Below are 115343 nucleotides of genomic sequence, written 5' to 3'. Positions count from 1 at the left end.
ACCAGAATCAAGGTGATCCCGTGTTGTTTACATAATCTATTGAGTATTTTAGCGCAGGTTTTCACTTGTGTGACACCACCCGCAGAGCCATCAACGGTATTCGATTCAAAAGCTTGGATAGAATCTGCAATAAGAAATTTAACGTTATTCTCAATACATTGATCGACAATATCTTCAATGCTATCGGTATCAGAAAGCAGAAAGTTATCTTCATTAAAGTGTAGTTGTAAACGTTCAATACCACGTTTTGCCCATTGGCTAAGACTCTCTTCGGCGGTGACGTACAAGGTCGACATTGACTGTGACATCACAGATGCCACTTTAGTCAATAGGGTCGTTTTACCAGAGCCTGGGTCTCCGCTGATTAGCACCACTGAACCTAAGGTAATGCCTTCACCCAATACTCGGTCTAATTCACTTAAACCTGTAGAAACACGCTGTGCATGTTCAACCTGTACCGAGGAGATACGTTTTACACCATTGGTTGTTACACCTGCATATCCACCTGCTTGGCTACGACTGATTGCGGCATTAACTGATTTAGTGGCCGCAGAAGCTTCACGGAATTCAGTAATGGTATTCCAGGCTTTACACTCGCCACATTGTCCTTGCCATTTAGTATAATCAGCACCGCAGTCACTGCATACGTAAGAGATTTTAGTTTTTGCTTTTGCCATGCTTGGTTCCGTTGTCTTTAAATGAGTTTATTACTTTTATTTTGTAAAGTGTGTTTATCCGTGGTGATTATTGTTGATCTTTGTATTCATTAAATAACTTGATGGCTTCATTGGCTTTTGCATAGGCATAACCATGTGATGTTAATAATCGGATTGCTTTCATCTTTTGTTTTTGATCGTCTATGGAGACCCTAAATTTTTTAGACAATAATTCACAGGCATGGTCTAGGTCGTTAAAAGTAGGAGTGGGGTATTGCTGATTATGCTCTTCAATGGCTGAGTTAATAATATCGAAGCTAAACCCTTTAGTTTGTAGAAAGCCCATCGCTTTTTGTTTTAAATGTTGTGTCACAATAGCTTCATGATACTTATTGTTTAAAAGCCTCTGTGCTGATTCGATATAGTCGAATTCACTTTCCAGTATAGCTTGTTTAATCAATGCTTCATTGATCCCTTTGAGGGTGAGATCTTGTTTTATGCGAGTGATCCCATGGCCTTTATTTTGCGCACTACGTAAAAATGAGTGAGTAAAACGTTGATCATCTAAATACTTAAAATCTAAACACTCATTAATCACCGCATCAATCCATTGTTGATTATCAGTTTTACGCTGTAGTTTTTTTAATAGCTCAGCTTGACTATGATCTCGGCGTGATAGATGCCAAAAAGCACTATGGCGAACCGCTTCAATATCTTTTGCTATTTTAATGGGCTTATTAGCGAACATCGAGACTCTCTACTATGTGTGTTTATATACAGTATATATTTAAAGCGAGTTAATTTACAGTAGACGTCAAATCAGATTAGAAATAAGTTGTCCAAAAGGTTGAATTGTCTATTTATCACTCTATAATATGCGCCCCCATTACGGGATAAATAATTAAGCGGGTTCCCTCACCCCGTTACTACATATAAAAAGGTTACAATATGTTATCACTTACACACTCGCAAATTCGCCGTGCATTGACGCTATTGGTTGGATTTCACATTCTTATTATTTGTGCTAGTAATTACTTAGTACAACTTCCATTTACACTTTTTGGCTGGCATACCACCTGGGGGCTTTTAGCTTTCCTTTTGTTTACCTAGCAACTGATTTAACAGTACGTATTTTTGGTCAAGAGAGTGCACGCCGCATCATCTTTAAAGCGATGCTTCCAGCGTTGGTTATCTCTTATGTGGTTGGTGTGTTATTCCATCAAGGCGCATTACAGGGACTAGATACTTTGGCTGAATATAATAGTTTTGTATTTCGTATTGCACTTGCAAGTTTTGCTGCTTACCTGTTTGGTCAGTTATTGGATATTAAAGTGTTTGCTAAACTTCGTGCTACTAAACAATGGTGGGTTGCACCAACTGCATCAACGCTATTAGGTAATCTATTAGATACCTTAGTATTCTTCTCTTTTGCTTTCTATGCTTCTACGGATACCTTCATGGCAGAAAACTGGCTGGAAATTGCGATGGTGGATTACGGATTTAAACTATTAGTGAGTATCTGTTTATTTTTACCTGCGTATGGTGTGTTATTAAAAACATTAGAAAAACGCATTATTAGTGTGCCAAATAATCAATCATCTGTTGCTTAATTAGATGAGTGATTAGTTAATAAACAGCTCAAAGGGAGGGCTGTTTATTAACGTCAACGTTTACTTTTCTTGCTCTTCATCTTTGATGAATCTAATCTCAGAAAACCCCATACGATCAAACTCATTAGCACGATAATTTTTCATGATGCCTTGACCACGAGAGGTCATCTCTAATTGTTTTTCCATTGCCCAAAACGACGTTAAATCAACACCTTCAGCTGCCGCTACTGCTTCATAAATATCAAAGTGTTGGCTAAATGAAAATGCGATTGTTTTTTTGGTGCCTTGGTAATAATAGCTGACTTGACGTGCCATAACATTGTCTCAATAATTAAAAACATAATATTAACACAGCTTAATCAATGCCTATAACAGGGATTTTCACTAACACAGTAAAAATCCACGGATAATAGGGTATGAAAGTGTTATAAGACTCTGATTCTTAGTAAACCCTTTTGTTTTTAGTCGCATTACATGAGTTGAATAAGTTATAATTAACCCATTGATCGACCCATTAAAACCAACTATTGAGACTTAATGGATTCACTCGTTACTTAATTGATAGGTTATTTATGACGTTGACACTTCCTTACAATAATTTCATGTCTTTTGCGGATCACTCCTTTAAAGAATATGCCGATAATGACTTCGTTGGGTATGTTGATGGTGAGATGATCTCTTACCGAGAAGCACAACAAAAAGTAATTGAACTGCAGGCTTTGTTTAAAGATCTAGGTATAACGCAGGGAGATAAAATCGCAATCTGCAGTGAAAATATGCCGCATTGGGGTATAGTCTATTTAGCGATCACTGCTATGGGGGTGATTGCTGTGCCTATTCTGCCAGACTTTCACACTAACGAAATTCATCACATCATTAAACATTCTGAAGCAAAAGCGCTGTTTATATCTCAAAAGATTGCACAGAAGTTAAATGAAGACGATTTTAGTTCAAGCTTATCTTATGTTTTCTCATTAGAAACCTTTGATATTATTGAAGATAAAACCCCAAAACATTCAGAGTTATTGACTAAAAGTGCGCAAGCAATTGCGATTATGAAGAGCAAAGCGCTTAAGTTTGCTAAACAGAAAAAACTGTTAAAAATGAGTGAAATTGATAACACCTTGAATATCAATACCGACGATATTGCGGTGATTATCTATACATCAGGTACTACTGGGCAATCAAAAGGGGTGATGTTAAGTCATCACAACTTGTTGTCGCAAATACATCAGGCCAATAGTTTGATTGACATTACCGCATCGGATCGTTTCCTGTCTATTTTACCACTGGCGCATACCTTTGAATGTTCGATTGGTTTTTTGGTTCCTTTTTCAAATGGTTCTACTGTCTCTTATATAAATCGTATCCCATCGCCTAAAATCATTTTAGCAGCGATGCAAAAGGTGAAACCAACTTGCTTTTTAAGCGTGCCTTTGGTGATTGAAAAAATATACAAAAACAAAGTTCTGGCAGAATTTAATAAAAACAAAATTATTCATTATCTGTACAATAATGTTGGTTTTATTCGCCGTAAATTGAACAAAATTGCGGGTAAAAAGTTAATTGAAAGCTTTGGTGGTGAGTTAAAATTCTTTGGCATTGGCGGCGCAAAATTATCACGCTTTGTAGAGCAGTTTTTGATTGAAGCAGAGTTCCCTTATGCGATTGGTTATGGTTTAACTGAAACCGCTCCTATCGTAGCAGCAGCAGTCCCTGGCGGAACAGCCTTGGGCACCACTGGAACTTTTGTTGAAGGGGTAGAGTATCGTCTAATCAAGCAAAATGAAGATGATAGTGAAGGTGAGCTACACGTACGCGGGCCTAATATTATGTTAGGTTATTACAAAGAAGAAGAGCGTACTAAAGAGGTTTTAGATGATGAAGGTTGGTTTAACACTGGAGACCTAGGATACATTGATGATGCGGGGGTGTTAACTATCAGTGGTCGTAGCAAAAACGTTATTATTAGTGCTAGCGGTGAAAACATTTACCCTGAAGCGATAGAAAGTGTTATCGAGCAGCACCCATTAGTGGTTGACTCTATGGTTTATGAACTAGATAAAAAACTAGTGGCTAAAATCTATATTGATTACGACCTGTTTGATGAGCAACATAACCTGAAAAAACAAAGCGATTTTGATTTACACAAAGATATCATTAATTTACTAGAAGAGATCAAAGTCAGCTCAAACCAACAGCTTTCTTCTTTTTCAAAATTAAATTCAGTGATTGAACAAACAGAACCATTTATCAAAACACCGACTAAAAAAATTAAACGTTATTTACACATGTAATAGCACTTAGTTTTAGTTCGCCAGTATTGAAATGAACACAAAGCCGATCAGAGTGGTTTACTATACATTCTTATCGGCTTTTATATGGTCACAGCTTAAGATAAAATTTTAGCAATGACAGTTCTAACCAAACTATAAAATAATCAGTATAAATAGAGAAAAGTACCATGCCTAAAACTGCATCTGCACTGCATATCCTAGTTAAACATCAAGATAAAGCTGAGGATATATTAGCGCAATTAAAAAAGGGCGCTAAGTTTCAAACATTAGCGAAAAAATATTCAACTTGTCCTTCTGGTAAAAAAGGTGGCGACTTAGGTGAATTTAAAAAGGGACAAATGGTGCCTGCTTTTGATAAGTTTTGTTTTACCGGGCCAATACTGACACCCACCATTGTTAAAACAAAGCATGGGTTTCATATTGTAAAAATCCTGTATCGGACTTAATTACTCTCATTTAAAGTTAACTGGCTTATCTTATATGAAGAAACCTGCTTATTAGCTGTCAGTACAAAGTGTTAAATGGATATTATTTACTTCACATTAGGTTTTAGAACAGACTCTTTTTCATTAATAAAAGATAATCTATTAAAGATAATCGGCTAGTATCTGTGTAGATGTTGATTGTCTTTAAATAGGTTTATTTGTTATTAATTTATCTATCTCTAAATATATATAAGTGTTAACAATGCCAGTAGAAATGTAATTTTAGTAGCATATTTACTTGTTTTTTATCTATTTTTTTGATTTTGACGAGACACAATGTCACAATTCAATCATTGAAGATGGATCCTTAAATGTAAACTTTAGCATTCGCTGATTAAAGTTTTATTCTATATACCTACACAGTGGATAAGTGCCTTATACGATGAATAACCATGATATTTTAGGGACAAATGACTCTTGGTCTAAAAAAGCAATTCGTAAACAATTTAAATTGCTATCAATTAAAATTCATCCTGATAAATCTGGCTCGAGTGAATTATTCAAAATAGTACATATCGCTTACAAAAAAGTGATGGCGGGTAAGGGCAACGACGGATTTGTTTACCTACCAACCGAAGAGATAGATCTAGATTCACCTCCTCAAGAAAAAGAAGCCCTTATTTTACAGGTGCATCAACTTTTAAAAGAAGTAAAAATCAAAACAGAATGTTTAGATGAAGCAAATGCTCAAATTCGTAAACTTTCTGTTAACTCCGATGTTGCAAAAGTCACCAGTCAACTTAAATTAGCGCTCAGTGCTTTATTTATTATGATGGTTGGTGGTGCATTGGTCTTGTTATCTAATTTTGGCGAAGAAGAGCAGACGCATACTGTAGATCCTCGTTTCTTTTTAAGCTCTGTTCCTAAGGTTGTTCAAGATAAACCCAAAATTGAATTAAAAGCGATTAAAAGGGATTGGAGTGAACTGCCTGGTTATTCACAAAAAGGTGACTTTGGAGACTTTATTCTTATTACGGAGCTGGGTATCCCCACTCTAATGTTGCAAGTGGATCAGTCTGTTTATACGAGCGAACAAAAAGCTAAACTACGCAATGAGAAACACGGCTCTTGTGAAGCAGCTTTAATTGTTGATGATTATCAACGTGTTGGGTTAATCAATCCATTTGCACGTGCGACTATAGATCAGAATTTCATCTTCTCTATTTGGTTATTTGATAGTGTTAAATTATCCATGTTCAATGACTTTGAGCGTATTACTTTAATTTGTGATGATCTTATTTTCACTGGCCATCTAGAAAGAGCCGTCAATTAATTCGCATTTATTCCTGTTAGATAAAATCTTGCCTATGAATGGTGTATTTCTTTAATTTAGAACTTAAGGTGGTTGGTTTTAAGCCAAGTAGCTCAGCTGCACCACCTTCACCATATATTTTACCTCGGCAATCTTTCAATGCTTGAATCAAATTATTTCTTTCTAATTGCTTATGTTGTTGTGCATTGAGAACATTGCTGTGTTTTGTATGAAGCTGTTCCTTTAGGTGGATGACACTCGCTTTATTCATAAATTCAAAATTGAGTTTATTACTTTTTGACAGTATCACTTGTCGTTCAATAATATTCTCTAATTCGCGGATATTGCCTGGCCATTTGTAATTGATAAGGTGCTGCATTTGAGCCATTGAGACTTGTGGAGCAGGTTGATTTAACCTAACACACACTTTATCAATAAAGTGTTTCACTAATAAAGGGAGATCATCGATTCGCTCACGCAGTGGTGGAGAGTTGATAGGAAAAACGTTCAATCTAAAATACAGATCTTCTCTGAATTTATTGGTTGCGACGAGTTTATTTAAGTCTTGATTGGTAGCGGCAATGACTCTGACATTAACATTACGTGTGAGCGATTCACCAACGCGTTCAAATTGTTGCTCTTGCAATACCCTTAATAACTTGCCTTGTAACTGTAATGGTATCTCTCCAACTTCATCTAAAAAAATGGTTGCACCATCAGCTAACTCAAATCGCCCTACACGGTCCGATGATGCACCTGAGAAAGCACCTTTTACATGACCAAAGAATTCACTCTCAAAAAGCTCTGCTGGAATAGCTGCACAATTGACACGTATTAATGGCCTGACGTTACGTTGGCTTGCCTCATGAATTGCCCGCGCGATTAACTCTTTACCTGTGCCTGATTCTCCGGTGATTAATACATTAGCGTCAGTAGGGGCGACTAATGCAATTTGACTCATCATATGTTTAATTTTATGACTGTTACCAATCAAATATTGATGATTAAAATCAGCATTAATCTCTTCTTGTAAGTAGGCGTTTTCCATCTCTAAACGGTGTTTAAGCGCATCAACTTCTTTTAACGCTTTTAGTAACTTATCTTGCGTGCGTTTACGCTTTGTAATATCACGGAAAATAACAACTGCACCAATTAATGTTCCGTTTTCAGTGAGTGGTGTACTGGTATATTCAACGGGGATAGCTTTACCCTGTTGAGACCAAAATACTTCATTATCAACACTATGAATGGCACCATCGTTAAAGGCGGCATAAATTGGGCATTTGTGTACGTGGTAGTGACTGCCATTAACATGCGTATGATGAATAATATCGTGTATCTTTTTTCCCATTAACTGCTCTTTTTTCCAGCCAATAATTGCTTCAGCTGCTGCATTAACAAAGGTTGTTTTACCTTCGCAGTCCACGCCGTAAATACCATCTCCTACTGCTGTTAACAGTAATTGATTTTGTCGCTCTATTTGTTCGAATACGGTTTCATCAGTGTTCCATTGTGACAAACCCAGTCGGTAATTAGACTCTATTCGGGATTTAAAATGTCGTTCAAAGGTAATACTGCCATCTTCACAACTTAATAAAATATTATTAGCAAATTGAGAGGCATTAATACCGATACTCACAACTTTATTAGCAGCTTGTATGGTTAATTCACTAGACCAAGCTGAGCCTTCACTGATGACTTGTTGTGTGAAATCATGCAGTTTATCAAGGCAGTCTGGAAAAAACTGAGTCACGGTATATTGAGTTAAGGCTGTTCTATCTAAGCTAAATAATATTTCTGCTTGTTTATTCGCTATCAAAATACGATTGGTAATAGGGTTAATCAATAACATTGCAGTAGGGGCATTTAAGAATAGTTGCTCCAGCATAGTTTACTCCGTCAATACAATTGATGTGTGTAATCAAGTTTGCCTGCAAATTTGAAGCCATTCCCACGAAATTAAGTTGTAACTACCACGACAATTCGTTTAAAACGAAATATCGTGGTTATTTTTTACAAGGGATATGTCTAAAAGTTATTTTAAAACAATAGCTTACTATTTTTTGTGTTGGCTGGCATAGTAAATGCAATGAGAGTAAAGGTTGAACAAAATGCACAAAGCAGCATTATCAATTTTTTTATAGTTGCACCGTTTAAGTGCAAGATGCGTTCTGTTTATGGCCATTATTATTCAGTTAAGGAAATCAGATGTTAAAAAAATACAAGTAACAGAAGCAATTTTCGCGATCAAAAAAGATAAGCAATTAACTTGGGAAACCATTGCTGAAGCCATTGGTATGTCAACGGTTTGGACTACATCTGCTTGCTTAGGGATGAACAGTTTTACTGATGCAACAGCAGATAAATTGATAGCCTATTTAGGTCTACCCACAGAAACAAAATTCAGTTTATTAGAAAACCCAACAAAAGAGTGGGATAAGTCAGTACCACAAGATCCACTCATCTACCGCTTTTATGAAGTCGTGGGTGTCTATGGCGATACCTTAAAAGAGGTTATTCAAGAGAAGTTTGGAGACGGCATTATGAGTGCCATTGATTTTACTATGTCAGTGGATAAGGAAGAAAACCCTAAAGGCGATCGTGTTGTAGTAACCATGAATGGTAAGTTTTTACCCTATAACGCCTGGTAGTACCCTTATAAAAGACAAAATTGTGTATTCCATATCGATACTAAAAAAACGGCTGATATTGAGAATTACTAGAACAACGTAATGACTCAACATAAAGGATGTTTGCCAACAGGAAGTTACATTAACCCGTAAGTTATTTAACACATAAAATAGTAAATGCTTACCAGAATAAAAGTGAGAAAATTATGTCTTATCTAGAACCCGCAGAGTTTGTTACCAAGATGGTAGATACTGGGGAATCAAAAGTTTATATGTCCACTAAAGATACGCTGATACGCGCCTTTATGGCAGGGGCCATTTTAGGGTTAGCCGCTGTGTTTGCGATCACTGTTTCGACTAAAACAGGCAGCCCAATTTTGGGGGCTTGTCTATTTCCCGTGGGTTTCATTATGCTTTATTTAATGAAATTCGACCTGTTAACAGGAGTATTTACCCTAGTACCATTAGCTTTATTGGATAAGCGTCCAGGTGTTACCTTTTCAAGTGTTATGCGTAACTGGGGATTAGTTTTTATTGGTAACTTTGCTGGTGCAATCACTACAGCCTTTATGGTTTCCTTCATATTAACTTATGGTTATGCAACTGATGGCGGTGCACTAGCAGCTAAAGTAAGTGCAATTGGTGAATCTCGTACTTTAGGTTACCAAGAGCATGGTGTAGGTGGATGGTTTACCATTTTCATTCGTGGGATGTTATGTAATTGGATGGTCTCAATGGGAGTTGTGGGCGCACTTATTTCGACATCAGCTGGCAGTAAAATGGCAGCAATGTGGATGCCAGTTATGCTGTTCTTCTTTATGGGCTTTGAACATTCAATTGTGAATATGTTCCTATTTCCATTTTCAATGATTATGGGGGCGATTTTACCGTCTATGATTACCTATTGTGGAATGAAATCCCAACCGTATTAGGTAACTTAGCAGGTGGCTTGTTGTTAGTTGGATTACCTTTGTACTTTACTCATGTTAAAACCTCTAAAGCACGCGTTTTAAGTTAATTTAATCATTTGATGTTACGTTTAAACACCATGAAATAAGAGTTGTGTTTAAGCGTAACCACTTTTTATTTATTTTAACTTTAAAATGAAATAGTTAAATTGATGTAAATTCTACCATTCAACTCGCAATTCAATAAATATTAAGTATCGGTTGATTGTATAGGGTGTGATACCTGTGTATATTAAGCTTACTTTTACATTTAAGTGAATTCATTATATTGAGCGCTAAGCAGCATAAAAACGCAACGACAACCCCCGAGATAAGAGCTTTTATTCATGACTCAGAGCTGCCGACCGCGGTACTTGCTCGTCTGTTAAAAATTTCTGAATCCACCGTACGTAAATGGCGTAAGCGGGAAACGATTGAAGATGCGTCACATGTGCCTAAACATTTCAAAACTACTCTCACGTTACAGCAACAATATGTTGTTGTGCAATTACGTACCCGGTTAATGCTTTCCTTAGATGATCTACTGCAAGTGTGTCGTCAATTTATTAATGAAAATACCTCTAGAGCTGGACTGCAGCGTTGTTTGAAACGTCATGGCGTTTCTAAATTAGCGGATATCGATCCAGCGGGTGAACTGGTCAAATTAGAACAGCAAGTCAGCGTTGCTATTAAAGATAATAGCTCAGATCAAATTCTTAATTCCGTGGTGAGTCCAGAAGCCATGAGTGAAGTATTAAACCAATTACGCAGTGAAGCAGCTGAAAAGACCAATAGTAGTCAATTAGCAGACCATGCCCGTAGTGCAAAAACCCGCTCACTCACTTGTTCAGATGTCGTACAAGTAAGTGTGACAACTCTGCCTCATTTAGATAAAAAACAAATTAATCAACATCGTTTATTGATTGCCCATGACCCTGATAGTCAATGGGTATACGTAGATCTATATCAAGACGATGAAGCCGATGCTGCACGACGTTACATGCGTTACGTGTTAAAGCATGCACCATTTCATATTCGTCGCTTATTAGCGGCAAATTATAACGAATTTTTGAGCCGATTCCGTTTGTTAAGTGAAGTATAAACACTAGCAAACGGACAGTAATGCCATTGGAGAACATAATGTCAAAAAAACAAAACACCAACACAGCGGCAGATAAGCGTATTAATTCACGCTTACAAGAAACGCCAATAGCGATTGTTGGTATGGCTTCGGTTTTTGCTGAAAGCAAAAACCTAGGACAGTTTTGGGATACCATAGTTAACTCGGTGAATGGCATTCAAGATGTACCTGAAGATCGCTGGGCAATAGATGATTATTATTCTGCCGATAAAAAAGAAGCAGATAAGAGTTATTGTAAGCGCGGTGGTTTTTTGCCTGAAATTGACTTTGATCCAATGGAGTTTGGTCTTCCGCCTAACTTATTAGAGCTCACCGATATTACTCAGTTAATGGCATTAGTCACTGCACGTGATGTTATTGCTGATGCTGGCTTAAGTACCGAAGGTAGTGTTGACCGCGATAAAATGGGGATCATTTTAGGCGTTGGTGGTGGCCAAAAGCAGGGCGGCCAATTAATGTCTCGCTTGCAAGGACCTGTGTTAGAGAAAGTACTAAAAGCATCGGGCGTCAGTGCAGACGACACCAATGTGATCGTCGATAAATTTAAAAAAGCCTATATTCCGTGGGAAGAGAATTCATTCCCAGGTATGTTAGGTAACGTGATTGCGGGACGTATTGCCAATCGCTTTAACCTCGGTGGTACCAACTGCGTAGTGGATGCTGCTTGTGCAGGGTCATTAGCGGCTATCAAAATGGCCATATCGGATCTATTAGAACACCGTTCAGATATGATGTTATCGGGTGGTATTTGCTGCGATAACTCTCCTTTTATGTATATGTCATTCTCAAAAACACCTGCCTTCACTGATGGTGACCGTATTCGTCCATTTGATGATAAATCTAACGGTATGATGATTGGTGAAGGTGTAGGTATGATTGCACTGAAACGTCTTGAAGATGCCGAGCGTGATGGAGACCGAATTTACTCAGTGATCAAAGGTATCGGTAGCTCATCTGACGGTAAATTTAAATCGATTTATGCACCACGTCCCGAGGGGCAATTAAAAGCCTTAAAACGTGCTTATCAGGACGCGGGTTTTGATCCAAAAACATGTGGTTTAATAGAAGCACATGGTACGGGTACTAAAGCGGGTGACGCAGCCGAGTTTAGGGGATTAGAGTTATTATTTAGTGAAAATAATGAACAAAAGCAACACGTAGCGTTAGGTTCAGTTAAATCACAAGTAGGTCATACTAAAGCGGCAGCGGGCACCGCTGGTTTGATCAAAGCGGCCTTAGCGTTACACCATAAAGTATTACCCCCGACGATTAATGTTGATCTGCCTAATAAAAACTTAGATATCGACAATACACCGCTATATATCAATACAGAAACGCGTCCTTGGATGCAGCGTGAAGATGGTGTTAAGCGTCAAGCCAGGATCAGCTCATTTGGATTTGGTGGCACTAACTTCCATTTAGTATTGGAAGAGTACACACAACAACACCAACAAGCTTACCGATTAAATGAGGTGGCTCAGTCATTTTTAATTACCGCAGATGATAAAGATCAACTGATTGAGCAATTAACTGCTGAGTATGATGCTTTGCAGGTTGATCAAGATAGTCAGCCTTATGCTTATAATCAATTCATAGTGAATTTCCCTGTACGTAACATTGAAGCTAATCAAGCTCGTTGCGGGTTTGTGGCGAAGGATATTAATCATGCGCAACAATTACTAACACAAGCAATCGATAAACTAAAAGCCGAACAGTCTAATCAATGGTCTCTGCCAACGGGAATCTATTACCAAGAGCAGGCTATCGATACCAAAGGGAAAGTCGTTGCTCTTTTCTCTGGCCAAGGTTCGCAGTATGTCAACATGGGACGTGAACTGGTTTGTCATTTTCCAACTATGATGGCCAGCCAAGTTGCCATGGACAAACAGTTTGCGTTAAACGCAAAAGGTAAAGTTAGTGATGTGCTTTATCCTATTCCTGTATTTAATGCCGCTAAAAAAGCGCAACAAGAGCAGACCTTACGTTTAACTGAATATGCACAGCCTGCAATAGGCGGCTTGTCCGTTGGATTATTTAATACCTTTAAGCAAGCCGGATTTAAAGCAGACTTTACCGCAGGTCACAGCTTTGGTGAGTTAACCGCATTATGGGCTGCAGGTGTTTACTCAGAACAAGATTACATGCAATTAGCTATCGCACGTGGACAAGCGATGTCTGCACCGGAACAAGCTGATTTTGATGCAGGTACAATGGCCGCTGTGATTGGTGAAGTCGCTTTAGTTGAAAGCGAAATTGCTAATATCGAGGGAGTTACTGTTGCTAATTACAATGCACATAACCAAGCTGTAATCGCCGGCAATAAAGCAGCGATTGCAGATGCCAGTGCAAAACTCAGCGAGCTTGGTTTAAAAGTCATTGAATTACCTGTATCTGCTGCTTTCCACACACCGTTAGTGGAACATGCTCAGCAACCGTTTGCTAAAGCCATAGATGAAATTGATTTTGTAAAACCAACTGTGAGTGTGTTTGCCAATGGCACGGGTGAAGCACATAGTCAGGAGCCTAACAAGATAAAATCTGCACTGAAAGGGCATATTCTTGAATCGGTACAATTTAATAAAGAGATAGAAAACCTCTACCAAGCAGGCGGACGTATTTTTGTTGAGTTCGGTCCTAAAAATGTATTAACAGGTTTAGTGGATAATATCCTGCAAGATAAACCAGATGTTGTGACTATTGCAACCAATGCAAATAGCAAACAAAATGCTGATCTGCAATTGCGTTTAGCAGCCGTTCAATTGGCTGTTTTAGGCTTAGAACTGGATAATATTGACCCTTATTCCGCAATCCAGCGCCCAACTATCGCACCTAAAAAGTCACCATTAGCAATGAAACTCTCGGGAGCGGCTTATGTTAGCCCTAAAACGCAGCAAGCTTTTAAAGATGCATTGAGTGATGATTGGAAGGTAACTAATAGCAAAAGTGCAACAACTGAAGTGAAAGAGGTGATTAAAGAAGTCATCGTAGAGAAGGTGGTAGAAAAAGTTGTAGAGAAAGTGGTCTATGTTGATAGTGAAGGCGTTCCTTTAGCAGATCAATCTGCAGTCAAAGTATCGTCATCTCCTATGGTCGAAACACAAGGTATGTCAGCTAATATTGAACAGAGTGTTGCGCAATTAGTAGAACATCAATCACAGCTATTATCCGTACATCAAGCCTATTTAGAAGGTCCGAAGCAGTATGCTGACACCTTTAAAAGCGTCTTGAAAGCACAAGCTGGGCAACAAAAATTACCTGAAGGTTTAGATAAAACCTTAAGTATGTATCATGATTTTCAAACCGAAACCCTAAGGGTACATGAAACGTACCTAAATAATCAGACTGAAAATATGCAGCAGATGTTAAGTGGTACTTCAGAGGGTAAAGGCACATCCTCTCAAACGCGTACATCCGTTGTTGAACCTCAAAACGCGGTACAATCACAAACTAACCATAAGCCTTTAACAACTAACCTAAACTTACAGGAGCAGTTACAGGCAACACATAATACCCTTCAAGCTGCCGAGATTAATCCGATCAATGTCAAGCCTATTAGTCATGTACAAGTGCAATCGGTTTCGGAAGATGAAGTGATACCACTTAGTGATAAAAGTGCAGTTCAGATCAGTGCTGATACACAATTCATTGAGCAAACCATGTTAGCTGTGGTGGCAGATAAAACCGGTTATCCGACAGAGATGTTGGAATTAAGCATGGATATGGAAGCGGACTTAGGTATCGATTCTATTAAGCGTGTTGAAATTCTAGGCGCAGTACAAGATCAAATCACTGACTTACCTGAGTTAGATGCTGAGCAATTAGCGCAAATGCGCACCCTTGAAGAGATCGTGACTTATATGAACTCTGTAATGGGAGACGTTGCATCTGCTCAACAAACAATAGCCACTGCAAAATCATCGAGTACAGTAACTAATCACGTTAGCTCACAAGCGATTGAGCAAACTATGTTAGCTGTGGTGGCAGATAAAACCGGTTATCCAACAGAGATGTTGGAATTAAGCATGGATATGGAAGCGGACTTAGGTATCGATTCTATTAAGCGTGTTGAAATTCTAGGCGCAGTCCAAGATCAAATCACTGACTTACCTGAATTAGACGCTGAGCAATTAGCGCAAATGCGTACTCTTGAAGAGATCGTGACTTACATGAACTCAGTAATGGGAGACGTTGAACCTGCTCAACAAACAATGGCCACTGCAAAATCAGCGGGTCCAGTAACTAATCACGTTAGCTCACAAGCGATTGAGCAAACCATGTTAGCAGTAGTTGCAGATAAAACCGGTTATCCAACCGAGATGTTGGAATTAAGCATGGATATGGAAGCGGACTTAGGTATCGATTCTATTAAGCGTGTTGAAATTCTAGGCGCAGTACAAGATCAAATCACTGACTTACCTGAGTTAGATGCAGAGCAATTAGCACAAATGCGCACCCTTGAAGAGATCGTGACTTATATGAACTCTGTAATGGGGGACGTTGCACCTGCTCAAGAAACAATAGTCACGCCAAACCCTGCAATCACAACAACTGATCGCGTTAGCTCAAAAGATATTGAACAAACAATGTTAGCCGTGGTGGCTGATAAAACCGGTTATCCAACAGAGATGCTTGAATTAAGCATGGATATGGAAGCTGACTTAGGTATAGATTCTATCAAACGTGTTGAGATTCTGGGCGCAGTACAAGATCAAATCACTGACTTACCTGAATTAGACGCTGAGCAATTAGCGCAAATGCGCACCCTGGAAGAGATCGTTACTTATATGAACTCGGTAATGGGAGACGCTGCACCTGCTCAACAAACAATAGTCACGTCAAATCCAGTAATCACAACAACTAATCACGTTAGTTCACAAGCGATTGAGCAAACCATGTTAGCTGTGGTGGCTGATAAAACCGGTTACCCAACTGAGATGTTGGAGTTGAGCATGGATATGGAAGCGGACTTAGGTATTGATTCTATTAAACGTGTTGAAATTCTTGGGGCAGTACAAGATCAAATCACTGACTTACCGGAGTTAGATGCTGAGCAATTAGCGCAAATGCGTACTCTTGAAGAGATTGTGACTTATATGAACTCAGTAATGGGAGACGTTGCACCTGCTCAACAAACAATAGTCACGTCAAATCCAGTAATCACAACAACAAATCGTGTTAGCTCAAAAGATATTGAGCAAACTATGTTAGCCGTGGTGGCTGATAAAACCGGTTATCCAACAGAGATGTTGGAGTTGACTATGGATATGGAAGCAGACTTAGGTATTGATTCTATCAAACGTGTTGAAATTCTGGGGGCCGTACAAGATCAAATCACTGACTTACCCGAGTTAGATGCAGAGCAATTGTCACAAATGCGCACCTTAGAAGAGATTGTGAGCTATATGCATTACGTGATGGGAACGAGTGCTGCTGCAGAAAATATTGAGCAACAAACAACGCTAGCTATTGATTTAGACAGTATCGAACGAACTATGTTAGCAGTGGTTGCTGATAAAACCGGTTACCCTACGGAAATGTTAGAGCTAAGCATGAATATGGAAGCTGATCTTGGTATAGATTCTATTAAACGTGTTGAGATCTTAGGTGGAGTGCAAGACCAAATCTCAGCCTTACCAGAGTTAGATGCTGAACAGTTAGCACAAATGTCTACCTTAGCTGAAATTGTTAATTATATGCATTCAGTGCAAGCTGAAACCTCACAAGAGGCTAATGTTAAACCTTTGACAAATGAGTCCTACGCGCCATTAACAGCAAGCTTTGAGCCTGCTCCTAGTGCAACGGTGGCGATAAAAAGCTTGCTGCACTTGAATGTATTGATTCAAGTGTTCACAACCTAACGACTGGCAGTAAACAATTATTATTAGTGAATGATGGTTTAGACAGTTGTGTGTTAACCGCTAATGAATTAACCCAACTTGGTTGGCAAGTAACGGTACTCACTCCGCATTGGATAAAAGTTAAATTAACCAAACAGTTTGCTCAACAAGTACAACTTGTAGATTTACCTGCGCTTGATGAAACCTTGCTGGTGGAAATTTTAACGGCACAAGAGTGGCAATCTGTTATCTATTTACATCCTAAAACTAATGCTCCTGGTATTAAGTTTGAGCAGTCAGCTAAACAAGGGTTACAACTGGCGTTCTTATTAGCGAAGTTATGTAAATTAAATCAATTAAATAATGAAGTCCGTTCATCATTTTTGGTGATAACACGCCAAGGTGGTGATTTTGCGACAAATAACCTTGAAGCTAAAGCTGACTTAGTACAAGGTGGACTGTCTGGCTTAGTAAAAACATTAGCGCAAGAGTGGCATCAGGTTTTTTGTCGAATTGTAGATTTACCAAGTAAATACACTACAGCTAAAGTGGCGAAGATTGTTGTGGCAGAGCTTAATGATAAAGCAACTTCACCGACAGAAATTGGTTACAACAATGATGGCCGTTTAACGTTAGTGGCAGAAAAAACCGATAGCTATCAATTAACGCTTGGTCAGTCCATTAATCAAGACTCTGTTTTCTTAGTCAGTGGCGGTGCAAAAGGGGTGACAGCACATTGTGTTATTGAACTAGCAAAGCAGTACCAATCAAAATTTATCCTGTTAGGTCGTTCACAATACCAAGCTGATGAAGCATCTTGGTCTTTAGCTATTGACTCCGATGTTGAACTTAAAAAAGCTGCCATGCAGCATTTGATAAACAGTGGCCAAAAGCCTAATCCCAAATCAGTGAAGCAGTTAATTAACGCGGTATTGGCAAATCGAGAGATTAAGCAAACCTTACAAGCTATTACACAGGCTGGTGGAATCGCTGAGTACGTTGCTGCCGATGTATGTGATCAACAAGCGTTACAAGCTGCCGTTTCTCCAATCACTGCGTTATGGGGAGGTATTACCGGCGTTATACATGGCGCAGGTGTACTAGCAGATAGATTTATTGAAGATAAAACATTAAGTGAGTTTGAACAGGTTTATAGAACTAAAATCGATGGATTAGCGGCATTACTTTCATGTTGTGAAATGGAAAAATTAGCGCACCTAGCTATGTTTTCATCGGCGGCGGGTTTCTATGGTAATCCTGCACAATCAGATTACGCGATTGCCAATGAGATCCTAAACAAAACAGCGTACCGTTTTAAGGCGCTTTATCCTAATACTCAGGTATTAAGCTTTAACTGGGGCCCTTGGGATGGAGGTATGGTTACCGCTGAGTTAAAACGTATGTTTGACCAACGTGGTGTGTACATTATTCCCATTGAGTCTGGTGCTAAGTTATTAGCGAGTGAATTAGCGGCTGCAGACAATCGTTGTGTACAGATTGTGATTGGTACTGATATGGCGGGTACAGAGGCAGAAAATGAATCTCTGCAGCTTGAAGGCCAAGTTATTAAAGTATTTAATCATCAAGAAAACCTTTTAATCTCTGACCATCAAATAGATGGACAAGGTGTTTTACCAACGGTTTGTGCCATGGCTTGGTTAAAATCAGCCTGTGAACAGCAATACCCTGATTATCAATACCAAGGGGTGAAAAATTTTAAATTATTTAAAGGTGTGGTGTTTAATGGCGCACATGCTGAACAATTTATATTAGATACTAAATTGGTTGAGCAGTCAGCTAACGAGTTAAACGTAGAAGTATTAGTAAGCAGTACTAATGCTCAAGGAAAACCTGTTTATCATTATCAAGGTGTAGTGACCTTGACTAAACCATTAGAGAATGGCTTACCATTAGCTGAATGCCAATTGGTATTACCAGCATTGATGAATAAACAATCAAAACAAGCGGCTGAGTTATATGCTGATGGTAGCTTGTTCCATGGTCAAAGTTTACAGGGTATTCAACATATTCATCAACTCGATGAAACTGGGTTGTTATTAGAGTGTGCCATCGAAAATTCAGCTAATCGTGACCATGCTGAATTTGACTTAACTGAAACCAATGTCGCTGCTAATGATCTGGTTTATCAGGCTTTATTAGTCTGGACGAATAAACAGTTAGGTACAGGCAGTTTGCCAACCAGTACAGAGAGTTGGGATGTGTACCGAGAAGTACAACTCGATGAGCACTTCTTTATTCAACTAACAGTCACCAAGCAACAAGGCCAAAGTGTATTTGGTGATTTACTCTTGATTGATAAAGATAACAAAGTGATCAGTAAAATAACTTCAGCAGAAGTGACCTGTAGCCCAAGCTTAACTGAACTGTTTAAGGCTAGCGCTTAAGCATGTTAGCAGTATTAGGGTTAGAGGTAAGTATTACAGACAATAACAATCAGCAGATTGATATTGATGCTTATGACTACCATCTATACCAAGGTCAAAAGCTAACAACTGCTGTTGTCCAGAATGCAAACACTGCGATTCATGAGTTAGAGAGGTTATGTGATAAGTTATTGACACATAACCATTTAACTCGGGCGCAAGTTCATTTAATACAGTGTTGCGATGTTCAAATACTGGATCTAGGGCACTTAACTGAAAAATTCGCTGAGAATACTCAATGTGAATCACTAAGTGATGCCTTAGATGTCTGTTCTCAGCAATCATCTAACGCAAGTTTAATTATCAGCATTGACGCTAGTGATTTAAATAGCTACGCCGCTATCTTAGTTGCGTCGGACAAACTTAGGCAAGATCCTGCATCGCAATTAAGTCTTTGTCATTGTTATGCGTATATTAATGCACAAAGTAGTGTGCAAAACGCATCTCCAGTGCCTGAACAAACTGACTTAATACAAAAACACCTTGCTCATTTTCGCGATGACAATGCGATCAGTAATGAGATGTTTGAGTCGATCATCTTGAATCAGTTAGATTCCAGCCTATCAGTTGATCAACATGCACTGCCTTATATAGATTTTAATGAGGCGACAGATAAACCAGAACTTAGCCAATTAGAAAAGCCTACCTTGTTAACCAGTCTTGATTGTTATCACACTGAAGATGCCCAGTTTATGTCGCTATTAAGTTTGATTTCGGCTGTGCTTTGTATGGACCAACAATATCGTTTAGGTTATTCCGGTCAGTCCTTAGTTAATAAGCTACAAGAGCAAGAGTGGAATAATTCACCTTATTATCTATTAGCTGACTCAACCAGTTATTTACCACAGCAATCAAAGCAAACTAGACATCTATTGCTTAGTCTCGTAGATAAAAAGGTACATCAACTATTCGTTGTTTCCAATGTTAATACACAGGCAAAAAAGCACCAGCCTGTCGCAGCAAGCTACGGTAATGGCTTTTTAGCACAACAACCGCTTAAACCTTTTATCATTAAAAGTGCTTCTGTGGACCAATTGATAAAGCACTTAGCACATTTAAAGCACGATTGTGAATCATCAAGGCTGAGCTTTAAATCGCTGCTTGAAAAACATCTAAGTGCAAGTTATTTAACAGAAAGCAACGCTCAAAATGGATGCTATTGTGTGGTGTTATTAGCCAGTTCACTTCAGCAATTAACTGAGCAAATTAACCTAGCTTGTCTTGGCTTAGAAAAAGCGATCAACAATCAACAAGCATGGAAAACTCCACTTGGCAGTTATTGCTGTGCGCAGTTAGTTAATACAAGAACCGATAAACAACCGCTGAGTTTTGTTTATCCAGGAGTTGGGGCTTTATATGTAAACATGGGCAAGGATCTACTCCGTCTTTTTCCTCACTCACATCAAGCGATGAGTGAGATGAGCCCTGATTTATCCCATAGTTTGCAGGATAAATTGATCACTCCAAGACATATTACTACTAGTCGTGAAGTCGAACTTCAAGCTCAACACAACTTAAGAGCAAGCCTAGCAAATATTGCTGAAGCTGGCGTCAGTTATGCTTATTTATTAACGCATCTATTTCAATGTAGTTTGGCATTAAATGCCACTAGTGCCGCTGGGTATAGCATGGGAGAAGTGAGTATGTTTGCGGCACTAGGGGCTGGAAAAATCCACATTTATTGAGTGAGCGATTACGTAATAGCCCGGTATTTACAGAGCAATTAGCTGGTCCGTTAAAACGTTTAGACAAAGTATGGGGCGAGGCAGAAGCGGGCAAGCAACACCGTTGGGAGTCCTACCATATTAAAGCGGGGTTGATGCAGGTTAGATCGGTTATTACACATTTTCCGCGTGTTTTTATCACTATTCAAAATACCGCTGATAGTTTAGTGATTGCTGGCGACCCTCGCCAATGCCTTGCCCTAGCTAAAGCGCTAGGTGTTAGAGCTATTGCTTTGAATGTCCCTAACATCATCCATTGTGAGTTATCTCGTAGTGAATATCAGCGAATGCAATTGATGTATTCCTTGCCGGTACAACAAAAGTTAGCGTGTCAGTTATTTTCTAGCTCTTGTTACTTACCTGTGCCAATCACTGAAAAAGCGATTGCTGTGAGTATCAGTAAATGCCTCACAGAGTTTGTTGATTTTCCTCGTTTAATTAAGAATATGTATGCCACAGGGGAACGTGTTTTTATTGAAATGGGTGCAGGAAAATCATTAAGCACTTGGATTGAACGTATTTTAAAGAATAATCAGCGTAGCGTAACCTGTTTGTCAGTTAATCAGAAAAATTCGGAAGATTATACTGCGATCCTCAAAAGCGTAGCGACATTAGTCAGCCTAGGTTATCCCGTGAATTTACAGCCATTTTTAAAGGAACCTTAGTGCGTCCTGTTAATAAAATCGCTGAAACCGTATTAGTATCATAGAGAGTATTTATGGAAAACATTGCCATTGTTGGTATCGCAAATCTATTTCCAGGCTCAAGTGCGCCAGAAGAGTTTTGGCAACAATTATTACAAAAACAAGATAATCGCACTGCCATTACTGAGCATGAGTTAGGCGTTAATCCTGACCAATACCTAGGTAAAAAAGGTGAGAATGACAAATATTACTGCTTATACGGTGGGTATATTCGTGACTTTGAGTTTAATGCACAGGAATACTTGAACGCAGAGCAAAGCGATTTTACCGCTAATGATTTATTGCAGTTAGATGATTTGCATCAATGGTCTTTATACGTCACTAAACGTGCCTTACAAGATGCAGGCTATTGGCAAGCTGAGCAATTAAAGCAATGTGGTTTGATTTTAGGGAACCTATCGTTTCCAACTAAACAATCAAACCATCTGTTTATGGAGTCTTATCGTCAGGTTGTTGAACTTGCTTTACAGCATACGATTCATCCTAATTTTGCGTTGAGTGCCTTTGCTGAGCAACAAAAAGTTAACCCTCACAATGCCTTAGTCGCAGGATATCCTGCTGCGTTATTAGCGCAAGTGAATGGCTTAGGTGGTCAATACTTCGCATTGGATGCAGCCTGTGCATCATCTTGTTATAGCGTTAAACTTGCTTGTGACCATTTGCATTCAGGTAAAGCAGATATGATGTTAGCAGGTGCTGTTTCTGCAGCGGATTCATTATTTGTGAATATGGGCTTTTCTATTTTCCAAGCCTTCCCAGAAAACAACCGACACGCTCCATTTGATAAAGACTCTCAGGGGTTATTTGCTGCACAAGGTGCTGGTATGATGGTGCTTAAGCGACATAGTGATGCTATACGTGACGGCGACAAGATCCATGCTGTAATTAAAGGTGGTGCACTGACTAACGATGGTAAAGGTGAGTTTGTATTAAGTCCCAATAGCAAAGGTCAAGTGCTTGCCTATCAAGAGGCTTATCATAATGCACAGGTTGATCCTAAACAGGTTGATTATATTGAATGTCATGCAACGGGCACACCTAAAGGTGACAAGGTTGAATTAAGCTCCATGGAGCAGTTTTTCAGCGAATATCAACATAAGCCATTATTAGGATCGGCTAAATCTAACTTAGGTCATCTGCTAACAGCTGCTGGCATGCCAGGTATGACAAAAGCGATTTATGCGTTAAATAATGGTCAAATACCTGCGACCATTAATGTTGATAACGCGATCAGCACCCAACAAGGTTATTTCTCAGCGGCACAAATTCCAACGGAAACGATTAATTGGCCAGAGTCGGAGCAACAAAGAACAGCGGGTGTGAGTGTGTTTGGCTTTGGTGGAAGTAATGCCCATCTAGTATTACAACCTGGAAACAGTGAATATGTTGAAAACACCCAGACAATTAATCAAGTAAGAAAACTGGCCATTGTTGGCATGGATTGTCATTTTGGGAAACTTGATAGCATGTTAGCTTATCAACAGGCCATTAATAATAAACAACACTGTTTCAGTGCCTTACCAACACAACGCTGGCAAGGTATTGAGCAACAAACTTCGGTGCTTAATAACCTTGGTTTGAACTGTGCGCCTAAAGGTAACTATATCAGCGAATTTGATATCGATTTTTTACGATTCAAAATCCCACCTAATGAACAAGATAGTTTAATTGCGCAACAGCTGTTAATGATGAAAGTGGCTGATAATGCAGCAAGGGACGCAGGCTTAAAAGCGGGCGGTAAAGTCGCGGTACTGGTTGCCATGGGCTTAGAGTTGGATCTTCATCAATATCGTGGCCGTGTGAATTTAGCTACGCAAATTGAAAACAGCCTAGTGGAAATGGGTATTGAGTTAAGTGAACAACAACAGGCTCAATTAATTGATATCAGTAAACAAAGTATTAATGACCCAGCACAGCTAAACCAATATACCAGTTTTATCGGTAATATTATGGCGTCACGTATCTCCGCTTTATGGGACTTTAGTGGGCCTGCTTTTACGGTTTCAAGTGAAGAAAACTCAGTTTATAAATGTGTTGATATAGCAGATAATTTATTAAAAACCTCAGACCTTGAAGCTGTGATCATCGCCAGTGTTGATTTAGCCGGTAGCTTTGAAAATATTAGCCTACGCCAACAGTTTTTACCTGTCTCAGAGCAGGCGCAAGTTGCAGCAACACCAGACCAACAAACACAGTGGTTAGTGGGTGAAGGCGCAGGTGCATTTGTGGTTAAGGCAGATAATAAAGTTAAATCTGAGCAGGTTTATGGCAAAATAGAAGCTTGCTTGTTTGCTAACCAAACTGAACTTGTTCACCAAATAAAACTGATCTCATCAACATTACAATCTGCCAACCTGAATGCGCAGGATATTAGTCAGGTTGAGAGCTTTGCGGTGGGCAGTAAACAACAATTAAGCGTTGAGCAAGCGAGTTTGCAACAGGTTTACCCAAACGCTAAATTGGTCTCTTCTAAACAGTATGTTGGTCATTGTTATAACGCGTCTGGTATGGCGAGCTTATTATCTAGTGTTATTGCTCTGCACAATAAACAGATTCAACCGGCAAGTAAGCAAGCGAATCAATATGTTGCTGTCCATGGTTTAGGTCAGGATATGAGTGTGGCACACCTCATTTTATCCAATGTGCATTCACAGAAAGCGATCGCTGGATTACCACAGGCAGCCACTAAACTTAGCTTAATCAAAACCGTGACTTTGGGTGGAAAATCCATCTTTAACGCAATCCTCGAATTAAAAGAGGATGCGAAGTTAGAGACTGTTCAACAAAGCTTCAATAAGCATTTTACAGATACAAAAACACCTGTGAGTGAACCATTAAATAGATCAGAGATTGCGCAACATAGCGCAGTAAATCACAGCCCTGTAACAGATAATAGACAAGAAGCGGCAATGAAAAAAACACACATGACGCAGCAAGCTGAGCAAGTAATTCACACTCAAGTAAGTGAGCAAATTACCCAGCAACATCAAACGCATCAAGCCTTTTTACGCCAACGTTTTATGGCTGAAAAACAGATAGCGAGCTTGATCAAGTTACAATCTGAGTTAGCCTTAGGCAATACTCAGGAAGTGAGCTTGGATAAATCCGTGGCAAATAAAGATCTGCAATTAAATACCTTAAATACAAATGGTAATAAACAGTCACAAATGCAGCCAACACCACAACAGCCGGGTTAATTGAGATTAAAGGGCAAAGTGGTTATCACTATCCACCTTTACAATTAACTGAACAATACAATCAACCGGAACAGTTGATCTTCGATACTGCACAATTGGTAGAGTTTGCAGAAGGGGAGATTGGTAATGTATTTGGTGAGCAATACCGCGTCATTGATAGCTACTCAAGACGTGTGCGTTTACCTACGACCGATTACTTACTAGTGAGCCGTGTGACTGATTTGCAGGCAAGCACTCATCAATATAAAAAGTCATCAATGACTACAGAGTATGACATTCCAATGGATGCGCCTTTTTTGATTGATGGGCAAATACCTTGGTCTGTGTCTGTAGAGTCAGGGCAATGTGATTTAATGCTTATATCTTATATTGGTATCGACTTTCAAAACAAAGGCGAACGAGTTTATCGTTTGTTGGATTGTGAGTTAACCTTCCTAGAAGAGATGGCCTTTGGCGGCGAAACATTACGTTATGAGATCCATATCGATTCCTATGCTAAAAATGGCGAGCAGTTGTTATTTTTCTTCCATTACGATTGTTATGTTGGCGATAAAAAAGTACTCATTATGCGTAATGGCTGTGCTGGTTTCTTTACCGATGAAGAGTTAGCAGATGGTAAAGGGGTGATTAGTACTGCCAATGATCAAGCGCAATTAGATAAAGCACAAAAGAGCCGTTTTACACCCTTTATTAATAACCAACAAACACAATATAATTACCAAGATATGTTAAAACTGGTTGATGGTGATATTGCGGGTTGTTTTGGTCAAAATTATGATCAACAAGGTAGAAACCCTTCATTGAAGTTTTCCTCTGAAAAATTCTTGATGATTGAACGGGTGACTAAAATAGATCCCCAAGGTGGACATTGGGGACTGGGTTTATTAGAAGGTCAAAAAACCTTAGCACCAGATCATTGGTACTTCCCATGTCATTTTAAAGATGATCAAGTGATGGCCGGATCTTTAATGTCTGAAGGTTGTGGGCAAATGGCGATGTTCTTTATGCTGTGGTTAGGCATGAATAGCGAAGTCAATAATGCGCGTTTCCAACCTATGCCTGGTGAAGCACAAACCGTGCGTTGTCGTGGTCAAGTTCGCCCACAACATAATACCTTAACTTATCGTATGGAAGTGACCGCAATAGGCATGTCACCACGTCCATTTATCAAAGCTAATATTGATATTATCTTAGATGGCAAAGTAGTGGTTGATTTCAAAAACCTATGTGTAGAGATTAAAGAGCAAGATCAAAATAGCCCATTCCCTGTGACCTTACCTGAGTCTGTACAACAACTTAAAGCAAACGCAGGTAATAGCGTGGTATCACACAGTGATGTTGAGTTGTTAGATGAACGAGGGATTAATCCTTTTGCTCATATTAACCGTCCATTAATGCGTGTTGAGTCTGATTTGAGTGCACCGACAAATAAGGGGGTTGTGCCAATCAAACACTTTCCTGCCCCATTTGTTGAACAACAGAATCGTATACCCGATACCGCACCTTTTACCCCTTGGCACCTATTTGAATTTGCGACGGGTGATATTAGTCAATGTTTTGGACCTGATTTTTCTGTCTACCAAGGCCGTACTCCACCGCGTACACCTTGTGGAGACCTGCAGGTAGTGACGCAGGTGACGGAAGTGCAAGGGCAACGTATGGATTTTAAAACACCATCAAGTTGTGTCGCAGAATACGTCGTACCGGAAGATGCTTGGTACTTCACTAAAAACAGTGCTAAAAACTGGATGCCATACTCATTATTAATGGAAATTGCATTACAACCTAATGGCTTTATCTCTGCTTACATGGGGACAACCTTAAAATATCCAGAAAAAGATCTGTATTTCCGTAATTTAGATGGCCATGGTGAGATAGTTAACAGCATCGATTTACGTGGTAAAACCATTGTTAATAAATCGGTATTATTGTCAACCAGTATGGCTGGTGGTGCGATTATTCAAAGTTTTAGTTTTGAATTAAGCGTAGAAGGGCAATGTATCTATCGTGGTGGAGCGGTATTTGGTTACTTCAGTGCCGATTCATTAACTAATCAATTGGGTATTGATAACGGGCAAATCACAGCGCCTTGGTTTGTTACACATAACACACCGGCGACGCAGTTAACTCAGTTAGATTTAACCAATAAAGCGTTGAATTTATTTGCTGTGGATCCCGCTAAACCAGCTTATCGTTTAGCAGGTGGTCAACTTAACTTTGTTGCTCAAGTGACCATAGTAGAAGGTGGAGGTGATCATCAACTGGCTTATGTTTATGGACAACGTACCATAGACGCCAGTGATTGGTTCTTCCGTTACCATTTCCACCAAGATCCGGTGATGCCTGGCTCATTAGGTGTAGAAGCGATTATTGAATTATTACAATGTTATGCATTAAAAAATGATTTAGGGCAGCAGTTTACTAACCCTCGTTTTATTGCGCCAGAAACAAAAGTCGCTTGGAAATACCGTGGGCAAATAACCCCGCTAAATAAACAAATGAGTTTAGATGTTCATATTAAAGAGATTATTAAGAATGAGTCGGAAGTGCGCATTATAGGTGATGCTAACTTATCCAAAGATGGATTACGTATTTATCAAGTTGAAGATATCGTGTTGAGTATTATAGAGGCGTAAAGAGACAGTTATGACACAAGCAACTAAAACCCCATTATTAGAAGCTAATGCCAACACCATTGATTGGAACTGGGCAGTGGCAGAAAATAGCTTACAAAAGAAAGAAGAAACTATTAAAGCCGCATTATTAGCAGTGGATAAACCACTGTACCTTGCACAAACAGAGCAAGGAGTGGGGGTTTGCCATCAACTAAGTAATGCTAATCAACAAACAAACGCTAAGACGGTGATCGGCTTTGCACAAGCTTTAACGCCTCAACAATTAGGCAGCGAACAATTTAAGCAAGCACACGGTGTTAAGTATGCTTACCATGGTGGAGCAATGGCCAATGGTATTGCTTCTGTCGAGTTAGTTATTGCATTGGGTAAAGAGGGTATGTTGTGCTCATTCGGTGCAGCAGGTTTAGTCCCTGATGTTATTGAAGAGTCTATTAAACGTATTCAAAAAGCATTACCTAATGGTCCTTTTGCCGTAAATTTGATCCATGCACCCAGTGAAGAAGCATTAGAATCTGGTGCGGTAGAGCGCTTTTTAAAGTTAGGAGTCAAAACAGTAGAGGCGTCGGCTTTCTTAGCGTTAACTCAGCATATTGTTCATTATCGTGTTGCAGGTTTATCACAAAACCCCGATGGAACGGTGAACATTAGCAATAAAGTGATTGCAAAGGTTTCGCGTACGGAAGTGGCTGAGCGTTTTATGTCACCACCGCCACAGAAGTTTTTAGATAAGTTACTAGCAGCCGGTAAGATCACGCCTATGCAAGCTGAATTGGCTTTAACAGTACCGATGGCCGATGATATAACCGCTGAAGCAGATTCTGGTGGGCATACAGATAACCGCCCATTTTTAACACTATTACCAACCATCATTAAACAACGCGACCAATTACAAGCTAAGTTTAATTATAAGGTTCCATTACGTGTAGGAGCTGGTGGTGGGATCGGTACGCCTGAATCAGCCATTGCTGCATTTAATATGGGCGCTGCTTATATTGTCTTAGGGTCTGTAAATCAAGCCTGTGTTGAGGCTGGTGCTTCTGAACATACACGTAAACTATTATCTAATATTGAAATGGCTGATGTGACTATGGCGCCCGCTGCAGATATGTTTGAAATGGGTGTTAAGCTACAAGTGGTAAAACGTGGATCTATGTTTGCGATGCGAGCCAACAAGTTATATGAGCTGTATAGTCAGTACCCAAGTATTGAAGCGATCCCAAGTGTTGAGCGTGAAAAAATAGAAAAGCAGATCTTCCGTCAGAACTTGGATCAAGTTTGGCAAACCACCATTGCGTTTTTTCATGAACGCGATCCAGCAATGTTAGCCAGAGCGAAAAATGATCCCAAACGTAAAATGGCATTAATTTTCCGTTGGTATCTTGGGCTTTCATCACGTTGGTCTAACATAGGCGAAGTGGGGCGAGAGATGGATTATCAGATTTGGGCTGGGCCAAGCTTAGGCGCATTTAATAGCTGGGTTAAGCAGACCTATTTAGCCGATTATCAAGAGCGTAAAGCAGTTGATGTTGCCTTACACTTACTCACTGGTGCAGTGTACCTTGCTCGTATTAATCAACTGAAATTGCAAGGCATTAACATCCATAGTAGTTTACTAAATTATCAACCTAATACTTCATTGCTAACATAAGGCATAAAATGAGCGCAAAAAAACAGAACAATCCACTCTTTGGTTTAAAGCTAGAAGTGTTACTTACTGAGTTGTCCGAGCACTATACATGGCTGGATTAAGCGAAGCCTTATGTATTGATCGATTTAATTTCCATACGGGGATGAAATCGACTTGCAAGTTTTTACGTAACAATCAATGGGCGAGAGAGAAAGTAGAGATGTTTTATCTTTATGAATTTAAAGCTTACCCATATCCTGAGCCTAAAATCTTAGCTAAACAACCTCGTGATCATAATTTACCGGAGGATGCCGTCAGTGGTGAGCCTGCCGTGGTTACCGATGCCTTGATTGACCGCGTTGATATTGCCTGTAAGCACCGTGTTTATGAGAAAAAAGCGCTGGTGAGCAGCGAGCCTGCTTACGACCCAAGTGACCCTTGGGGAATCAATAAGAAATAATAGTAAAAAATAGTTAGGAAAAATAATGCAAGACTGGCAGTTTCAATTGTTTTCAGAATTAAGCGCACACCGTTTATACCAAATTTTAAAGTTAAGACAGGATGTATTTGTATTGGAGCAAACCTGTTTATACCCGGATTTAGATGAACTAGACCAGCAATCAGCACATGTATCATTAATTGATGAAGAGGATGATAGTTTGTTAGCCTATTGTCGCGTACTACCCGCTGGGGTTGTTTATGATGATGTTGCAATAGGGCGTGTGGTTGTCAATAAGCAGGCGAGAAACAAAGGTTTTGCAAAGCAGTTAATGATAAAAGCAATCAACTTTGTTGAGCATGAGATGCAAGCGCCGGCCATCACTATTTCAGCGCAAAGTCATCTAAAAGCTTTTTATCAGTCACTGGGGTTTGAAGTTATATCAGCTCCTTATGATGAAGATGGCATAGAGCATATTACGATGCGATTAATTTTTACTTAATTACACCTTAACCAATAACAATTTAACTAATATAATTGCCTGTAATACCAATTGTATTAAATAACTGATCTAAATTTTGCGCCGGAAAAAAATGGCTTAGTTTGAGGCGTAAGTTGATGTAAATGGTTGTTCCCTATACGAAACTTACAACGAAAAAATAAGTTGTTTTAACAAGTAAAATAGATCAGTTACTTACTATGATTGGTATAATGGGCTTCAAAAGATGAAGCCTGCTATACTTAATTTAATTACGAAATATCCTTAGGAATACAGATGTCTGCAGAGTTGCAACGTAACAATCCACTACATGGTTTAAAAACAGAAACCATGTTAACTGAACTCGTTGAGTTTTATGGCTGGAAAATTTTATTTGCCGCAACACGTTTCAAGTGTTTTGATGTTAATCCAACCATCAAAGGCAGCTTAAAGTTTTTACAAAAACAAGAATGGGCAAGACTGAAGTTAGAAAGCTTCTATTTGTATCGTTTTAAACGTATGCCAAAGCCAAATGACGTTGAGTTTAACCTGAATCCACGTGAGCGTGGTTTTGAGCATGGCATAGTGCCATTGTCGCCGATGAAGTTAACAATTGAGTCAATTGAGTTGTCTCAAGCTAAGGCGGCTTCTGCTTTCCAAGAAAGACAGAATGAAAAGCGTCATAGTAATAATATGCGTCATCGAAAAGAGCAGGGTAGTAGACACCCAATGCGTGATGCAAAAGTTAAGTCTCAATCTACAACGTCAAGCAAGAATGAGCCGAAATACGATCCAAGCAACCCTTGGAATGTATAATCAATATTTAACAAAGTCGGTTGGTAATCGACTTTGTTTTTCTATTTTTCATCCAATTGTCTTTTCAGTAATAATATCTGTTTAATCAATTTAGACTTTTCTAGTTTCGCTAACTCAGTAACCTGTAATTGAGTATTCATTAAAGCTTGCATGTCGGCCTGATCATTGGCTGATGTTGCTTGCAATGAAGCAGAATTAAGCTGGGCTTTTAATTGTAGGTTTTCTTGCTGTGCTTGTTTAAGTTGTTGCTGCAAAGAGTGAATAGAGCGGTGACTTTCGCTTTCTGCAAAAATAAGTAGTTCTAAGGTCGCATTTAAAGGAGATTTCTTGGCTATTTTTTTGAGTTGGTCTCCGGCTTTTACAGACATGTTAAAGGTATAAAGCTTCTTACCGTTGTCACTGTCCCTAGATTTCTTACTACGCCAGGCTTTAAACATTTTATTACGCAGTTCTCGGCCTTCAGCTGAAGTTTCTAATAGGTGACAGAAATTAATAAAGTCTCCTTCATCCATACTATCTACATCTAGTTGGTCACCATTTAATAGTGGAGTTAACAAAGCAGATTTAGGCATTAAATAGTGTTTCACCCAATTACGATTGAGATCATTCCATTCAAATCCGTTAGGTGTTTCTACTGTGACCATCTGCAGCTCCTTATGACATTTATATATCTTAATCTAAGCACACCACTATAAGCATAAAGCGAATGAAAATAAAGTAGCGTAATGAGGTAGTTATCGGATTAAAGAGATTTATATCTAACGCTTTTATTGTGCTTGTTAAAATAGCGTATTCAAGGTGCTTAGTATTACGAGGAAACGCATTAGCGATAACAGAAGAGGGTGTTGTAACTAAGTGGTGTTAGTATGTGGCTTTTAGGGTTCGTAACTAAATCAGAAAAGTGCCTATCGATATATCAACCCAACCATCTGATTTAGTTATCTAGTTTTAAGTTTAAGTTATTTGATGTCGTTATTAATTAACCAAATTTTAAACTGTTTCTTTTGCTCTGCAGTGGCTGCTTTATATTGTTCAATTAAGCTATTAGTCGTGATTTTAGTCACTGTACCTTCGGTTACTTGTAAATTATTTTTTTGGTTATATTTTCCAACCAGCCCTTCAATATCGGCATAAGGCGCAAAACCATCACCATGTAATTGATCCGATGTTTCTACCTGATATTCACCCGCATCGTTTTCAACAAACCAATCTAATTCAGTTGATATTTTTTGTTCCGCTTGTGCAAAGCTGAGTAACTTATTGGTAGAGATTTCTGTGTCACCATCAACAGTAATATTAAACACATAAGGTCTACTTTGAAGTAAACGTTCATCTCTGAAAGAGTTTGAATATCTGACAACAACCTGATGCGTGCCGTCTGTTACTTCCATTGAGTTATCTGTAAAAAAAGAGCTTTTTACCTTTGCGCCATCAACGGCCATTAACTCTAGGTCGCTATGGGTAACGATTTCACCCGAAAATGCAAAAGGGCTGATGGCAAGTGACAAAATTAATCCTGTGAATCTCATATGTTTTCCTAACTTAATATAGTTGATTACCCGAATATGACAGATCAGTAACGATTTTGGTATCGTGATAAATGATTTATGTCCATAAAACGACAATAAAATGAATTGAATGTATAAATTTCAAACTAATTAAAGTAAACCATTCACTACACTCATTATTAAAACGAATTTGTGATGAAATATAAAGGAGTTATGTTTCAATTAGACGATCCTTTACTTAAAAATGTTGTAATAGTTGGTATCACCTACTTTGTATAGGAAAAGAGAGTAGGAATATATTGGTTTAGCACTAATTCGTTTCCAATTAACTTATGAAAGATATGCTTATAAAGTGGTAATTATCTAATAAAACTAAAATCCTAGTATAGGTAGAGAAAAGGTAAGATTTATTATTATCTAAAAAGTAATACAAATTTTTTTGGGGAGAATCTGCTGAATGAGTGCATCAAAAAAGTAAAGCGTGTCAAAATTAAAAAGAGGCCGTTAATAGCCTCTTTTGCAGGGGGAAATAAAGCGAACTTTACTCTGGATTGTCAGCAATAAATTGTTCAGCTCTTTTAACCATCTCAGCACTACCGCACATGAAAGGTACACGTTGATGTAACTCTGTAGGGTTAATTTCCATAATACGTTGGGTGCCTGTGCTGGCGATACCACCTGATTGTTCAGCTAAGAAAGCAATCGGGTTGCATTCATATAATAAACGTAACTTACCTTCAGGAGCTTGGGCCGTAGAAGGGTACATAAATATGCCACCTTTTAATAAGTTACGGTGGAAATCTGCAACTAATGAACCGATGTAACGAGAAGTGTATGGGCGGTTATCTTCAGGGACAATTTCTTGGCAGTGTTTAATGTATTTCTTAATGCCTAACGGGAATTTTAGGTAGTTACCTTCATTGATCGAGTAACATTTCCCAGTTGTTGGCTGCTGCATATTCTCGTGTGATAAATAGAATACACCCAGTGACGGGTCACAGGTAAAGCCATGAACTCCATTACCGGTGGTATATACAAGCATGGTTGAAGAGCCGTAAATAACATAGCCTGCAGCAACTTGTTTAATACCTGGTTGCAAGAAATCTTCTAAAGTGACTGGCGTACCGACAGGGCTAATACGTTTATAAATTGAAAAAATAGTACCAACAGACACATTTACATCAATATTAGTAGAGCCATCTAATGGGTCCATTAATACAACATATTTACTATTTACTGCACGTTCGCTATCAAAACTTACATAATCATCTTCTTCTTCAGAAGCAATACCACATACTTCACCACGAGCTTCTAAAGCCTGTTTAAATTTATCATTTGCGTATAAATCGAGTTTTTGTTGTGTTTCACCTTGAATATTTTCTACGCCAGTCGCACCAATAATATTGGCAATCCCGGCCTTGTTGATCTCACGGTTAACTATTTTAGATGCTAAACGTATTGCACCTAATAACCCCGTTAATTCCCCACTAGCTTCTGGGAAATCATGTTGCTTTTCAATTATGTATTCGCCTAATGTGATCATATGCTCTCCAATAAGTTTGCCTTATAATTATAAGCTAACTAACAATTTTTGTTTGTCTAAAGGTGTGAGCTACCTCTGAATAATAACACTCAAGGTAGTATTGTATTACAAATAAAGGTTTGATGTTAATTTAATGGCTAGCGGTTTGTTTGTAAAGGTATATTTACTTTCTATCATTGTGATTCAATGATCCGTTGAGTTGCTTTAGCGTTTTTTAAAAAGCTATTTATTACGCTAATATTAAACCTAATACCGTTCTTTAAACTTAATATCGCGTGCAGTTATTGGTGAATATGCAGTCATACTAATCACTCTAAGTAACTGATTTATTTTACTTGTGAAAATAACTGATACCTTAGTTGTCATTTTAGCTAATAGAACAACTATTAAAGCATTAACATTTTTTGGTTAATTCTCCGAGAAACTATTAACGAAGTTAATCGTCGAAGGGCTTAAATTACGCCTTGAACTAAGTCATGTTTCCTGCGCAAAATTTAGAACACTTATTTTATGTGATTGGTATAATTTTACTGGGAAGGTACTTGGGTTAAGTTTTCGGTGATAGGGGCGTTAAAGTAGCCAGCATGAAGGGAATTTATGGTGTTATTATTGCGTACAAACTTAGCAATTAATGTCATCAATATGACGCATTAAAAAGCAAAGCTTTACAGCCTTTGCTTTTTAATAGATGAGGTTAATTATCTTGCTTTTCGTGTTTTATTCTTTGCTTTTCTGATAGCTGAAGGTTTATTTTCGGCTTTACGTTTTGCCATTAACTGATTACGTTCTTGTGTTGCTTTGTAACGGCTTTTTTGAGTTTTTTCCCATCTTCTTGTACATCAATTGCACTATTAAACTCATAGCCTGGATACATAATCCGCTCGAATTTACGCCCAATTAAGGTTTCTATATTATCCAGAAATTGTTCGTCTTTAGGGCTAACTAAAGAAACGGCATGGCCACTTTTACCCGCACGGCCAGTTCTGCCAATACGATGTACGTAATCTTCTGCTAAAAATGGTAGGTGGAAGTTAACGACATGCGGTAAATCAGGAATATCTAAACCACGTGCTGCTACATCGGTTGCAACTAAAACACGAACACTACCTTCAGCAAACTGTTGAATCGCTTTATTACGTGCTCCTTGCGTTTTATCTCCATGGCATAAAGCGGTTTTGATACCATCAAGCTTTAGTTCTTTAGTAAGCATATTCGCGCTCTCTTTGGTGCCTGCAAATACAAGTACTTGTTTCCAGTTTTTAACACCAATCAGTTCTGATAATAGTTCACGTTTACGTGCTTCACTTACCCAATAGACCTGTTGTTTTACTTTACCCGATGTAGAGTTTTGTTTTGCTGTCTCAATATTTTTAGGCGTATGTAATATTTGATTAGCCAGTGTCTTTACTTTATTTGAGAAAGTAGCAGAGAACATCAAGGTTTGGTGTTTTTGTTTAATAATATCAATGATTTGTTGTATGTCGGTTAAAAAGCCCATATCTAACATACGATCAGCTTCATCAAGTACTAAATGTTTGATGTGTGCTAAATCAACTTGTCTGGCATTAACATGTTCAATTAAACGCCCTAGTGTGGCCACTAATACATCAACACCTGTTTTTAACATTTGAGTTTGTGGAGACATATTTGCTCCACCCGTTACCACGCCTGATGTTAATGGTAAAAACTGACTGTATTGTTTGACATTTTCAGCAACCTGTAAGGCAAGTTCACGAGTAGGGGTAAGAATCAATACCTTAATGGTACGTGATGAGCCTATATTCTCAGGTTGGTTTTTTGCTATTATATCCAATAAAGGCAATGTGAAAGCGGCTGTTTTGCCTGTGCCTGTTTGGGCACTTGCTAAGACGTCATGACCAGATTTGATCAGTGGGATAGCCTGTTGTTGAATCGGCGTTAGTTTTGAATAACCACATGCTTTAACTGCCTTTAATAGATTTGCAGATAAACCTGCTGCATCAACACTCATATTTATATCCTAAATTAATACACTACAAAATAATCGCGCAGTATAACAAACTCTGTTTTGTAATGTTATGAAAAACACTGAACAATAGTATCTTAATAAAATCTGTAATAATGAGTTAACACCTTATCTGAAGAGCCATCTTAAGCTGCTGATAACATAGGTTTTTATATTGCTGTATCTACTGTACTATAGAAGCTAATAAAAAATAGCTAACAAGGAACTACCATGCCTCAACTTATTGAATCGATTAAACCTGTTACTTTTTATGAAAAGGTCGAACAACAACATAGTTTTGTGCTGAATATACTTGCAGGATGGTGCCCTGATTGTATTGAGCAACAAGAAAACATCAGTGACTTTGTTGATGCATTAAGTAATAAGTTGCCTGTTTTACAATTATTAGCGCAACAGGATAAAGGTGTCTATGTAGACCAGGAGGCTGAAGCATTAGTAGAAGAACTCGGCGGACATGGGTATCCGCGGACTGTGTTAGTGGTTGCTGGTAAAGTATTAAGTACAGATAATGTGGAAGTGATAGACTCACAAGATCTCATTAATCTTGCTATCAAATTTAATGCGTTATTAGTGGCGTAAAAAGGGGCCTTATGTGTTCAGCTACCTCATTCCCTGATGAAAAGAAAATGTCGGTCATCTTCCGTATGGAACCAGGCTCTCTGGGTCCTGATGGTGGCCAATACATTAAAGAATTTTGTGATTTTGCACAAACGCAACTTCAAGCCTGCGCGGCTTATTACATTAATTTTTTTATTGAACCAAGGTTTGATAAAACCTTAGCAGAGATGAGCTTTATTTTAGCCAATAAAAGCTTAAATCAACAACAGGTTGAAAAGTATTTAGACTTATTTGGTGAAGAGTATAGTCATTTTGAAGATCAGTTAGAAAGCAATTTAGAGGCGATCATCGACCAGTTCTTTGGTCGTTAAACTTTACATGGCTTCTTTAATTTAATGACGCTATGGCGTTTATTGAACATTGTATGTTGATAAGCGCCGTAGCAGTCGTCTATATCGCGTAGCCCATCTATATCGCGTAGCATAGTCGGGTAGTTATGTCGTTTATTGACTGTCTGATGGGAAAATAACAGCGGTTTGTTTACGCACTTCCTGAATCACCTGTGCCGTTTGTAAAGTACGTACTTCATAAACAGGGTTTATTTTCTTTTGGTTAATCTGCTCTGCAAAGGCTAAGGCTTCATAACACATACTATTATCAGACTGAGGTTGCGATAATGTCTGTTGATTTTGTCCTTTATTATCTTGGTACATAATATTAAAGCATTGTCCCACATGTTCTATCAATAAAGACCCTGACTCTCCTTGAATCTCACTCGCTTGGCTTGAACCAGATATTTTTGAGTGGTCGATAGTGACTGCAAAGTCTTGGTAACCTAGTATCACGCTACCACAGCCATCGACACCGGTTTCAAGTAAGGTTGCTTGTGCTTTAATAGTGTCAGGTTTACCAAACAAAGCACAGGTTAATGCAACACAATAAAAACCTATATCCATGATCGAACCGTTACAAAACTCTGGGTAGAAGGTGTTTGGTTTATCACCTGCTAAATAGGCTGGGTATCTTGAAGAGTACTGGCAATACTGGATATGTGCTTTACGCACTTTACCTAAACGCGTTAAGTTGTTTTCAATCACTTTAAAGTTTGGTAAATGCGCTGTCATATACGCTTCAAAGAAGATCACATTGTTGTCTTTAGCGGTTTGATATAACTCTTGCGCCTGTTCTAAGCTAGAGCATGATGGCTTTTCACAGATCACATGTTTACCATGCGCTAACATCAATTTACTTTGCTCAAAATGCAGGGAGTTTGGGCTGGCAATGTAGACTGCATCGATCTCGGTTGATGTGGCTAAGCTTGCTAAATCATCAAAGGTAAAAGGGGCTTGATGTTGTTTAGTAAAACGTTCAGCTTTTTCTATATCACGCGAATATACACCCTGTAATTTCATCGCTTGGGCATGGTTTTCAGGCGGGTTATTTGTACCATCAATAAACTTTTCTGTTATCCAGTTTGTACCAATCACTGCAAATTTAATCATTATTCAGTCCCATATAAAATTACTGTTAGTCGTGGTTATCGCCAATAAATTAAGGTTAACAATAAAATCGCATCGAACAAAGTAACAAAGTGTGATAAAAACACTGGCTAATTATCTGAACAATAAAAGAATAATCTAATGCCTTTATCTGCCAATCAACTTATCGACGACCTTGCATCAGCATGCAAAATCAAACCATCTCAAGTAAAAAGTGCTATTGAGCTATTGGATGATGGTAATACTGTGCCATTTATTGCACGTTATAGAAAACATCTAACTGAATCATTAGATGACACTCAGTTGCGCCTGCTAGAAAGTAAGTTAATCTATTTCAGAGAGTTAGCTTCACGTAAAGAGAGTATTGTTAAAGCTATTGCACAGCAAGGTAAGTTAACTAGTGCATTAAAGCGTGAAATCGAATCGATCAAAGATAAAGTAACCTTAGAGCATTGTTATGCACCTTTTAAAACCTCTCGTGTCACTAAAGCAAAATTAGCGGAAGAGGCTGGATTAGCTGCTTTAGCAGAACAACTTTGGCAATCTCCAAAGCAAGATACAAGTTGGTTAGCTGGGCGTTTTATCAATGTACCTAAAGGCTTTGAAAGCAAAGATAAGGTCATAGAAGGTGCATTAGCGATTGCCATTGATAAAATCACACAAGATGTGAAGTTACAGGGACTGTTAAAGACACACTTAGTTGAGCAGGCGGAGCTGACTGCCACAGTGGTTAAATCTAAAATTGATGAAGCGATTAAGTTTAAAGATTATTTTGATTTCAAGGCACGCTTAAATCGTTTGCCTGCTCACCGTGTTTTAGCCATGTTGCGAGGTAAAGCGGAAGGGTTTTTACGTTTAAAAATCAATGCAGACCCGTTTCAAAAAGATAAAAAAGCTTACAGCTACTGCCAAACTATCATAGCCAAACAGCTAGGTATCTATCTTGATAAACAAGACCATGATTCGTGGCACAGGTATGTGATTGATAATGCTTGGCGTACCAAGTTATTGCCTAGTTTAGAAAAACAGTGTTTGGTACAACTCAAAGAGCAAGCGGATGGCGAGGCTATTGAACAGTTTGCAAATAACCTCAAAGCGTTATTGATGGCATCACCTGCAGGCGCAAAAGTGACTTTAGGCTTAGATCCTGGTTTTAGAAGTGGTTGTAAATTAGCAGTCGTTGATCAAACGGGTAAATTATTAGCCACAGAAACAATTTATCCTCACCAACCACAAGCCCAATCTGATAAAGCAACGCAGGTGGTAAGTCGTTTAATTAAACACTATAAAGTGGAGTTAATTGCTATTGGTAATGGTACCGCCTCACGAGAAAGTGAGCAGTTTATTGCCAATATCATTAAAGATCTGCCCGTGGCTATTCAGGCTATTTCAGTGAGTGAAGCCGGCGCATCAGTTTATTCTGCTTCAGCGTTAGCTGCACAAGAGTTTCCACAGTTAGATGTGACCCTGCGTGGTGCGGTGTCCATTGCACGTAGGTTGCAAGATCCATTATCAGAGTTAGTTAAAATAGAAGCAAAAGCGATAGGTGTTGGGTTATACCAGCATGACGTTAATCAGACTGCGCTTGCTAATCGACTACAAGCAGTTGTTGAAGATTGCGTTAATAACGTTGGTGTTGATTTGAACACAGCGTCTAGTTGTGTGTTAGCTCATGTGGCTGGTTTAAATGTCACTTTAGCGACTAATATTGTGGCTTATCGAGAAGAAAACGGACGTTTCAACTCAAGGCAAGCACTTAATAAAGTGCCTCGTTTAGGTGCTAAGGCTTTTCAGCAAGCGGCTGGGTTTTTAAGAGTTGTTGCTGGCGATAATTGTCTTGATCAAACAATTTTACATCCTGAGCAATACCCGCAAGCGAAACAGTTAGCCACTTATAATAAACAAACATTAACCAAAATAGTTGTTGAAAAGCAAACCACTAACTTGAGCTTACCGCCTGCTAACGATGCACAAACGGTTGAACAATATAAAGCGATATTAGCCACCTTAACCTTAGCCCGACTCGACCCAAGGGAAGAGTTTAAAACAGCAGATTTTGCCCAATCAATTAATAAAATTGGTGATTTAGAGGAAGAGATGGAGTTACAGGGGGTAGTGACTAACGTTGCTAACTTCGGGGCTTTTGTTGATATCGGCGTACATCAAGATGGTTTGGTACATATTTCAATGTTGGCGGATCGTTTTGTTGATGACCCACATAAAGTGGTAAAAGTAGGGCAGATCGTTAATGTAAAAGTGGTTAGTGTTGAGGTACAACGCAAGCGTATCGCTTTAACCATGAAACAAGTTACTCAGCCTAATAGTTAAGTTGAGCGATATATGAAATTAAATAAAAGACTATTAACGCTTTCTGAGATGGTAAACGAGCATTACGATCTGGTTTGGGATTGTTGCTGTGATCATGGTTTATTAGGCTTTAAAATATTAGCTGACGGAGTCATAAAGGAACTGAACTTTGTAGATTTAGTCCCTGATATTACTAATAAACTAAAGCGAAAACTACAACAGCACGGGCATCACTTACCTAAAGATGCACAGTGGCAAGTGTTATGTCAGGATGTCAGTGAAATCGCACTGGCTAAGTCAGCTTCTCAACTAACTAACGATGCGCGACAATTAGTTATCATTAGTGGGATTGGTGGTGACTTAATCATTGAAATACTGAACAAACTTACCCCAAACTGCAGCGGCTTACACGTTGATTTTCTATTATGCCCCGTACAACATACCTATAAATTAAGAAAGAGATTAAGGGAATTACAGTTTAAATCAAAAGATGAACGTCTAGTGTTAGAAAATAATCGGGGTTATGAATTGATGTTAATAAGTCACTCCGCAGGACAAGCTATGAGCTTAACAGGTAGCGATATGATGTGGAAAATAATCCTTTGGCCTCAGGTTATCTTAACAAACTGATCGATCATTATCAGCGTAGCTTACGAGCCAATGAGCGTGACCTGTTATACCAGTCAGCGTTAGACGATTATTGTCGTCTAAAAGAGCAATGCTGTTAACTTTATTAAGCAAAAAAGCCACATAATATATTATGTGGCTTTTTACTTTAGTTAAGCTAGATTTTTAGATGCTAGATGCTAGATGCTAGATGCTAGATGCTAGATGCTAGATGCTAGATGCTAGATGCTAGATGCTAGATGACTAGATGACTAGATGACTAGATGCTAGATACCTAGTGCTTGACCGCCACCAATTTGGATTGTCTCAGCAGTGATAAAGGCTGCGTCTTTACTGACTAAGAAAGAGATAACCCCAGAAACATCTTCAGGCTGACCTAAACGACCTAACATGATGCTATCTTTCCAAGAAGCGAATACTTCTGGTTTAGTTTCTTTGATTTGTGCGTGGAACGGCGTATCGATAGTACCTGGAGATACTGCATTTACGCGGATACCAGCAGGTGCTAATTCTTTAGCAAGTGCACGTGTTAGAGTATGTACCGCTGCTTTAGAGGTACCGTAAATACCAGCACCAGGGCCACCCGCATTCCAAGCTGCATTAGAAGTGTAGTTGATGATTGAACCACCTTCAGTTTTTTTCAAGAATGGAATCGCTGCACGAGAAACAAATACAGCACTATCAAGGTTAAGTGCCATTACAAAACGGTAAAATTCAGTTGTCATCTCTTCGATTGGACTACGACCGCCTAACCCACCAGCATTATTCACAACAACATCAATTTGACCATATTTATTACCAATTGCAGTGACGTTTTCTGTTACTGCAACATCATCAGTTACGTCAAAACCGTAGTACTCAGCTTCGATACCTTCAGCGTTAAGTTCAGCAACACGTGCTGCACCGACTTCATCTTCGATACCGTTCAATACTACTGTGTAACCATCTTGACCAAGGCGTTTAGCTACTTGGAAACCAATTCCACCAGTTGCACCAGTGATTAAAGCAATTTTTTTAGACATATTCATATTCTCATTGATTCGTTAATTGATCGTTATGCCAAAGGCACGAAGGAGGTGCTCAACAAGTTTATAAAGAAGTCCTTAATGTAATATTAAGGTTTGGTATTAAAGAAGAAATTGTTTCTATATACACAATGTCAGCTTGTTACTTTATAACCTTGGTGACCACCTTTAAAAAGTTAATTGATATAAAACATTTATTGTAAACAGATATCAATTTAAATCACGGTGTTATTGTATTACAAATAATGCGTTTGTAAAATTATTTATCAATCAATGTGGAGAGTCTTTTAATCTGAAATCACCTATATTTAGTGCGAGATTTTATCCGATTATATTAGCTAAATTCTGTTTGAACACTTATTTATTGGTGGGCTTACTTAAAATAATTTAATTTATATCATTGTTTTTGTTTTATTTTTTGGTTTTTTCTGTTTTTTAAATTCTATTGGTTTTGCAAAGTAATGCTCATTAATTTTATTTTATTTATAACTTGAGAGAATGCTTTACAATCTATTTTGTATGATTTAATTAAGTGCGGAATTGTGATCAAGACCTCATCAGTTTATACCCTATTTGTTGTACATAAAGGCTGTAATGACACTTTTATTTGATATTTTAAGATTTTTTATCTGCTGTTCTCTTATACCAATAGCATTAAATAAGAGATATAAATTTTGCGCAGGAAAAATGGCTTAGTTAAAGCGTTATTTAAGCCTTTCGTCGGTTAACTTGGTTAATAGCCTATCGGAAAATTAACCAAAAGATGTTAATGCTTTATTAGTTGTTTAATTTGCGAAATTGACAACGAAGGAGTCAATTGTTTTAACAGTAAAATAGATCAGTTACTTAGTGTGATTGGTATTAGTATGATGTGTAATAAATTTTAAGTATGATGCCGCTCTATATTATTTTATCTACCTTTTTATTTAGAGATTGTTATGCAGTTATTAAAGCGCGTTGTTCACTCGTCGATCCCAGACACTAATTTAACCCCAGAACATCCAGAAATTTTTACCCGCCTTGCTACGCGTGCGATTGTGTTTAAACAAGGAAAAATACTATTAATGTTTACTGAACGTTATAATGATTACTCATTACCCGGTGGTGGTGTTGACCTTGGTGAGGAACTTATTGATGGATTGCAGCGTGAACTAGCTGAAGAAACAGGTGCACAACAGATCACTAATATTCAGCCCTTTGGTTTGTTTGAAGAGTATCGCCCACACAACAGCACAAAACATCAAGCTGAATGCTCTATTATGCATATGCTGTCCTATTGTTATACCTGTGAAATTGCTGATCAACTGGGCGAGAGTCAGTTAGAAGATTACGAGGTAAACAATGGTATGCGCGTATGTTGGGTGGATATTGATGAAGCTATTCAACATAACTTACATACCATTGAGCATGACCAAAAGCAGGGCTTATCTATTCAACGTGAAACCTATTTAATGCAGCAGATAAAACAGCGATTGCTGTAGTGTTAAAGTTGCTGATTCAGTAGACCTTGTTATAAGCATGTTCATAACTTATCTAGATTAGATAAAATACCTGATGCTTTTTCTCTAATAGCGATTTTTTGAGCATTATCTATTTTATCCCAATTACGCACCGGAAAAGACATTCTTGGATTTTTTGAAAATTTGTCATAGTGTTGGTCGATAAAATTCCAATATAAACTGTTAAGCGGACATGCATCGTCACTGATTTTTTCTTTTATCTTATAACCGCAATTTTTACAGTAATCACTCATCTTATTAACATAATTGCCGCTCGCAGCATAAGGTTTTGTAGCAATCCACCCACCATCAGAAAATAGCGCCATGCTTCTTGTATTCGGAAGCTCTACCCATTCAATTGCATCAATATAAATGCCTAAATACCACTGATCCACTTGTTCTGGGTCAATACCTGCCAATAACGCAAAATTACCTGTGATCATTAACCTTTGTATATGGTGAGCATAGGCATGCTGTAACGATTGTGAAATAGCACTGTTTAGGCATTGCATTTGGGTTTTACCATCCCAAAAATACTTGGGTAAATTTCTACTAGCCGATAGCGCATTTTGAGCAGCATAATCTGGCATGTTAATCCAATACATACCTCTTACATACTCACGCCAACCTATGATCTGGCGAACAAAGCCTTCAATTTGGGGTAGGGTGATCACCCCTCGTGAATGAGTAAATGCATGTAATGCCGTTTGTACCACTTCCATAGGGTTAATCATTTTACAGTTTAAAGAAAAACTCAATCGAGAGTGGTATAAGCTCCAAGCATAAGGGAGTTTACCGTCATCGCATCTTGGAAATTACCAAAGTTGGGTAATTGATGTTCACAAAAATAATGTAGTAGTTGTAATGATTGTTGGCGATTAATCGGGTAGTCGACTTGTTTCGATGATTCACCGATAGTCTTAATATTATGTGCCTGAATACGTGTTAAGTAAGATTCTGCTGGGTTATCAAAAATTAATGGGCGTGGGATCTGTTTAAGATCCGTTGCATTAAATGATTGACGGTTATTTGAATCATAATTCCAAGCGCCTCCCTGTGGTTTACCTGCTTCCATTAATATATCGAAGCGTTTACGCATAAATCGATAAAAGGTTTCCATACGAACATGTTTTTGGGGCGTAAAGTGTTCACGTAATTGCTCAAAGGGTAATAAAAAGTGCTCGGTGTCTTCTTCAAACAATGGCAAAGCAACTTGTTTTGCCATCTGCTGTAATTGGTCTCGTAAACGATATTCATCGGGTTGCTGATAATGGATAGCCTCACATTTGTATTGCACTGCTAATTGAGTGAGTAGATCAGGTAAGTCTTTATATTCCTCAGTCTCATCTAAAGTAAGGTAACACACTTGATGATCTTGCTGTTTTAAATAATCAGCAAAGTCGGCCATTGCGGCAAAGAAGGCGGTTATTTTTTTAATATGATGTTTTGTATAGTCTGCTTCTTGCTTCAATTCTGCAATGACATAAATAACATCATTATCAACTTGCTGAAACCAACTGTGTAAGGGGTTAAGTTGATCGCCTAATATCAATCTAAGCTGTTTTGCTTTCATCGTTTTTCCTTTCACATTGTTTTTGTATCGTTGACATAGGGATCAGTTTGATTGCTCTCTTTTTGGCGACGGCATCGCTCAGAGCAATAACGTACTTGATCCCAATTACGTTGCCATTTTTTGCGCCAATTAAATGGTTTGTTACATGTCATGCAAACTTTGCTCGGTAAAAAAGGTTTTTTATGCATTTGACTGTTTACTCATGCTGGATGTGGAACGACGTTTTCGAACATGTTTAGCCACAATACGTTTACCTTCTTGGCGAGTGTCCAAACGTTGACGGAAACCCCATAATAAATCTCTTGCTATCTTGCCTGTCTCTTCTATATCGACCATTGGTTCAGGGTAGGTGTCACCAATGACGAATTGATACAGCTGTTGTTCCATAGGAGAAAGTACCCAAGGTGTATGTATGATTTCTTTAGGAATTTCCGATAGCTGTGGTAACCATTGTTTTATAAATTTGCCATCGGGATCTTTCTCCTGTGATTGTTTTACCGAGTTGTAAACACGAATAGTATTAGTACCAGTAACACCTGATTGCATTTGGAATTGTGGATAATGAATACCCGGCTCGAAATCAAGAAATAACCTGGCTAAATAAGTAACTCCTAAACGCCAATCAACGAGTAAATGATGGCATAAAAAACTGACTAACATGGCACGCATTCTAAAGTTGATATAACCTGTTTTGATTAAACACAACATGCAAGCATCAACCAGTGGATAACCGGTTTGAGCATTTTTCCAACGCGATAGTCTCGTCTCTATCGATAAGCCACAGTGTTGTTCTGGATAATGGAGATGATGGTAAGCTTTGTTAACATGTTGCCATTGCATTTGATGTTCACTTTCAAACTTTTGAATAAAATGACAGTGCCAATGTAAGCGTGAAGCTAAGCCATCAATGGGTTTCTTCCAACCAAGTTCAGGACGTTTTTGCAAAATAGCTTGATAACACTGTTTTAAACTAATATTTCCCAAGCTAGGTAAGGTGATAAACGAGAACAACTTTTACGACTTGCTAAGGGCTTACCAATATTAAAGTGGTAATCTTTTCCACGCCCTGCAAGAAATGAGTTAAGTATTTTGTGAGCCCATTGTTCCCCGCCGGTTAGCATCAAAGGGTCAGGTATTAGCCAAGTATTGGGTAAGCTTGCTTGTGGTAATGCTGCAATTTGGTCATTTGTTAATAAATCCTGTTCAGAAAGCCTTGGGGACGCGTATTCTCCATTGATGACTTTTCGCCACTGTGTATCCCAACCTTGTCTATCTTTTTTCGCGCGTACGACTGCACCCGTCGGTGTTTCATGCCACTGAACTTGCTGCTGTTGACACCAGGCTTTGATCTGTTTATCTCGTTCAAAGGTAACCAATAACCCGGTTTCTTCATGACTGAATAACTGTTTAATATTAAATTGTTGTTGAATTGACTCCAAACCTGCTTGGGCGTCACCATAAAACAGATAAACTTGCGTGTTAAACCTCGCGAGTTGCTGGTTTAAATCTTGTATAGATTGCCATACAAAGCGCCAATGACGAAGGTCATAATGCGGATCATTGACTAAGCAAGGTTCAAATACGTAAAACAATAGGGTTAAACCGGACTCCACAGCAGAGGCTAATGGTTGATGATCGCTTAACCTTAAGTCTCGCTTTAACCAAACTACATTAATCGCTGGTTGTGCTTTGCTTAAAATCTTATTCATGGTTATTGCACAGGCCAGTCATCTGCTGACACAGAATCTAAAGTGGTGTGTTGTTCAGCATTCTCTAGCCAAATATCTTGGTATTCCCCATTCGGGTCATGCTGCTGTGTTTGTTTGACTAAGTTAAAGTGTCGACCTCCACGTGGGTCAACACCTACGCCGGCGATATATTGCCAATTTCCCCAGTTAATCGCAGCATCATAATCTATTAAATGTTGTTCAAACCATGCAGCACCGTATCGCCAATCGATACTTAATTCATTGACTAAACAGCTGGCGACTATTTGTCTTCCGCGATTACTTAAATAGCCGGTTTTGCGCAATTCATTAATGCAAGCGTTGACTAAAGGAAAAGGGGTGTTAGCGTTGCACCACTTTTTAAAGCGCTCTGGGTAGAAAGAGGTTAACGGTGATGTATTAGCTAGTCCCTTAAACTGATATAACTTATCTTGGATTTTATAATGTAACCATTGAAAGTACTCGCGCCATAGCAGTTCATGATAAAGGCTTCGTGTTGATGCACTTTCGCCATGTAACTGTTCAAATTCATTAATACTACCCATGACTTGTCTGACGGAGATAAAACCATAATTCAGCCACGCTGATAATTTGCTGCTATTATCCCAACCATCAAGCTTGTTTCTGACCTCTTTGTATCTTGCTGGAGCTGAGCATGAGAAGTACTGCTGAAGTTGTTCAAAACCCGCTTGCTCACCACCAGTAAAATGGTAACCAGACCGTTTATGGTCTTTGTTAATCTGCTTTGTGATCTGTTGTTCAATCACCGTTTCACCCCAACAGTGATGGCAGTCAGCTAATTCTTGGTCAAATTGAGGGGGTAATGCAAAAACTGTTGTTTGTTCAATGTTTGAAGCAAGAGCTGAAACCACTTTTCTGAATTTAGAGTAACTTGCAGGTAAATCTGCTAATGCAAAAGGTAAAGCTTGTTCTGTGAACAGTGTGAATTGTTCTACCAGATGTAAATTTGTAGTTGGTTGAAGTTGTTGTAACTTAGCTGTGATGTCTCGCTCATAGCTGCCAGGCCTTTTAGTGATGATCAGGTCGGTAATGGCATATTGTTCACAAATGGCATTAAGTGAGGTGACACTATCCCCATAGATAATATGCAAATGTTGACCAAGCTTTTGTAAATTACTACTTAACGCTTGTAAGCCTTCTAGCAAAAAACGTAAACGAAGCTCACCCATTGCAAGGGCTTGTTGTTGGTTAACTTGGAACCATGCAGAGTCAATGATAGCAACACAAATCAGTTGTTCACTTTGACTGGCTAAAGTCAGTGCTAAGTTATCATTAATACGTAGATCTTTGTTTACCCAATATAATGTACGTTGCATCTATATCATTCCATAAATACAAAATTAATACGGGAAATAAAGGGATTAGGATCAATCAATTAACTGAGCTATATCGCTCAGTTAATTGATTGAAGTAGGGAAAAGATTAAGGTCAAGAAGACAAAATGGATTAAGTCGATTGAATTGCTTGATTACGTCCGGTTTCTTTTGCTTGGTATAAGGCAATATCCGCACGTTTTAATATCTCATCAATATCTTCACCGTAAAAATCACGTTGTGCAGTGCCTATAGATAGCGTGATATAAATATCTTCATCTTCCGATACTGGAATGGCGGTATTGGCCATTTTGACACAGATTTGTTGTGAAAGCTGTAGCGCTTGTTGATCATTCAAATTCGCCACTAAGATGACAAACTCTTCACCACCCAAACGAGCTAATACGACTTGCTCTGGTAGTGCGGCTCTTAGAGTGATTGCAATTGATTTTAAAACTTCATCACCAATATCATGGCCGTAAACATCATTCACTTTTTTAAAGTGATCAGCGTCTAACATCATCACTGATATAGCTTGTTCAGTTTGTAAATATTGCTCTGCTTCTTGGAAAAAATGACGTCGGTTGCTTATTCCGGTTAATACATCCGTATTAGCAATGTAAGCAAGGCGATTTTCTAATTCGATACGCTCTGTGATATCAAAAGCAGAAGTACGGGCGATGGCAAAATGTCCTTTCTCTAAAATAGAGGTCGCAGACGTGGATACAAAGAAAGTATGGCCGTCTTTGCATTGTATCTCCAATACGACACCTTCAATTGTATTATCCATTTGAAGTTGTGCCAAAAAACGCTCAAATGTTGCCACGCTAGCGGAGGTTAAAAAGTCCGTAAAAGGTTTACCTATGACTTCTTCTCGTTGATAACCAAGCCAACTTAATTCTGTGTTGTTGATTTTGAGAATAATCCCTTGATTGTCTAGGCTGTGGTATCCACAAGGTGCGTTTTCATAGAGATCATTTAGCTCTTCTTTAATGATACCATCATACTGGATCTCTTTGCGTTTCTGTTCAGTGATAAACAGGAGTAATAATAAAATCGCTGCGGTACCGATATAAAGTAATACAATGGCATAGTTAGCGATATCTGTATTGAAGATAGAGTGCTCATTAATAGTTTCATTAGGCAAGAAAATCACTAATTTCCAATCAGTAATTTCTTTAGATCGTTCAACCACTGTTAAATTAACATTGTGTTCATTTTGAAACATGCCAATGCTATCTAAGTTGAATGGCTTGACAGAAACATAGCGAAATATGCCTGATTTAGAATGATAGATACCGTCATTATGTTGACTAACGGTCGGCCAAGCTTTGGGGTATAAGTCTTTAAACTGTTGATCTACATCATCAAGGCTTGCTCCCCACTCATTACTTCGGTTGTGATTGCTTAACCAGTAACCTTGCGGATCAATCAACATCCCTTGACCACTAATTCGTAATTCCATTTGCTTCCGGAAATCCTCAAGTAACTCGTTGGCAAAATAGTTCATTACCATAATCCCGACTTTGTTACCCTTTGCATTAAATATAGGTGTAGCAAAACGGACTACTGGTTTATAGGGGAGTTCGACTTGCCCATGCTCCATATTGAGTTCCATAGCTGAAACATAGACTTGACCTTTTTTGAGCTTGATACTTTCTTGAAAATATGAAGAATTTTTTTGTTTTGTAGGTTTTGTTTTTTTACTATAGCGGGTTGCCCATTATTATAATTCATTCTGATACGCTCATTACCTTGCATATCGATTAAACGAATTTGATCGTAACGATTAAAAGTAACAGCGAGGTTAATGAACAAGTTTTCTAAACCTTGACGACTGATTGGACTGCCATACTCTAAAAAATTAGCTAATACGTTAGCGCGCGAGCTCATCTGCAGCACCATCAATTGCATTTGCATCTCTTTTTGAAGTACTTGTTTGGTAGAAGCCACAAAAGCTTCTTCTTGAGCTAACATTCCTTTCGCTATATTTTGTGTATATTGTTGATGAATATAAGTTAATGATAAGGTTATTAAGATCGCTAATAATGCATAACTCCAAACGAAACGCTTAATAATAACGGGCCATATTGAGGTCAAATGTAGTTCCGATGTTGAGGGAAGTTGCTTTAATGTCATAGGTTTCTCTTATTTTTTTATTTTTTGTTACAGTCGTTACTTTCGATTAGAGCATCATTGAAACTTAAAGTTGGCTATTATGTGGCTCAAGGATAAATTCAATACCATGTAAAGATAGCGCATCAATGCTCACTTTATTAAACTCTATTGATGCCCCTAAACGAATGGTTTGTTGTTGTGCCGCTTGAATAAAATCCAGCAGATATTGTGAAGGGCTATCAAATAATTGTAGGGCCAACGCCTTACTGAAAATAATGTCTGAAATAGGCAAGGACATTAACATATCCATGGATAACATTTGCGCTTCTTCAATAAACCAATAGACTTTTGAATTGTTTAACCTTGCCATCACAATTAACGAGAAAAAAGGAGATGGTTTGGCGATAGATTGAGGTGAGTTTATATATAAATCAATCTGGTTGTTACCGCCGCTTAAGCGCTCAGCTAATAATAGAGCTCGGTCATAATTTACGCCATCTGGAAACCAATCAAATATACTTTTTACATGGACTATTTTATTAGCATTGCGATTCAGTGGAATTGATGAAATTTGTTGTTGGCTCATACCGTAGGGGCAAAATAGAGCCGCTGGCTGATGGTGAGTTTGACCCGTATCATGATTGATTAAAAATAATGGAAGAGCGGTAATATCTGTATTTTGCTGCTGGATTAAGTGCTTTAAATAGATTTTAGAAAACAAACGGATCAAAATTTGGCGTGATTGTTGCGTATTTGGAACATGACTCAGGCTGGCTAATATTGGAAAGCCTAGGCTATTAGTTAGGTCATAAAGTGCATGACTCAAGTTGGCTTGCATCTCTCCGAAGAGCATAAGAAAAGGTCGTTGCTTTAAATTGATTAAGTTATTGAGTACTTCCATCAACCTTAAATCGGGGGTATTTAAATCTATAATCAACAGCTGTAAGTCATCAATATTAGTGAGAGATTGCTTTGCTGTGTATACATACAAATTTTCAAGCCCTTGTAACTGTTCAGGTTGTGTGACGTGTGGATGTGCCGAAATTAACCCTGTTTTATAGTGCTTCAACCAGTGATTGAACAATGTGAGGCTATTTTTTTGCCATTCTTTTACTGCTTGCTGTAATTGCAATCTAGATTGGCAATAATCGAAGGTAGGAAGATCTATTGCCATGCTAGGTAGTTCTCCTAACCAAAAAATTTTTAGATCTTCTCGTTCTTTTAATAGTTGTATTAAAGAGTCGCATTGACTATGTGATTCAATACTATTATTTAAAATAACGGCGCTACCTAAAGGGGATGAGTTCAGTTGTAAGGTGAGCGCAGACAGGTCGCTGATCTGCTGCGTAACATCAAAGTTATCTTCAGCATTCAAGCTGTAAAGGGGAAATATGCCTTTATAGCCTGTTTGCTCAGAGCTTAATAAAAGGTGTAACTCTTGTTCACTTAATATTGAGCTCTGTTGTGAATTAAACATTTTATACTTCTAATAACTCAGGTAAAAACTCACCACTATTGTCAGGGTAAACAATGTACTCACCGTGGTATTTAACTTTAGATTTGTAATCCGTTACCTTGTGTAATAATAATGTTTGTTGGTAAGCGGCTGTTAGGGCTTCTGGTAAATCGCCACGTATGTATAAGCTGATAGGTTTAATTAACAAGCCATCTTCAAAATGTGATTCAAATTCTGTACTACAAATGATCAACGATGCTTGACCGCCACTGTGGCGATTAAGTTTTTCACCCACTTCTAAATCAGTATTAACCATCCAACCTTGTGTTGTTAATTGCTCACACAGTGCAGATACTTGCGCTTTGTGAACAGGTTTTGCACTCAGGCTTTCATCAAACACATGTTCATAGGTATTTTTAATGGCAGTGAAGGTTGCTACAAGGCCTGCATTTTTGCCTAAACTACGGGCTTTACGTTGCCAAATCGTCAAAGTAGGTAAGACATCACTTTCAAAGCGTTTTTTCTTAATGGCGTTGGTTGTCCATGCCGCTAAGAAATGAGTCTCGCTAAGTGGGTTGTGTGGGATTTTGCCTTTTTCTTGCGCTTCGTTTAAATCTGCTAACGCATCGCTAACCACTTGGTGAATTGATGTTGAGAAACTTGTCATGACGATCCTGATTATAATAAATGTAATAACAAAATTATGACAGGCTAACCAATTACGGACAAGTAAAGTTAAACTGAATTGCACTCATAAATTGTTTAAAGGGCAGATATAACTGATCTGATTGTTTAACCAACAAATAGTTGCGTAAAAAGTAACGGGTTAGCAGTGACTTGGCTTTAGCGCTTCAATATTTTTGTAAACTTGATTACACTCTTAATATGTTTGATTACCTAGGTTTTATATGTCTAAATTTAGTCTTAAATTGGTACCGCCTACTAATAAGAAAATATCACTGGTATTAGGCAGTGGTGGCGCTAGGGGAATGGTACACATAGGTATTATTAAGTGGTTAGTGGAACACGGCTACCAAATCCAATCCATCTCTGGTTGTTCTATTGGCGCATTGATCGGTGGGGTCTATGCTGCAGGTAAACTAAAAGAGTTTGAACAATGGGTGTGTGGGTTAGATAAGCTCTCTATTATCTCACTGTTGGATATCTCTTGGACTTCCAGTGGTTTATTACGTGGTGACAAAATCATTAATACACTCATCGGTTTATTAGGCGATCAAACCATTGAAGATTTGCCACTTAAATATACAGCTGTGGCTGCAGATATTAAAAATGAGAAAGAGGTGTGGATAAACTCAGGTTGTTTATTTGATGCGATACGTGCCTCTATCTCGTTACCCTTATTCTTTACTCCCGTTGAAAGAGATGGTGTGCAATTGATTGATGGTGGTGTGTTAAACCCTGTGCCGATTGCCCCTGTGTTTGGTGATAATACGGATGCTATTATTGCAGTGAACCTATCAGGTGAATTTAATTACAACTGTGAAGAGGTAGATACCTTAAATGATGTTATCAATGAAGTAGAAGACTTGGCTTTTCATCAAAAGATAGGGCACTACATTAAACAGTTAAGTGAAAACCTGAGTATTACAGAAGCAAAACCCTCTACTATCGCCGCCTATGATGTGGCAGACCAAGCGTTTGATGCGATGCAAGGCACTATTGCTCGATTAAAGCTAGCAGCATACCCTGCGGATTATAATATCGTGATAGCTCGTAATGCATGTGGCACCCTAGAGTTTGATCGTGCCAAGGAGATGATCGACCTTGGTTATCGTAGTGCGCATAAAGTGTTAAGTAACATTCAATCATAACCTCAGACTAAAAGATCAAAGAAGTTACCGTTTAAAGGATACAAAGTGGACGCCATTACGAGTACCCAAGCTTGGGTCAATAAAGTCATTGTTAAATATAATATTTGCCCCTTTGCTCGAAGAGAGGTTGAAGCTGGAAGCATACGTTACATCGAGGAAACGAACTCAGAGGTTGAAGCTGTGTTAGAAAGGCTAACTGAAGAGTGGCAACATTTAGATCAACATCCAGAGACAGAAACCACCTTATTAATATTAAGTGAAGCCTGTACAGACTTTGACGCATTTTTAGATTGTGTGTATCTAGCAAATCACTATTTACAAATGAATCGCTATGAAGGTGTATATCAACTGGCACATTTTCATCCCGATTATTGTTTTGAAGGTGATCCTGAAGAGGCAGCTTCAAATTATAGCAATCGTTCACCCTACCCAACACTGCATATCATTCGAGAAAGTAGCATGGAAAGAGCCATTGCAGCCCACCCTGATGTGGATGCTATACCAGAAAGAAACATCGAGTTTTTAAATAAAAAGGGCAGTCCATTTTTTGCTGATTTATTAGCAAGCTGTATGTTATCAAAATAGCATTAATATAGATTAGTTGTTTTTAGATGCTAGGTGCTAGATGCTAGATGCTAGGTGCTAGGTGCTAGGTGCTAGATGAAAGATGCTAGGTGCTAGATGAAAGATGCTAGGTGCTAGATGAAAGATGCTAGGTGCAAGATGCTAGATGTTAGGTGTTAGCTGATAGATGCTAGATGCTAGATGCTAGGTGATAGATGCTAGATGCTAGATGCTAGATGATAGATGCTAGGGACTCGTTGTTATATCAGAGGTTGGGGATAGTCGGTGAGAGTATTGGTAAATCGAATGGTCTATTGAACACTCGATTTACCTAAAAGTTTGGTTAGAATGTTAATGCTAGGTTAGCTGATACACCTGCTTGGTTTTCACCTGCATATGAACCGGCGATATCTAAGCTTACAAGGTCAAAAGGGCTGAAACCAATACCTGCGGTGATTGAGTTATCTAATGTTTCTTCTAAATCTATTTCATAACCTGCACGTAACTGCGCCCAACCCCAAGCATTCCCTTCAACACCAAAGCGAACAAATTGTGTGTCATCGTCTGTGCCGATCCCTTCAAAACGCTTTTGCGTCGTTAAGTCTGCATCAATAGCCGCTACAAAATAATCAGAGCTGTAGGCAACACCAAGCGTTACTTGTGTATCAAGGTGGTAAGAGCCATTAATTTCACCACTGGTATCTACTACATCAATTTCTTGGGCAATAATGTCTTTAACTGCAATCGCTGTGCGGAAGTTATCTAGATACCAAACTGCGCCTAAGTCGAAGTTAAAGGCACTTTTCGACGTTTCACTTTCGTCGTAATCATCCACTTCAAAGTCTTCAACCGTAGCAATTTGTGCATAGGTACGCATTTGTTGATATTTTGGTGTTATACCAAAAGAGAATTGTTGGCCTGCGATTGTATAATATTGCGCTAAGGCTAAACCCGCTTCTATATAACCAAAAGCCACAAAGTCTACATCAGAGGTTTGGTAATTGTAATTACCATTTTCAACCGCTACATCGGTTTGCGCAATGATTTCTGCATAACCGCGTATAAATAAGTTAGAGGAAACCAGTTCAGTAGGTAATGCAACAGCAATACCGGTTCCAGCACTAACTTGAACAGGTTTTGAGCCATCTAATTCAGCAAGATTAGCATCAATTTCTGTGGTATCTGTTGAGCCTGAATCATTAAGAACATCGATGTTATCTTGAAGGTCATCAAGTTCACTGATCGCATCATCTTTATCACTAGCTGAAACATCAATGCCAATGAAAACACCAAAATCATCATGGTCACGATAATTAGCAGCTAGTGCAGGGTTATAGAAGGGGGCAGTGAGATAGTCGGCAGAAGCAACACCTGTATTACCCATGGCATTACCACGCGCATCGGCTACTTTATTTGCTGCTTGAGCACTGATAGCCGTGAGCGATCCCAGTACGCTTAATGCAATTAATGACTTTTTATCCATTTGCAAGTTCCTTCTTTTAAAATTGATGTTAATTCCTAATTAATTTTAACTATAGACACTTTTTTGTGAGATGTGAACAAAAAGAGGTAAAAAATTATCTATTTAGTGGTAGTTGCTGCGTAAGGCAATGATTGATAAAGAAATTGACTATTTGTGTAGTAATTAAGCAAACAGCAAAGTGCATTTGTATTGCGTTAACTCTGGGATTAGAATGCGCTAGATTACCGATTTATTAATGTTTGTTTTAATTGAAAAATTAATCTGAAATCCATTTTTAAAGCGGTCGATTAATTATAAAAGCCACAATAAATTGTGGTTATCCTGTGTTGTATTCTTTACTATTAATACTCGCTATTTATCTGAATCTTTAACCATTTTCGTCTACAAGGAACCTCCATGGCAGAACAAGCTTATCAATTGTTACGCATTATTATTATCGATAGCTTTTGGAAGGGACAAGTGAATGAACTAGACCTATCTGGTCATACCCAATTAGAAGGGACTAATGGTGCAGGTAAAACTTCTTTAATGCGTCTACTACCACTTTTCTATGGTATGCGCCCGAGTGATATTGTCAGTAAAGTGGATCAAGCCAAAAACTTTGCTGATTATTATTTACCAAGAGATTCGAGCATGCTGGTATATGAATATCAGCGTCCAGGTGGTCAAACTTGTATGGCACTAGCCAGTTCAGATGGCCGAGGTGTGCAGTTTAAATTTATTGATAGTGGTTTTGATAGCAAGATTTTTATCGGTGAAAATAAAATACCCTTAACCGTTGCTGAAGTTGAGCGAGTATATCGTTCGCTGGGTGTGGAATGCTCTGTGTATTTAGGTGTTGATAAATATCGTCAAGTGATTCAAAACCTGCGTATTGGTCGTAAAGTTAAAGAGATCCGTCAATTACAAAATCGCTTTGCATTTAGTGATTTAGCCACGCCACATTTAGATAAAGTGGTTAATGGTACCATCGAAAAGAACCTCGACTTTGATGCTGTTAAACAGATGCTGGTGGCGATTGCTGGTGACCATATTGCACGTAGTGTTGGCCAAGAGAAAGAGCAGATAACACTCAACAAACAAGATATCAGCTTATGGTTAGCGGATATTCAAGCCAGTCGTTCAATTCAAAAAGTGAGCGATAAAATTGCGCTGTGGCAAACAGATTTTACTCAGTTAGATAACTTACTAATTAAATTACAGCACTTACATGTTGAAATGTTAGCGCATCAAGAAAGCATCAATATCAAGCAAACGGAGCGCAGCCAACAGAAAACTCAATTACGTGAGCAAATCACGCAATTGGATAAACAGTTAAAAGAGCAAACACAAACACTGCAAACTGACATCAGTAAATTGTTGGTGAAAATTGAAGCTGACCAAGGTCGTATTGATCTGTTAGATGAAGATAAACTTAAGTTTGATGAAAATGACGCGGCTAGTTTTCAATTACAAGCAGATAACGCACCTCGTTATCAACAGGCTTTGAACGATGTAAATGAGATCATTGAAGCCTTTGAAGGTAACTTAAACAAAGTACAAGCAAAGTTTGAATCCTTATTACAGACGCTTACCTTACAAAAGGTCAAGGATGAAGCGCGTAATCATGAGCAAGTTGCTAAAGTAAAAGAGCAAGCGAATACTCAACTATCAGTTATTTCTGAAACCTATCAAGGCCAGTTAGCAAAATTGAATGAGCAGTTAAACGACAGCTTTTTAAAATTGAACATGGATCTACAGTTATTACAAAATGACTTGAAGATGACTGAGACTGCACAACAAAACATCACTGTTGACCCTGCTTTACAAGCTGAAATTGATAGTAATCAAGTTAATATGTCTGAAGTGAAAGACAGATTGAGTGATCTCATTACAAGTATTAAGTAGTGATAATCAGCAGCTCAATACGTTAGAAAAACAGCGAACGTCAGTCCTAGACCAACATACTAAAAATAACCGTCAGTTGGACGATTATAAAAAATCACGTCAACAGTTACATTTACAATTGTTACCAGAGGTGAATTCATTACATCACTTTTTAAGTCATGAGAATGAAGCAGAAGGTTGGAAAGATAACATCGGCCGTGTTTTATCTGCCGAGCAATTAGCGCGTAAAGATCTTAACCCTCAATGGGTCACAGAACCTGCTGATAAGTTGAGTTTATTTGGCTTACAAATTGATTTAGACCAGTTGCAAGATAACGACCTACAGCTTAATGAAAATGAACTGCGTGAAAAAATCACCACAATGGATGATAAAATAGCGTCACTCAGTGATAAATCACAGCAACTAACCACACAGTTAAACGATCTAAATAAACAAATTGAACAACAAACACTGTTGATCAGTGAGCGTAAACAAGCCTTACAAAAAATAGAACTACAACGCCAGCAGTTTAAAATCCAACAAGATAATTTGGTGATTAAAAAGCAACACTTCTTGAAGCAAGCTGCAGCAACCTTTGAAGATGATATTAAAAAGTTAACCACTAAAATCAAACAACAACAAAGTAAACTGGCTGAGTTTAAAGAGCTTCAACAAGCGCAACGTTTTGAGCTGAATAATCAAATGTTAGATCAACGTATGGTCGTTGAGTCAGACCGTGACAGTCAACTTGATCAACTTGCTGAGCAGTTTGCTGCTATTCAAGAAAGTGCTAAAACACGTAAGAAAGACTACAAACAGCAGCGTGACCAAGCCTTAGACAAATTAGACCCTGATGGTGAAGTTGATAAACGTATTAAACAACGTGCTGAATTAACAAAGCAGCTTGAAGAGTGTGCCGTTTGGGCGCGTAAAGCGCGTGAATATGAAGACTTCATGAATAAGCGTTATATTAATCGCGATCAGTTAGTTGAGCAGAATCAAAATAGAGAAGTACAAAAACGCGGTTTAGAAAATAGCTTATCTGATTTAACCATTGAAAAAACTGGTTTAATTACTGAGAAACAAAAACTACTTAAAAAAGTTTCGCAGCAACTCAATGATGATGCGGATCTTTTACTGCAATTAAGTTTGGCACAACGTGAGTGTGAACAGTATGGCATTGAACCTATCGTTGCAGAGTCAGAGCCAAGCAATAACCCAGAGTTAACTGTAACTTTCTGTGGTGATTGGATCAAACAATTCAAAACCATTGATAAACGTCTACAATCGCAAATAACTCAGTTTAATACGACCTTTGCAAAAAATAATGCCAATAGTGAACTCTATGAAAACTGGGTTAAGTTAGTGGCGGATAATGATATTTATAAGGGCGCGAGAAGCTTGTTTAAATACCAAAACCCGATTGCAGATTTACTCAGTAGTGCCGCACAGAAACAAAAGAATACTTATCAGTTGGTGACGGTCAACGCCAATATGATCAATGAGTTCTATCAACATATTGAACACTTCGCGCGTCGCATTAAAAGTATCGGTAAACAACTGTCTAATAACGTCACTAAACTAGCGCACTTTGAAGCACTTGCTGATATTAACGTTAATACAGTAATGAAACAGGAAGAGCTAGATTACTGGGGTCCATTACAGCAATTTGCTAAGTTATTTGATAAATACCGTGATGATTTACGTGAAGGTGTCGGTGATATTCCTGACGACTTGATTGTTGCAATGCAAAAGCTTTCTGCTTATCTACCAAGTGAAGGGTTTGCACTAGCTCACCATCAACTGTTTGATATCGAGTTTACTATCTCTGAAAAAGGGCAGTTAAAACACGCACGTAATGCGAGACAGCTGAAAAAAATCAGTTCAACAGGGCTGTCATACCTCGCCATGTTGTCTTTATATGCGGGGATTTTAGGCATGTTACGTGGCGAAAGTGATGTGCAAACCCAAATCATATTACCGGTAGATGAGTTAGGTGAATTAGCCGCCGAAAATATCGACCTGTTATTAACTATGTTTAACGACAATGCAATTACTATGTTATCTGCTTCGCCTTCTACAGATCGCCATATCTTGTCACTCTATGAGCGTCATTATAAGATTAAAGATAACAAAATATTCCATGCACATATCCCAACATCACGATTAGATGAGCTATTAATGCAACGCAAACAAGTGGCAGAACAAGCGAGTCAGACACAAACAACTGAATTGGAGAGCCAAGATGTTTAAGCAAACCGTTCAAAAACTATTAACCGGTGAAGTGATTTGTGAAACAGGCTTTGCAGATGAGTTCTTATTTCTACAAGCCCAAGATAACCAAGGTCGTGTCAGTGATTTCCTCAGCAACTTAGATCGTCAATTAACCTATTTAGACAGTGCAGATGCTTATTACTGCACCTTTAATGAAGTGGACAGTGACAATACACCGGAATTAACCGCATTATTTACCGATATTCGCGGTATGTTCCGTCCACTTGTTGAGTTCTTAGAGTTAATTCTTACAGCGAGTCAAACAGACTTACCTATCCATGCGAAGTCGATTATCAATATTAATGAACTGTTTGACCCATTTGAACATGACCAAACCTTACGTGAACAATTACGCCATTTAACCGCAATCAGACCCTTTAAAACTAATAAATTAGAAAGCCGTGAGCAATTGGTTTTTGTATTTCATAAATTAGAAGAACTGGGCTATTTTGTGCGTAAAAATGCCGGCAGTAGCCGCTATTTTGCAACGGCTAAGTTTGATCTTATCTATCTGTTAATTGAGTTCTTAAATGATTCAGAACGTATTGAGCTTCCAGAAACAGTAGAGCAACAACAAGAAGAGTTATTGTTCTAATGGCAGGTTACGATACTAAAGATGTTGCAGAACTTTTACGCCAGCTTGGAGCGCATGACCAACTGTTAGCAGAGGCTTATGTGTTTGGTTCGGTGCAGGGTGATGGTGATGAAGCCAGAAAGATAGCGGCACTGCATAAAAAGTCGCTATTAAGACCCGATGACGAACCTGGTGATTATCGTGTTAGTGCTGAGCTTAAGCGCATGTTAAACCGTTTAATGCGTAAGCAAAGTAGTTACCGACAGCTCACGGACATGGGTAAAGTGATTGATGTGTTAGCTGATACAGTGAACGACTATCGTTTATCAGTGATTAGCGATCAACAGGATGATGCAGAATATTATTTAGATCAATTAGATGATCTTCTCTATGAAGCAAAAGATAACCTAAACGTTAGTCTAGATAATATGCATTATGCCATCTCAAGTCAGTTCGGCTTCGTTACTACGATCAGTGCAAAAGTGCGTGAAAATGAACGTGCATTAACCTATGCACAAAAGTTATTAACTGAATTACAACAGATCGATCCTGAAACCTGTTACGAATGGATGGATTGGGCTTGCCCTGTTGAGCTGGCGCGTAAGATTAGTGGTTTTATCTATTGGTTTAATCAAACCTTGCCACGGTTGCGTTTTATCATTGATAGTATGCGTTTAAGCTTATTTAAATTAAGACGCGATGAGAAACAAGCTAGTCTGTTACGTAATATGGCACGTTACCTTCAAAAACATCCTGAGTTTGAAATTAACGAAAATGTATTCGAAGATAAAAGCTTGCCTGAAACCTTACGTTTTGCACCTGCGATGCCAATTAAGTCTTATATTAATGTTAAAGAAACCGCACATGAGCATGCATTAGTGGGAATAGTGCAGTCATTACGTAAACTTAATAATGCGACTAAACCTAATGCTCGTGAAACGTCATCAGTAGAGGTGATTGAGAACGTGGCGATGGGCTTTAGTTATGATTACTTTGAAGAGCAAACAGAGCGCCTATTTGAAAAAGCAATTACCACAGGTGAAGCCGTCTCTGCTGTTGCTTATTGGCAGCAATCATTAGTCGATTGGCATCAATTACAGCAGCATATTGAACCTATTGCACGGGTTGAATTAGTGTTTAGTAGTTATTGTAAATTAACCAATGCACAACAGGCACTAATTGATATCAAACCAAAAGGTAAGCAGCTTGAAGGTATTTCTCATAACTGGTCTTACAGTGACATTGTAGTTAAAGTGAATTAATGATGCCTGGTTGTATTATTAATAAAACCCAGTATCAATTTTTTGCAAAACAATTAAGTCAGGCTATCAATCGCGTTAAAAAGAATAAATCCTGTGAGTGGATTGTTGCACAGCATCGGTTAGGAAAAATTGTATACGGAGAGTGGGTTTACACTGAACGAGATAGGCGAGACATTATTGATTTGGTGAAATCACAGCTTCATGTTGATCTCTTATACGATGCGTATCCTGAAAAGACTGCGCGGGTAACACGAGCTAATACTTTTAATGATGAGAAGCCTCATACTTTAGCGGTAAGTCATGATTTTGTGTTGGTCAATAGCCTCAATACCTTGCAGATTAACCATACAAACATTCTACTTAGTGAGCTTCAATCACTTGGGCTATATCTAGATGCAAACAGTGTAACTAGTATTGAACATCGCTGTATTGTATTGGTAGAGAATTTAAGTGTGATGGCTAATTTAGCCTCATTGAATTTTTCCCTGAGCATGACTTTTTAAAAAATGCACTGTGGTTATACCGTGGCGATATTAAAGCACAACAAACCACCAGTATGGCTTATCAGTTTTTCAGGCGTTTTAAAGATTCCCATCAGTTGGTGTGTTTTGCAGACTTTGATCCTAAAGGCATAGAAATTACGTTAACCAGTGGTGCTGAGTATTTTATTGCCCCGACTGTAGAGAGCATTAAAACCTTTCACGCCAACGGTGCAGATATTGATTACTTTAAGCAAGATAGTGCAAGAACCTATATTGCTAAGTATCAATCGGATTCATTAAAAATATTACAGCTGTACAGCTTAATGTCAGCACAAAGAAAAACTATCAAACAAGAGCATATGCTGGCAAAGGCATTAACTTTGTCGGTATCTAAATTAAATTAAATTAACGTACAATAGAAACTAATTTATAAAAAGCAGGAATAAACATGCAAATAGCAAAAAATAGTGTTGTTGAATTTCATTATCGCGTCAGTGAAGGTGAAACCTTATTAGAAAATAGTCAAGGTAATGATCCATTACTTTATCTGCACGGTCATGGTGGTTTATTTGAAACCATGGAAGCGGCTTTTGTCGGTAAATCAGTAGGCGATGAGTTTGAGGTGACGTTAACACCGGAGCAGTCTTATGGTGAGCGTCGTGAGTCAGCTATTCAACGTATCCCTCTAAAACACTTACAAGGCGCTAAAAAGTGGTCTGCAGGGATGGTGGCTACTGTTGAATCAAACCAAGGCAAACAGGAAGTAACAATAATTAAAGTAGGGCGCTTTAATGCAGATTGTGATTTAAACCATCCATTTGCAGGTAAAACCCTAACCTTTAACATTCAAGTTGCCAGTGTGCGTGAAGCAACTGCAGATGAAATTTCTCATGGTCATGCCCACGCTAAAGGCGGTTGTGGCCATTAATCGTAAAGGTTAATCCAATGAAACGTATTACGTTATACACTATGGTTAATTGCCCACACTGTAAAACAGCAAAACAATACCTTGAACAACAGGGTATTGTTTTTCGTTCTGTAGATGTTAAAAGCCCTGCAGGACAGAAAGAGTTTGCTAAAACGGGGTTCCGTGGTGTTCCTATTTTGAAAATCGGTGACCAGTTCTTAAATGGTTTTAGTGTTAAAGGCTTTAATCAATTATATAAAGACTAATCCATAAGTTGCTAAAAATTAAGTGGTGTCATTACATAGTGATGCCACTTAGTAGCAAATGACTTAATAAAGCTCCTGAATCCCCATTGTATAAGCAAAAAATGACACTTATATGATACATTTTTCTTGCCTCAATTTCATTATATGCATAAAGTGAAATCATCTGTTTAACTTGCTATGGAATGCTGATGAAAGTATTTGATTCGGGGTCTTTACCACCCGCACAAGTGATCTCTTTACCGCATGAAGTTGAAAATCATGACCATGAACATCACCAATTGGTGATCGCCCTTAAAGGGTATTCTGAATTTTGTATTGAAGGCACACCGAATTTTATTGTTCCAGGGCAGGGCTGCATTGTAACTACTAGCTCTGAGCATGCCTTTAATGGAGTAGGCGAATCAGAAATCCTAACCTTAAACTTACCCTATGAGCTTAGTGTTGATACGCAAATAGTAAAAAGAATTGAGCCTTTATTCAGTAGCAATCAGTATTTTCGTTTAGATAGACAGTTCCAATCGATTTTACAATTACTGGTTCAGGAGATGAAAGAGTCTCCTGATGATATTCTGTTAGCGGAAGCCTGCAAAAATACCGTGATAGCCATGCTTCATCGCCACATGCATTTAGACTTCCCGAATAAACTTAGTTTAAAAAATAGAATCAACATGACCCTGATTGATAACTATATACTGCAGCATATCGCCGCTAAAATTACTGTAGCTCAATTGGCTGGATGTGTTTATCTAGGTGAGAGTCAGTTCCACCTGCTATTTAAATTACAAGTGGGAATGACTCCGCATCAATATATTTTACAAACTCGTTTGAATTTAGCTAAAAAATTATTAGCTGATCATTCATTAACACTTTCGGCCATAGCAAGCGCTTGTGGTTTTGCTAATCAAAGCAGTTTCACACACAGCTTCACTAAAACACAGGGCACATCTCCTTCTAAATATCGCCAATAATTGCCCGTTTTTAGGTGAATAAAAAATTGATCTAGATCACGTTTTAATTTCGGTCGTACTTTTTGACATATTAATCGTAGTTTTTGATAAAGCGTTTTTTACCATTTAGCAATACTATCGAGTTTTAATCACATGCAAACATAGTCAAATTAAGGTTATGTTTTTAGAGGGATATTTATGTCGTTGTTGACTGCTGCAGACGTGCTACGTAAAGATTTTATGGATACAGAATTATCTGTATTGTGGTCGTATATTTCGCCATTGTATATGGTGGATGAAAGTGAGTGGCTTCGTCAACTGTTGCCTTTAGCGACACCTAGTGAACAGCAATTAGCTGAAATCAATCATGATGCTACTAACTTGATTGAGCGTGTCCGTAAAGATAAAAATGCGGTACATATGATTGATGCATTATTAGCTGAATACAGTTTAGATACCAAAGAAGGTATTTTATTAATGTGTTTAGCAGAAGCGTTAATGCGTATTCCTGATAAACAAACAGCAGATGCACTAATTAAAGATAAATTAAGTGTTGCAGACTGGAAAGCTCACCTAAAAAACTCTAGTTCACTATTTGTTAATGCTTCAACGTGGGGATTATTATTAACAGGTAAAATTGTTAATCTAAAAAAAGCCAATAAAAAGAGCTCTGCGCACTTAGTTAATGGTCTAGTGAATAAATTAACTGAACCGGTTATACGTGAAGTGATGCAACAAGCGATGAAAATTATGGGTCATCAGTTTGTATTAGGTCGCAATATTAATGAAGCACAATCAAACGGTAAAACCTTCACTAATAAAGGCTGTAGTTACTCCTTTGATATGTTGGGTGAGTCAGCTTTAACGGCAACTGATGCTAAAAAATACTTCGATGCTTATATGTTGGCGATCGAGTCTGTGGGTAGCAAAGCGCTTAACCAAAAAGATCAAGACAACGCAGCGACTGTATCAATTAAACTATCAGCACTACATCCACGTTATGAAGTTGCAAATACGCAACGTGTATTAACTGAAATGTACGATACGGTTATCCTACTGATTAAAAAAGCACGCGAAGTCAATGTCGGTTTAACCATTGATGCTGAAGAAGCAGATCGTTTAGAACTGTCTTTATTATTATTTGAAAAACTAATGGCCGCACCAGAGACAAAAGGCTGGGGTAAATTAGGCATAGTAGTACAAGCTTATAGTAAGCGTGCGCTACCAGTACTTGCTTGGTTAGCGGGTTTGGCCAAACAGCAGGGCGATATTATTCCACTACGTTTAGTGAAAGGTGCGTATTGGGATGGTGAGATTAAAATATCACAACAAAATGGCTTTGCAGCCTATCCAGTGTATACACGTAAAGAAGCAACAGATGTTTCCTACTTAGCTTGTGCTAAATTCCTGTTAAGCCCTGCAATTAAAGGATTAATTTTCCCGCAATTTGCTAGTCATAACGCACATACAGTAACCACTATTACTCATATTGCTGAACACCAAGAATATGAGTTCCAACGTTTACACGGTATGGGTGATGCTTTGTATCATCATGTGATGAGTATGTTTAATAGCCATGTACGTATTTATGCCCCAGTGGGTAACCATAAAGATCTTTTACCTTACTTAGTAAGACGTTTATTAGAAAACGGCGCAAATAGCTCATTTGTACATCGTTTAGTTGATGCTAAATGTCCTATTACAGAGTTAATTGAACACCCTGTGATCACGTTAACCAAGCGTAAAACCTTACATAATAACCTGATTGAATTACCGCCAGCGATATTTAGTGACAGACAAAACTCATTTAGTATCAATATTGATATTGAAAGTGAAGTTGCGCCATTACATAAAGCTATCGAGAGCTTTAAAGGTTACCAGTGGCGAGCGGGCCCGATAGTCAATGGTATACATTATACTGATGCTCAGCAGTTAGATGAACAAGAAAGTGATATTACTGTACAAACTATCACTGCACCTTACGACCGTTCGATTGAAGTAGGAACAGTATTATTTTCAACACCACAGCTGATTGAAAATGCATTATTAAATGCACAACAACACTTTTTAGAATGGGATACCACGGCAGTTACTGAGCGTGCCCAGTGTTTATATAACTTAGCTGACTTGTTAGAAAAGCATATGCCAGAACTAGTGGCGCTTTGCCATCATGAAGCGGGTAAAACGATTCACGATTGTATTGATGAAGTACGTGAAGCGGTGGATTTTTGTCGTTACTACGCTCAACAAGCTACCGACATGCTAGCTGGAAGTGAAGCGAATGTAAGCTTTGACAATATTATTCAGCAAGTAACGCATCAGGGTAAAGGCGTGTTTGTGTGTATTAGCCCTTGGAACTTCCCATTAGCTATCTTCCTAGGACAAATTACCGCGGCATTAGTGATGGGTAATACGGTGATCGCTAAACCTGCAGAGCAAACATCTTTAATTGCTGCACGTGCGGTTGAGTTTATGTTAGAAGCAGGATTTGATGAGCAAAGTATTCACCTGTTAACAGGAAACGGGGCAGAAATCGGTAATGCTTTAACCTCTGACGATCGTATTGCTGGCGTGGTCTTTACAGGGTCAACTAAAACAGCACAGGTAATCAACCGAAGCTTAGCTAAACGTGACGTCATGCCTGCTACCTTTATTGCAGAAACCGGCGGGCAAAATGCCATGATTGTGGACAGTACTGCGTTACCTGAGCAAGTAGTAAGAGATGTAATACGCTCTGCGTTTGCTTCTGCGGGTCAACGCTGTTCAGCGTTACGTGTGTTATTTATTCAACAGGATATTGCACCACGTGTGATTGAGTTAATCGAAGGTGCGATGAATGAATTATCCGTTGGTTTACCTTACCTGCACAGTACTGATGTTGGACCTGTGATCGATAAAACAGCCAAAGATAAGTTAACTAGCCATATTAATAACATGACTGAGCAACATAAACTGTTGGCTCAAGTATCATTAAGTGATGCATGCCAAAAAGGTGACTTTATCGCACCAACTGCAATTGAAATAGACAGTTTAGATCAGTTAAGTGAAGAGCAGTTCGGCCCAATTCTACATGTAATTCGTTATAAAGCGTCACAGTTAGAAGAAGTGATTAATCAAATAAACGGTTCAGGTTATGGCTTAACTATGGGGATTCATAGTCGTAATGAATCTACTTATACACATATCGCGAAAGCTAGCCGAGTAGGTAACTGCTATATCAATCGTGACCAAGTTGGCGCTGTAGTAGGCGTACAACCATTTGGTGGACAAGGATTATCAGGTACAGGTCCAAAAGCAGGTGGGCCACGATATTTACAACGTTTCAGCAAGCAAGTTGTGACCGTTGATGTTGAAATGAGTGAAGGGGTTTAATCATGAGAGAAACAATTGAAATAGCACCAAATGTCAGTGATTTACGTATTATCAACCAAGCGGCAGATGCGTGGCTTCCGTGGAATGCTATTGGCGTCGAAGAAAGGTTAGCGGTATTGGACCAATGGAGTGCGTTATTAAAGTTTCAACAGGGCATTGATTTATTGGTATCACAAGTGATTGAGTATCATTGTCAGCAAGCGACGAAATTAATTGCTGAGCCATTGAATATGCCGGGCCCAACAGGTGAAAGTAATGTGCTTAGTACTTCTGGTCGTGGTGTATTTCTAATTATGGCTGAAGAAAACTCATCGGTTATCGCTTTTACTGCTTTGCTGAGCTGTGCATTAGTTGGCGGAAACAGTGTGATTGTCACTGATACAGAAGAACATAAAGCATTATTTGATGTGTTACAGCAAGCCTGTGATTTATCAATGGTTGCTATGCCTGTGTGTTTTGTGAAGGATAATCAAGCATTAAAAGATCTATTAGATGATGATGTAGTTGCTGGTGTTGGTTATGTAGGTGATGAACAGAAAGTGATTGAGTTAAATCGTATTATTGCTGCTAGAACAGGGCAGATTGCGACTTTTATTACTGAGACTGATCTACTTCAACTAGAAACATCGCGCGATCAAAACCTAGTATTACGTTTTATCACCGAAAAAACCTTATCAACTAATGTTACCGCGGTAGGGGGAATGCAACCTTGCTAGCGCTTGGTTGTGGTGAGGAATAATATCTCTAGAGTAACCAGTTAAGTATTTGCTAATAAAAAACCGCGCTAGTTGCCTAGCGCGGTTTTTTGTATTGATAACTTAATCAGTGCTAATACCATTGATGTAAATGGTATTTAATTATGCTGGTAATACACCGTTGTGATAGATGTTTTGTACATCATCACAATCTTCAAGCATTTCTAAGAACTTTTCAAATTTCTCAACATGCTCTTCAGTAATCTCTGTATCAGTTTGCGGTACGTAAGTGATCTCTTCCACTTCTAATTCAACACCTGGGTAGCTTGCATGCAATGCAATTTTTGCATTGTTGAATTCTGTGTGAGGACAAAATACTGAAATTTTACCGTCTTCACTGACTACATCAACAACGTCAACATCTGCCATCATTAACTCTTCTAATACCGCTTCATCATCTTCGCCAATAAAAACGAATACAGCTTGGTGTTCAAACATGTGAGCTACTGTGCCAGGAGAACCAATTTTTGCACCAGTCTTATTAAAACAGTTACGTACTTCAGTCCAAGTACGATTACCGTTATCAGTTAAACAGTCAACGATTACTGAACAACCACCAGGGCCAAAACCTTCATAGCTTGCACGTTCATAATCTTCACCGCCGCCACCTTTTGCTTTCTCAATTGCACGCTCAATTACGTGTGCAGGTACTTGGTCTTTCTTTGCGCTATCGATTAAACGACGAAGTGATAAGTTACCATCAGGGTCAATACCACCATTTTTGGCACAAACATATATTTCTTTACCATATTTTGAGTAAACTTTAGTTTTAGCGCCGGCCGTTTTTGCCATGTCTAATTTTTTGTTTTGATATGCTCTTCCCATCTGAATGCTCTCTTCTGTGTATGGATTGTCCGGAAAAATATTGGACAGAATTTTAGCGTGTAATGGGCTTTGGTGCTAGGGGATGTAAGGTATTTTACTGAGATAAGTCATTAAAATAGCATAGGAAGAGGATACACTAAGCTAAAAATGCCCATGTTAGCCCCTAAAACGATCATAATATTTAGTTATGCACTAACTCTTTCAATTCGGCTACGTTTAATAAATTATTTTGCATAGACACTTTACTTGCCCCCAATTCACAATGACTACACCATTCTTGGCCTGCTGAATAGACCTGGGTTTCACTGTGTATTGTTTTTACTGCTATTAAATATAAGCTCTCATATGCAGTTTTTAATTTGGCTTTAATATTCTTTAATCTCGCTTGGGCAAGGTCACTATGTGCTCTACAAATCTGCTTTTCTTTGGCTAGCGCTAATCTTTTTTCTCTACGTATCTCGATATTGGTGATTGCATCAGCCTTAGTTTCAGCAAGTTTAAATTTATTGATCATTTTATCGAGAGTCTGAATCTCTTTAATATGTTTTGATTTTTCCTTTTTCAGCTTTTCGATATCACCTTGCAGGTGAAACTCAGTTTTGGTATTGCCAGATGTCCCTATACTGACCGACGTAATACCTTTGTGGCAGGATGTAACTCCACCAATAATTGCACCTTGGGTATAACTGGAATTGTGAACCTCTATTTTACCTAAACATTCGGTACGGCAATGTATTAACTGACTACTAAGCGTTAAGTCTTTTCCGATAGTAAGGTTGGCATATTGCGCAATAGTGCCAATTAAATTGCCATCACAGATGATTTCACAGGTGTAAGTATCATCTTCTTTATTTAAATGACCGATAATAGGCATTTCTACTGTCAGGTCACCACCGCAAATAACTTGAGCAGATTCAATGACGCCCATCACAGTAATATCACCGCTCGCTTTAACTTTCATATTGTCATGAATATCGCCACTAATGACCACAGTACCGTCGTATTCGACATGACCACTTTTATTACTGACTTGCTCTAACAACATCACGTCATCAACTTTAATAAAGCCATCTTGTTCAATGGGAATACCATAATTTTTAGCAATCAGTTGCAGTGGATCTTTAGGATCAATTTGTACATTTTTATGAATGACAAACTCGCTATCTTTACCCTCTATTTGGGGAATTAATTCAGCGGTCACTGTTTTGCCTGGTGTACCAGTTTGTTTAGGTATTTTTTTCATTAATACGGTGCCAGCTTTAACAGTGATTGACTGTCCAAGGTCACGCATATCAACTTTACCGTTCGCTAATAATTTCGGTGCTGGTTTACGATGAGTTTCGGTATTGACTAGTTTAACAAAGGAAGCATCAACACCGTGAATAGGTGCGAGACCATGTGCAATTGTAATTTTAAGGGTTTCACCTGATTTAGCATGTTTACAAGCATTCAGTAAGCCCAGCACATTCTTCGGGACTAGTCCGTACTTTAATCCTAACTCTTGGCATTTAGCTTTAATGATATCAAAGGTAATACTTTGACCACCATAAGCCGTAGTAATACTGGCGCAGGCATCCATTTTGTCTTCTGAAATAGTAATATTTAATTGCGCATCTTGTTTCTCAGCGATCACAATTGGGTCAATCAACACTTTAGAGTCGAGCTGACCATCGGCAAGCATGTTAAATGCATCAATGGCTTGATTGATGCCATCAATATTGATTTTAAATTGCGGTAAAGAGGGGCTTTTTAATAGAGTAAGGATTTCTTCTACAGTAATGTCTGTATCGAGATGGCTGACTTTTAATAATAGAACATTACTATCATCGGATAGTAAGATATGTTGCATGCTTAGTTTGTCCTGAACCATAACACTCCATTAAATTATACATATCAATTTACATCAAAAAAACCTATTACCTTTATCTCAGATGTATCTCAAAAAAGCAAGATTAACTTAATAATATCATTGTTTTATGAGCTACAGGATAAAGCTGAACAGCCAAATTTGTTGGTGGCCCAGTCTGGGCGTTTCATTTCAAACTGCTGATACTTATCTTGCTGTTGATAAGGTGTCTTTAATAGTTCAGCAAGGGTTAATACTCTTGAATAATCACCTTGTTCTGCTAGCTCTATCGCTTCCTGCACTTGGAAATTACGTAAAATATAACAAGGATTAATAGCATCCATTTGTATTTTACGTTGTTGATCATCTTGAACTGTTAATTTTAACCTTTTCTGGTAACGTATTAACCACTCTGATAATTGTTGTAAATAATCTCCAGTTACCTCTTGTTGATTATAAAAGCAGATAGCAAAATGCGCTTGTAATTGTTGCGAATTTTGTGGGCAAGCGCTCGTTGGATAGTCAGCAAGACAACGATAAAACAGTGTCATATCAGTATTGATAGTAGAGAGTACTGTCTCTAGGTCGGTACAAAGTTGTTTATCTGACTCTTTTAAAGTACTTTCATTAAGATCGGTATGTTGAGCAATACCCAATTTTTCACGCATCATCTTCAACCATTTTTCATTGTATAGATGATTGTAATTATTAAAGATTGCTTGCAGTGGCTCAGCTTCATTAATCAGTGGGTAAATGGTATTGGCTAGTTGAAACAGATTCCATTGGCCGATGTAGGCTTGCTGCCCAAAACGATAACGTTTTTCACCTGCATCTGATGTATTCGGTGTCCAGTCTAAGTCGAAGTTATCAATCCAACCATAAGGGCCATAGTCGATGGTTTCGCCAATTAATGACATATTGTCAGTGTTTAACACGCCATGTACAAACCCAACACGCATCCATTCAACAATTAATTGAGCAGTACGTTCACAAAGACTTTCAAACCAGGCTAAGTAAACCGCTTTATCGATAATGCCAGACTCAGGAATTAATGAAGCATAGTCATGTTTAATACAGTAATCTAAGGTTTGTTTTAAGGTATCTAGATCTCCCCTTGAACCGGGTAACTGCAAAGAACCAAAGCGTAGGAAGGAGGGAGACACTCTAGCAACAATGGCACAAGGTTCGTAAGCGGCATGACCATCGTATAGTTTATCGCGTATGACTTGTTCACCTGTGAGAGTTAAGGTCAACGCACGGGTGGTTGGTATGCCCAAGTGATACATAGCTTCGGAGCATAAGTATTCACGTATTGAAGAGCGTAATACGGCCATGCCATCACCACGACGAGAGTAGGGTGTTTTACCTGCTCCTTTTAATTGTAAGGTGACTTGTTGTTGGCTATCAAGCAATTGATATTGACCAAGGTTAATCGCTCGACCATCCCCTAGCTGCCCAGCCCATTGGCCAAATTGATGACCACCATAATTCATCGCATAGGGTTTAATACTTGGATCGTGAAGGTTACCTGAGACTAAGTCTGCAAATTCTTGTGATTGAGTGGCTTGTTCATTAAAGCCTAATTGCGCTGCCAAATTGTGATTACAACAAATAATCTGTGTGGCTTTGGTCGCGCAAGGAGTTACCCATGAGTAAGCTGCGTGTTCAACTGTACGGCAGCGATTACTAGCGTCAGGATCCGCTGGCAATTGTGAAACAAAAGTCGGATGTGCGCTTGGTAATACAGTACTCATGAATACCTCTAATTGTTACTTTTATTTAACAGCAGCGATCACTGAAATCTCTACTAATAAAGCTTCACGTGCCATGCTTGCTTCTACACATGCACGAGCAGGGGCGTGACCTTCAGGTACCCAAGCATCCCAAACTTCATTCATACCAGCAAAGTGTAATGCCATATCTTTAACGTAGACAGTTGCAGATAAGATATGCTCACGTGAACTACCAGATTCGATTAGTAACTGATCTACTTTATCTAACATAGTTTGTGTTTGTTCTTTGATCTCTTTAGTTGCATCAGCACATACTTGACCACATAAGTAGATAGTACCGTTATGTTTTACTACACGGCTCATACGTTGTTTAGTTTGTTGACGTTCAATCATTAGTTTTCTCTTTGTTGGTTATTTAAAAAGAAATAATTGTAACGTGTCAGTACAAAAAGGCGAGTGTTTTAGCTTATGTATTGAAAACAATACAGTTATTGTTTAATAGAAAGTACCTCCCTTGTTGTTAATTATGAAACAGGCCACTTATAAAATAAATACAGGTGTTGAGCGTCATTATTGGATATTGTCACCGTTTTTGACATAAACACGCTCCGGCCTTCCCACTTTTCCGTATTCATTTTCTGCGGTTAACAAACCATTTGCTGAACAATACTCTAAATAGCGTCGAGCAGTGGTTTTACTTATTCCAGTTTCTAACACTAATTTTTCAACAGTAAAACGTATGCCAATATTCTGGGAAAACACGCGTTTGATCGTTTCTAAAGTAATGCTTTCAATACCTTTAGGTAAAGATTGTTGCTGTTTATCTCGTAGCTGCATATTAAATAGCTCATCAATTTGGCGTTGTTCCAAGTTATCGTATGCTTTCATTGCTGTATTTAAGGCTAAAAATCGATTAAGCGTTTCTTGTAAACGTTCATAGGAAACAGGTTTGAGTAAGTAATCAAAACAACCTAATTTCATCGCTGTTTTAATTGTCTCAATTTCATCGGAAGCAGTAACTAATACCACATTGGTTTTGTGCATTGATTTATCTGCAATGAGTTCACGAAACAGGTCAATACCAGTACCATCGGGTAAATAGTTATCCAAGATAATGACATTTGGTTTGTGAATTTTAATCATAGTGCGTGCCATTTGCAGCGTTTCCGCAATACCAATAGGATTGAAACGCGCAGTTTGGCGTAAAATTTCACTGTGCGTTTGTGCAATCTTTGCATCATCTTCAACAATTAATACATCAATGAGATCCATACATCTACCTTTAGCATTTATTAGGGATAAACACAGAGAAAATACAGCCCTGTGGTTCGGCATTATCGACATTGATAAAACCATTTGCATGTGTGACATAACGGTTAACCAAATACAGTCCAATACCATGGCTGCGATTATCATGTTTATGCGTCACACCTTTTTTCCAGATATCATCAATCATCTCTGGGTTTATTCCTGGGCCATTGTCAGTGACTTCAATCACTAAATCATTACCTGCGTTAGTAATCAACACGTTAACTTCAGATTTAACCTCAGGATTGTGCTGAGTAGCATCAAAGGCATTGTCTATTAAGTTACCAATGATCGCGCATAGTTCTGCTTCAGTTAACCTTGAGTTAAGCGAGGATAAGTGGCAAGTAGGATCAAAGATTAATGATATATTTAACTCTTTTGCACGTAACGATTTACCTAGTAACAAGCCAGCCACCTGAGGCAGGTTTACGTGTTGATGAATGAAATCTAGTAACTTTTGTTTGCTGGTATTTTCTTGTGAAATTAGCTGTTGTACTTCATCGAAACGTTGCATTTGAATCAAGCCAGAAATAGTTGCTAAGCGATTAGAAAATTCATGGCGTAGCACACGTAAAGTATCACTATGTTGTTGTACTTGGCTAAGCTCATTAGTCAGGGCATCGATGTCACTTTTTTCCCTAAAGCTTATCACCCAGCCAATTAACTCTGTATTTTTAAAAATAGCAATGCGGCTTGCAATTAAGTAGATATCATTAAATAGGATCACTTCATCTTTAATATTCTCAACTAATGGTTGTCGGAAAAAGAACTCTGAATGTGCTACATACTCAATAATATTTCTAGTTTTTAAATAGCTAATATCATATTCAATCTTAAGTAATTGACGCGCAGAATGGTTAATGGTGAGAAAGTTTCCTTTTCTATCAATAGCAATAACACCTTCGTACACTGAACTTAAAATAGACTTTTGTAAGTTAAGAGCCAGAGCGATCTCTTCTGGCTCCATTTTATTCATTTTGTTTTGAATATGTCGAGAAAACCACCAAGCTGCTATAGAGGTGAGGGCAAGCACACTGAGTATTTCGATCATCAATGGTGTCATATATAGGTCAATCCATTGGTCAAAACGATTTAATAAATAACCAACTGACACAACGCCTATAATATTTTGCTGTTGATCAAAAATAGGTGTTTTACCACGGAACCCATAACCTAAACTGCCTTTCCTTAAACTTGTATAAGACTCTCCACGTTCTAATACTCCTGCGTTGTCGCCACCTGTCATCGGCAAACCGATTCGTTCTTTTACTGGATGTGCTAGTCGAATACCATTTTTATCACCAATCACAATAAAGCTCGCATCAGATATTGTCGCTAGACGGGCAATATTTTTTTGTAATGCAGTTAGGTCATTGCTTTGAATTTGTTTGATTAATGCGGGATCACTGGAGATCTCTTTGGCTTGTATCAGGGCTCGCGTCCCAACTTGGTGTTTAATTGATTTATACAATGTTGTTTCAAAATGCCACACCATCACAGACATCTGTAAAATCACTAATCCAAATAACAACAGGAATATTTTAGTGCGAAAGGTCAATTTAGATAATGAGAAAGGCATGTTTGTTATAGGACCTAATCGTTGTGCAAGTGGCAAGTGTATTGTTTGTTAGTAAATTGAAAAAATCATGTTAATTTAAAAATCTATATAAGCAATCATGCTTTGTCTGTTTTTAGGAGTACCCTCAAATAAATTACTGAAATTAATAAAGAAGCATACATTTAAGTATGCTTCTTAAGTTTATATTTATTAATAACAATCTAGCTACTTTAAGCAGGTTTGTTAACCATCTTAGAACGAATTGTATTAATAAGCGGTAGCAGTACAGACAAAACAGTAACCACTAATAAACCTTGAGCAATACCTGAATCCATAAAGGCAGACAAATCTTGGTTGGAGATACGGTAACCTTGACGGAATGACTGTTCCATTTGACCACCAACAATCGCCGCTAAAATCATTGGTGAAGTTGGTATATCAACACGTGCCATAAGTACACCAGCAATACCTAGAATGATTAAAATATAAAAGTCGACTACCGAAGCACTAATCGCAAAACAACCTACAAAAGCCAAACTTAGTACAATGGGGTAGAGAACCTTTGGTGGAATCGCCAGTAATCTAACCAACACGCCAGCTAACGGTAAATTAACAATCGCAAGAATCACATTAGCAACAAACATACTAGCAATGAGGCCCCAGGCAGTATCTGGATGTTGAGCGAATAATAATGGCCCAGGTTGAATACCCAGCATTAATAATGCCCCCATCATAACCGCAGTTGTACCTGAACCTGGTACACCTAATGATAGCATTGGGATCATTGCACCAATTGAAGCTGCGTTATTAGCTGATTCTGGTGCGGCTAAACCTTCAATTGCACCGTGACCAAATTCCTCTTTATTTTTAGATAATTGTTTTTCATTGTTGTAACACATTAATGAAGCCATAGTGCCACCTGCGCCTGGCAATGCGCCAATGATAAACCCAACTGGTGCACTGCGTAAAATAGGCCATTTAGAACGTTTCCAATCGTCCTTGCTTATCCAAATTTTCTTAAATTTAGTCTGTGCTTTTTTACCACCTTCGCCCAGTGTACTGAAACTTTTAAATACCTCACCCAATGCATAAATACCGATGATAACAACCAAGAAATCGATGCCTGTTTGTAGTTCCAACACACCAAAAGTGAATCGCTGTAAGCCAGATTGTCCATCAATTCCCACTGTTGAAATGGCTAAACCAATACACATAGAAAGGAAACCCTTAAGCATATTGCCCTTAGACATAGATACCGTCATAGAAAGTGCTGCTACCATTAATAAGCAATATTCAGCAGGACCAAATTTAATGGCTAATCCAGCAACAGGCTCTGCCATTAATGTCATTAAAACAGCAGCAATGGTGCCACCGATCAATGAAGCAATCGCTGATATAGCTAATGCCGACTCTGCGCGACCTTTCATGGCCATTGGGTAACCATCGAATGTTGCAGCTAACGCAGCACCATCGCCTGGGGTGTTAATCAAAATAGAGCTTCGAGAACCACCAAACATGGCACCAATGTAAACACCCATCATAGTAATAAGTGATGCAGTAGGGCCCATAGAAAAGGTCATAGGTAATAATATAGCAACGCCTGTAGCAGGGCCAAGACCGGGTAACATACCGATAACCGTACCTAAAATACCGCCGACCAGAATTAAAAATAAATAATAAGGCTGCAGTGCAACACTAAAGCCATCCATTAAACTGCTTAAAATATCCATAGCTGTTTAGTCCTTTAATTAAAAAATGGAAATGGAGGAAGATTAACTGACAACATTTCATTAAAAGTAATGAAGATTGCAACAGCAAATATCAGCGAAATTAACGCACTTTTTTTCCAGAATCCTAGGCCACAAGTAATTGTTAACATGGAGAACATAAATAGGAAGGTACTAATTACATAACCTGCATGTTCAAATAACATGGCATAAAACACACAAAGCAGGGCTGTGGTAGCAACTTTTCTGCGGTCACTTTTACGTTTTGGACTCTCATTCAATAATGCTTTAATGGCTGCAAAAGAAGGTGTCATTCCGCCAGTGATAATCAGCAATAAGCCTATAAATATGGCAATGGCAGAAACAGTCAGAGGAAGGAATATTGCTTCTAACGGATTGCCGAACATAGGCTGAGGTAAACTGTAGGCATAGCCACCGTAAGCAAGACCAAATACGATACTAAATAACCCTGTTAGGCCATCCCAATTGGATTTTATATTTGACATTTTTCACCTCTACCAAATAATCGAGTTTGTTAAGTTATGCCCACACTCGCGTTTAATTGTGTATCGCGCTTATGTTGTTGGCATAACTTTTGGAAAGTAAGCTTTGCTTTTACACAAAGCTTTATTGAGTTTTAAATTGAATTGATATTGATTTGTCAGTAAACGCTGTGGACTATATTTATCGCAGGTTTACTGTTTATATCATTAATAATATTACTGGTTGTTTATCTACCAAATACACTTTTAATCAGCGTTTTGTATTGGGTATTAGTATCACCTAAGAATTCAGTAAACGCTTGTTCGTCTTGGTAAGCATCATCCCAGCCATTACGTTTTAGTGCGGCTTTCCACTCTGGTGTCGCGACCATTTTTTGTAATGCATCATGCCAATATGCAACAGCTTCTTTAGGCATATCTTTAGGGCCAAACAAACCACGCCAGTTTTCGAAAATAACGTCAATACCTTGCTCTTTGACTGTTGGGATTTCAGCAATTAAGCCAGTGCCGATACGTTTGTCTGCGGTTTGCGCTAATGCATGTAATTTGCCACTTTCAACAAGACCTGCAACGTCTCCTAAGCCAGTGGAGATTAGGTCAACGTGTCCACCTAATGCTTGTGCGATTAAACTGCCATTTTGGAAAGACACATAATCAATATTTCGAAGGTTCTCTACACCTGCCGCTTTAGCCACTAACAAAAATTGAATGTGATCCATTGAGCCGGCAGCAGAGGTACCACCAATTTTTACGGATTTAGGATCTTGCTTAAGTGCATCCATTACCTCTTTAATGGTTTTGTATTTTGAGTTTTCCGGTACCACAAATGCAGCATAATCAGTAATAAGTCGTGCAAGGGGAGTTGTATCTTGGTAACTGTATTGCGTGAGCCCAGTTAAATTAGTTAATAGAATAGGAGGTGAATAAACCGAAATAAGGCCGCCTTTACCGCTTTGAGTTTGCATATAAGAAAGGTTAACTGCGCCACCGCCGCCCGGACGATTTACCACAGGCATATTGGCATCAACCAGGCCTGTATCTTTTAAGGTTTTAGCAACAGTACGAATAGTTAAATCCCAACCACCGCCAGCACCGGCAGGGGCAACCATATTAATAGTATGAGGTGGATAATCTGCAGCGATAGCAGAATTGATCGAAATAAGTGAAGTGGTTGCAATCACTATACCTGTAAACATGCTTTTTAATCTAATCATTAACATACATCCTTTGCTTGTTTTCTAAAATAATGAGTATTGAACTAATAAAATTTCAAACTCATTTTGTGTTGCCCAGTTGAGCTGAGGAAACCCTCAATTTCATTTGTTGTGTTAAAACAGTGTTTGTTATTTGTTAAATGAAATAACTGAGGGGGTAGCATACTGATCGTGGAAAATTGGAATTGTGAATTGAGACTATTAACCGCCATTAATCAATGGAGCTTATGGTTTTTATGGTGTTAATTATTTAATCTAAAATAGAGTGGCGAAAATTGGTATTTAAAAACAATGCCTTGCAATGTTGTTTAATGATTTATTAAAAGTTATTTGGGATGATTTTAGAGAACTGAATCTACAGGGGAAACGCTAAGTCTGTGCACGGCGACACATTTATGAGCTATTATTTAATGACTATAAGGCAGTATCAAAAGTGAAAATTAACAAAGTTTTTAGTTAATTGTAAAAACTTAACATATAGATTATCTATTTTGGTTTTTCATATAAAATGCTTCTATCTAGATATTAGGCGCCATTTAGCAGTATGCCTTGGTGCAAATTATCTTAAGTTAATCTCTTTCCAAGGAAAATTTGTATGAAACTTCAAGAACATGTTTATTTAATGGCAGATTATAATCAATGGATGAATCAAAAAGTCTATGAAGCAGCCAGCACTTTATCTCCTGAACAATTACATGAGGATAAAAAGGCCTATTTTGGCTCTGTATTTGCCTCGCTAAATCATATTTGTGTAGCGGATACACTATGGTTAAAGCGTTTCTCTACTGTTTTAGATGGCTATGAGGCTTACATACCAATTGCTGCATTAGCGATGCCTGAGTCCTTAAATGTCTTTTTAGCCAATAACTTTATTGATTTGAAAGACCGTCGCGTATTATTAGATGAAGCCTTATTAGAAATTACTCGTTTATTAACAGATGACGTGTTGCTTCAACCCGTTAGTTACCAAAACAGTAAAGGTGTCTCTGCAAATAAAACATTATTTAACCTATTAATGCATCTGTTTAATCATCAGACTCATCATCGAGGCCAAATTACTACTTTATTGAGTCAATCAAGTATTGATATCGGAATAACAGACCTAGTGTTTATTCAACCAAATGTAAATTAACGCTATCAGTAGATAACGCCTAACGTGATTGCTAGGCGATATGAATGATTAATCTAAAATATTGGAGACATGCCAACAGGTTGGGATTGCAGTAAAATCATACCCGTTAATACGATTAAAATACCGCCGGTTAATTTAATAAAAGTCTTAATATGCTGGCCACTTTTTGAAGGCTTATTAGTTTTATTACCGACAGTCAGGTATCCCTGTATTAATTTAGTCCCTAAGGTTGTCATAACCGCGATACTTGAAGTGGTTAATGCGGTACCAATCGACATGAAAAATGCACTTACAATGCCTAACCAGTACAAACCCAACGTATTAGAAAACAGCAATACCATGATTGCACCCGTACAAGGGCGTAATCCGACACTGAAAATAATCGCTAAATATTCTTTCAGTGAAGAGGCCTTATTAATCTCTGCTGCACCTGCAAAATGTACATGCCCACAACCACAGACATTATCGGGACCATGGTTATGAACGTGCGTTGTAGGCTGATTTTTATTACCAACAGGCGCCATAATAGGTTTAATCGTATTTATTTTGATAGGAGTAGGGCGTGAATAAAAAGACTGAATTAACGATTTTGCATTACGCCAAATAACAATTAAACCTAATATCACCACTGAGTAAAAACTTAACGTGATTAAATTGTTCGCTTCATTATTCACTTCGCGCATGGTGGAGTTAAACAGCATTAATAATACAGAAACGACAACAATGGCAACGATAGCTTGCAATAACGCCGATAAAATAGTCAGTACTAAGCTGATTTTTACCTTTGTCGGATGGGTAGCAAGATAGGTAGTGACAATTAATTTACCGTGGCCAGGGCCAAGAGAGTGCAATATCCCATAAATAAAGGCTAAAGAAACCAGAGATATGCCAGAAGCTAATAATTGAGTTTGTGCAGAATACAAAAGCTCAATAATCTGCTCATTGATGCCTTTCTGCCATTGCATACTAGTAATGATCAACGAAGGCCAAGCTTGCCAGATAGCATATCCAGCACTAATAAAAATCAAGCTTACAAAATATAACCAATGTTTGTTGAACGTAATTTTATTTGTCACTATGTTTCCTTATTTAAGGCAATTAATGATAACCGTTTGAGTAAACAGCTGACCAAGCGCATCATCAGGATCTTCATCAACGCCTAACGACATTGCATAAGAGACTTGCTCTGGTGACGGGTTGGGAGGAATGAGTTCAAAAGAACAACGTTTACTTAATGCTGATGATAATTGAATATCGTTTTTACTATCCCAACTCATATCTACATAATAACTTGGCTCAAAAATAGCGAGTTTTAAAGGTCGATCCGAAATCGCTTTAGGCTTAGAAAGTGGAACATAAAAATCCAATGTCAATTTTGAACCTTTTTGCGTCAATGTACCTTTATTAGAAAAGGCATATTTGATCGGCGTTTCACCATCATAAAAGTAGGTAAAGTAATGCTCTACGTTGATATTTTCCATTACCGAATCTTTTATTTTATTTAACGTCGCCGCTTTATTTTCAGCTGATAAATCTTCTCCATCAAGCATGTAAGCAGAGGTAATTGAATCAAAAGTCCAAGACATAGTGAAGCCAGTGATTTGGCTTTCATTGCCTTCAATTTTTGTTTTCATGTCGATCCATGAGTGGGGATGAGCTTGCGTACTTACAGAAGTAAGTAAACTAACGATGAGAATAAGCGGTAAGAGTTTAAGATTATTTTTCATAGTATATTTTTCTTATTAACTATTACGCATTTATATCACCAACAAAAGTTATGTTATAACATAACAAATATGATTGATGATTGAAATGCTAATTTTAATGCGGTTGTTCATTAAGTCACTATTAACCTAGCAAAGTAGTGGAAATTTAAGCTATATATTGTCTTATTAGGGTTCTAACTTAATATTAAAAAACACCCCTACACAGCTATGTATAAATTACAAAGGTGAAATAGTGGCTAAATAATATTAATTATCTAATGTAGATTCAAATGCAGTAAGACGCTTACGGACAGATAAAAGTTCAACAATGGTTGTCCAAGAGTTCACTAAATATTGGAAGGAGCTGCTTACTTGACCAAAGGCCGTTAGAATTTGTTGCAAAATACCGAAGGTGATCGCGCCGACAACAATAGTCGGTACTAACAGGATAAACACAAAGATATTATCCGCTTGTAAATACAGCATACGCGCTACATTAAAGTACATGTAATGGAAGTATAAACGGAAGTAGTTCTTACGCACATTAGCAAATAACTCATTTAAGGCGATAGGGGTAGCACGATCAGCATTATCCTCGCCGTAAACTAATTCTTTACGAAAGGCCGCTTCAACTTTCTGATTATTAAACTCTAAGCCTGGTAACTTGATACCAATTAATGCCAATAATCCTGTGCCAAAAATTGACCAGAATAAAGCAGCATAGAAAAGAGGATGTGCAATTTCACCAACAATTGGTAATTCAGAAACATAGTCTGACAGCGCCCATAACACAGGTAAGAAAGCAAACAGGGTCATTATCGCATCTACCAAGGCCACACCAAGGTTTTCCATAATAGACGCAAAACGCATAGTATCTTCTTGAATACGTTGTGATGCACCTTCTACATGTCTTAGCTTCTGCCAATGTGACGTGTAGTAATCATTCATCGCGGTACGCCAGCGGAAAATGTAGTGACTGACAAGAAAGCGTGTTGCTACGAAGATAAAAATAGCTAAGAAAGCAATCTGACCAAACACAATTAATAGATCAAATAACTGGCCAGTTGCCGTGCTAGTCGCTTGCGCATCAACCGCTTGTGTCGAGGCATCACTACCAATGGGTTTTAGTAAAGATTGAATTAAATCGAAGAAAGGGCGACGCCAATTATTAATCGCAACGGAGACTTGTACTGAAAAGTACGTGGAAAATAAGATAGTCGACGAACCAATAATTGACCACCATTGCCATTTATGTGGCGATATCTTAAACCACACCAAAGCAAACAGTGCAGTACAAGCAAAGTAGTAAGCATAGAACAGTAAGAATGAGTCAGTGACAAAATGCTTTAAGCCGATAACAGGTTCAGACTGAGAAATATCAAGACCGAGTAACGTGGCCATTTGCTCATTGTATCCATACCAAATACCACAAGTTAATGCCGCGAATATCAATACCGATAAAAAGAATATCTTAGGATTAGGAAAGAACGATTTAAACATAGTTGAGTAAGCCCCTTATTATTTTTGCATTGATTGTACATTGATACCCAAATTCATCATTATATTTTCAATAAAAATTAAGTAAAAGAAGGTGATAGAAGTAAGGACTTAGTTTGCCCTAGATTTGTAGATACCTCATAAAGTAACTTGAAAATAAATAACTGAGGGAGCATGGTATTGAGTGCCAAGATAGATCAGTCAATACCAAGTGGTTTAGTTTGTTCTTTTCGTGAAAAGAGAGAGAATATAGTTTTAGAAATTAGAAACTTAAAGGGTAAAAAATAAGTGTGTTAAGTCTGTTAATTAAGCAAACATAATCGGGTAGCCAGAGGTATCTAACCTCCAACCCCCACACCACCCTGCATGCGGCTCCGCACAGGGCGGTTCATCTTATGATGAGTAGTGAATATTAATCCACAAATCCTTTAAAGATATCAAACCTTGTCTGGCTAAAAACTCATTACTAATCGCTATATTGATCCCTTTGGTTTTCGAACTACGACAAGGTCCTGTACTGGTGATCCCACACGCAGCCGAAAATTGCGGACACCCATTAATTTTGCCGAATTATAATTACTCTTCTACTTGTTAGTGATGTAGTTTTACACGGTAAGAGGTCATTGTTATGACGCAGTCACGTCAATCTCAGATATCGTTATCTGATACCCCTTATTACCATTGTATTTCTCGGTTTGTTCGTCGAGCTTATCTATGTGGAGAAGATAAATACACGGGAATTCATTTACCTAGCTTCTCTGTATTAGCAGATATTTCATGGTTTATGCGTTGTTTAAACGAATTCATTGCGCGTAAAGCCAATAAAAAAGGTGAGTGCTCTGGGGGGATTCGCTGCCATCCATGACGCTCACCCTTCAGGGTAGCTAAAGCTGTTCTAATTTGTTCCGTACAAATTAGTGGGAAGGTCGATTTAAATCTCAAGCATTATCAGACGAAGATGCGCTATTAGCTTGCATGGCTTATGTTGATTTGAATCCAGTGCGAGCAAAAATGAGTGTCTTCATTGTGAAAAGTTTTCCACCCATTCGCGTTTCTGCTTCTGCAATTCTATGACTGAAGGCTGGTACTGTTTTGAAGCGACTGATTATAAGGTCTTTAACATAGACTATTAAATTAGGAGTGAATGTTTCAGCTATCACTCCTCTAACCTAAGCTCCATGAGTATTAACCAACCATTTGATATCATTTTGCTTCTTTGATTTATTAATATTTATTATCAAACATAGGTTTTTTGTACATATTACGCATATGCTGTTCAACACTAATGGGAGGGTATTTGGGTGATTCATTAGGGTCTAAACAAGTTGGTATGCAAGAAACAATATGCTCTGGATTACCAGTAAAGAAAAAAGGCATTGAATATCTTTCTTTACCACTTTTATTAATCACTCGATGTAAAGTCGATTGATACTTATCATTGGTCCAGCGTGAAATCATATCCCCTAAATTGACAATAAAACTTCCTTTAATAGGTTTTGCATCTATCCAATATTCCTGTTTTCGATCCCATACTTGGAGGCCGCCGTTATGATCTTGCAGTAATAATGTTAATCCTCCAAAATCAGTATGAGCACCACACCCTTTTTCATTTGGCAAAGGATTTTCTGGTTGCGGAGGGTAATGTAACATTCGAAGTGTAACTGCGGGTTCATGGTTGAAGGCTGCAAAGTAATTCTTTGGTAAATTGAGAGATAAAGCCAACAGGGACATTAAACTTGTGGCTAATTCAGTCATTTCATTAATATATTGATTTGATGCTTTTTGAAAACACTCGGAGTTGCTCGGCCATTGATTTTTACCATAACCAAATCGTCCTGCTTGCACCATTGGATGGTCATCAGCATACTCAGCACCTAGGTAAAATCCTTCTTTTAGATCTGGGGGTGTTCCTTCTTCAAGTGTTTGATTTTTTATAGCTTCGTAACCACGATCGTTAGGAGATAATGATTTGTCAATTGCCCGTTTTTGATTTTTAGGTAGGCCGAAAAAGAGTTGCATTTGCGCTAATAATTCTGATATCAAAGACTGATCAATACCATGACCAACAATATAGAAAAACCCTTTATCGGAACAAGCTTCCCTAATTTTACTGCATAACTCTTTTTCTAATTCAGGCGTAGCAGTTGAATAACCTGTAATGTCTATTATCGGTAAAGAAGTTGCTAACGCTTCTGTTTTCTTGTTTTCAGTGACCATCATTTTATATCCTCCACAAATGTATAAATACAATAGCAAGGTGAAAGTGCTCTGAATATCGCTATATTTAGGTCACCCTGATGCCAAATTGGCAGCGGAATCTTCAAGTGTTAGTTGTTCGATGGCATGGCTAATTTCCCTTACTAAGAAGTCAACCGCAACAGGTAATGAGCGCTGAGCTCTAACATATAAGCCAAGTTCAGAAAAAATAGTCGATGGGTTGTTTATAGGGATATGTTTTAAACGTCCTTCAAGAATATCCTCCTCAATACCAATTCTAGTCTGAAAAGCAATACCCATCCCTTTTAAAGCGAACTTACGAGATAACTGAACAGAGCTAGATTCAATAATAGAACTTTTGGTGCTAACCCGTTCTTTCAAGGTCAATAACTGCTGATGTATAGAAAGTTGAGATTTACTGAGAATGAGTGGAAAAGGTAAACAGTCTTCATAACTAAGAGCATTTTTTTCTGACAATGGATGGTCGGGCGCAACCACTGCACCAAACTTAAAATTACTTACTTGCACCTGTTGTAGTTCTTTATTCCGCTGTAAATCAAATACTAACCCTATGTCTGCACGACCTTCAATTATTTCATTAGGGATAGACTTTGAACCTGAGACACTAATCCCCACACTTACATTGGGATAGCGTAATTTAAACCTCTGTATTAACTCAGGTAACAAGTCAACGGTTGGCCCTTCAACACTAATAATTTCAATATGTCCTCGTTGCAATCCTTGTAGTGCTTCTAATTCAGAAAACACGCGTTCTGTGTCCTGAAGTACAATACGAACATGTTGTGCAAAGCTTTCCCCTGCAGCGGTTAATATTAACCCTTTTGGTAAGCGTTCAAATAATTGAACACCTAAATCACTTTCAAGTTTTTGAATTTGCCTGCTCACGGCAGACGATGCAATATGGAGTGAACGAGCAGCCTCTCTAATAGAGCCTAATCGGTATACAGCTTCAAAATAATAAATGACAGGGGCGTGATAGCGTCTTCGAGGTTTCAAGTGATTTCCTTAAATTTAATCGCTGCAAAGTACAGTGTATAAACGTTATGGTTATGGCAAAGCCTAATCGTTAGTTATAAGACATAACAACGATTAAGTATATGCAAAATATTTATAAAAAATAGCGAAGGTTGGAGAAAAATAAGTTAATTAACACCATGAATTTATTGTTTTTTGAAAAATCATTTTGCATATAGGTTTATATATGATTTTGAAAAATCATTGGTTTGCGCCTACTTTCGAGAATTAATGGATGTTCGCGTGTACGCGTTATTTAATCAAAGTGAAACGTATCAAATAGAGCAATAAAAACGACGATTAAAACGCAGTAAAGGCCGGTCTAAATTATTTAATAGTAGTGACTTCCACTTTGATGAAAAGAAACAAACGAGTCATTGCCCTGCAGGTAAAGAAATGTGGTTAAGTGTTAAAAATGTCGAAACAGCAGGTCGACATTATGTACGCTACACAGGGTATTTAAAAGATTGCCATGTTTGCCCGTTGTAAACTCAATGCATGATAAAGAAACCCACAAAAACAAGGTCGGCAGGTTCAGTTTGAAATAAATGTATCTGCAAAACCCATCTCATATACTGATAAAATGCGAGTCAAAATAGACAGCAATCCTGACAGGCGAGAATACAGTAAACGGCTTGGCGCCATTGAGCGTGTTTTCGGTAATATTTCGGTGAATAAAGGAATGAATAAATTCACACTGCGGGGGCAAGAGAAAGTGAATGCACAATGGCAAATGTATTGTCTTGTTCATAATATAGAGAAGTTAAGGAATAGTTTACATTAATCCAAGAGCTAAGCCCTTAAACCGTCATAATCCAGCCTAATTAACCTCATATACGTATTTAGAACTGAAATTAATCAATCATTTATTTAAAATTGAACAATCTATTTGAATATCAAGTAAATGTGATTTAATGTGATTTTTATATTAAATAATAAGGCTGAAAATGAGAAATTCTACGGCCTCGTTAGCTTGCAAGAGGACCTATGGAAGTAAAAAATGACGTTTTGAGCGATTACATTGATTATTGCTATGAACAATTGAATCGAGAATTTATAAACTGCAATATTCAAAAGTCTGATGCTATTTATTTATATCAGAGATTTAAATGCCGGATAATACCTCAAAAAGTAAGAGCTCTAAATGAAGCTCATGGATTTCAAGTACTAGAACATTTTCAAGAAGCATATGAGCGGATTAAGGCTGACATTGTTGCAGGAATTGACTTAAGAAAATATCAAAGCCGGAAGTTGAAGAAATTGGACTATGATGATGACATGCTGTCACATTGGGGGATTCAGCATTTTCATTTAAGCACCAATGTTGAATCGGACGGTTTTGTAGCTCGAACAGGTGATTTGCTATTTATTCATTTTACCAATTCAACTGCCCATATACTTGGTATATTTAGTCATCGCTCGTGGTGCAATTTGGATCTCATTGAGGTTTTGCACCGTAACTGGCCTGAGTATATGTCTCAGTTCAAGATCAACGGTGACATGAGGCCGTTAATCGAAACTAACTACAAGACGTTAAGAAAAAAGAATGCAAATGCGAATATTATTGTTGAAGATGGTACCGAGTATATAGCTCCGGGAATGGGGGTAAGTTCTAGTGGTGCACCCATTCAAGCTACGGTTAATAGTTCTAAGTTAAAGTTCATGTTTAATGGTTATTTTGAGGCTATTATCGACAATTTAGATCAGATTTTGAGTTGCTCCCTTGAAAGCCGGAAATTGTCCGAAATTACCATTGGTTTAGAGTTGAATGACGAGTTAAGAAATTTTGTTTTTGTTGTAAAAGAAACTGGTTTTCGCTTCACTATTCCAAACTAACAAAGCATTTAAGAGTGATTCGCAAAGTTTGGCGTTTTCGCTTCGCTCAAGTATAGCCAAGAGCTGCTCACAAAAAAAGAAATCGTGGACAGCCAAAAATTTAACCAGCTATTTTTGTCTGCTTAATGCGGCTTTGAGGTTGTAGAATAACTCGTTTATTACAAATAATGTAAAATTGTAATTTTTAACTTATTGTTTTTCCAGCCGTTCGTTTTTAATAATTAGCTGTATTGTCACTTAAATAGAGAAATTCTACAGTCAAGTTAGATTCAGTCGTGAGCAATAGTCAGTATTTGGAAGTTAAATGGAAATAATATTAATTAGGCATGGAAAACCGACTGGGGCAATTAATCCTAAATTGTCAGCAACAGGCTTTGAAAATTGGGTTCGCAACTACAATTTATCTAAAATAGAAGAGGATAGCTTTCCACCAAAAGAACTTGGTGGATCACTGAGCTCGCATTTTATTGTTGGAAGTAATTTATTTCGTTCGATTGATTCCGCATGTCTATGTGTAAATAAAGAACCTGATTTAAAATTAAAAGAACTACGAGAAATGGATATTCCAAGCCATAAATTACCATTTGAATTTAAAGCTTATACTTGGCTTATCATTAATCGTATTCTTTGGTTGCTAGGTTTCAGTGGGAAAGTAGAATCTTTTAAAGCCGCGAAGATCCGAGCTAAATGTTCAGCTGAAAAGTTGCAGGAGTTAGCAACGCAGCATGGAAAAGTTGCTGTTTTTGGACATGGCTTGATGAACAAATACATGGCTAAAGAATTGAGTAAATTAGGTTGGAGCAGCACATCAAAAGGTAAGCAATACTGGAGTGTTATCAAATTAAAAATCTAACTAGCTAATCAATTCAACATATTACGGTTGTCATCGTTTTTACAAAAGAAAAATATGGCAAAAAAAGTACAACCTACGCGCTAGCTTTTAGGGCGTTATATTTTTAAAACATCGGAGCTATCAATGAACACGATTAAAGGAAGCTGTCATTGCAATGCGGTAAAATGGCAGTTTATTTTACCGATTAAAACTGTTGTAAAATGTCACTGTCAAAATTGTAGAAAATTACAAGGTTCAGATTACAGTTCATGGATTATTGTGTCTCAAGATCAGCTAGAAGTAACCAAAGGTAAAGATCATTTATCTAAATATGACGCAAATGAAACCTCAAGTAAAACATTCTGTTCTATTTGTGGTTCTGCTGCGTATTTAGTTAATGGCAAACATTTTCCTGGTAATTTTGTCATTCCGCTCGGGGCAATTAATAACTATGAAGAAGCTTTAGCTCCACAAATACAAGTTTATACTCCGAATAAAGCTGTATGGTTAAAACTACATGAAGACGAACCGGTGTTTAGCTAAAAAACGTACAGATCGCGAACTACCATAAAACTAACGAGTCATTATTCGTCTCCTATCTTTTAGTTATGGCCTTTTACATGCTAAGAGGTCGTTATTATGACTCTGTCTCGCCAATCTCAGGTATCCTTATCAGATATGCCATATTATCACTGTACTTCTCGAATGGACGTATCAGCAAATAATGAAGACCCAATCTTAGATTAGGTCTAGGCAATAATGCTATTCAACCACCACCAAGCGTTTATCCGCTAACGCCATGGCAATATGCTTTTTACAATAAGCGCTTTCATTGATGAAGTGCGGGTAGGTTTCCGGTGTGTCGACTCGACTGATCTCTTCACCTTGTAGCGTAATTAATAGCGGTTCTCCATGTTTGACTACTTCAAAGTCTTTACCGCAAATTCCTGGGTGGACCATTGCGCTGCGTAATCCATCTTGATCGATTGGGATTGCAACTTCCTCTGTGAAATAAAAGGCATCATAATTTTTAAGAGAGCCTAAAGTATTAAGATTAGATTGTTCTACATAATCTAATACAGCGCTAAGCATCTTTTGCATTAGTATTAATGTGTTGTGCTGCAATGAGCCGTGCGCTTGGGCGCCAACTTCTATCATTACGCCGTATTTGTCTGCCGTACACAGGTAGGCTTGCTCTTCCCAAGTTTTTTCATCTTCGAAGAGTATATTTGCTTCTGGCATTTGTTGTTTAACGTATGCACCCATCTTTTTATAAAATGCATCGTTGGAGAGTAAAATTAGTGTAGCACCCATATTGCTGGTGGTATTGTGTAAATCAATGAACAGTTGATTGTTGCCCTGATCACCTTGTTGTACATTTTCAGCAATGAAATTTTGTGAAAGGAGTTTTTCATGGGAGTTTGCTATTTCATGATTTTTTTCATTAGAAAATTCGCGATTTAAATCTGTTTCAAGATAACGAGTAGCGCATTCAATGGCTCTTAAATTGACAAGTTTAGAAAAGGAAGTAAATGATGAACGTTGCACATTATAAAGGTTATCTCTGATTAATTTATCGATATAAATACCTGATAACTCATTACCATGCGTTCCCGCCAAAATAAGTACATTATTAATCTTGACCATTTTGTATTTTCTCCAAACTTAAATATAATTATTGTTATAATGTAACATTAATTTAATGGTTTTTGTGTAACGCGATAAACAATTTCTCATCATTTAAAGCATCTGGGTTATAATCCTTACCCATTTTTATTCAAGAATTTACTATGTCCAAATCGCAACACAGCAGTAACCAACTTAAGTACCTGTCTGCTTATTCACCACAAGTACAGACGCAAATTCAAACCTTATTGGATCAGAATAAGTTAGGTGACTTTTTAGTTAAAAAGTATCCTGCACAACATTCGATTAATAACGATAAGTTGTTACGTGATTATGTAATGGGTATTAAAAACCGCTATTTACGTAAGTCTTCCCCATTGAGCAAAATTACTTACGATAAGAAGATTCATGTGGTGAACAATGCACTTGGGTTGCATACCTTTGTGTCGAGAGTGCAGGGCAGTAAGTTAAAGAGTAAAAACGAAATCCGCATTAGTGAAATGTTTAAGGTGGCACCAGAGCCGTTTTTGGAGATGATTGTCGTGCATGAGTTGGCGCATATACGTGAAAAAATCACGATAAGGCTTTTTACCAACTGTGTGAGCATATGCTGCCTGACTATCATCAGTTAGAGTTTGAGATGCGTTTGTATTTAACGCAGTTGGAATTTAAAGGTGGGATTTATTAGATTTGAGGTTTGAGGGGCAAGGGACAAGGAGCAAGATGCTAGATTCGAGGTGCTAGGGACTAGATGCTAGGTTCTAGATGCTAGGGGCAAGATTCTAGATTCTAGATGCTAGGGGCTAGGTCAAGGTACTAGATGTTAAGGGTTAGATTTCTCGTATCTCTTATCTCGTATCCCGCATCTCATACCTCAATCTCTCATCTCATTCCTCAGTGTTTCTTAAATCATTTTGTAACTGCTTCATGCCTTGTTCCATTGAGACTAGGGCTTGGTAATTAAAGTCTTGTTTAGCAGCATTCAAGTTAAAGTAATGGCTGGTGGATAACTGCTTTGCGACAAAGCGGGTCATGATTGGCTCATCTTGTTTGCCTGTTTTTAAATACCACCACTCTAATAGGGTGCCCACAAAGTATGCCAGACCACTTGGTACACGCGCGGTGACTTTATTTAAGCCAGCTACAGCTAAGATGTTATTGAGCATATCAGCCATTAGGATAGGTTGATCATTACTGATAAAGTAGGCTTTCCCAGCACACGCAGAGTTGTCTTCACTGAGTGTGACGGCCGCCATCAGGTGAGCATACACGGCATTGTCGATATAAGTGGTGTCCACTAGCTTATCTTTTTTACCTACCAGCTTTAGTTTACCGACTTTTGCTCGCTCGATTACACGCGGTACAAGATGTGGATCGCCTGGACCCCAAATAAGGTGAGGACGTAAAGCGACGGTTTTAAGTGTTTCACTGTTAGCCTCTAAAACTTTTTGCTCTGCAACGGCTTTTGATAGCCCATAAAAGTTTAAGAATTGTTTGGCGTAGGGCTGAGATTCATCGATATAGTCTTCATCTTCACCTGCAAAAGTCACACTGGGTGTGCTGGTGTAAATAAACTTGTTAATCTTGTGCTGATGACAAGCTGCAATGATGTTTTCAGTGCCGACTACGTTGGGCTTGAAGTAACTCTCTTTATCTCCCCAAACACCGGCTTTAGAGGCCACATGAAATACCATATCGCAACCTTGCATGGCATCGATGACAGCTTGTTTATCTTGAAGGTCACCTTTGATCAAGGTGACACCTAACTCTTTGAGGTGAGGGTAGTTACCACGGGCAAAGCCAACCACTTTAATATCGACCGCCCGTAAAAAGCGACATAAAGCAGTACCTAAGAACCCACCTGCACCAGTCACAAACACACAGTTTACCTGTGTCGTTAAACGCGTTAGCACAGCTTGTTGTTCTATTAAAAGTTCAGAAAAGTCAGGTTGGGTATCTGCATAGTTAACTCTGTTGTTGTGCCCAAACGGCTAATTTTTCACGGAATATTTTAGCGTTATGGCGAATATCCATAGGAAACTTCTTATGAATATAAAATAGGCTAATACCTTGAGTATGGCTATGTTTTTCAGCTAACTCTTGTAACTCAAAGAATAAACGTGAGTTATCAAGTTTGTTGTTGTCAGCGACTTCAATACAGACGGCAGGTGTTGATTTTCCATCTTTTTGTATTGTCACTAATGCACTGCGTTTAATACTTTTGTGGGTATTAAAGATGCGCTCACAGGGAATGGAGTAATAAGATTTAGCGTTTTGTAGATGATTAGATTCAACGCGATGCGCTTTACGGCCGCACATCCATAGTTTACCTTGGTCATCAAGGTAACCTAAATCACCCATGCGATGCCTGATTCTGATCGCCATCGTTAATCTTCGCTAATTCAGTGGCACTTTCACGACGATAATAGGTTGCACTCACTTGTGGGCCTTTACTACAATCTCGCCAATTTCAAAAGCGGGTAAAGTTAAGTCCGAATGCCAATTTTGGATAATACCTTCATCTATTTTGATAATGCTAATATCGACGTTATCAATGGCATAACCGACACAAATACCGCCACCTTGTTCAGTAATTTGTGCTGTTTTGAGCATCTGTTTACTACCTATTTTACTGATCGGTAATGATTCAGTTGCGCCGTAGGAATTAATGACTTCTGCATTGCCTGTGAGCATTTCACTGAAACGGTTAATTGCGTCAATTGAAGCGGGTGCACCTGCAGATATGACACGTTTTAAGCTGGGTAAACTATGTCGTTTGCTTTGTTCTGCTTTGCCTAAGACTTCTAACAATGCTGGATTAGCAAATAGGTTAGTGCATTGGTATTTTTCAATGGCAGCAAAGATAAAGTCTGGGTTAGCTTTAATGGGCTGACTAGCATCCATATCTGGCACAATAGAGGCCATGCCTAATGCTGGACCAAATAAAGAGAATAGTGGAAAAGTAGCTAAGTCCATTTCACCTAGTTTTATTTGGTAATCGTGTTTTAATACTTGGATCTGTGCTTCAAACATTCTGTGAGTATAAACCACACCTTTGGGAGTGCCTGTGCTACCACTGGTAAATAAGATGGCCGCTAGTTTATCTAATGGTGGTTCCTGCATTTTGAACCTGGAAGTACGCGGATATTTTTTTAATAAACTTGTGAGTTGTTTGCCGCCAGCAAGTGCAGGGCCGCCAACATTAATCACATGCTTAATGGTTTGCTTACCCCAAGCAAATAACAAACGTGCTAGCTGTGCCTTTGGGATACCGATAAAGGCTTCCGGTTGCGACTCTTCAAAGCATTGTTTTAAATTTTTAATACCCATACCTGGGTCAACTAAAATAGGCACAATACCGGCTTTGAATAACGCAAAGGTCAGGTTAAAGAAAGCAATGCTGGGTGTCACCATTAATACTGCTTTTGTGCCTGGTTTTAGTCCAAACTCGGTTAAAGCAAAGGCGATATCGTCACTTTGTTGGTGTAACGTTTTAAAGTCTATCTCTTGATAGGTGAGGCCACTGCGTGTGTTTTGTTGCACACTGACGGCCAATTTATCGGGGATTTTTTGTGACGCTGTGACTAAGTGGCGACACAAGTTTCCTTTTGCCGCCTTAGCTTGTTTTTTAAGACTTCGTTTAGAAGGTTTGGTGTTGGCCATTTATGGGTTTGTCGCCATAAATTTCTGCACAATGTTAATCACTTCATTACTGGCATCTTCCAGTATGTAGTGACCACAGTCTGCAAATTCATGTACATCTGCATGAGGCATTTTTTGTTTCCAAACATCTAAAAAGTGTTTATCAAATACAAAGTCTTGTAAGCCCCAACAGATTACAGTTGGTACTTTTTGAAACTGTTGCAAGCTGTTATCGATACTTTCAACTAACTTGTAGTTACGGTCAGTTTTCACTAATGGAATATCCTGTACAAAACGTAATGTTGAGATACGGTTTTTCCAAGAGTTAAATGGTGCAACATAGGCTTCACGGATAGTTTTTGGCATTGGCTTACGCTTCACACCGATATAAGAGGCGATTGAAGAGAAGGCGTTTAAGCCACGAACTAATGCGGTACCTAAATATGTATTACGGCAGATCCACAGTGGCACCTGGAATTTCTTAGTGCTTGGTAGATTAAAGGCAGCAGTGTTTAAAACCACTAAACGTTTAACTCTTTCAGGGTAACGCGCTGCATAGCCCATACCAATCATACCACCCCAGTCATGAACCACTAGAGTGATGTTTTGTTTAATATCAAGGTGCTCTAACAGTGACTCTAGGTCATTAATACGCTGATTTAAGGTGTAGTCGTAATCTTTGTCAGATGGTTTATCAGATAAACCACAACCGATATGATCCGGTACGATACATTGATATTGATGACTAAGTTCCGTCACTAAGTTGCGGTAGTAGAAAGACCAGCTTGGATTACCGTGTACCATCACAACAGGTTCGCCTTTACCTTCGTTTAGGTAGTGGTATTGTTGCCCATTAAGCTTTAAAAAGTTACGTCTAAAAGGGAATAAACTATCAAAATTCATCTTACCACTCCAATCCAAGCATCATGCAGTTCAATCCACTGCCTATTCCTAAAAAGCTGACTTTGTCGCCTTTTTGTAAAAATCCATTTTCATCGGCTAATGCCGCAGTGACAGGTAAGGATACCGTGCCCATGTTGCCCAAATATTGATAAGTGGGATACTCTTTTTCAGATGGAATATTAAGTGCACTTAACACTTGTTTTTGGTTCGCTGAACCTACTTGGTGACAAATCACTTTATCAACACTGTCCACTGACCATTGTTGTTGTGATAAGAAGTCTTTCCACGTGTCTAATGCTAGCGCAACTCCTTCTTTAAGCAGCGGCACAGCATTGGTGCGCATAAATTCACGGTGTAGTTTAAGACCAACTTCCTGTAGTCCCCATTTACACAGGTCATGATGTTCTGGTGCAGATAAGTGGCTAGCACCTAATAATTTATGCTGACGTTGATTGTGTAAAGGCAAGCTGCCGTCTGTTAATAAAACTGCAACTGCGCCTGAACCACCGGTTAATGTCGCCAGTGATTGTGAAAAGTTTTGAATACTTTGGTTTGAAAGCATGTTGTCGATAGTGATATCAACAATGTGCCGTGCAGATTCACAAGACACCACTAAACCAGCCTTAATTTGACCAAGTTCAATACGGTTTGCAATATCTAAAATACCTGATAAGACACCTAAACAGGCATTACTGATATCGTAAATAGCAGTGCTTTTATTAACACCTAATTCGGCCGCAATACGACATGCAGTAGCAGGTTCGTGTTGATCACGACATACGCCTGTGTAAACCACAGCACCAATATCGTCGACGTTCACACCTGTCTCGTTTAATGATTTTTTAGCCGCTTCGATGGCACCGTCGGACAAACGATGGTCTTTAGGCCACCATCTTCTTTGTTCAATACCTGTTAGTGCCGCAAGTTGTCCTGTTGGGATGCGCAATTTTTGATACAAAGGTGCAAGTCTAGATTCCAATTCTGAACTTGAGACCACTTCAGGGGCTAATTCATAAGCCATACTATTGATATAAACGCGGGAATATTTCATTAAACTGTAATTTTTCTCTTTAATTTTTTAAAAAGGACTTTTTAAATCAACCCTCAAACCGGAGCGCTAGATTACCGTAAATTGTTCGGTTAACAAAGTCCAATCAAGGTTGTGAATCTAATAACCGCTGATTTTTTGCAAAAGCGTTTACTTTTTATTCTTTTAAGGGCTTATTTTTCGCCATGTAACTCAGCCATTGTCGTGGTATCTGCATCTTTTTATAGATGTTATTGGCAATGGGTGAACTTTCTTGGTTAATCTTACTAGCTAATATTTCTGCAAGCAAAGGCGCACTACATAATCCTCTAGAGCCTAAACCCGTGATCAGATAAGCGTTAGGTAAAATAGGCAGTGTTAAATCTATAGTTTTACCTGCCTGATAATCTTGTTTAAGTTGATCATAATTTGTTAATTCACCTAGATAAGGAAAGTGATCACGTGTTGTTGTCCGCGTTGCGACATGTGCTTGATCATTAGTAGTGATAGTGTCTACCCAAGTTTGATCTGAAATACATTTCTTAAGTTTATGATGGTTTTCTTGCTGTTCAATTTCACGGTATTCAACACAGTCGTCGTGGCGTTTGAAGGTCGCGCCCATGCAATGTTCGCCTTTCATAGCGGGGGTTAAGTAACCTTCATGACATAGCGTCAGCTTTAAATCACTGAGATCTCCCTTACTTGGAATATGGCTCACTTGGCCTCTTGCTGCAGATAAAGGCACAGCACGGCATTGGCTAAACTTCAGTGTGTCCATACCTGCGGCGATTACAATGCATTGATGTTTGGATGTTGATGTTTGGTGTTGAACTGTAGTTACAGTTATCAATGCCCAATTACTTGAGGTATCCGATGATTGCCGTCTTACATTATCGACACGACAACCGCAATGTATGTGCACATTAGAGTATGTTGTTAATAGGGCGCTTAACGAGTTAATCAATTCCCTTGGGCTTAGCCAACCGGCACTTGGATAATATAAACTTTGATGGCCAATTGGTAAGCCTGCTAGTGCATTTGTTTGATGTTCAGTTAACCATTTAACTAATGAAAGAGGCAGTTGTGCTTTATTGATACTTTCTAATTTACGATGTGAAGTCTGATCATAAGCAAGTTGTAATAACCCATTAAACTGGTGAGAAAAGGGCACTTGTTGGTTAACTTGTTTATAAAAATTTAAAGCATATTGATAGGCATTTGCAAATAATTGGCTAAGTTCATCATGTTGTTGATTAAGTAAAGGGTAAAGGGCTCCTTGTAGGTTACCAGAAGCGCCTATACCTAGTTGTTCATCTGCACAATAAACAGTGACTTTATTACCACGCTTTGCAAGAGATAAAGCGGTACATAGCCCTGCAATTCCGCCGCCAATAATTGCCACATCTGTTTGTTGAGGTTTTGTTTTTTCTGTTTGTTCAACTTGTTTCTGCTTAACTTCTTCCTGCTGGGCAATACCTACTAACATTTCACGCTTTTTACCATATCCTTTTCGTTTTGACATAGTAAAGCCTGCGTTGATTAAGGCGCGTCGTACAAACCCTGCCGCGGTAAAGGTTGCTAATGTGGCAGTCAGTTTACTGAGTTTATACATTTTTTCAAATAACGCTTGGTGCCACATGTCAGGGTTTTTATGTGGGTTGAATCCATCTAGATACCAAGCGTCAGCAATGCCTAATGCGCTACCAGAAAGATTATCGATCTGCTGGTTAATATCGCCGAACCAAAGGTCTAAGAGTATTTCGCCTTGGTTAAATGAAAGGCGGTGACAACCCACTAAGGGTAATGGATATTGTTTGATCAACTCTTCAGATAAATCAGAAAATTGTTTAAATTTAGCAAGTGTTGTTTGTAACGCTTCTATCTCTAAAGGGTATTTTTCAAAGCTAATAAAATGTAAACGTTGTAACTGTGAACTAGGATTGTTTTGTTTAAATTGGCTAAATTTTAACGCTGTTGTGAGGAAGTTTAAGCCTGAGCCAAAGCCGGTTTCTAATATACAAAACTGTTCAGAATGAAAGGTTTGCCATCTCTTTTCTATGTCGTTACCAGCAAAGAATACATATTCAGATTCATCGACACCATGATCATTATTGAAGTAAATATCATCAAATTGTGTAGAAAATGGCTCTGACTGATCTGACCAGTCAAGTTGTGCATGGTTAATTATATTGTTTTTGTCTTGAGACAAGTTATATTCCTTGTATATTAGATCATATTTTAAAACTGTCAGGTTGATTTAGGATAAATCACTTCACACTTGATGATCATATAATTAGTCCCTCAAGCAATAAAGGCTTAATAATGAAAAGAGCAGTAATTACAGGTATTGGCATTGTTTCTAGTATTGGTAACAATAAAGATGAAGTTTTAGCATCACTTAAAAGTGGCCAGTCGGGCATCACATTTTCTGAGCAATTTAAAGAAATTGGTATGCGCAGCCAAGTTTGGGGTGATTTAAAAATCAATCCTTCAGAGCACATTGACCGTAAAGTAATGCGTTTCATGGGTGATGCAGCAGCATACACATATCTTTCAATGCAGGAAGCGATTGAAGATGCGAAATTACCTGAAGAGATGGTTTCTAACATTCGTACTGGTTTAGTCGCAGGTTCTGGCGGCGGTTCTTCAAAAAACCAAGTTGACGCATGTCAAATCATGAAAGACAAAGGTGTTCGTCGTGTTGGTCCTTACATGGTACCGCGTACGATGGCGAGTACGACTTCAGCATGTGTTGCGACACCGTTTAAAATCAAAGGTATTAACTACTCAATGAGTTCTGCTTGTGCAACAAGTTCTCACTGTATTGGTCATGCCCTTGAGCAAATCCAACTTGGCAAGCAAGACATCGTTTTCGCTGGCGGTGGTGAAGAGTTAGATTGGACAATGGCCTGTGAGTTTGACGCAATGGGCGCATTATCTAGCAAGTACAACGAAACACCTGAAAAAGCATCTCGTACATACGATGCAAACCGTGACGGTTTTGTTATCTCTGGCGGTGGCGGTATGGTTGTCGTTGAAGAGTTAGAGCATGCACTTGCTCGTGGCGCTAAAATCTATGCTGAAATCGTAGGTTACGGTGCAACTTCAGACGGTTACGATATGGTTGCGCCATCTGGTGAAGGTGCGGTACGTTGTATGCAACAAGCACTATCAACAGTTGAAGGTAAAGTTGACTACTTAAACACTCACGGTACGTCTACGCCAGTCGGTGATGTGAAAGAGTTAGAAGCAATCAACATCGTATTTGGTGAAAATGCACCTAAAATCAGTGCAACAAAATCACAAACTGGTCACGCACTAGGTGCAGCTGGTGTTCACGAAGCTATCTACAGCATGTTAATGATGGAAAATGACTTTATCTCAGCCTCTTGTAATATCGATGAAGTTGATGAAAAAGCGATTAACCTGCCTATCGTTAAAAACAAACCTGAGCCAGCTAAACTAAACACTGTTATGTCTAACAGCTTTGGTTTTGGTGGTACAAACGCAACATTAGTATTCAAACGTTACGAATAAGTTTTTACTAATGAGATTAAAAAAGGAGCTTTGGCTCCTTTTTTTGGTTATAGGGAATGCCTCATTGCATTTGTAACTCTACTTACATCTTCAACTAAGTTATCATCCTGCGTCAAATCTCAGTTAACTAGCTTATACAGTTAAAGAAAATAGGTTAAGTGGAAATAAGATGAAAATTTATATCGACGAAAATATGCCACACGGCAGATCATTTTTTGAATCTTTTGGTGAGGTTATTACCTTTTCTGGACGCGATGTTACTGCGCAACAGATTCAAGATGCAGATATATTATTAGTTCGCTCTATCACTAAAGTGAATGAATCTCTTCTGGCGTTAAATAAGCAAATCCAATTTGTTGGTACAGCTACCATTGGTACTGATCATATTGATATTGAATACCTGCAATCGAGAAACATTGCATTTAGTAGTGCGCCTGGTTGTAATAAAATATCTGTAGCTGATTATGTGTTAAGCGCTTTGTTAGTGATGATTGAACAAGGTCAATTGTCTTTATTAACACAAAACGTTGCCATTGTTGGTGCAGGTAATACAGGTACAGCGGTTTATGATTGTTTAACAGCGATTGGGATTAACTGTCTTTTATACGATCCACCTTTGCAATTGGCAGGCGATCCACGTGAGTTCTGTACTTTTGAGCAGGTATTAACAGCGGATGTAATTTCTCTGCATGTGCCAAAAACTCTGATTGGCGAACATAAAACCTTTCACTTGTTCAATCAATCTGTGCTTGAAAAACTGAATTCACAACAAATATTGATCAATGCATGTCGTGGTGAGGTAATTGATAATAAAGCCTTATTAGCACTTGCCATAAAAGGTAACATACCTCGTTTAGTATTAGATGTATGGGAAAATGAGCCTAATATTGATAAGGCACTTTTACCTTATGTGGCATTAGCGACACCACATATTGCTGGTTATAGTTTAGATGGCAGAGCACGGGGTACAGAGATGTTATATATTGCACTGTGCCAAAAACTACAAGTGCCGGTTACTTTAAAAAGTATTGACTTCACTGAAAAAGCAGCAATTAGTGATATAAGCATTGATGCAGAACTGTCACCAGAATTACTAAAATCATTGGTACATTTAATATATGATGTACGCAGAGATGATGCTTTATTTAGAAAAAGTAAATGAAGTAAACGGTTTTGATAATATGCGCAAAAATTATCCAGAAAGACGAGAAATGTCTACCTTAACGGTGACAATGTCGGATAAGTGGCAAATTTCGCCACAAATAATCGATTTAAAGAAAATTGGTTTTACTGTTAAAAACAAATAAAAGGTCAACATGAACAAAGAATACAATATTGCATTAATCGGTGAGATTGATGGTTGCATCGAAACAACGTTAGAAGTGTTATTAAAACGTGATTTCGCAATTAATAATATTTTCCCAATCAGTAGCAGTGAGTGTGATACCACTTCGGTTATGTATTCAGGTAAGCCTGTTGATGTTGTTGAGTTAGAAACATTCGACTGGCAACAAGTTGATATCGCTTTATTCCTGTCGGATAGAGAGATTGCAGCGACTTGGATCCCTGTAGCGAAAGAGCATTGTGTGGTGATTGATATCAGCGGTTACTACCTTGAATCACCTGAAGTGCCTTTAGTACAAGTGGGTGTTAACGATGATGATATCGCACGTTACAGTGACGCTAATATCATTGCTATTCCAAGCCCTGAAACGGCTCAGTTAACCTTAGCAATCAAACAAATTCATCAAGAAGTGGGTATTAAGCGTGTTACTGTTGCAGGTTATCAATCAGCTTCTACCATAGGTAAAGAGGGTGTTTCTGCTTTAGCTGGCGAAACGGCACGTTTATTGAATGCTAAAAGCATTGAGCAACACAAATTTAAACAGCAAATTGCGTTTAATGTGGTGCCACAAATTGACGAGTTTAATGAAGATGGTATTGATTTTTCTGAATTACGTTTAGCAGCTGAAACACGCCGTTTGTTAAATGACCCAGAAATGGTGGTTTCAACGACTCAGGTTGTTGTTCCTATGTTTTATGGTTGTTCTCAAGCAGTACATGTTGTTACACATTATCCAGTAGAGCTAGAAGAGGTGGCTAATGCACTTCACCATAGTGATAACATTGTATTAGCAGGTTCAGTTACTGAATATGCCAATATGATTGATGATGTTGTTGGTAATGTTGAAGTACACGTGGGTCGTTTACGTAAAGATACCTGTGATGCAGCAGGCATCAATATGTGGGTATCAGCGGATAATGTCCATTATGGCATTGCTACCAACGCTGTATTGGTAATGGAAAAATTAGCTTACACCTATTTATAATAAGATAGGTTAAGTGTTACAGTGGGCTAGATCGCAATTCTAGCCTACACGCTTGTTTTATAAGATCATCTTTTGCTTGTCCTGGTTTATTATAATTATAATATTTTGCAATTCCCTTACAAGGATCGTTTATGAATCGCATGTTACTTGCTGTTGTTTCTTGTCTTCCATTATTATTCAGTGCGCACAGTGCACAAAGTGTTGAGTTAGTTGGCCCAAATGATGAGCCACAAGTTACCCCATCATCGGTGTCTGTGACTGCTCCGAATAATACAACTCCTGTTCGTTATGGTCCTGTAACAGCAAACGAAACATTATGGTCGATCTCTAACAAATTACGCCCTAATAACAATGTTAGTGTGTATCAAACATTAGTTGCTATCTATAAAACCAACCCAACTGCTTTCCGTAATGGCGACATCAACAAAATCATTGCTACCTCGGTGATTGATGTACCTAGTTTAGCGGTCATTTCTCAACAAACTAACGCTGAAGCTTTTCGTTTATTAAGAATAACCAACACGCCTGCTGCGCCTGCAGTAAAACCGGCGGCAACTGTAGTGCCCGAGAAGGTAGAGTCAACTGTAGAAGAGCCAGCTCAAGCTGAAGCAGGGGCTGAAGAGATTGAAACTGTAGCAGAAGAAGGTCAAAAAACTGCACCAGAAACAACTAACGCAACTAATGAACAGTTACTGAAACTTGAACAAGAGTATGCAGCGCTTAATGAACAGTTAATTCAAGCAACAGAATCTAACCAACGTTTAAAATTAAAATTACAGCCTTTAAGTGACCAAATACATACGCTATCTGAACAAGTTGAAGAAGATATCAATGTACAAATAGAGTTGCAGGCATTGATTGACCAATATAAAGCTGAGATCGAAGCTTTTGAAGCTCCACCTTTTAGTGGCCCAGGTTTGTTAAATCAAATTCTAAGCTCTATTACTGGCTCAGCCTCTACATTATTGTTAACTATTCTTTCTCCGCTGTTACTGTTAACAGCCTTATTCCTATTAATTTTACGTATTAAATCAAAACGAGAATTAGCATTAAAAGAGCAAGAACTTGCTGAATCAACGGCGCTGTTAGAGGAAGAAGATAATGAGTTTGATTCATTATTTGCCACTGACGTTAGTGAAGAAGAGCCTGAATCCAAGGAAGATGATGCAGATCTAACGATTATCGAAGAGCAAGTGTCAGAAGAAGATGAGCTAATAACTAGTACTGACACAGAGTTAATTGAAGATGAACAAGCATCAACTATCGAAGATGAACTTGATATCGACATTGATGCGGTTATTAATGGCGATGATGAAGTTATTGAATTATCTGAATCGGATTTAGAGTTAGACGAAGAGACATCACAGAGTGATTTGGATTTAGCGGCACAATGGGAGTCTGAACTTGCAGAGTTAGAAACAAATGACGAAGAGCAAGTGGATCTAGATGAGTTTGATTTTGATTCAGTGGATCAAACACCTTTAGAGCCAATTAAATTAGATGAAGTGGAAGCTGAATTAGAAGCGAGCACTGATGATCTTACTATTGAAGAAGAGTCTCAACCTGAAGCAATTCCTGAAGTTGAAGAACTATTAACAGAAACAAAGCCAGAACCGTCAGCTGAAGTAGAACCTGCAATCGATACCAGTTTAGATGTTGAAGAAGAGTCTCAACCTGAAGCAATTCCTGAAGTTGAAGAACTATTAACAGAGACAAAGCCAGAACCGTCAGCTGAAGTAGAATCTGCAATAGATAACAGCTTAGATATCGAAGAAGAATCGCAACCTGAAGCAATTCCTGAAGTTGAAGAACTATTAACAGAAACAAAGCCAGAACCGTCAGCTGAAGTAGAATCTGCAATAGACTCTAGCTTAGATGTTGAAGAAGAGTCTCAACCTGAAGCGATTCCTGAAGTTGAAGCGCTATTAGATGAAACGACTGCAGCGAATGAATTACTAGCAGAAGCTGAACCAGAAAGGCCTACTGATACGTCAGGACTTGCTGAATCAGATGAGGTTGAAACGCCACTAGACAGTGATGCATTATTAACAGAAAGCGATGCAGAGGATGAAACTGCTGCTGAAACAATGTCTGATATTGATAAGCTGTTAAGTGAATACCCTGAAGACCTTGAGTTATCTGATGATAAACAACCACTAGATCTAGAACAGTTATTAGCGGAAAGTAGTTCAGAACTTGATGAAGAGTTTGAAACTGAAACAGAGAATGATGATCAGCCTGAAGCTGAGCTTGATACTGAAGATACGTTAGATTTAGAAGAGTTATTAGCAGAAACTAGTTCAGAGGTTGAGGAAGAGCTTGAATCTGATATTGACCAAGCTGCGGAGGAACAGGTTGAACAGGCAAAACAAGTTGAAGATGAAAGTGATGAGCTGGATTTTACCGACCCTGATACCTTAGCTAAACAATTAAGCAGTAATGCATTTAATGAGGAAGCAGAGTTACCAAAATTCGATAAATCTGATGATAAAGGATTTATTGATATTGATACCTTGCTTACCAATGACGATGGGCAAGACCTCACTGAAGAAGAGTTTGATTTAGACTTTGGTTTAGATGAGTTCCCAGATGTGGTGGAATCCTTTGCTGAGTTTGATACCGATGCCGATGGCGTTGCTGCTCAATTAGATTTAGCGAGAGCTTACTTAGAAATTGACGAAAAAGAGAGTGCTAAAACTATCTTAACGGAATTACTAGAGAACGCACCTGAAGACAAACTTAAAGAGGTTAAAAAACTGTTCGATAAAATCAGTTAATCACCTTACTTTAAATAACAGCTAACTGTTATTTTCATGTGTTACCTAAGCCAGCTTTGCTGGCTTTTTAAATTGGAAAGAAAAATATGCGCCCAATCATCTTAGATGTAGCCGGTTATCAATTAACAGCAGAAGAACAAGAATACTTAGCTCACCCATTTGTTGCAGGTGTTATTTTATTTACACGCAATTTTGATAATGTGGTGCAATTAAAAGAGCTAGTACAACAAATTAGATTTTATGCCAAACAACCGATTATTGTTGGTGTTGACCATGAAGGAGGGCGCGTACAGCGTTTTCGTGAAGGTTTTACCCATTTACCTGCTTGTGGTGATTTGTTATCTAAAACTAATTCATTACAAGAAACGCTATCTTTAGCGAAAGCTAGTGCCTTTGTGATGGCCAGTGAATTAATTGCTTGTGATATCGACTTAAGTTTTGCCCCAGTGTTAGATATCAATGGTATATCAGATGTCATTAGAGAGCGTGCTTTTAGTGATGATAAAAAGCAAGTGACTGAAATCGCATCGGCTTACATCGATGGAATGAAACTCGCAGGCATGGCATCAACGGGTAAACATTTCCCTGGGCATGGCAGCGTAAAAGCAGACTCCCATATCGCCTTACCCGTAGACTCACGATCCAAACAAACTATTTTTGAACAGGATATGTTACCGTTTAAAAAGTTAATTGCAGCGCAAAAATTAGATGCCATTATGCCATCACATGTGGTCTATTCAGAGTGTGATGATTTACCCTGTGGGTTTTCTGATTATTGGTTACAACAGGTATTAAAAAAACAGCTAGGTTTTAAAGGTGCCGTCATCAGTGATGATATTTCTATGCACGGAGCAAGCTTTGTAGGTGATCACCTAACCCGTGCGGAAGGGGCGTTGTCTGCAGGGTGTGACTTTATTCTGGCTTGTAATGATGCCGCTGCTGCTATGACTATTTTAGATGGGTTATCAGTAAAACCCACTGAGAGTTTGACCTTAATAAACGCGTTATCGGCGAACAAAGAGAAACAAGTTATGCCGTTAATTGAAAATAAATTGTGGCAACAAGCGAAACAATCAATAGATCAATTTAATGAAAAATACTAATTCTCTGGTTTGTTTTCACAAACATAACAGTTATTTACAGATTTTATACGTTAAATTAGATACGGTAGTTAGATAAAAATAAGGTAACATTACAGAAAACAACGTAACAGATTTCATAGAAAAGGTGGAAACGACAATGATCATCTATTTACATGGCTTTGATGCAACGAGTCCAGGTAATCATGAAAAAGTGATGCAATTAAAATCGATTGATCCAGATGTACGCTTTGTGCATTACAGCACTATTCACCCTAAACAAGATATGGCTCATATATTGAAAGAGGTTAATCACCACATTAATAATAGCGAGGACAATGCACCTTTAATTTGTGGTGTTGGCTTAGGCGGCTATTGGAGTGAGCGTATCGGTTTTTTATCTGGCATTAAGCAAGTGATCTTTAACCCTAATTTACACCCTGAAGATAACATGGTGGGGCGTATTGAGTGGCCAGAAGAGTATTTTGATATTGATACTAAATGTGTGGATGATTTTAGACGTGAAAACTCAGCAAACTGCCTATGCATTTTATCAACTGTGGATGATGTATTAGATAGCGAAGTGAGTAATCATGAGTTAGCCAGTTATTACCCGATTATTTTTGATCAAACTCAAGGGCATAAATTCACTGATATCACTGCACACCTTCAAACAATTAAAAAATTTAAAGGCGAATAACTTAATTCATTGCTTAATTCGATCAGATTTTTGTCTGTAAAACAGCTAAACTGATCGAAATCCCCTATATATCGTCAAGATTTAAACAGATAAATTTAAACAATCTTACTTCATTCACAATCATGGATAAAAAAAGGTGACTTGAAGCCCATTTTTTTATAATCTTTCCTTTTTAAAAGTACAACCTAGATCAAGTTTTTCATAAAAACGATATTTGAATATACCAAGCATCATTTTTGTAAAAAATTTAATTTATGAGGACGTTATGAAAAAGATAGTAATAGTTGGTGGTGGTGCTGGCGGTTTAGAGTTAGCCACAAAATTAGGTAATAAGCTTGGACGTAAGAAAAAAGCACATATTACATTGCTTGATAAAAATAGTACCCACCTGTGGAAACCTTTGTTACATGAAGTAGCAGCAGGCTCTTTAGATGATGGTATTGATGCAGTCAGTTACCGCGCCCATGCAACAAACCATTCATTCAACTTTAAACTGGGTGCAATGCGTAATCTTGATCGTGTTAAGAAAACTATCACTATCGACCCTTTATACGATGCAGAAGGTTGCATGATCTTACCTGAAAGTCATTTAGAGTATGACATTCTAGTGATGGCTTTAGGTAGTGTAAGTAACGATTTCAACACCAAAGGTGTAGGCGAACATTGTATCTTCTTAGATAGCCCACAACAGGCTAAGAAGTTCCATCACCGCATGTTAAATAAATATTTACAACTTGGTGTGAAAGAAACTAATTCGGTTAATGTTTCTATCATTGGAGCGGGTGCTACAGGTGTAGAGCTGTCTGCAGAGTTATATAACTCCCTTAAACAAGTTTCTAGCTACGGTTTCTCACATATTAAAAGTGCCGATTTACGAGTGAGCTTAATTGAAGCAGGTGACAGTATTTTACCTGCACTACCAAAACGTATTTCAGCATCTGCACACCAAGAGTTAGTGAAACTAGGTGTAGATGTTCGTACTAATACTATGGTGACCGAAGCTAATGAAGAGGGTTTACTTACTAAGTCAGGTGAGTTGATTAAAGCCGATTTGATTGTTTGGGCTGCGGGTATTAAAGCGCCTGATTACTTAAAAGAGTTAGCTGGTTTAGAAACGAACCGTATAAACCAATTAATCGTTAAACAAACCTTACAAACGACTTTGGATGACGACATTTATGCCATTGGTGACTGTGCAAGTTGTGCATTACCTGATGGTGGTTTTGTGCCACCACGTGCTCAATCTGCGCATCAAATGGCAACACAAGTGGGTAAGAACATCATTGCTACTTTAAATGGTAAAGAGTTAACTGACTACAAATACACCGATTATGGTTCATTAGTTTCTTTAAGTAACTACAGCACAGTAGGTAGCTTAATGGGGAACTTAATGAAAGGCTCTATGATGATTGAAGGGCGTTTAGCTAAGGTTGTTTACGTTTCTTTATATCGTATGCACCAGGTTGCTCTACACGGTTATATCCGCACTGGTTTAATGACTTTAGTAGAAAAAATTAACCGCGTATTACGTCCTCGCTTAAAATTACATTAATCAATACCTGTTGATTCGTTACTAAAAATGCCTCACTTTTTGAGGCATTTTTGTATGTGTTAATATGTCATTATTGTTTAAAACTATCCCGCAAGTGCTTACTTTTAAATACGTAAATCGTTGCCCAAGATACAATCACTAACTGTAATGATGCAGACGCAGAGTATTGAAAATGCTCCAATGTCAGGTAATACAGTTGCAGTAATAAGTCCGCTAATAAACTCATCACCATTAAATAATAGCAAGCGGGCCAAATAGTGATTGCCCATTTTTTTTGTGCATGACGACGGCCAGAGATTAAAAACACCAGTACTGGTAAAAGCCCTACTAATAGCCCAGTGTAAAAATGCATCTGCTCAGGGTAAAAAAGCATCAGTAACTTATCACCTGTTTGTTGTGATGCCAGCGAAATGATAAGTAATATCCAAGTACGAGATAAGAAAAATAGTAGGTAAATAAACAGCGGCGGCGTTTTTAGATCGCCCGCTTCAGTATAATGTTTAAGGGCGTATAGACGTGTTTTCATTTTTAACTCTTTTAAATACCATTTAGCAGAATGATCATAATCAAAATGCTAAATGGGATACTGTTAATACACTAGAGTGTAAGGTGCTAATTACTTAATATAACATTGTGTGCAGTACACAAAACGACTTTGAGGGTCATTAATTCGTGAGATAAAGTTTGCTTGTTGTTCAATGTCAGTAAATAATTTAACCAAGGTAGGTTGGGTGATGACACCACTTGGTAGATATTTAATAGACTTAGCAAATAATTGGTTAAAGAATACTTCTTTAGAAGATAATCTTGGCTCAATAGAGATAACATCAAAGTCATCGAGGTTTGCTAATTGTGCAGCCTGTTGTACGGCGTATTGCAAACCACCTAATTGATCAACTAGGCCGTTTTGTACACCATCAACACCAGTCCAAACACGACCTTGCGCGACTTTATCAACATCTGCTAAGGACATATCTCGACCTTCAGAAACCACTTTTAAGAAATTAGCGTAACCATTCTCTATACCTAGTTGAAATATTTCAGCTAGCTGTGGATCTAATGCCTGTGTAATACCTATATTAGCAAGTGGGTTAGTGGCAACGCCATCCTGTTGAATACCCATTTCATTTAGCGTTTTATCAAGTGTTGCAAACATGCCAAAGATGCCGATTGAACCCGTAAGAGTAGTAGGCGAGGCAATTATCTTATCGGCAGCAGAAGCTATCCAGTATCCACCAGAGGCAGTCACAGCCCCCATAGATACCACTACTTTTTTACCAGCATCTTTTAATGCCAGTACTTGTTGTCTGATATTTTCGGACGCAAAAGCACTGCCTCCAGGCGTATCAAGGCGTAGTACAACGGCTTTAATATGTGGGTTATTCTTAGCTCGTTTTAATAAAGCATTAAAACTCTTATCGGCAATGGTTGAGCCTGTATTAAGACCCGAGATGATCTCACCTGAGCCATGAATAACCGCAATTTGAGATTCTTCACCTGTGTATCTATAAAGGTCTGGCAAGGTACTTTGATAAGCGCGATAACTAATCATGCTTGGTTTACTATTCTGTGTTTGTTGCGCGTCATTAGCCATATTTTTAAGAAATTGATCATGGAATAACAAATTATCCACTAAGCCTACAGATAGCGCATATTCACTCGTATCACCGTTCACTGCTTTTAACCCTTGTTTAACTTCCGCAAGTGTTGGGTTGATTGAGCGCTCGCTAATTTGTGGATTATTTTTACGCGCTAGTAATACATGGTCAATATAGTTCTGCCACAATTGATTTAACCAATGTTGATTAGCAGTTTTACTGTATTCAGACATATGATCTTCAGTGTACGGCTCTACAAAGGATTTATAGGTACCTACTTTAAACACATGTGGCGTGATCAGTAGTTTATCCAGCAGGTCTTTAAAATAGAGACGATTGACTGCATAACCTTGTAATAAAACAAAGCCATTAGGGGAAGGGTAACTTGATCAGCATAAGCGGCTAAATAATATTGTGTTTGTGAATAGTTATCAGCATAAGCATAAACTGGTTTACCTGCACTTTTAAACTGAGTAATGGCACTGCCAATATCTGTTAATTGGTTAATACTTGCTGCTTGTAAGCCTGATAACTCAAGTACTAAACCAGTAATATTTTGATCGTTTTTAGCATACTGAATTGCTTTAATAATCTCTTGTACTTCAAACTCCTCTGGCGCTTCATTAGCAAAGCCTGAAAGTTGTTTAGACACTTCTTGAGAGAAGTTCATTGGTTGCTTTTTCTCAACAATAAAGCCGTTTAAGTCAATACGTAGGTAAGAGTTTTCCGCTACTTCAATTTCAATTTCATCACCATCATAGGACGCGAAGAGAAACAGCAATATCATAATAAAAATGACATTCAGCAAGATTAATCGGATGGCATTAATAAACTTGAAGCTGTTAACGAGTATGGATTTGATAAGTCGGAATAAGAAAGCCATGGGATATCCTTGTCAAAGAAGGCGTTACAAAATTTAAACAAAAAAAGCACTGATTACTAATATAATCAGTGCTTTCTAAGTAATAATCAATCTTTTAGTTTAAAAGCTTGAGGTATCAACAAATAGGCCAACTTTAAGATCTTCAGCTGTGTAGATAACTTTACCGTCAACTTCTACTACACCATCAGCAATACCCATTACTAATTTGCGCATAATTAAACGTTTCATTGTAATGCGGTAAGTTACTTTTTTAGCCGTTGGTAATACTTGGCCAGTAAATTTAACATTACCCACACCTAGTGCGCGACCTTTACCTGGACCACCGCTCCAACCAAGGAAGAAACCAACTAGTTGCCACATTGCATCTAAACCTAGGCAACCAGGCATTACAGGGTCATTTGGGAAGTGACATTCGAAGAACCATAATGCTTTATCGATATCTAATTCAGCGATTAATTCGCCTTTACCATGTTCGCCGCCATCTTCAGTGATAGAGATGATGCGATCTAACATTAACATGTTGTCTACTGGTAATTGACAGTTGCCTTCACCAAATAGCTCACCTTGACCACATTTAATTAATTCTTCTTTATTGTAAGAGTTTTTTCCCAACTCTTTTTGGGATACGGTTTTAGTCATAATCACTTTTCTTAAGATAATTGATAAGGTGAGGTATTAAAATGCAAATAATTAACACCACGAAATAATGAGCGCCATACTTTATATGAGCGGCTATAAACAATCAAGAATAATAAAAACCTATCGTTTAGATTTGTAAATCCTAATGAAAGATAGAGTGTTTTAGTCTAGAAAACAAGCCTATTGACGATTCTTCCATCTCTTCCTTGTTTGCTAACTCAATTCTGCAATTAATTGTTTTTATGATCTGTTCAAAGCTTTTATTTAATAATATTGGAAATGCTTGATGACAGTGGTTAATTGCGTGAATTAATAGCTTACCTTCTTCTATTAAGGCTAAAGAGTATTTATTCAAGGTGAGGTTAAGCATATTTGCTTTTGGCATCACGATAGTGACAGGGTCAGTTAATAACCCTAATTCAAATAAACGGGACACAGACTCAATTTTTTGGTTGATCCCACCTATTGGTAACACATTACCATGTTGGTCCAAGGATCCTGTGACAAACACGTCTTGTTTGACTGCGCATTTGGCATAACAAGAACTGACCGCCAGCAAAATAGCTAATGAGGCACTGTCACCATCACTTTCTTGGTAAGATTGCTCAAAGACCAAGTTACATGAGTAGGGGAAGGCACTGATATGGCTGAAAAAATGGTTAAGGTACCCTTGGACAATATGCGTACTCTTAGCATGAATGTTGCCCGCTAATTCTACTTTTCTTTCCACATCGATAATTTCACCATCACCGATCATATCACTTGCGGAGATTCTAAATACTTCACCAAACTCACAAGGGTAACCGAGTAGTTCTACGACGGACAAGCCATTTATTTGTCCTATCTTTTCGCCTGTTAGTTGTAGGTTTACTTGGCCTTCAATCACAGACTGTTCACTGTATTTTCGAGCCAGTGATTGCGCTTCATTGATCTCGTCAAAATAAGCACTTAAGTCATCTTCAGTAACACTATTATTCTGTGTAAATAGATTAGCATAACGAATGGTTTGCTCGATAAACTCTAGGTCAAATAATAGCTGTTGCTGATGCTGGCACTCTATGGATAACGCATTCAATATAATCTGTAATGCTTTATCATTTAAGGGTGTTAAACCCAATTGTGCAGCTAGGTGCTGACAATAATGGATAACCGTATTAATAGAGGTTTGGTTAACCGGTACCTGGCTGGCTAATTCACAAAACAATGATGAGATTTGCGTATACTCAGGGTCAATTTGAATTAATTCTTCTAATTGAGCACGGTTCGCTACTAGTATTAATTTAATATTGATCGGTTGAGATTGTAAATCTGGCAACGCCTGTTTGGATTTATCTGCGTTAACAGCATCACTGGCTAATAGATAGCCTCGTTGTAATACTGACTTTAATTTAAACCACAAATTTGACTCAACTAATAAAGGGCTAATATTTAATACTAAAGCGCCATTATTAAAGGTATTCAATAAGCCTTGTGATAAGTGCAGGGTATCATCTGCATTTAGTGAAGCACGGCCAAATAGGCTTTCTTGATTATAACTTAGCAAATAATCTACAGGCAGGTCATTGGGAATGACTTCTTTTAATACCTGCTGAGCATTTAACCAATAACGACTGTTTACCAATAATAAAGGTACAGGTAGCTTTAGATATTTTTCAATAATTGCAGTCGCATTTGTAAATAATGGTGAGAATGCAAGTTCACTTGGTGCAACATATTGCTCAATATACCCAGTAAATGCAGGCGTGCATTGTGATATTGATAAAGGTGTTGTCTTTTCAAGTTCAAGTTGTGTCGTGCTAGAGGCGTTGTCTAAAGTTACAGGGGAAATATTATTGGTCAAAATCTCTGCTCTAGTTAAGTAAAAGGAAGGCAATTTAGCATATACCTTCCTATAAAGTTAATAATAAATTAGATTTTATAATTTATACCCCTTAACTTTTTGTTGTTGATACTTTAATTCACATTCCGGACAACGTTGTTGAGTAGGGCACTCAAATAACGCTTCTGCAGTTAATTCAGTCTCGCAGTCGGAGCATAAGCCGTATAAGCCTAGTTCCATACCCTGTAAAGCAGCATCAATACTCTTGATCTGCATTTTGTAGACATTCAAAGAATGGCTCTCACTATGAATTAAACTATCGATCAATAGGTCAGCATTCATTGCATCGACTTTGTCGACTAGGTCATTCAGATAAGGTTTTGAAGAGACGGCAAGGCGGGTTTTTACCTTTTCTTTCACCTGCGAGAATTCTGCAAGTAAATGCGTTTTTAATTGTTGCTGTTGTTCTTGGGATATTGTTTGCATAACAGATGCCTCATTATTATGGTGATATTTTATAATAATGAGGGGGATATTAAAGTTATTGATTTGTATCAATAATAGCAATTTTAAAGCAGGACGTGAGGGTTATTTTTACCATTTTTGTTTATCTGCAAAGAGTCTGTCTAAGTCTTTTCTTTTTGCATCATCTTTCTGATCTTGTGCTTGGTTCTCTGACGCAATTTTTTGCGCACTGGTTAAATGAGCGCTTAATTCATTTTTAACACTTTCTAACATTTGTTGTTTATGTTCTAAATCACTGTCTTTGTTTGGAAGATTATTTAATATTTTTAAAATCTTATCAGTCATCTGTTTCGCGGTATTATATTGCTTTTGTCCTTTTGCATCGTTAATACGTTTGATACTGATTTCAATATTAATTTTAAGTTGCATCATTTCTAACTGTTGGTTTTCTGAAACAAACAGATCTGTATTGATTTTCTGTTTAGCATGCTCAGAACGAAGGACTGCACGTATTTTTTTAGTCGCTTGTACAAGAGCCATTGCATCTTTATCGTTAGGGGACTTGTAAACTGCTTGGTGAAGGCGCGACATAATTTTCTTTGATTTGTTTTATTTGTGCTTCGGTGTCAGCGAAGTGCTCGCGATAACTCGCTGTGGTCGGAGAAATATTGATCATGATATAAAGTGCATTACGTATTCTATTTTTTAGGATAAGTAATAACGCCTTACTAAAAGGGATTTTTGTTGAAAACAACAACAGCTCATCCACCTCTGTAATAGTGGCATGTTGTTTCGAGACAGAAATACGTCGCTCTGTTTCCGCTTTTTGTTTGTACTGTTGAATAATGTTGTAACCGATCATTACAATCAGTAACAAACCAACTAAAGATATTATTAATGGATACAAGGTTTATGCTCTTTTTAAATTAAAAGTAAAGCAGGGCTTTAAACTCACCATGCCATTAAAAGATTATGGTAATCGTAATGTAAATAAACTGCCTGTGTTATCAGGTTTGTTTTTTAAACTGATACTGCCTGTTATTGCCTTTAATTTGTGTGCTTGTGCAATTTTTTTAGCAAACAGTAACCCTAAGCCACTGCGTCCTTTGTTGGCATTAAAAGTAGCAAACTCATCCTCATTAACGTTTAACATATAATGAGGGTAACCTTCACCATCATCCTCTACTTCAAAGAGTAAAAATTGATCTTGGTAATAGGCACGTATGATCACTTCACTTTTTGCATGACGCAGTGCGTTAATTAAAATATCACTTAATAGATAACTGATTAAGTCAACATCATAATAGCCACGTAGGTTATTTTCAACTTTAACACTTAACTTGATATGGTGGCTGTTTAAATATAACCGGTTACGCTCTAAAACATCGGTGATTAGTTCATCCACCGCGTTTTCTTCAATCACTACGGGCAGTTGTTTTTTTCTTCTCGATATAAGGCTAACAGTTGCATTAACGTACTGTTAATACGTGATGTTTGATAATGTAAGTTAGAT

At 38.2% G+C, this 115343-nt stretch carries 89 protein-coding genes and 10 pseudogenes (2 of these 99 running past the window's edge); 49 read left to right on the top strand and 50 right to left on the bottom strand.

What is annotated here, in order from left to right; genetic code table 11:
• Positions 1-677, bottom strand: the 5' portion of a protein-coding gene (radA, locus tag ACLKL2_RS03295; protein WP_413693360.1) for a DNA repair protein RadA. Its footprint begins 736 nt before the window's first position; only the first 677 of its 1413 coding nucleotides appear in the window; its start codon is at positions 675-677; its stop codon lies beyond the left edge, outside the window.
• Between the two features lie 67 nt (positions 678-744).
• Positions 745-1404, bottom strand: a complete 660-nt coding sequence (locus ACLKL2_RS03290; RefSeq protein WP_413693359.1) for a regulatory protein RecX — start codon at positions 1402-1404, stop codon at positions 745-747.
• 200 nt (positions 1405-1604) lie between these two features.
• On the opposite strand from ACLKL2_RS03290, the pseudogene ACLKL2_RS03285 reads away from it, so the two are divergent.
• Positions 1605-2266: pseudogene (locus tag ACLKL2_RS03285) on the top strand (7-cyano-7-deazaguanine/7-aminomethyl-7-deazaguanine transporter).
• A gap of 60 nt (positions 2267-2326) precedes the next feature.
• Here ACLKL2_RS03285 and ACLKL2_RS03280 read toward each other — a convergent pair.
• Entirely contained in the window at positions 2327-2581 is a 255-nt protein-coding gene (locus ACLKL2_RS03280; RefSeq protein WP_113819008.1) for a DUF2960 domain-containing protein, read from the bottom strand.
• 257 nt (positions 2582-2838) lie between these two features.
• Here ACLKL2_RS03280 and ACLKL2_RS03275 point away from each other — a divergent pair, with 257 nt between their 5' ends.
• The 3 genes from ACLKL2_RS03275 to ACLKL2_RS03265 all read left to right on the top strand — a co-directional run bounded on the left by ACLKL2_RS03275 (position 2839) and on the right by ACLKL2_RS03265 (position 6321).
• Positions 2839-4563 (top strand): AMP-binding protein, encoded by a 1725-nt coding sequence (locus tag ACLKL2_RS03275; protein ID WP_413693357.1) that lies wholly within the window; start codon positions 2839-2841, stop codon positions 4561-4563.
• A 167-nt stretch (positions 4564-4730) separates the two neighbouring features.
• The gene (gene ppiC / locus ACLKL2_RS03270; protein WP_113819006.1) at positions 4731-5009 is read left to right on the top strand and encodes a peptidylprolyl isomerase PpiC; all 279 of its coding nucleotides are present in this window, start codon (positions 4731-4733) and stop codon (positions 5007-5009) included.
• Between the two features lie 421 nt (positions 5010-5430).
• Complete coding sequence (locus tag ACLKL2_RS03265; protein ID WP_413693356.1) at positions 5431-6321, top strand: J domain-containing protein; 891 nt, start codon at positions 5431-5433, stop codon at positions 6319-6321.
• A gap of 16 nt (positions 6322-6337) precedes the next feature.
• Here the strand turns inward: ACLKL2_RS03265 and ACLKL2_RS03260 are convergent, their stop codons facing one another.
• Positions 6338-8188, bottom strand: coding sequence for a sigma 54-interacting transcriptional regulator (locus tag ACLKL2_RS03260; RefSeq protein ID WP_413693355.1), 1851 nt, complete (start codon positions 8186-8188; stop codon positions 6338-6340).
• Between the two features lie 289 nt (positions 8189-8477).
• Between ACLKL2_RS03260 and cynS the strand changes: the two genes are divergently transcribed.
• From cynS to ACLKL2_RS03200, 12 genes and pseudogenes are all read left to right on the top strand, one after another.
• Positions 8478-8951 (top strand): cyanase, encoded by a 474-nt coding sequence (gene cynS / locus ACLKL2_RS03255; protein ID WP_413693354.1) that lies wholly within the window; start codon positions 8478-8480, stop codon positions 8949-8951.
• 185 nt (positions 8952-9136) lie between these two features.
• Positions 9137-9948: pseudogene (locus ACLKL2_RS03250) on the top strand (formate/nitrite transporter family protein).
• A 218-nt stretch (positions 9949-10166) separates the two neighbouring features.
• The gene (locus ACLKL2_RS03245; protein ID WP_113819001.1) at positions 10167-10979 is read left to right on the top strand and encodes a helix-turn-helix domain-containing protein; all 813 of its coding nucleotides are present in this window, start codon (positions 10167-10169) and stop codon (positions 10977-10979) included.
• 38 nt (positions 10980-11017) lie between these two features.
• Positions 11018-16747 (top strand): annotated as a pseudogene (locus ACLKL2_RS03240) (beta-ketoacyl synthase N-terminal-like domain-containing protein); the annotation flags it as partial.
• Positions 16748-16902: 155 nt separating this feature from the next.
• Entirely contained in the window at positions 16903-19260 is a 2358-nt protein-coding gene (locus ACLKL2_RS03235) for an SDR family NAD(P)-dependent oxidoreductase (protein ID WP_413693352.1), read from the top strand.
• Positions 19261-19262: 2 nt separating this feature from the next.
• On the top strand, positions 19263-20984 hold the full coding sequence (locus tag ACLKL2_RS03230) for a hypothetical protein (protein WP_413693351.1): 1722 nt from the start codon (positions 19263-19265) through the stop codon (positions 20982-20984).
• Positions 20981-21688: a hypothetical protein gene (locus tag ACLKL2_RS03225; protein WP_413693350.1), complete on the top strand. Its 708-nt coding sequence runs from the start codon at positions 20981-20983 to the stop codon at positions 21686-21688. Before ACLKL2_RS03230 ends, ACLKL2_RS03225 begins: the two co-directional genes overlap by 4 nt.
• Positions 21689-21741: 53 nt before the next feature.
• Positions 21742-27560 (top strand): annotated as a pseudogene (locus tag ACLKL2_RS03220) (beta-ketoacyl synthase N-terminal-like domain-containing protein).
• Positions 27561-27570: 10 nt separating this feature from the next.
• Positions 27571-29208, top strand: coding sequence for a PfaD family polyunsaturated fatty acid/polyketide biosynthesis protein (locus tag ACLKL2_RS03215; protein WP_413693349.1), 1638 nt, complete (start codon positions 27571-27573; stop codon positions 29206-29208).
• Between the two features lie 8 nt (positions 29209-29216).
• A pseudogene (locus ACLKL2_RS03210) lies at positions 29217-29647 on the top strand (VF530 family DNA-binding protein).
• A gap of 25 nt (positions 29648-29672) precedes the next feature.
• On the top strand, positions 29673-30128 hold the full coding sequence (locus ACLKL2_RS03205) for a GNAT family N-acetyltransferase (protein ID WP_413693348.1): 456 nt from the start codon (positions 29673-29675) through the stop codon (positions 30126-30128).
• Positions 30129-30401: 273 nt separating this feature from the next.
• Positions 30402-30920: a VF530 family DNA-binding protein gene (locus ACLKL2_RS03200; RefSeq protein ID WP_413693347.1), complete on the top strand. Its 519-nt coding sequence runs from the start codon at positions 30402-30404 to the stop codon at positions 30918-30920.
• A gap of 41 nt (positions 30921-30961) precedes the next feature.
• On the opposite strand, the gene ACLKL2_RS03195 is transcribed toward ACLKL2_RS03200, so the two are convergent.
• The 4 genes from ACLKL2_RS03195 to ACLKL2_RS03180 all read right to left on the bottom strand — a co-directional run bounded on the left by ACLKL2_RS03195 (position 30962) and on the right by ACLKL2_RS03180 (position 35961).
• Complete coding sequence (locus ACLKL2_RS03195; protein ID WP_413693346.1) at positions 30962-31564, bottom strand: hypothetical protein; 603 nt, start codon at positions 31562-31564, stop codon at positions 30962-30964.
• Between the two features lie 315 nt (positions 31565-31879).
• The gene (locus ACLKL2_RS03190) at positions 31880-32449 is read right to left on the bottom strand and encodes a DUF2057 family protein (RefSeq protein WP_413693345.1); all 570 of its coding nucleotides are present in this window, start codon (positions 32447-32449) and stop codon (positions 31880-31882) included.
• A gap of 520 nt (positions 32450-32969) precedes the next feature.
• Positions 32970-33971 carry a class 1 fructose-bisphosphatase gene (gene fbp, locus ACLKL2_RS03185; RefSeq protein WP_413693344.1) on the bottom strand — a complete coding sequence of 334 codons (1002 nt, stop codon included), beginning with the start codon at positions 33969-33971 and terminating at the stop codon, positions 32970-32972.
• Positions 33972-34743: 772 nt separating this feature from the next.
• The gene (locus tag ACLKL2_RS03180; RefSeq protein WP_413693343.1) at positions 34744-35961 is read right to left on the bottom strand and encodes a DEAD/DEAH box helicase; all 1218 of its coding nucleotides are present in this window, start codon (positions 35959-35961) and stop codon (positions 34744-34746) included.
• 225 nt (positions 35962-36186) lie between these two features.
• Here ACLKL2_RS03180 and ACLKL2_RS03175 point away from each other — a divergent pair, with 225 nt between their 5' ends.
• Both ACLKL2_RS03175 and ACLKL2_RS03170 read left to right on the top strand, forming a co-directional pair.
• Positions 36187-36555 (top strand): periplasmic thioredoxin of cytochrome c-type biogenesis, encoded by a 369-nt coding sequence (locus ACLKL2_RS03175; RefSeq protein WP_113818152.1) that lies wholly within the window; start codon positions 36187-36189, stop codon positions 36553-36555.
• An 11-nt stretch (positions 36556-36566) separates the two neighbouring features.
• On the top strand, positions 36567-36905 hold the full coding sequence (locus tag ACLKL2_RS03170) for a hypothetical protein (RefSeq protein ID WP_113818151.1): 339 nt from the start codon (positions 36567-36569) through the stop codon (positions 36903-36905).
• Between the two features lie 132 nt (positions 36906-37037).
• On the opposite strand, the gene ACLKL2_RS03165 is transcribed toward ACLKL2_RS03170, so the two are convergent.
• Positions 37038-38036: a Gfo/Idh/MocA family protein gene (locus tag ACLKL2_RS03165; protein WP_413693342.1), complete on the bottom strand. Its 999-nt coding sequence runs from the start codon at positions 38034-38036 to the stop codon at positions 37038-37040.
• 138 nt (positions 38037-38174) lie between these two features.
• Between ACLKL2_RS03165 and ACLKL2_RS03160 the strand changes: the two genes are divergently transcribed.
• Positions 38175-40361 carry a Tex-like N-terminal domain-containing protein gene (locus ACLKL2_RS03160; protein WP_413693341.1) on the top strand — a complete coding sequence of 729 codons (2187 nt, stop codon included), beginning with the start codon at positions 38175-38177 and terminating at the stop codon, positions 40359-40361.
• 12 nt (positions 40362-40373) lie between these two features.
• Positions 40374-40970, top strand: coding sequence for a tRNA (adenine(22)-N(1))-methyltransferase TrmK (locus tag ACLKL2_RS03155; protein WP_413693340.1), 597 nt, complete (start codon positions 40374-40376; stop codon positions 40968-40970).
• A 263-nt stretch (positions 40971-41233) separates the two neighbouring features.
• Here the strand turns inward: ACLKL2_RS03155 and ACLKL2_RS03150 are convergent, their stop codons facing one another.
• Positions 41234-41989 carry an SDR family NAD(P)-dependent oxidoreductase gene (locus ACLKL2_RS03150; RefSeq protein ID WP_113818147.1) on the bottom strand — a complete coding sequence of 252 codons (756 nt, stop codon included), beginning with the start codon at positions 41987-41989 and terminating at the stop codon, positions 41234-41236.
• A gap of 941 nt (positions 41990-42930) precedes the next feature.
• Here ACLKL2_RS03150 and ACLKL2_RS03145 point away from each other — a divergent pair.
• A complete protein-coding gene (locus tag ACLKL2_RS03145; protein ID WP_413693339.1) occupies positions 42931-43473 on the top strand; it encodes an NUDIX hydrolase in 543 nt (180 codons plus the stop codon).
• A gap of 41 nt (positions 43474-43514) precedes the next feature.
• Here ACLKL2_RS03145 and ACLKL2_RS03140 read toward each other — a convergent pair.
• The 9 genes and pseudogenes from ACLKL2_RS03140 to ACLKL2_RS03100 form a co-directional block, all read right to left on the bottom strand.
• Positions 43515-45064, bottom strand: a pseudogene (locus tag ACLKL2_RS03140) (cryptochrome/photolyase family protein).
• Positions 45065-45075: 11 nt separating this feature from the next.
• Positions 45076-45252 carry a DUF2256 domain-containing protein gene (locus ACLKL2_RS03135; RefSeq protein ID WP_413693338.1) on the bottom strand — a complete coding sequence of 59 codons (177 nt, stop codon included), beginning with the start codon at positions 45250-45252 and terminating at the stop codon, positions 45076-45078.
• Positions 45245-46009: an FAD-binding domain-containing protein gene (locus tag ACLKL2_RS03130; protein ID WP_413693337.1), complete on the bottom strand. Its 765-nt coding sequence runs from the start codon at positions 46007-46009 to the stop codon at positions 45245-45247. Before ACLKL2_RS03130 ends, ACLKL2_RS03135 begins: the two co-directional genes overlap by 8 nt.
• A 20-nt stretch (positions 46010-46029) precedes the next feature.
• A complete protein-coding gene (locus tag ACLKL2_RS03125) occupies positions 46030-46773 on the bottom strand; it encodes a deoxyribodipyrimidine photo-lyase (protein WP_413693336.1) in 744 nt (247 codons plus the stop codon).
• 2 nt (positions 46774-46775) lie between these two features.
• Positions 46776-48128, bottom strand: coding sequence for a DASH family cryptochrome (locus tag ACLKL2_RS03120; RefSeq protein WP_413693335.1), 1353 nt, complete (start codon positions 48126-48128; stop codon positions 46776-46778).
• 130 nt (positions 48129-48258) lie between these two features.
• Complete coding sequence (locus ACLKL2_RS03115; protein WP_425475322.1) at positions 48259-49353, bottom strand: sensor domain-containing diguanylate cyclase; 1095 nt, start codon at positions 49351-49353, stop codon at positions 48259-48261.
• 84 nt (positions 49354-49437) lie between these two features.
• Positions 49438-50018 (bottom strand): annotated as a pseudogene (locus ACLKL2_RS20240) (cache domain-containing protein); the annotation flags it as partial.
• Positions 50019-50328: 310 nt separating this feature from the next.
• Positions 50329-51720, bottom strand: a complete 1392-nt coding sequence (locus tag ACLKL2_RS03105; RefSeq protein ID WP_413693332.1) for a hypothetical protein — start codon at positions 51718-51720, stop codon at positions 50329-50331.
• Between the two features lies 1 nt (position 51721).
• Positions 51722-52366, bottom strand: a complete 645-nt coding sequence (locus tag ACLKL2_RS03100) for a DUF2913 family protein (protein WP_113818139.1) — start codon at positions 52364-52366, stop codon at positions 51722-51724.
• Positions 52367-52607: 241 nt separating this feature from the next.
• On the opposite strand from ACLKL2_RS03100, the gene ACLKL2_RS03095 reads away from it, so the two are divergent.
• Together ACLKL2_RS03095 and ACLKL2_RS03090 are read left to right on the top strand one after the other, a co-directional pair.
• Complete coding sequence (locus ACLKL2_RS03095; protein WP_113818138.1) at positions 52608-53531, top strand: patatin-like phospholipase family protein; 924 nt, start codon at positions 52608-52610, stop codon at positions 53529-53531.
• A 45-nt stretch (positions 53532-53576) separates the two neighbouring features.
• Positions 53577-54116, top strand: a complete 540-nt coding sequence (locus tag ACLKL2_RS03090; protein ID WP_113818137.1) for a DUF1415 domain-containing protein — start codon at positions 53577-53579, stop codon at positions 54114-54116.
• A gap of 322 nt (positions 54117-54438) precedes the next feature.
• Here ACLKL2_RS03090 and ACLKL2_RS03085 read toward each other — a convergent pair whose 3' ends face one another.
• Positions 54439-55578 (bottom strand): conjugal transfer protein TraF, encoded by a 1140-nt coding sequence (locus ACLKL2_RS03085; protein WP_413693331.1) that lies wholly within the window; start codon positions 55576-55578, stop codon positions 54439-54441.
• Positions 55579-55974: 396 nt separating this feature from the next.
• Here ACLKL2_RS03085 and ACLKL2_RS03080 point away from each other — a divergent pair, with 396 nt between their 5' ends.
• The 11 genes from ACLKL2_RS03080 (at position 55975) to ACLKL2_RS03030 (ending at position 68245) form a co-directional block, all read left to right on the top strand.
• A complete protein-coding gene (locus tag ACLKL2_RS03080) occupies positions 55975-57465 on the top strand; it encodes an ATP-binding protein (protein ID WP_413693330.1) in 1491 nt (496 codons plus the stop codon).
• A complete protein-coding gene (locus tag ACLKL2_RS03075) occupies positions 57440-59698 on the top strand; it encodes an ATP-binding protein (RefSeq protein WP_413693329.1) in 2259 nt (752 codons plus the stop codon). The genes ACLKL2_RS03080 and ACLKL2_RS03075 overlap by 26 nt, the downstream gene beginning before the upstream one ends.
• Positions 59691-60314, top strand: a complete 624-nt coding sequence (locus ACLKL2_RS03070; RefSeq protein WP_413693328.1) for a hypothetical protein — start codon at positions 59691-59693, stop codon at positions 60312-60314. The genes ACLKL2_RS03075 and ACLKL2_RS03070 overlap by 8 nt, the downstream gene beginning before the upstream one ends.
• On the top strand, positions 60314-61555 hold the full coding sequence (locus tag ACLKL2_RS03065; RefSeq protein ID WP_413693327.1) for a hypothetical protein: 1242 nt from the start codon (positions 60314-60316) through the stop codon (positions 61553-61555). Before ACLKL2_RS03070 ends, ACLKL2_RS03065 begins: the two co-directional genes overlap by 1 nt.
• Positions 61555-62058 (top strand): DUF7281 domain-containing protein, encoded by a 504-nt coding sequence (locus ACLKL2_RS03060; RefSeq protein ID WP_413693326.1) that lies wholly within the window; start codon positions 61555-61557, stop codon positions 62056-62058. Before ACLKL2_RS03065 ends, ACLKL2_RS03060 begins: the two co-directional genes overlap by 1 nt.
• Positions 62028-62441 (top strand): DUF7281 domain-containing protein, encoded by a 414-nt coding sequence (locus tag ACLKL2_RS03055; protein ID WP_425475321.1) that lies wholly within the window; start codon positions 62028-62030, stop codon positions 62439-62441. Before ACLKL2_RS03060 ends, ACLKL2_RS03055 begins: the two co-directional genes overlap by 31 nt.
• 44 nt (positions 62442-62485) lie before the next feature.
• Entirely contained in the window at positions 62486-62965 is a 480-nt protein-coding gene (locus tag ACLKL2_RS03050; RefSeq protein ID WP_113818131.1) for an FKBP-type peptidyl-prolyl cis-trans isomerase, read from the top strand.
• Positions 62966-62982: 17 nt separating this feature from the next.
• Positions 62983-63210, top strand: coding sequence for a glutaredoxin family protein (locus tag ACLKL2_RS03045; RefSeq protein WP_113818130.1), 228 nt, complete (start codon positions 62983-62985; stop codon positions 63208-63210).
• A gap of 188 nt (positions 63211-63398) precedes the next feature.
• On the top strand, positions 63399-64178 hold the full coding sequence (locus tag ACLKL2_RS03040) for a helix-turn-helix transcriptional regulator (RefSeq protein WP_413693324.1): 780 nt from the start codon (positions 63399-63401) through the stop codon (positions 64176-64178).
• Between the two features lie 177 nt (positions 64179-64355).
• Entirely contained in the window at positions 64356-67529 is a 3174-nt protein-coding gene (putA, locus tag ACLKL2_RS03035) for a bifunctional proline dehydrogenase/L-glutamate gamma-semialdehyde dehydrogenase PutA (protein WP_413693323.1), read from the top strand.
• Positions 67530-67531: 2 nt separating this feature from the next.
• Complete coding sequence (locus ACLKL2_RS03030) at positions 67532-68245, top strand: hypothetical protein (RefSeq protein ID WP_413693322.1); 714 nt, start codon at positions 67532-67534, stop codon at positions 68243-68245.
• Positions 68246-68386: 141 nt separating this feature from the next.
• Here the strand turns inward: ACLKL2_RS03030 and ACLKL2_RS03025 are convergent, their stop codons facing one another.
• The 9 genes from ACLKL2_RS03025 to ACLKL2_RS02985 all read right to left on the bottom strand — a co-directional run bounded on the left by ACLKL2_RS03025 (position 68387) and on the right by ACLKL2_RS02985 (position 78998).
• Positions 68387-69109, bottom strand: a complete 723-nt coding sequence (locus ACLKL2_RS03025; protein ID WP_413693321.1) for a YebC/PmpR family DNA-binding transcriptional regulator — start codon at positions 69107-69109, stop codon at positions 68387-68389.
• 181 nt (positions 69110-69290) lie between these two features.
• Positions 69291-70979 carry a DUF342 domain-containing protein gene (locus ACLKL2_RS03020; protein WP_413693320.1) on the bottom strand — a complete coding sequence of 563 codons (1689 nt, stop codon included), beginning with the start codon at positions 70977-70979 and terminating at the stop codon, positions 69291-69293.
• A 104-nt stretch (positions 70980-71083) separates the two neighbouring features.
• Complete coding sequence (locus ACLKL2_RS03015; RefSeq protein ID WP_413693319.1) at positions 71084-72709, bottom strand: protein adenylyltransferase SelO; 1626 nt, start codon at positions 72707-72709, stop codon at positions 71084-71086.
• Between the two features lie 21 nt (positions 72710-72730).
• Positions 72731-73081 (bottom strand): RidA family protein, encoded by a 351-nt coding sequence (locus ACLKL2_RS03010; protein ID WP_113818124.1) that lies wholly within the window; start codon positions 73079-73081, stop codon positions 72731-72733.
• Between the two features lie 177 nt (positions 73082-73258).
• Positions 73259-73960: a response regulator gene (locus tag ACLKL2_RS03005; RefSeq protein WP_413693318.1), complete on the bottom strand. Its 702-nt coding sequence runs from the start codon at positions 73958-73960 to the stop codon at positions 73259-73261.
• A gap of 10 nt (positions 73961-73970) precedes the next feature.
• The gene (locus ACLKL2_RS03000; RefSeq protein WP_413693317.1) at positions 73971-75575 is read right to left on the bottom strand and encodes an ATP-binding protein; all 1605 of its coding nucleotides are present in this window, start codon (positions 75573-75575) and stop codon (positions 73971-73973) included.
• 209 nt (positions 75576-75784) lie between these two features.
• The gene (locus tag ACLKL2_RS02995; protein ID WP_413693316.1) at positions 75785-77284 is read right to left on the bottom strand and encodes a tripartite tricarboxylate transporter permease; all 1500 of its coding nucleotides are present in this window, start codon (positions 77282-77284) and stop codon (positions 75785-75787) included.
• 14 nt (positions 77285-77298) lie between these two features.
• The gene (locus ACLKL2_RS02990) at positions 77299-77787 is read right to left on the bottom strand and encodes a tripartite tricarboxylate transporter TctB family protein (RefSeq protein WP_413693315.1); all 489 of its coding nucleotides are present in this window, start codon (positions 77785-77787) and stop codon (positions 77299-77301) included.
• A 224-nt stretch (positions 77788-78011) separates the two neighbouring features.
• Positions 78012-78998: a tripartite tricarboxylate transporter substrate binding protein gene (locus ACLKL2_RS02985; RefSeq protein WP_413693314.1), complete on the bottom strand. Its 987-nt coding sequence runs from the start codon at positions 78996-78998 to the stop codon at positions 78012-78014.
• Between the two features lie 595 nt (positions 78999-79593).
• On the opposite strand from ACLKL2_RS02985, the gene ACLKL2_RS02980 reads away from it, so the two are divergent.
• Positions 79594-80130: a DinB family protein gene (locus tag ACLKL2_RS02980; RefSeq protein WP_413693313.1), complete on the top strand. Its 537-nt coding sequence runs from the start codon at positions 79594-79596 to the stop codon at positions 80128-80130.
• Between the two features lie 53 nt (positions 80131-80183).
• On the opposite strand, the gene ACLKL2_RS02975 is transcribed toward ACLKL2_RS02980, so the two are convergent.
• From ACLKL2_RS02975 to sbmA, 3 genes are all read right to left on the bottom strand, one after another.
• Positions 80184-81206: a nickel/cobalt transporter gene (locus ACLKL2_RS02975; RefSeq protein WP_413693312.1), complete on the bottom strand. Its 1023-nt coding sequence runs from the start codon at positions 81204-81206 to the stop codon at positions 80184-80186.
• A 9-nt stretch (positions 81207-81215) separates the two neighbouring features.
• Positions 81216-81857, bottom strand: a complete 642-nt coding sequence (locus ACLKL2_RS02970; protein WP_413693311.1) for a DUF1007 family protein — start codon at positions 81855-81857, stop codon at positions 81216-81218.
• Between the two features lie 246 nt (positions 81858-82103).
• On the bottom strand, positions 82104-83336 hold the full coding sequence (sbmA, locus tag ACLKL2_RS02965) for a peptide antibiotic transporter SbmA (protein ID WP_413693310.1): 1233 nt from the start codon (positions 83334-83336) through the stop codon (positions 82104-82106).
• Positions 83337-83961: 625 nt separating this feature from the next.
• Between sbmA and ACLKL2_RS02960 the strand changes: the two are divergent.
• Positions 83962-84350: pseudogene (locus ACLKL2_RS02960) on the top strand (hypothetical protein); the annotation flags it as partial.
• A gap of 207 nt (positions 84351-84557) precedes the next feature.
• On the opposite strand, the gene ACLKL2_RS02955 reads toward ACLKL2_RS02960, so the two are convergent.
• Entirely contained in the window at positions 84558-85553 is a 996-nt protein-coding gene (locus ACLKL2_RS02955; protein WP_413693309.1) for an isopenicillin N synthase family dioxygenase, read from the bottom strand.
• Between the two features lie 69 nt (positions 85554-85622).
• Positions 85623-86567, bottom strand: a complete 945-nt coding sequence (locus ACLKL2_RS02950) for a LysR family transcriptional regulator (protein WP_413693308.1) — start codon at positions 86565-86567, stop codon at positions 85623-85625.
• Between the two features lie 562 nt (positions 86568-87129).
• On the opposite strand from ACLKL2_RS02950, the gene ACLKL2_RS02945 reads away from it, so the two are divergent.
• The 4 genes from ACLKL2_RS02945 (at position 87130) to ACLKL2_RS02930 (ending at position 89796) form a co-directional block, all read left to right on the top strand.
• On the top strand, positions 87130-87369 hold the full coding sequence (locus ACLKL2_RS02945; protein WP_413694238.1) for a transposase: 240 nt from the start codon (positions 87130-87132) through the stop codon (positions 87367-87369).
• A gap of 203 nt (positions 87370-87572) precedes the next feature.
• Positions 87573-88421, top strand: coding sequence for a hypothetical protein (locus ACLKL2_RS02940; RefSeq protein ID WP_413693307.1), 849 nt, complete (start codon positions 87573-87575; stop codon positions 88419-88421).
• A gap of 304 nt (positions 88422-88725) precedes the next feature.
• Positions 88726-89274, top strand: coding sequence for a hypothetical protein (locus ACLKL2_RS02935; RefSeq protein ID WP_413693306.1), 549 nt, complete (start codon positions 88726-88728; stop codon positions 89272-89274).
• Between the two features lie 123 nt (positions 89275-89397).
• Positions 89398-89796, top strand: a complete 399-nt coding sequence (locus ACLKL2_RS02930; protein ID WP_413693305.1) for a GFA family protein — start codon at positions 89398-89400, stop codon at positions 89794-89796.
• A 219-nt stretch (positions 89797-90015) separates the two neighbouring features.
• Here ACLKL2_RS02930 and ACLKL2_RS02925 read toward each other — a convergent pair whose 3' ends face one another.
• Positions 90016-90900 (bottom strand): aspartoacylase, encoded by an 885-nt coding sequence (locus ACLKL2_RS02925; RefSeq protein WP_413693304.1) that lies wholly within the window; start codon positions 90898-90900, stop codon positions 90016-90018.
• A 143-nt stretch (positions 90901-91043) separates the two neighbouring features.
• Here ACLKL2_RS02925 and ACLKL2_RS02920 point away from each other — a divergent pair.
• A pseudogene (locus tag ACLKL2_RS02920) lies at positions 91044-91567 on the top strand (YgjP-like metallopeptidase domain-containing protein).
• Positions 91568-91766: 199 nt separating this feature from the next.
• Here the strand turns inward: ACLKL2_RS02920 and oleD are convergent.
• From oleD to mnmC, 5 genes and pseudogenes are all read right to left on the bottom strand, one after another.
• A complete protein-coding gene (gene oleD / locus ACLKL2_RS02915) occupies positions 91767-92807 on the bottom strand; it encodes a 2-alkyl-3-oxoalkanoate reductase (RefSeq protein WP_413694237.1) in 1041 nt (346 codons plus the stop codon).
• Positions 92808-92844: 37 nt separating this feature from the next.
• Positions 92845-94542, bottom strand: a pseudogene (oleC, locus tag ACLKL2_RS02910) (olefin beta-lactone synthetase).
• Positions 94543-95424: an alpha/beta fold hydrolase gene (locus tag ACLKL2_RS02905; RefSeq protein ID WP_413693303.1), complete on the bottom strand. Its 882-nt coding sequence runs from the start codon at positions 95422-95424 to the stop codon at positions 94543-94545. It abuts the pseudogene before it with no gap.
• Between the two features lies 1 nt (position 95425).
• Positions 95426-96475, bottom strand: coding sequence for a 3-oxoacyl-ACP synthase III (locus tag ACLKL2_RS02900; RefSeq protein ID WP_413693302.1), 1050 nt, complete (start codon positions 96473-96475; stop codon positions 95426-95428).
• Positions 96476-96629: 154 nt separating this feature from the next.
• Positions 96630-98660, bottom strand: a complete 2031-nt coding sequence (gene mnmC, locus ACLKL2_RS02895) for a bifunctional tRNA (5-methylaminomethyl-2-thiouridine)(34)-methyltransferase MnmD/FAD-dependent 5-carboxymethylaminomethyl-2-thiouridine(34) oxidoreductase MnmC (RefSeq protein ID WP_413693301.1) — start codon at positions 98658-98660, stop codon at positions 96630-96632.
• A gap of 113 nt (positions 98661-98773) precedes the next feature.
• Between mnmC and fabB the strand changes: the two genes are divergently transcribed.
• The 8 genes from fabB to ACLKL2_RS02855 all read left to right on the top strand — a co-directional run bounded on the left by fabB (position 98774) and on the right by ACLKL2_RS02855 (position 108426).
• Positions 98774-99988: a beta-ketoacyl-ACP synthase I gene (fabB, locus tag ACLKL2_RS02890; RefSeq protein ID WP_113818215.1), complete on the top strand. Its 1215-nt coding sequence runs from the start codon at positions 98774-98776 to the stop codon at positions 99986-99988.
• A gap of 169 nt (positions 99989-100157) precedes the next feature.
• Complete coding sequence (locus ACLKL2_RS02885; RefSeq protein ID WP_413693300.1) at positions 100158-101150, top strand: 4-phosphoerythronate dehydrogenase; 993 nt, start codon at positions 100158-100160, stop codon at positions 101148-101150.
• 19 nt (positions 101151-101169) lie between these two features.
• A complete protein-coding gene (locus ACLKL2_RS02880; RefSeq protein WP_413693299.1) occupies positions 101170-101295 on the top strand; it encodes a hypothetical protein in 126 nt (41 codons plus the stop codon).
• Positions 101296-101304: 9 nt separating this feature from the next.
• Positions 101305-102318, top strand: a complete 1014-nt coding sequence (locus tag ACLKL2_RS02875; RefSeq protein WP_113818213.1) for an aspartate-semialdehyde dehydrogenase — start codon at positions 101305-101307, stop codon at positions 102316-102318.
• Between the two features lie 131 nt (positions 102319-102449).
• Positions 102450-105095, top strand: coding sequence for a FimV/HubP family polar landmark protein (locus ACLKL2_RS02870; RefSeq protein WP_413693298.1), 2646 nt, complete (start codon positions 102450-102452; stop codon positions 105093-105095).
• Between the two features lie 86 nt (positions 105096-105181).
• Positions 105182-106198, top strand: a complete 1017-nt coding sequence (gene nagZ, locus ACLKL2_RS02865) for a beta-N-acetylhexosaminidase (protein ID WP_413693297.1) — start codon at positions 105182-105184, stop codon at positions 106196-106198.
• Between the two features lie 136 nt (positions 106199-106334).
• A complete protein-coding gene (gene ycfP, locus ACLKL2_RS02860) occupies positions 106335-106874 on the top strand; it encodes an alpha/beta hydrolase YcfP (RefSeq protein ID WP_113818210.1) in 540 nt (179 codons plus the stop codon).
• Positions 106875-107139: 265 nt separating this feature from the next.
• A complete protein-coding gene (locus ACLKL2_RS02855) occupies positions 107140-108426 on the top strand; it encodes an NAD(P)/FAD-dependent oxidoreductase (protein WP_113818209.1) in 1287 nt (428 codons plus the stop codon).
• A gap of 70 nt (positions 108427-108496) precedes the next feature.
• Here ACLKL2_RS02855 and ACLKL2_RS02850 read toward each other — a convergent pair whose 3' ends face one another.
• From ACLKL2_RS02850 to ACLKL2_RS02805, 10 genes are all read right to left on the bottom strand, one after another.
• The gene (locus ACLKL2_RS02850; RefSeq protein WP_413693296.1) at positions 108497-108952 is read right to left on the bottom strand and encodes a DUF2919 domain-containing protein; all 456 of its coding nucleotides are present in this window, start codon (positions 108950-108952) and stop codon (positions 108497-108499) included.
• A 90-nt stretch (positions 108953-109042) separates the two neighbouring features.
• Positions 109043-110341, bottom strand: coding sequence for a signal peptide peptidase SppA (gene sppA / locus ACLKL2_RS02845; RefSeq protein ID WP_413694236.1), 1299 nt, complete (start codon positions 110339-110341; stop codon positions 109043-109045).
• Complete coding sequence (locus tag ACLKL2_RS02840; protein WP_413693295.1) at positions 110323-110907, bottom strand: hypothetical protein; 585 nt, start codon at positions 110905-110907, stop codon at positions 110323-110325. Before ACLKL2_RS02840 ends, sppA begins: the two co-directional genes overlap by 19 nt.
• 99 nt (positions 110908-111006) lie before the next feature.
• Positions 111007-111546 carry a bifunctional 3-hydroxydecanoyl-ACP dehydratase/trans-2-decenoyl-ACP isomerase gene (gene fabA, locus ACLKL2_RS02835; RefSeq protein WP_113818206.1) on the bottom strand — a complete coding sequence of 180 codons (540 nt, stop codon included), beginning with the start codon at positions 111544-111546 and terminating at the stop codon, positions 111007-111009.
• A 142-nt stretch (positions 111547-111688) separates the two neighbouring features.
• Positions 111689-113386, bottom strand: coding sequence for an AAA family ATPase (locus ACLKL2_RS02830; protein ID WP_413693294.1), 1698 nt, complete (start codon positions 113384-113386; stop codon positions 111689-111691).
• A 75-nt stretch (positions 113387-113461) separates the two neighbouring features.
• Positions 113462-113851, bottom strand: a complete 390-nt coding sequence (locus ACLKL2_RS02825; RefSeq protein WP_113818204.1) for a hypothetical protein — start codon at positions 113849-113851, stop codon at positions 113462-113464.
• Between the two features lie 108 nt (positions 113852-113959).
• A complete protein-coding gene (locus ACLKL2_RS02820; RefSeq protein ID WP_413693293.1) occupies positions 113960-114421 on the bottom strand; it encodes a hypothetical protein in 462 nt (153 codons plus the stop codon).
• Positions 114384-114737 (bottom strand): hypothetical protein, encoded by a 354-nt coding sequence (locus ACLKL2_RS02815; protein WP_413693292.1) that lies wholly within the window; start codon positions 114735-114737, stop codon positions 114384-114386. Before ACLKL2_RS02815 ends, ACLKL2_RS02820 begins: the two co-directional genes overlap by 38 nt.
• A 63-nt stretch (positions 114738-114800) precedes the next feature.
• Positions 114801-115235, bottom strand: a complete 435-nt coding sequence (locus tag ACLKL2_RS02810) for a sensor histidine kinase (RefSeq protein WP_413693291.1) — start codon at positions 115233-115235, stop codon at positions 114801-114803.
• 17 nt (positions 115236-115252) lie between these two features.
• Positions 115253-115343, bottom strand: the 3' end of a protein-coding gene (locus ACLKL2_RS02805; protein WP_413693290.1) for a hypothetical protein. The gene runs 143 nt beyond the window's last position; only the last 91 of its 234 coding nucleotides appear in the window; the start codon falls outside the window, past its right edge; the stop codon is at positions 115253-115255.

Origin of the sequence: Psychromonas sp. KJ10-2, assembly GCF_047323255.1 — a bacterium.
GTDB lineage: Bacteria > Pseudomonadota > Gammaproteobacteria > Enterobacterales > Psychromonadaceae > Psychromonas.
Note: the sequence above shows the minus strand (reverse complement) of the source record. Positions and strands in the feature narration are given on the sequence as shown.

Coding starts and splice junctions, on each gene's coding strand:
- ACLKL2_RS02875 (WP_113818213.1), top strand. CDS start 101,305: ATGAACAAAGAATACAATATTGCATTAATCGGTGAGATTGATGGTTGC.
- ACLKL2_RS03070 (WP_413693328.1), top strand. CDS start 59,691: ATGTTTAAGCAAACCGTTCAAAAACTATTAACCGGTGAAGTGATTTGT.
- ACLKL2_RS02930 (WP_413693305.1), top strand. CDS start 89,398: ATGAACACGATTAAAGGAAGCTGTCATTGCAATGCGGTAAAATGGCAG.
- ACLKL2_RS02850 (WP_413693296.1), bottom strand. CDS start 108,952: ATGAAAACACGTCTATACGCCCTTAAACATTATACTGAAGCGGGCGAT.
- ACLKL2_RS02925 (WP_413693304.1), bottom strand. CDS start 90,900: ATGGTCAAGATTAATAATGTACTTATTTTGGCGGGAACGCATGGTAAT.
- ACLKL2_RS03065 (WP_413693327.1), top strand. CDS start 60,314: ATGGCAGGTTACGATACTAAAGATGTTGCAGAACTTTTACGCCAGCTT.
- nagZ (WP_413693297.1), top strand. CDS start 105,182: ATGCGCCCAATCATCTTAGATGTAGCCGGTTATCAATTAACAGCAGAA.
- ACLKL2_RS03135 (WP_413693338.1), bottom strand. CDS start 45,252: ATGCATAAAAAACCTTTTTTACCGAGCAAAGTTTGCATGACATGTAAC.
- ACLKL2_RS03080 (WP_413693330.1), top strand. CDS start 55,975: ATGGCAGAACAAGCTTATCAATTGTTACGCATTATTATTATCGATAGC.
- putA (WP_413693323.1), top strand. CDS start 64,356: ATGTCGTTGTTGACTGCTGCAGACGTGCTACGTAAAGATTTTATGGAT.
- ACLKL2_RS03000 (WP_413693317.1), bottom strand. CDS start 75,575: ATGCCTTTCTCATTATCTAAATTGACCTTTCGCACTAAAATATTCCTG.
- ACLKL2_RS02940 (WP_413693307.1), top strand. CDS start 87,573: ATGGAAGTAAAAAATGACGTTTTGAGCGATTACATTGATTATTGCTAT.
- ACLKL2_RS02840 (WP_413693295.1), bottom strand. CDS start 110,907: ATGGCTTTCTTATTCCGACTTATCAAATCCATACTCGTTAACAGCTTC.
- ACLKL2_RS02885 (WP_413693300.1), top strand. CDS start 100,158: ATGAAAATTTATATCGACGAAAATATGCCACACGGCAGATCATTTTTT.
- ACLKL2_RS03160 (WP_413693341.1), top strand. CDS start 38,175: ATGCCTTTATCTGCCAATCAACTTATCGACGACCTTGCATCAGCATGC.
- ACLKL2_RS02970 (WP_413693311.1), bottom strand. CDS start 81,857: ATGAAAAATAATCTTAAACTCTTACCGCTTATTCTCATCGTTAGTTTA.
- ACLKL2_RS02985 (WP_413693314.1), bottom strand. CDS start 78,998: ATGATTAGATTAAAAAGCATGTTTACAGGTATAGTGATTGCAACCACT.
- ACLKL2_RS03045 (WP_113818130.1), top strand. CDS start 62,983: ATGAAACGTATTACGTTATACACTATGGTTAATTGCCCACACTGTAAA.
- ACLKL2_RS03175 (WP_113818152.1), top strand. CDS start 36,187: ATGCCTCAACTTATTGAATCGATTAAACCTGTTACTTTTTATGAAAAG.
- ACLKL2_RS03230 (WP_413693351.1), top strand. CDS start 19,263: ATGTTAGCAGTATTAGGGTTAGAGGTAAGTATTACAGACAATAACAAT.
- ACLKL2_RS03010 (WP_113818124.1), bottom strand. CDS start 73,081: ATGATTGAACGTCAACAAACTAAACAACGTATGAGCCGTGTAGTAAAA.
- ACLKL2_RS02980 (WP_413693313.1), top strand. CDS start 79,594: ATGAAACTTCAAGAACATGTTTATTTAATGGCAGATTATAATCAATGG.
- ACLKL2_RS02990 (WP_413693315.1), bottom strand. CDS start 77,787: ATGTCAAATATAAAATCCAATTGGGATGGCCTAACAGGGTTATTTAGT.
- ACLKL2_RS02955 (WP_413693309.1), bottom strand. CDS start 85,553: ATGATGGTCACTGAAAACAAGAAAACAGAAGCGTTAGCAACTTCTTTA.
- ACLKL2_RS02905 (WP_413693303.1), bottom strand. CDS start 95,424: ATGAATTTTGATAGTTTATTCCCTTTTAGACGTAACTTTTTAAAGCTT.
- ACLKL2_RS03030 (WP_413693322.1), top strand. CDS start 67,532: ATGAGAGAAACAATTGAAATAGCACCAAATGTCAGTGATTTACGTATT.
- ACLKL2_RS03060 (WP_413693326.1), top strand. CDS start 61,555: ATGATGCCTGGTTGTATTATTAATAAAACCCAGTATCAATTTTTTGCA.
- ACLKL2_RS03260 (WP_413693355.1), bottom strand. CDS start 8,188: ATGCTGGAGCAACTATTCTTAAATGCCCCTACTGCAATGTTATTGATT.
- ACLKL2_RS03120 (WP_413693335.1), bottom strand. CDS start 48,128: ATGCAACGTACATTATATTGGGTAAACAAAGATCTACGTATTAATGAT.
- cynS (WP_413693354.1), top strand. CDS start 8,478: ATGGCCATTATTATTCAGTTAAGGAAATCAGATGTTAAAAAAATACAA.
- sbmA (WP_413693310.1), bottom strand. CDS start 83,336: ATGTTTAAATCGTTCTTTCCTAATCCTAAGATATTCTTTTTATCGGTA.
- fbp (WP_413693344.1), bottom strand. CDS start 33,971: ATGATCACATTAGGCGAATACATAATTGAAAAGCAACATGATTTCCCA.
- ACLKL2_RS03025 (WP_413693321.1), bottom strand. CDS start 69,109: ATGGGAAGAGCATATCAAAACAAAAAATTAGACATGGCAAAAACGGCC.
- ACLKL2_RS03040 (WP_413693324.1), top strand. CDS start 63,399: ATGAAAGTATTTGATTCGGGGTCTTTACCACCCGCACAAGTGATCTCT.
- ACLKL2_RS02935 (WP_413693306.1), top strand. CDS start 88,726: ATGGAAATAATATTAATTAGGCATGGAAAACCGACTGGGGCAATTAAT.
- ACLKL2_RS03105 (WP_413693332.1), bottom strand. CDS start 51,720: ATGTTTAATTCACAACAGAGCTCAATATTAAGTGAACAAGAGTTACAC.
- ACLKL2_RS02995 (WP_413693316.1), bottom strand. CDS start 77,284: ATGGATATTTTAAGCAGTTTAATGGATGGCTTTAGTGTTGCACTGCAG.
- ACLKL2_RS03020 (WP_413693320.1), bottom strand. CDS start 70,979: ATGGTTCAGGACAAACTAAGCATGCAACATATCTTACTATCCGATGAT.
- ACLKL2_RS03265 (WP_413693356.1), top strand. CDS start 5,431: ATGAATAACCATGATATTTTAGGGACAAATGACTCTTGGTCTAAAAAA.
- ACLKL2_RS03100 (WP_113818139.1), bottom strand. CDS start 52,366: ATGACAAGTTTCTCAACATCAATTCACCAAGTGGTTAGCGATGCGTTA.
- ycfP (WP_113818210.1), top strand. CDS start 106,335: ATGATCATCTATTTACATGGCTTTGATGCAACGAGTCCAGGTAATCAT.
- ACLKL2_RS02870 (WP_413693298.1), top strand. CDS start 102,450: ATGAATCGCATGTTACTTGCTGTTGTTTCTTGTCTTCCATTATTATTC.
- ACLKL2_RS03155 (WP_413693340.1), top strand. CDS start 40,374: ATGAAATTAAATAAAAGACTATTAACGCTTTCTGAGATGGTAAACGAG.
- ACLKL2_RS03150 (WP_113818147.1), bottom strand. CDS start 41,989: ATGTCTAAAAAAATTGCTTTAATCACTGGTGCAACTGGTGGAATTGGT.
- ACLKL2_RS03200 (WP_413693347.1), top strand. CDS start 30,402: ATGTCTGCAGAGTTGCAACGTAACAATCCACTACATGGTTTAAAAACA.
- ACLKL2_RS03095 (WP_113818138.1), top strand. CDS start 52,608: ATGTCTAAATTTAGTCTTAAATTGGTACCGCCTACTAATAAGAAAATA.
- ACLKL2_RS02880 (WP_413693299.1), top strand. CDS start 101,170: ATGCGCAAAAATTATCCAGAAAGACGAGAAATGTCTACCTTAACGGTG.
- ACLKL2_RS03050 (WP_113818131.1), top strand. CDS start 62,486: ATGCAAATAGCAAAAAATAGTGTTGTTGAATTTCATTATCGCGTCAGT.
- ACLKL2_RS02825 (WP_113818204.1), bottom strand. CDS start 113,851: ATGCAAACAATATCCCAAGAACAACAGCAACAATTAAAAACGCATTTA.
- ACLKL2_RS03215 (WP_413693349.1), top strand. CDS start 27,571: ATGACACAAGCAACTAAAACCCCATTATTAGAAGCTAATGCCAACACC.
- ACLKL2_RS02820 (WP_413693293.1), bottom strand. CDS start 114,421: ATGTCGCGCCTTCACCAAGCAGTTTACAAGTCCCCTAACGATAAAGAT.
- fabB (WP_113818215.1), top strand. CDS start 98,774: ATGAAAAGAGCAGTAATTACAGGTATTGGCATTGTTTCTAGTATTGGT.
- ACLKL2_RS03085 (WP_413693331.1), bottom strand. CDS start 55,578: ATGGATAAAAAGTCATTAATTGCATTAAGCGTACTGGGATCGCTCACG.
- ACLKL2_RS03115 (WP_425475322.1), bottom strand. CDS start 49,353: ATGTTTCAAAATGAACACAATGTTAATTTAACAGTGGTTGAACGATCT.
- ppiC (WP_113819006.1), top strand. CDS start 4,731: ATGCCTAAAACTGCATCTGCACTGCATATCCTAGTTAAACATCAAGAT.
- fabA (WP_113818206.1), bottom strand. CDS start 111,546: ATGACTAAAACCGTATCCCAAAAAGAGTTGGGAAAAAACTCTTACAAT.
- ACLKL2_RS03005 (WP_413693318.1), bottom strand. CDS start 73,960: ATGGATCTCATTGATGTATTAATTGTTGAAGATGATGCAAAGATTGCA.
- ACLKL2_RS03125 (WP_413693336.1), bottom strand. CDS start 46,773: ATGAATAAGATTTTAAGCAAAGCACAACCAGCGATTAATGTAGTTTGG.
- ACLKL2_RS03165 (WP_413693342.1), bottom strand. CDS start 38,036: ATGATTAAATTTGCAGTGATTGGTACAAACTGGATAACAGAAAAGTTT.
- ACLKL2_RS03290 (WP_413693359.1), bottom strand. CDS start 1,404: ATGTTCGCTAATAAGCCCATTAAAATAGCAAAAGATATTGAAGCGGTT.
- ACLKL2_RS03180 (WP_413693343.1), bottom strand. CDS start 35,961: ATGAGTGTTGATGCAGCAGGTTTATCTGCAAATCTATTAAAGGCAGTT.
- ACLKL2_RS03195 (WP_413693346.1), bottom strand. CDS start 31,564: ATGGTCACAGTAGAAACACCTAACGGATTTGAATGGAATGATCTCAAT.
- ACLKL2_RS03275 (WP_413693357.1), top strand. CDS start 2,839: ATGACGTTGACACTTCCTTACAATAATTTCATGTCTTTTGCGGATCAC.
- ACLKL2_RS02900 (WP_413693302.1), bottom strand. CDS start 96,475: ATGAAATATTCCCGCGTTTATATCAATAGTATGGCTTATGAATTAGCC.
- ACLKL2_RS03205 (WP_413693348.1), top strand. CDS start 29,673: ATGCAAGACTGGCAGTTTCAATTGTTTTCAGAATTAAGCGCACACCGT.
- ACLKL2_RS03280 (WP_113819008.1), bottom strand. CDS start 2,581: ATGGCACGTCAAGTCAGCTATTATTACCAAGGCACCAAAAAAACAATC.
- ACLKL2_RS03170 (WP_113818151.1), top strand. CDS start 36,567: ATGTGTTCAGCTACCTCATTCCCTGATGAAAAGAAAATGTCGGTCATC.
- ACLKL2_RS02855 (WP_113818209.1), top strand. CDS start 107,140: ATGAAAAAGATAGTAATAGTTGGTGGTGGTGCTGGCGGTTTAGAGTTA.
- ACLKL2_RS03145 (WP_413693339.1), top strand. CDS start 42,931: ATGCAGTTATTAAAGCGCGTTGTTCACTCGTCGATCCCAGACACTAAT.
- ACLKL2_RS03190 (WP_413693345.1), bottom strand. CDS start 32,449: ATGAGATTCACAGGATTAATTTTGTCACTTGCCATCAGCCCTTTTGCA.
- ACLKL2_RS03015 (WP_413693319.1), bottom strand. CDS start 72,709: ATGAGTACTGTATTACCAAGCGCACATCCGACTTTTGTTTCACAATTG.